119 protein-coding genes and 1 pseudogene (2 of these 120 only partly in view) are annotated in these 109,511 nt (G+C 53.6%); 61 read left to right on the top strand and 59 right to left on the bottom strand.

Annotation, left to right across the window (positions count from 1 at the left end):
* Window positions 1-85, bottom strand: the 5' end (the start) of a protein-coding gene (locus Q4544_RS08490; RefSeq protein ID WP_303505320.1) for an antibiotic biosynthesis monooxygenase. It extends 221 nt beyond the left edge of the window; the window shows 85 of its 306 coding nt (coding positions 1-85); the start codon lies at window positions 83-85; its stop codon lies off the left edge, out of view.
* 153 nt (window positions 86-238) lie between these two features.
* Here Q4544_RS08490 and rlmN point away from each other — a divergent pair, with 153 nt between their 5' ends.
* Both rlmN and Q4544_RS08480 read left to right on the top strand, forming a co-directional pair.
* Window positions 239-1,426, top strand: coding sequence for a 23S rRNA (adenine(2503)-C(2))-methyltransferase RlmN (rlmN, locus tag Q4544_RS08485; RefSeq protein WP_303505318.1), 1,188 nt, complete (start codon window positions 239-241; stop codon window positions 1,424-1,426).
* Between the two features lie 10 nt (window positions 1,427-1,436).
* Window positions 1,437-1,628: a hypothetical protein gene (locus tag Q4544_RS08480; RefSeq protein WP_303505316.1), complete on the top strand. Its 192-nt coding sequence runs from the start codon at window positions 1,437-1,439 to the stop codon at window positions 1,626-1,628.
* Between the two features lie 19 nt (window positions 1,629-1,647).
* Here Q4544_RS08480 and Q4544_RS08475 read toward each other — a convergent pair whose 3' ends face one another.
* Window positions 1,648-2,481: a TIGR00730 family Rossman fold protein gene (locus Q4544_RS08475; RefSeq protein WP_303505314.1), complete on the bottom strand. Its 834-nt coding sequence runs from the start codon at window positions 2,479-2,481 to the stop codon at window positions 1,648-1,650.
* A 159-nt stretch (window positions 2,482-2,640) separates the two neighbouring features.
* On the opposite strand from Q4544_RS08475, the gene dapD reads away from it, so the two are divergent.
* On the top strand, window positions 2,641-3,468 hold the full coding sequence (dapD, locus tag Q4544_RS08470) for a 2,3,4,5-tetrahydropyridine-2,6-dicarboxylate N-succinyltransferase (protein WP_303505312.1): 828 nt from the start codon (window positions 2,641-2,643) through the stop codon (window positions 3,466-3,468).
* Window positions 3,469-3,470: 2 nt separating this feature from the next.
* Here the strand turns inward: dapD and Q4544_RS08465 are convergent, their stop codons facing one another.
* Window positions 3,471-3,752 (bottom strand): DUF6525 family protein, encoded by a 282-nt coding sequence (locus Q4544_RS08465; RefSeq protein ID WP_303505310.1) that lies wholly within the window; start codon window positions 3,750-3,752, stop codon window positions 3,471-3,473.
* A gap of 96 nt (window positions 3,753-3,848) precedes the next feature.
* Between Q4544_RS08465 and Q4544_RS08460 the strand changes: the two genes are divergently transcribed.
* A complete protein-coding gene (locus Q4544_RS08460) occupies window positions 3,849-4,211 on the top strand; it encodes a hypothetical protein (RefSeq protein WP_303505309.1) in 363 nt (120 codons plus the stop codon).
* Here the strand turns inward: Q4544_RS08460 and Q4544_RS08455 are convergent.
* Entirely contained in the window at window positions 4,200-5,255 is a 1,056-nt protein-coding gene (locus Q4544_RS08455; protein ID WP_303505307.1) for a transporter substrate-binding domain-containing protein, read from the bottom strand. The two genes, Q4544_RS08460 and Q4544_RS08455, sit on opposite strands and share 12 nt — an antisense overlap.
* Before the next feature lie 56 nt (window positions 5,256-5,311).
* Window positions 5,312-6,367, bottom strand: coding sequence for a Hint domain-containing protein (locus tag Q4544_RS08450; RefSeq protein ID WP_303505305.1), 1,056 nt, complete (start codon window positions 6,365-6,367; stop codon window positions 5,312-5,314).
* Between the two features lie 190 nt (window positions 6,368-6,557).
* On the opposite strand from Q4544_RS08450, the gene dapE reads away from it, so the two are divergent.
* The 4 genes from dapE to rnr are packed head-to-tail and all read left to right on the top strand — an operon-like array spanning window position 6,558 to window position 10,996.
* Window positions 6,558-7,703 (top strand): succinyl-diaminopimelate desuccinylase, encoded by a 1,146-nt coding sequence (gene dapE, locus Q4544_RS08445; RefSeq protein WP_303505303.1) that lies wholly within the window; start codon window positions 6,558-6,560, stop codon window positions 7,701-7,703.
* On the top strand, window positions 7,700-8,122 hold the full coding sequence (locus tag Q4544_RS08440) for a GNAT family N-acetyltransferase (protein ID WP_303505301.1): 423 nt from the start codon (window positions 7,700-7,702) through the stop codon (window positions 8,120-8,122). Before dapE ends, Q4544_RS08440 begins: the two co-directional genes overlap by 4 nt.
* Complete coding sequence (locus Q4544_RS08435; RefSeq protein ID WP_303505299.1) at window positions 8,119-8,712, top strand: TIGR04282 family arsenosugar biosynthesis glycosyltransferase; 594 nt, start codon at window positions 8,119-8,121, stop codon at window positions 8,710-8,712. Before Q4544_RS08440 ends, Q4544_RS08435 begins: the two co-directional genes overlap by 4 nt.
* A gap of 31 nt (window positions 8,713-8,743) precedes the next feature.
* Window positions 8,744-10,996, top strand: a complete 2,253-nt coding sequence (rnr, locus tag Q4544_RS08430; RefSeq protein ID WP_303505297.1) for a ribonuclease R — start codon at window positions 8,744-8,746, stop codon at window positions 10,994-10,996.
* 86 nt (window positions 10,997-11,082) lie between these two features.
* On the opposite strand, the gene Q4544_RS08425 is transcribed toward rnr, so the two are convergent.
* The gene (locus Q4544_RS08425) at window positions 11,083-11,505 is read right to left on the bottom strand and encodes a DUF1801 domain-containing protein (RefSeq protein ID WP_303505295.1); all 423 of its coding nucleotides are present in this window, start codon (window positions 11,503-11,505) and stop codon (window positions 11,083-11,085) included.
* 75 nt (window positions 11,506-11,580) lie between these two features.
* Between Q4544_RS08425 and Q4544_RS08420 the strand changes: the two genes are divergently transcribed.
* Both Q4544_RS08420 and Q4544_RS08415 read left to right on the top strand, forming a co-directional pair.
* Window positions 11,581-12,282 (top strand): YafY family protein, encoded by a 702-nt coding sequence (locus Q4544_RS08420; protein ID WP_303505729.1) that lies wholly within the window; start codon window positions 11,581-11,583, stop codon window positions 12,280-12,282.
* Between the two features lie 71 nt (window positions 12,283-12,353).
* On the top strand, window positions 12,354-13,676 hold the full coding sequence (locus Q4544_RS08415) for a lytic murein transglycosylase (protein WP_303505294.1): 1,323 nt from the start codon (window positions 12,354-12,356) through the stop codon (window positions 13,674-13,676).
* On the opposite strand, the gene Q4544_RS08410 is transcribed toward Q4544_RS08415, so the two are convergent.
* The 3 genes from Q4544_RS08410 to Q4544_RS08400 all read right to left on the bottom strand — a co-directional run bounded on the left by Q4544_RS08410 (window position 13,673) and on the right by Q4544_RS08400 (window position 16,568).
* Window positions 13,673-14,539: a phosphotransferase gene (locus Q4544_RS08410; protein ID WP_303505292.1), complete on the bottom strand. Its 867-nt coding sequence runs from the start codon at window positions 14,537-14,539 to the stop codon at window positions 13,673-13,675. The genes Q4544_RS08415 and Q4544_RS08410 overlap by 4 nt on opposite strands.
* A 63-nt stretch (window positions 14,540-14,602) precedes the next feature.
* Window positions 14,603-15,247 (bottom strand): flagellar hook capping FlgD N-terminal domain-containing protein, encoded by a 645-nt coding sequence (locus Q4544_RS08405; RefSeq protein WP_303505289.1) that lies wholly within the window; start codon window positions 15,245-15,247, stop codon window positions 14,603-14,605.
* 10 nt (window positions 15,248-15,257) lie between these two features.
* Window positions 15,258-16,568: a flagellar hook-length control protein FliK gene (locus Q4544_RS08400; RefSeq protein ID WP_303505288.1), complete on the bottom strand. Its 1,311-nt coding sequence runs from the start codon at window positions 16,566-16,568 to the stop codon at window positions 15,258-15,260.
* Between the two features lie 111 nt (window positions 16,569-16,679).
* Between Q4544_RS08400 and Q4544_RS08395 the strand changes: the two genes are divergently transcribed.
* The 6 genes from Q4544_RS08395 to Q4544_RS08370 all read left to right on the top strand — a co-directional run bounded on the left by Q4544_RS08395 (window position 16,680) and on the right by Q4544_RS08370 (window position 20,361).
* Entirely contained in the window at window positions 16,680-16,955 is a 276-nt protein-coding gene (locus Q4544_RS08395) for a rod-binding protein (protein ID WP_303505287.1), read from the top strand.
* On the top strand, window positions 16,945-17,301 hold the full coding sequence (locus Q4544_RS08390) for a flagellar biosynthesis protein FlgN (protein WP_303505286.1): 357 nt from the start codon (window positions 16,945-16,947) through the stop codon (window positions 17,299-17,301). Before Q4544_RS08395 ends, Q4544_RS08390 begins: the two co-directional genes overlap by 11 nt.
* A gap of 200 nt (window positions 17,302-17,501) precedes the next feature.
* Complete coding sequence (locus tag Q4544_RS08385) at window positions 17,502-18,728, top strand: flagellin (protein ID WP_303505285.1); 1,227 nt, start codon at window positions 17,502-17,504, stop codon at window positions 18,726-18,728.
* 72 nt (window positions 18,729-18,800) lie between these two features.
* Entirely contained in the window at window positions 18,801-19,178 is a 378-nt protein-coding gene (gene flaF / locus Q4544_RS08380) for a flagellar biosynthesis regulator FlaF (RefSeq protein WP_303505283.1), read from the top strand.
* Window positions 19,175-19,579 (top strand): flagellar biosynthesis repressor FlbT, encoded by a 405-nt coding sequence (gene flbT / locus Q4544_RS08375; RefSeq protein ID WP_303505281.1) that lies wholly within the window; start codon window positions 19,175-19,177, stop codon window positions 19,577-19,579. The genes flaF and flbT overlap by 4 nt, the downstream gene beginning before the upstream one ends.
* Window positions 19,576-20,361 carry a DUF1217 domain-containing protein gene (locus Q4544_RS08370; RefSeq protein WP_303505279.1) on the top strand — a complete coding sequence of 262 codons (786 nt, stop codon included), beginning with the start codon at window positions 19,576-19,578 and terminating at the stop codon, window positions 20,359-20,361. The genes flbT and Q4544_RS08370 overlap by 4 nt, the downstream gene beginning before the upstream one ends.
* Here Q4544_RS08370 and Q4544_RS08365 read toward each other — a convergent pair.
* The gene (locus Q4544_RS08365; RefSeq protein WP_303505277.1) at window positions 20,358-21,725 is read right to left on the bottom strand and encodes a FliI/YscN family ATPase; all 1,368 of its coding nucleotides are present in this window, start codon (window positions 21,723-21,725) and stop codon (window positions 20,358-20,360) included. The genes Q4544_RS08370 and Q4544_RS08365 overlap by 4 nt on opposite strands.
* 82 nt (window positions 21,726-21,807) lie before the next feature.
* Here Q4544_RS08365 and Q4544_RS08360 point away from each other — a divergent pair, with 82 nt between their 5' ends.
* The 9 genes from Q4544_RS08360 to Q4544_RS08320 are packed head-to-tail and all read left to right on the top strand — an operon-like array spanning window position 21,808 to window position 26,355.
* Window positions 21,808-22,197 carry a FlgB family protein gene (locus tag Q4544_RS08360; protein WP_303505275.1) on the top strand — a complete coding sequence of 130 codons (390 nt, stop codon included), beginning with the start codon at window positions 21,808-21,810 and terminating at the stop codon, window positions 22,195-22,197.
* A 14-nt stretch (window positions 22,198-22,211) separates the two neighbouring features.
* On the top strand, window positions 22,212-22,586 hold the full coding sequence (gene flgC / locus Q4544_RS08355; protein WP_303505273.1) for a flagellar basal body rod protein FlgC: 375 nt from the start codon (window positions 22,212-22,214) through the stop codon (window positions 22,584-22,586).
* Between the two features lie 21 nt (window positions 22,587-22,607).
* A complete protein-coding gene (gene fliE / locus Q4544_RS08350) occupies window positions 22,608-22,895 on the top strand; it encodes a flagellar hook-basal body complex protein FliE (RefSeq protein WP_303505272.1) in 288 nt (95 codons plus the stop codon).
* Complete coding sequence (locus tag Q4544_RS08345) at window positions 22,895-23,164, top strand: flagellar biosynthetic protein FliQ (RefSeq protein ID WP_303505270.1); 270 nt, start codon at window positions 22,895-22,897, stop codon at window positions 23,162-23,164. The genes fliE and Q4544_RS08345 overlap by 1 nt, the downstream gene beginning before the upstream one ends.
* Window positions 23,165-23,166: 2 nt before the next feature.
* The gene (locus tag Q4544_RS08340) at window positions 23,167-23,880 is read left to right on the top strand and encodes a flagellar hook-basal body complex protein (RefSeq protein ID WP_303505268.1); all 714 of its coding nucleotides are present in this window, start codon (window positions 23,167-23,169) and stop codon (window positions 23,878-23,880) included.
* 15 nt (window positions 23,881-23,895) lie between these two features.
* Entirely contained in the window at window positions 23,896-24,681 is a 786-nt protein-coding gene (flgG, locus tag Q4544_RS08335; protein ID WP_303505266.1) for a flagellar basal-body rod protein FlgG, read from the top strand.
* A complete protein-coding gene (flgA, locus tag Q4544_RS08330; RefSeq protein WP_303505264.1) occupies window positions 24,681-25,100 on the top strand; it encodes a flagellar basal body P-ring formation chaperone FlgA in 420 nt (139 codons plus the stop codon). The genes flgG and flgA overlap by 1 nt, the downstream gene beginning before the upstream one ends.
* A 10-nt stretch (window positions 25,101-25,110) precedes the next feature.
* The gene (gene flgH, locus Q4544_RS08325) at window positions 25,111-25,842 is read left to right on the top strand and encodes a flagellar basal body L-ring protein FlgH (RefSeq protein WP_303505262.1); all 732 of its coding nucleotides are present in this window, start codon (window positions 25,111-25,113) and stop codon (window positions 25,840-25,842) included.
* 9 nt (window positions 25,843-25,851) lie between these two features.
* On the top strand, window positions 25,852-26,355 hold the full coding sequence (locus Q4544_RS08320; protein ID WP_303505260.1) for a flagellar basal body-associated protein FliL: 504 nt from the start codon (window positions 25,852-25,854) through the stop codon (window positions 26,353-26,355).
* 9 nt (window positions 26,356-26,364) lie between these two features.
* On the opposite strand, the gene Q4544_RS08315 is transcribed toward Q4544_RS08320, so the two are convergent.
* The 10 genes from Q4544_RS08315 to fliL form a co-directional block, all read right to left on the bottom strand.
* On the bottom strand, window positions 26,365-26,748 hold the full coding sequence (locus Q4544_RS08315) for a hypothetical protein (protein WP_303505258.1): 384 nt from the start codon (window positions 26,746-26,748) through the stop codon (window positions 26,365-26,367).
* Window positions 26,745-27,830, bottom strand: a complete 1,086-nt coding sequence (locus Q4544_RS08310; RefSeq protein WP_303505257.1) for a flagellar biosynthesis protein FlhB — start codon at window positions 27,828-27,830, stop codon at window positions 26,745-26,747. Before Q4544_RS08310 ends, Q4544_RS08315 begins: the two co-directional genes overlap by 4 nt.
* Window positions 27,831-27,839: 9 nt before the next feature.
* Window positions 27,840-28,589 (bottom strand): flagellar biosynthetic protein FliR, encoded by a 750-nt coding sequence (locus Q4544_RS08305; protein ID WP_303505255.1) that lies wholly within the window; start codon window positions 28,587-28,589, stop codon window positions 27,840-27,842.
* Window positions 28,582-30,669: a flagellar biosynthesis protein FlhA gene (flhA, locus tag Q4544_RS08300; protein WP_303505253.1), complete on the bottom strand. Its 2,088-nt coding sequence runs from the start codon at window positions 30,667-30,669 to the stop codon at window positions 28,582-28,584. The genes Q4544_RS08305 and flhA overlap by 8 nt, the downstream gene beginning before the upstream one ends.
* Window positions 30,670-30,671: 2 nt before the next feature.
* A complete protein-coding gene (locus tag Q4544_RS08295; RefSeq protein ID WP_303505251.1) occupies window positions 30,672-31,349 on the bottom strand; it encodes a transglycosylase SLT domain-containing protein in 678 nt (225 codons plus the stop codon).
* A 79-nt stretch (window positions 31,350-31,428) separates the two neighbouring features.
* Window positions 31,429-33,693: a hypothetical protein gene (locus Q4544_RS08290; RefSeq protein WP_303505249.1), complete on the bottom strand. Its 2,265-nt coding sequence runs from the start codon at window positions 33,691-33,693 to the stop codon at window positions 31,429-31,431.
* The gene (motA, locus tag Q4544_RS08285) at window positions 33,690-34,559 is read right to left on the bottom strand and encodes a flagellar motor stator protein MotA (RefSeq protein ID WP_303505247.1); all 870 of its coding nucleotides are present in this window, start codon (window positions 34,557-34,559) and stop codon (window positions 33,690-33,692) included. The genes Q4544_RS08290 and motA overlap by 4 nt, the downstream gene beginning before the upstream one ends.
* Window positions 34,560-34,628: 69 nt before the next feature.
* Window positions 34,629-35,222, bottom strand: coding sequence for a MotE family protein (locus tag Q4544_RS08280; RefSeq protein ID WP_303505245.1), 594 nt, complete (start codon window positions 35,220-35,222; stop codon window positions 34,629-34,631).
* 8 nt (window positions 35,223-35,230) lie between these two features.
* The gene (locus Q4544_RS08275; protein ID WP_303505244.1) at window positions 35,231-35,581 is read right to left on the bottom strand and encodes a hypothetical protein; all 351 of its coding nucleotides are present in this window, start codon (window positions 35,579-35,581) and stop codon (window positions 35,231-35,233) included.
* 9 nt (window positions 35,582-35,590) lie between these two features.
* Window positions 35,591-36,085 (bottom strand): flagellar basal body-associated protein FliL, encoded by a 495-nt coding sequence (fliL, locus tag Q4544_RS08270; protein WP_303505242.1) that lies wholly within the window; start codon window positions 36,083-36,085, stop codon window positions 35,591-35,593.
* A gap of 121 nt (window positions 36,086-36,206) precedes the next feature.
* Between fliL and fliF the strand changes: the two genes are divergently transcribed.
* The 4 genes from fliF to fliP are packed head-to-tail and all read left to right on the top strand — an operon-like array spanning window position 36,207 to window position 39,372.
* The gene (gene fliF, locus Q4544_RS08265; RefSeq protein WP_303505241.1) at window positions 36,207-37,775 is read left to right on the top strand and encodes a flagellar basal-body MS-ring/collar protein FliF; all 1,569 of its coding nucleotides are present in this window, start codon (window positions 36,207-36,209) and stop codon (window positions 37,773-37,775) included.
* Complete coding sequence (locus tag Q4544_RS08260; RefSeq protein ID WP_303505240.1) at window positions 37,775-38,356, top strand: hypothetical protein; 582 nt, start codon at window positions 37,775-37,777, stop codon at window positions 38,354-38,356. The genes fliF and Q4544_RS08260 overlap by 1 nt, the downstream gene beginning before the upstream one ends.
* A complete protein-coding gene (locus tag Q4544_RS08255) occupies window positions 38,349-38,633 on the top strand; it encodes a FliM/FliN family flagellar motor switch protein (protein WP_303505239.1) in 285 nt (94 codons plus the stop codon). Before Q4544_RS08260 ends, Q4544_RS08255 begins: the two co-directional genes overlap by 8 nt.
* Before the next feature lie 13 nt (window positions 38,634-38,646).
* Window positions 38,647-39,372: a flagellar type III secretion system pore protein FliP gene (fliP, locus tag Q4544_RS08250; RefSeq protein ID WP_303505236.1), complete on the top strand. Its 726-nt coding sequence runs from the start codon at window positions 38,647-38,649 to the stop codon at window positions 39,370-39,372.
* 13 nt (window positions 39,373-39,385) lie between these two features.
* Here the strand turns inward: fliP and Q4544_RS08245 are convergent, their stop codons facing one another.
* The 6 genes and pseudogenes from Q4544_RS08245 to Q4544_RS08220 form a co-directional block, all read right to left on the bottom strand.
* Complete coding sequence (locus Q4544_RS08245; RefSeq protein WP_303505234.1) at window positions 39,386-40,501, bottom strand: flagellar basal body P-ring protein FlgI; 1,116 nt, start codon at window positions 40,499-40,501, stop codon at window positions 39,386-39,388.
* Window positions 40,498-41,508 carry a flagellin gene (locus Q4544_RS08240; protein ID WP_303505233.1) on the bottom strand — a complete coding sequence of 337 codons (1,011 nt, stop codon included), beginning with the start codon at window positions 41,506-41,508 and terminating at the stop codon, window positions 40,498-40,500. Before Q4544_RS08240 ends, Q4544_RS08245 begins: the two co-directional genes overlap by 4 nt.
* 2 nt (window positions 41,509-41,510) lie before the next feature.
* On the bottom strand, window positions 41,511-42,965 hold the full coding sequence (gene flgK / locus Q4544_RS08235) for a flagellar hook-associated protein FlgK (RefSeq protein WP_303505231.1): 1,455 nt from the start codon (window positions 42,963-42,965) through the stop codon (window positions 41,511-41,513).
* 31 nt (window positions 42,966-42,996) lie between these two features.
* The gene (locus tag Q4544_RS08230; RefSeq protein WP_303505228.1) at window positions 42,997-44,298 is read right to left on the bottom strand and encodes a flagellar hook protein FlgE; all 1,302 of its coding nucleotides are present in this window, start codon (window positions 44,296-44,298) and stop codon (window positions 42,997-42,999) included.
* Window positions 44,299-44,396: 98 nt separating this feature from the next.
* Window positions 44,397-45,251, bottom strand: coding sequence for a flagellar motor protein MotB (locus tag Q4544_RS08225; RefSeq protein WP_303505226.1), 855 nt, complete (start codon window positions 45,249-45,251; stop codon window positions 44,397-44,399).
* A 286-nt stretch (window positions 45,252-45,537) separates the two neighbouring features.
* Window positions 45,538-45,657, bottom strand: a pseudogene (locus Q4544_RS08220) (saccharopine dehydrogenase); the annotation flags it as partial.
* A gap of 174 nt (window positions 45,658-45,831) precedes the next feature.
* On the opposite strand from Q4544_RS08220, the gene polA reads away from it, so the two are divergent.
* Complete coding sequence (gene polA / locus Q4544_RS08215; RefSeq protein ID WP_303505224.1) at window positions 45,832-48,651, top strand: DNA polymerase I; 2,820 nt, start codon at window positions 45,832-45,834, stop codon at window positions 48,649-48,651.
* Here the strand turns inward: polA and Q4544_RS08210 are convergent.
* Together Q4544_RS08210 and Q4544_RS08205 are read right to left on the bottom strand one after the other, a co-directional pair.
* Window positions 48,648-49,025, bottom strand: coding sequence for a VOC family protein (locus tag Q4544_RS08210; protein ID WP_303505222.1), 378 nt, complete (start codon window positions 49,023-49,025; stop codon window positions 48,648-48,650). The genes polA and Q4544_RS08210 overlap by 4 nt on opposite strands.
* 65 nt (window positions 49,026-49,090) lie before the next feature.
* Entirely contained in the window at window positions 49,091-49,663 is a 573-nt protein-coding gene (locus tag Q4544_RS08205) for a DUF1285 domain-containing protein (protein ID WP_303505220.1), read from the bottom strand.
* Between the two features lie 66 nt (window positions 49,664-49,729).
* On the opposite strand from Q4544_RS08205, the gene Q4544_RS08200 reads away from it, so the two are divergent.
* The 13 genes from Q4544_RS08200 (at window position 49,730) to Q4544_RS08140 (ending at window position 64,987) form a co-directional block, all read left to right on the top strand.
* Entirely contained in the window at window positions 49,730-50,737 is a 1,008-nt protein-coding gene (locus tag Q4544_RS08200) for a MoxR family ATPase (RefSeq protein ID WP_303505218.1), read from the top strand.
* Window positions 50,734-51,606 carry a DUF58 domain-containing protein gene (locus tag Q4544_RS08195; protein ID WP_303505217.1) on the top strand — a complete coding sequence of 291 codons (873 nt, stop codon included), beginning with the start codon at window positions 50,734-50,736 and terminating at the stop codon, window positions 51,604-51,606. Before Q4544_RS08200 ends, Q4544_RS08195 begins: the two co-directional genes overlap by 4 nt.
* A complete protein-coding gene (locus Q4544_RS08190) occupies window positions 51,606-54,344 on the top strand; it encodes a DUF4159 domain-containing protein (RefSeq protein ID WP_303505215.1) in 2,739 nt (912 codons plus the stop codon). Before Q4544_RS08195 ends, Q4544_RS08190 begins: the two co-directional genes overlap by 1 nt.
* Complete coding sequence (locus tag Q4544_RS08185; RefSeq protein ID WP_303505213.1) at window positions 54,341-56,380, top strand: glutamine amidotransferase; 2,040 nt, start codon at window positions 54,341-54,343, stop codon at window positions 56,378-56,380. Before Q4544_RS08190 ends, Q4544_RS08185 begins: the two co-directional genes overlap by 4 nt.
* Window positions 56,381-56,461: 81 nt before the next feature.
* Complete coding sequence (gene gpmI, locus Q4544_RS08180) at window positions 56,462-57,982, top strand: 2,3-bisphosphoglycerate-independent phosphoglycerate mutase (protein ID WP_303505211.1); 1,521 nt, start codon at window positions 56,462-56,464, stop codon at window positions 57,980-57,982.
* Window positions 57,979-59,115 carry a murein hydrolase activator EnvC gene (locus tag Q4544_RS08175; RefSeq protein WP_303505209.1) on the top strand — a complete coding sequence of 379 codons (1,137 nt, stop codon included), beginning with the start codon at window positions 57,979-57,981 and terminating at the stop codon, window positions 59,113-59,115. Before gpmI ends, Q4544_RS08175 begins: the two co-directional genes overlap by 4 nt.
* 2 nt (window positions 59,116-59,117) lie before the next feature.
* Window positions 59,118-60,455 carry a S41 family peptidase gene (locus tag Q4544_RS08170; protein WP_303505207.1) on the top strand — a complete coding sequence of 446 codons (1,338 nt, stop codon included), beginning with the start codon at window positions 59,118-59,120 and terminating at the stop codon, window positions 60,453-60,455.
* Window positions 60,456-60,602: 147 nt separating this feature from the next.
* Window positions 60,603-61,094 (top strand): RNA pyrophosphohydrolase, encoded by a 492-nt coding sequence (locus Q4544_RS08165; RefSeq protein ID WP_303505205.1) that lies wholly within the window; start codon window positions 60,603-60,605, stop codon window positions 61,092-61,094.
* A gap of 89 nt (window positions 61,095-61,183) precedes the next feature.
* The gene (gene smpB, locus Q4544_RS08160) at window positions 61,184-61,660 is read left to right on the top strand and encodes an SsrA-binding protein SmpB (RefSeq protein ID WP_303505202.1); all 477 of its coding nucleotides are present in this window, start codon (window positions 61,184-61,186) and stop codon (window positions 61,658-61,660) included.
* 378 nt (window positions 61,661-62,038) lie between these two features.
* Window positions 62,039-62,320, top strand: a complete 282-nt coding sequence (locus Q4544_RS08155) for a hypothetical protein (RefSeq protein ID WP_303505201.1) — start codon at window positions 62,039-62,041, stop codon at window positions 62,318-62,320.
* 102 nt (window positions 62,321-62,422) lie between these two features.
* Window positions 62,423-63,280, top strand: a complete 858-nt coding sequence (gene sseA, locus Q4544_RS08150; protein ID WP_303505199.1) for a 3-mercaptopyruvate sulfurtransferase — start codon at window positions 62,423-62,425, stop codon at window positions 63,278-63,280.
* Window positions 63,281-64,465, top strand: coding sequence for an amino acid aminotransferase (locus tag Q4544_RS08145; protein ID WP_303505197.1), 1,185 nt, complete (start codon window positions 63,281-63,283; stop codon window positions 64,463-64,465).
* Window positions 64,466-64,582: 117 nt separating this feature from the next.
* The gene (locus Q4544_RS08140) at window positions 64,583-64,987 is read left to right on the top strand and encodes a VOC family protein (protein ID WP_303505195.1); all 405 of its coding nucleotides are present in this window, start codon (window positions 64,583-64,585) and stop codon (window positions 64,985-64,987) included.
* Window positions 64,988-65,258: 271 nt separating this feature from the next.
* Here Q4544_RS08140 and Q4544_RS08135 read toward each other — a convergent pair whose 3' ends face one another.
* Both Q4544_RS08135 and Q4544_RS08130 read right to left on the bottom strand, forming a co-directional pair.
* Window positions 65,259-66,596: an ammonium transporter gene (locus Q4544_RS08135; RefSeq protein ID WP_303505193.1), complete on the bottom strand. Its 1,338-nt coding sequence runs from the start codon at window positions 66,594-66,596 to the stop codon at window positions 65,259-65,261.
* Window positions 66,597-66,625: 29 nt separating this feature from the next.
* On the bottom strand, window positions 66,626-66,964 hold the full coding sequence (locus tag Q4544_RS08130) for a P-II family nitrogen regulator (RefSeq protein ID WP_303505191.1): 339 nt from the start codon (window positions 66,962-66,964) through the stop codon (window positions 66,626-66,628).
* 267 nt (window positions 66,965-67,231) lie between these two features.
* Between Q4544_RS08130 and Q4544_RS08125 the strand changes: the two genes are divergently transcribed.
* A complete protein-coding gene (locus tag Q4544_RS08125; RefSeq protein WP_303505188.1) occupies window positions 67,232-69,391 on the top strand; it encodes a transglycosylase domain-containing protein in 2,160 nt (719 codons plus the stop codon).
* 17 nt (window positions 69,392-69,408) lie between these two features.
* Here Q4544_RS08125 and Q4544_RS08120 read toward each other — a convergent pair whose 3' ends face one another.
* The 5 genes from Q4544_RS08120 to Q4544_RS08100 form a co-directional block, all read right to left on the bottom strand.
* The gene (locus tag Q4544_RS08120; RefSeq protein ID WP_303505186.1) at window positions 69,409-70,359 is read right to left on the bottom strand and encodes an OmpA family protein; all 951 of its coding nucleotides are present in this window, start codon (window positions 70,357-70,359) and stop codon (window positions 69,409-69,411) included.
* Window positions 70,356-70,928 carry a peroxidase-related enzyme gene (locus tag Q4544_RS08115; RefSeq protein ID WP_303505184.1) on the bottom strand — a complete coding sequence of 191 codons (573 nt, stop codon included), beginning with the start codon at window positions 70,926-70,928 and terminating at the stop codon, window positions 70,356-70,358. Before Q4544_RS08115 ends, Q4544_RS08120 begins: the two co-directional genes overlap by 4 nt.
* Before the next feature lie 4 nt (window positions 70,929-70,932).
* Complete coding sequence (locus tag Q4544_RS08110; RefSeq protein WP_303505182.1) at window positions 70,933-71,658, bottom strand: GNAT family N-acetyltransferase; 726 nt, start codon at window positions 71,656-71,658, stop codon at window positions 70,933-70,935.
* A complete protein-coding gene (locus tag Q4544_RS08105) occupies window positions 71,655-72,374 on the bottom strand; it encodes a molybdopterin-binding protein (protein WP_303505180.1) in 720 nt (239 codons plus the stop codon). Before Q4544_RS08105 ends, Q4544_RS08110 begins: the two co-directional genes overlap by 4 nt.
* A gap of 64 nt (window positions 72,375-72,438) precedes the next feature.
* Window positions 72,439-72,975: a TetR/AcrR family transcriptional regulator gene (locus Q4544_RS08100; protein WP_303505178.1), complete on the bottom strand. Its 537-nt coding sequence runs from the start codon at window positions 72,973-72,975 to the stop codon at window positions 72,439-72,441.
* Between the two features lie 151 nt (window positions 72,976-73,126).
* On the opposite strand from Q4544_RS08100, the gene sfsA reads away from it, so the two are divergent.
* Together sfsA and map are read left to right on the top strand one after the other, a co-directional pair.
* Window positions 73,127-73,831 carry a DNA/RNA nuclease SfsA gene (gene sfsA / locus Q4544_RS08095; RefSeq protein ID WP_303505176.1) on the top strand — a complete coding sequence of 235 codons (705 nt, stop codon included), beginning with the start codon at window positions 73,127-73,129 and terminating at the stop codon, window positions 73,829-73,831.
* 68 nt (window positions 73,832-73,899) lie between these two features.
* On the top strand, window positions 73,900-74,706 hold the full coding sequence (map, locus tag Q4544_RS08090; RefSeq protein ID WP_303505175.1) for a type I methionyl aminopeptidase: 807 nt from the start codon (window positions 73,900-73,902) through the stop codon (window positions 74,704-74,706).
* 41 nt (window positions 74,707-74,747) lie between these two features.
* On the opposite strand, the gene Q4544_RS08085 is transcribed toward map, so the two are convergent.
* The 3 genes from Q4544_RS08085 to Q4544_RS08075 all read right to left on the bottom strand — a co-directional run bounded on the left by Q4544_RS08085 (window position 74,748) and on the right by Q4544_RS08075 (window position 77,595).
* Entirely contained in the window at window positions 74,748-75,608 is an 861-nt protein-coding gene (locus Q4544_RS08085) for a DUF2189 domain-containing protein (protein ID WP_303505173.1), read from the bottom strand.
* A 212-nt stretch (window positions 75,609-75,820) separates the two neighbouring features.
* Window positions 75,821-76,390: a 16S rRNA (guanine(966)-N(2))-methyltransferase RsmD gene (rsmD, locus tag Q4544_RS08080; RefSeq protein ID WP_303505171.1), complete on the bottom strand. Its 570-nt coding sequence runs from the start codon at window positions 76,388-76,390 to the stop codon at window positions 75,821-75,823.
* Window positions 76,387-77,595, bottom strand: coding sequence for an NAD(P)/FAD-dependent oxidoreductase (locus Q4544_RS08075; protein ID WP_303505169.1), 1,209 nt, complete (start codon window positions 77,593-77,595; stop codon window positions 76,387-76,389). Before Q4544_RS08075 ends, rsmD begins: the two co-directional genes overlap by 4 nt.
* Before the next feature lie 84 nt (window positions 77,596-77,679).
* Here Q4544_RS08075 and Q4544_RS08070 point away from each other — a divergent pair, with 84 nt between their 5' ends.
* On the top strand, window positions 77,680-78,168 hold the full coding sequence (locus tag Q4544_RS08070) for a peroxiredoxin (RefSeq protein WP_303505168.1): 489 nt from the start codon (window positions 77,680-77,682) through the stop codon (window positions 78,166-78,168).
* A gap of 39 nt (window positions 78,169-78,207) precedes the next feature.
* On the opposite strand, the gene Q4544_RS08065 is transcribed toward Q4544_RS08070, so the two are convergent.
* The 6 genes from Q4544_RS08065 to Q4544_RS08040 all read right to left on the bottom strand — a co-directional run bounded on the left by Q4544_RS08065 (window position 78,208) and on the right by Q4544_RS08040 (window position 84,059).
* Window positions 78,208-78,498 carry a 4a-hydroxytetrahydrobiopterin dehydratase gene (locus tag Q4544_RS08065; protein ID WP_303505167.1) on the bottom strand — a complete coding sequence of 97 codons (291 nt, stop codon included), beginning with the start codon at window positions 78,496-78,498 and terminating at the stop codon, window positions 78,208-78,210.
* A complete protein-coding gene (locus Q4544_RS08060) occupies window positions 78,495-79,676 on the bottom strand; it encodes a GNAT family N-acetyltransferase (protein ID WP_303505166.1) in 1,182 nt (393 codons plus the stop codon). The genes Q4544_RS08065 and Q4544_RS08060 overlap by 4 nt, the downstream gene beginning before the upstream one ends.
* Before the next feature lie 45 nt (window positions 79,677-79,721).
* Entirely contained in the window at window positions 79,722-80,489 is a 768-nt protein-coding gene (locus tag Q4544_RS08055) for a glycerophosphodiester phosphodiesterase family protein (RefSeq protein WP_303505165.1), read from the bottom strand.
* The gene (locus tag Q4544_RS08050) at window positions 80,486-80,947 is read right to left on the bottom strand and encodes a RidA family protein (RefSeq protein ID WP_303505164.1); all 462 of its coding nucleotides are present in this window, start codon (window positions 80,945-80,947) and stop codon (window positions 80,486-80,488) included. Before Q4544_RS08050 ends, Q4544_RS08055 begins: the two co-directional genes overlap by 4 nt.
* A gap of 74 nt (window positions 80,948-81,021) precedes the next feature.
* A complete protein-coding gene (locus Q4544_RS08045) occupies window positions 81,022-82,329 on the bottom strand; it encodes an HlyD family type I secretion periplasmic adaptor subunit (protein ID WP_303505162.1) in 1,308 nt (435 codons plus the stop codon).
* On the bottom strand, window positions 82,326-84,059 hold the full coding sequence (locus tag Q4544_RS08040; protein WP_303505160.1) for a type I secretion system permease/ATPase: 1,734 nt from the start codon (window positions 84,057-84,059) through the stop codon (window positions 82,326-82,328). Before Q4544_RS08040 ends, Q4544_RS08045 begins: the two co-directional genes overlap by 4 nt.
* A gap of 158 nt (window positions 84,060-84,217) precedes the next feature.
* Here Q4544_RS08040 and Q4544_RS08035 point away from each other — a divergent pair, with 158 nt between their 5' ends.
* The 3 genes from Q4544_RS08035 (at window position 84,218) to Q4544_RS08025 (ending at window position 86,557) form a co-directional block, all read left to right on the top strand.
* Window positions 84,218-84,985, top strand: coding sequence for a VacJ family lipoprotein (locus Q4544_RS08035; protein ID WP_303505158.1), 768 nt, complete (start codon window positions 84,218-84,220; stop codon window positions 84,983-84,985).
* A gap of 10 nt (window positions 84,986-84,995) precedes the next feature.
* A complete protein-coding gene (locus Q4544_RS08030) occupies window positions 84,996-85,580 on the top strand; it encodes a phospholipid-binding protein MlaC (protein WP_303505157.1) in 585 nt (194 codons plus the stop codon).
* A 497-nt stretch (window positions 85,581-86,077) separates the two neighbouring features.
* Window positions 86,078-86,557, top strand: coding sequence for a glyoxalase superfamily protein (locus tag Q4544_RS08025; protein ID WP_303505156.1), 480 nt, complete (start codon window positions 86,078-86,080; stop codon window positions 86,555-86,557).
* On the opposite strand, the gene Q4544_RS08020 is transcribed toward Q4544_RS08025, so the two are convergent.
* The 3 genes from Q4544_RS08020 to Q4544_RS08010 form a co-directional block, all read right to left on the bottom strand.
* Complete coding sequence (locus Q4544_RS08020) at window positions 86,554-87,453, bottom strand: DMT family transporter (protein ID WP_303505155.1); 900 nt, start codon at window positions 87,451-87,453, stop codon at window positions 86,554-86,556. The genes Q4544_RS08025 and Q4544_RS08020 overlap by 4 nt on opposite strands.
* 150 nt (window positions 87,454-87,603) lie before the next feature.
* Entirely contained in the window at window positions 87,604-88,509 is a 906-nt protein-coding gene (locus Q4544_RS08015; protein ID WP_303505153.1) for a LysR family transcriptional regulator, read from the bottom strand.
* Between the two features lie 130 nt (window positions 88,510-88,639).
* Window positions 88,640-89,335, bottom strand: coding sequence for a helix-turn-helix transcriptional regulator (locus Q4544_RS08010; RefSeq protein ID WP_303505151.1), 696 nt, complete (start codon window positions 89,333-89,335; stop codon window positions 88,640-88,642).
* 71 nt (window positions 89,336-89,406) lie between these two features.
* Here Q4544_RS08010 and Q4544_RS08005 point away from each other — a divergent pair, with 71 nt between their 5' ends.
* The 3 genes from Q4544_RS08005 to Q4544_RS07995 all read left to right on the top strand — a co-directional run bounded on the left by Q4544_RS08005 (window position 89,407) and on the right by Q4544_RS07995 (window position 90,711).
* Window positions 89,407-89,730 carry an NIPSNAP family protein gene (locus Q4544_RS08005; protein ID WP_303505149.1) on the top strand — a complete coding sequence of 108 codons (324 nt, stop codon included), beginning with the start codon at window positions 89,407-89,409 and terminating at the stop codon, window positions 89,728-89,730.
* Window positions 89,727-90,071 carry an antibiotic biosynthesis monooxygenase gene (locus Q4544_RS08000; RefSeq protein ID WP_303505147.1) on the top strand — a complete coding sequence of 115 codons (345 nt, stop codon included), beginning with the start codon at window positions 89,727-89,729 and terminating at the stop codon, window positions 90,069-90,071. Before Q4544_RS08005 ends, Q4544_RS08000 begins: the two co-directional genes overlap by 4 nt.
* 214 nt (window positions 90,072-90,285) lie before the next feature.
* Window positions 90,286-90,711, top strand: coding sequence for a GNAT family N-acetyltransferase (locus Q4544_RS07995; protein WP_303505146.1), 426 nt, complete (start codon window positions 90,286-90,288; stop codon window positions 90,709-90,711).
* Window positions 90,712-90,799: 88 nt separating this feature from the next.
* Here Q4544_RS07995 and Q4544_RS07990 read toward each other — a convergent pair whose 3' ends face one another.
* On the bottom strand, window positions 90,800-92,827 hold the full coding sequence (locus Q4544_RS07990; protein ID WP_303505145.1) for an NADPH-dependent 2,4-dienoyl-CoA reductase: 2,028 nt from the start codon (window positions 92,825-92,827) through the stop codon (window positions 90,800-90,802).
* A gap of 196 nt (window positions 92,828-93,023) precedes the next feature.
* Between Q4544_RS07990 and Q4544_RS07985 the strand changes: the two genes are divergently transcribed.
* Window positions 93,024-93,449, top strand: coding sequence for a hypothetical protein (locus Q4544_RS07985; protein WP_303505143.1), 426 nt, complete (start codon window positions 93,024-93,026; stop codon window positions 93,447-93,449).
* A gap of 67 nt (window positions 93,450-93,516) precedes the next feature.
* Here the strand turns inward: Q4544_RS07985 and Q4544_RS07980 are convergent, their stop codons facing one another.
* Genes Q4544_RS07980 through Q4544_RS07970 form a run of 3 tightly spaced genes read right to left on the bottom strand, consistent with a single transcriptional unit; the run spans window position 93,517 to window position 95,476 of the window.
* A complete protein-coding gene (locus tag Q4544_RS07980; protein ID WP_303505142.1) occupies window positions 93,517-93,891 on the bottom strand; it encodes a hypothetical protein in 375 nt (124 codons plus the stop codon).
* A 10-nt stretch (window positions 93,892-93,901) separates the two neighbouring features.
* On the bottom strand, window positions 93,902-94,675 hold the full coding sequence (locus Q4544_RS07975) for a DUF6478 family protein (protein WP_303505140.1): 774 nt from the start codon (window positions 94,673-94,675) through the stop codon (window positions 93,902-93,904).
* A 60-nt stretch (window positions 94,676-94,735) separates the two neighbouring features.
* Window positions 94,736-95,476: a hypothetical protein gene (locus tag Q4544_RS07970; protein WP_303505138.1), complete on the bottom strand. Its 741-nt coding sequence runs from the start codon at window positions 95,474-95,476 to the stop codon at window positions 94,736-94,738.
* A 157-nt stretch (window positions 95,477-95,633) separates the two neighbouring features.
* Here Q4544_RS07970 and Q4544_RS07965 point away from each other — a divergent pair, with 157 nt between their 5' ends.
* The 3 genes from Q4544_RS07965 to Q4544_RS07955 all read left to right on the top strand — a co-directional run bounded on the left by Q4544_RS07965 (window position 95,634) and on the right by Q4544_RS07955 (window position 98,891).
* Window positions 95,634-96,515, top strand: coding sequence for a CPBP family intramembrane glutamic endopeptidase (locus Q4544_RS07965; RefSeq protein WP_303505136.1), 882 nt, complete (start codon window positions 95,634-95,636; stop codon window positions 96,513-96,515).
* A 61-nt stretch (window positions 96,516-96,576) separates the two neighbouring features.
* The gene (gene accD, locus Q4544_RS07960) at window positions 96,577-97,518 is read left to right on the top strand and encodes an acetyl-CoA carboxylase, carboxyltransferase subunit beta (RefSeq protein WP_303505134.1); all 942 of its coding nucleotides are present in this window, start codon (window positions 96,577-96,579) and stop codon (window positions 97,516-97,518) included.
* 101 nt (window positions 97,519-97,619) lie between these two features.
* Window positions 97,620-98,891, top strand: a complete 1,272-nt coding sequence (locus Q4544_RS07955) for a folylpolyglutamate synthase/dihydrofolate synthase family protein (protein WP_303505132.1) — start codon at window positions 97,620-97,622, stop codon at window positions 98,889-98,891.
* A gap of 257 nt (window positions 98,892-99,148) precedes the next feature.
* Here Q4544_RS07955 and zapE read toward each other — a convergent pair whose 3' ends face one another.
* A complete protein-coding gene (gene zapE, locus Q4544_RS07950) occupies window positions 99,149-100,222 on the bottom strand; it encodes a cell division protein ZapE (RefSeq protein ID WP_303505130.1) in 1,074 nt (357 codons plus the stop codon).
* A 175-nt stretch (window positions 100,223-100,397) separates the two neighbouring features.
* Between zapE and Q4544_RS07945 the strand changes: the two genes are divergently transcribed.
* The 3 genes from Q4544_RS07945 to Q4544_RS07935 all read left to right on the top strand — a co-directional run bounded on the left by Q4544_RS07945 (window position 100,398) and on the right by Q4544_RS07935 (window position 102,805).
* Window positions 100,398-101,030 carry a glutathione S-transferase family protein gene (locus Q4544_RS07945; RefSeq protein WP_303505128.1) on the top strand — a complete coding sequence of 211 codons (633 nt, stop codon included), beginning with the start codon at window positions 100,398-100,400 and terminating at the stop codon, window positions 101,028-101,030.
* A gap of 20 nt (window positions 101,031-101,050) precedes the next feature.
* Window positions 101,051-101,464 carry a GFA family protein gene (locus Q4544_RS07940; RefSeq protein WP_303505126.1) on the top strand — a complete coding sequence of 138 codons (414 nt, stop codon included), beginning with the start codon at window positions 101,051-101,053 and terminating at the stop codon, window positions 101,462-101,464.
* Between the two features lie 96 nt (window positions 101,465-101,560).
* Entirely contained in the window at window positions 101,561-102,805 is a 1,245-nt protein-coding gene (locus tag Q4544_RS07935) for an MFS transporter (protein WP_303505124.1), read from the top strand.
* Here the strand turns inward: Q4544_RS07935 and Q4544_RS07930 are convergent.
* From Q4544_RS07930 to Q4544_RS07905, 6 genes are all read right to left on the bottom strand, one after another.
* On the bottom strand, window positions 102,802-103,422 hold the full coding sequence (locus Q4544_RS07930; protein ID WP_303505122.1) for an HAD-IA family hydrolase: 621 nt from the start codon (window positions 103,420-103,422) through the stop codon (window positions 102,802-102,804). The two genes, Q4544_RS07935 and Q4544_RS07930, sit on opposite strands and share 4 nt — an antisense overlap.
* A gap of 11 nt (window positions 103,423-103,433) precedes the next feature.
* A complete protein-coding gene (locus tag Q4544_RS07925; RefSeq protein WP_303505120.1) occupies window positions 103,434-103,898 on the bottom strand; it encodes a YaiI/YqxD family protein in 465 nt (154 codons plus the stop codon).
* A complete protein-coding gene (gene sthA / locus Q4544_RS07920) occupies window positions 103,895-105,367 on the bottom strand; it encodes a Si-specific NAD(P)(+) transhydrogenase (RefSeq protein WP_303505119.1) in 1,473 nt (490 codons plus the stop codon). The genes Q4544_RS07925 and sthA overlap by 4 nt, the downstream gene beginning before the upstream one ends.
* A 3-nt stretch (window positions 105,368-105,370) precedes the next feature.
* The gene (fghA, locus tag Q4544_RS07915) at window positions 105,371-106,204 is read right to left on the bottom strand and encodes an S-formylglutathione hydrolase (RefSeq protein ID WP_303505117.1); all 834 of its coding nucleotides are present in this window, start codon (window positions 106,202-106,204) and stop codon (window positions 105,371-105,373) included.
* Window positions 106,205-106,310: 106 nt separating this feature from the next.
* Window positions 106,311-107,246: an AEC family transporter gene (locus tag Q4544_RS07910; protein ID WP_303505115.1), complete on the bottom strand. Its 936-nt coding sequence runs from the start codon at window positions 107,244-107,246 to the stop codon at window positions 106,311-106,313.
* A 41-nt stretch (window positions 107,247-107,287) separates the two neighbouring features.
* The gene (locus Q4544_RS07905) at window positions 107,288-108,220 is read right to left on the bottom strand and encodes a LysR family transcriptional regulator (protein ID WP_303505112.1); all 933 of its coding nucleotides are present in this window, start codon (window positions 108,218-108,220) and stop codon (window positions 107,288-107,290) included.
* Window positions 108,221-108,340: 120 nt separating this feature from the next.
* Between Q4544_RS07905 and Q4544_RS07900 the strand changes: the two genes are divergently transcribed.
* Window positions 108,341-109,315 (top strand): MBL fold metallo-hydrolase, encoded by a 975-nt coding sequence (locus Q4544_RS07900; protein WP_303505109.1) that lies wholly within the window; start codon window positions 108,341-108,343, stop codon window positions 109,313-109,315.
* A 29-nt stretch (window positions 109,316-109,344) separates the two neighbouring features.
* Here Q4544_RS07900 and mbfA read toward each other — a convergent pair whose 3' ends face one another.
* Window positions 109,345-109,511, bottom strand: partial view of an iron exporter MbfA gene (gene mbfA, locus Q4544_RS07895; RefSeq protein WP_303505108.1) — the final stretch only. Its footprint extends 808 nt past the window's final position; 167 of the gene's 975 nt are visible here — the last part of the coding sequence; its start codon lies beyond the right edge, outside the window — the gene reads right to left on this strand; the stop codon is at window positions 109,345-109,347.

The following is a 109,511-nucleotide window of genomic DNA, read 5'->3' as shown; positions in this document are numbered from 1 at the left end:
TTTGGCTGTCTTCCCATGCTTTTACGGCTTGTTCGATTGTCACGCCTTCTTTTAGGCGATAGCGGACGGTTTCAATGACTGACATGTGTGTTTCCTTAGTAAGTTAATGCGCCGCTTATGACCGGACCGAACTGACAACCCCTGTCAGTTGAGGTGAGATAAATCACTTTTTCTGCGTTGGTTTGCAAATTGCTATAAATAGTGTATCTCACGCGCCTGATTTCCCGGAGATAAAATCATGACCGCCAGCGCCCCCATCACGCAGGACGTACATACCATTCCGCGCAAGCTGCCCGAAGGCGGTAAGATCAACCTCGTCGGGTTGACGCGCGACGCATTGCGTTCGGTTTTGATCGAACACGGCACCAAAGAAAAACAAGCCAAGATGCGCGCTGGTCAAATCTGGCAGTGGATTTATCAGTGGGGCGTGCGTGATTTCAATGAAATGACGAACCTCTCCAAAGCGTTCCGTGCTGAGTTGGATGAAAAATTCGTTGTCGAAATTCCTGAAGTTGTCAGTAAGCAAGTGTCTGTTGATGGCACACGCAAATATCTGGTGCGGATTGCTGGCGGCCACGAAGTTGAAGTCGTGTATATCCCAGAAGAAGATCGCGGAACGCTATGTGTGTCGTCGCAGGTGGGTTGCACGCTGACCTGTTCGTTCTGCCACACTGGTACTCAGAAACTGGTGCGTAACCTGACAGCTGGCGAAATCGTGGGTCAGATCATGATGGCGCGGGATGATCTGGACGAATGGCCAACTCCGGGTGAACGTAACCTTGGCGAGGCGCGCCTACTGTCCAACATCGTTCTGATGGGCATGGGTGAGCCGCTCTATAACTTTGAAAACGTGCGCGACGCGATGAATATTGCGATGGATCCCGAAGGGATCTCTCTTAGCCGTCGTCGCATTACGCTTTCGACGTCTGGTGTCGTTCCAGAGATTGCGCGGACCGCCGAGGAGATTGGCTGTTTGTTGGCGGTCTCTTTCCATGCCACCACTGACGAAGTGCGTGACCAGTTGGTCCCAATCAACAAACGCTGGAACATCGAGGCTTTGCTGGAAGCGCTGCGCGCTTATCCTCGGGTGTCCAATAGCGAGCGGATTACGTTTGAGTATGTGATGCTGAACGGCGTGAACGATAGCAAAGAAGACGCGCATCGTTTGGTCGAGCTGATCAAGGGTATCCCAGCCAAGGTCAATTTGATCCCATTCAACGAATGGCCCGGAGCGCCGTATACGCGTTCGTCCAACAACCGTATTCATGCCTTTGCAGATATCATTCACGCGGCTGGTTACTCTTCGCCAATCCGTCGCCCACGTGGCGAAGATATTTTTGCGGCCTGCGGTCAGCTGAAATCGGCGACAGAACGGCAACGTAAATCGAAAAAGCAGATTGAAGCGGAAACAGGGTTGGGGAATTAATCCACCCTTAATGAATTCGGATCAACTTGTTCGTATGGAACAAGTTACCGTTATGTTTGAATTGGATGCGCGATTGCTTTCGATCCTAAAGCAAAATGCCGAAGGCCGGGGCCTGAGCGTTGCTGACGTGATCCGCAACGCTGTGTCAAAAGAGCTGCTTGTGCAGCCACAGATCGTTCAGAAAATGTCTGCCGCCGAATAGTCGGCGACAGACAATATGTTTAGCGGCCCGGAACAGAGTCGCGTAGGTTGGTGTCGCCCCAGTTATCAATGGCGTCGATGGCCTCTTCTGCGGTTTCGACAAAACGGAACAATTCCAAATCTTCGGCTGAAATCGTTCCCGCATCGCTGAGGGCATCCCAGTTGATGATCTTTTCCCAGAATTCCCGGCCAAACAGAAGGAACGGCACCCGTTCCATACGTCCGGTTTGAATCAGTGTCAGCGCCTCGAACAATTCGTCCATGGTGCCAAAACCACCTGGGAATACACAGATAGCGCGGGCGCGCATCAAAAAGTGCATCTTGCGGATCGCAAAATAGTGGAAGTTAAAGCACAGCTCAGGTGTCACGTATTCATTTGGTGCTTGCTCAAATGGCAGTACGATATTTAACCCGATGGAGGCCCCGCCAGCGTCAATCGCACCACGGTTGCCTGCTTCCATCACGCCAGGGCCACCGCCCGTAACGATGACGTTTTCGCGGCCATTGGACTTTTCCGTCATCAAACGCGCAAAGTCGCGTGCTTCATCATAAAATCGAGAAAGATCAGCCAGCGTCTTGGTCCGCGCCGAGTCTTTTTTCGCAGGCTCTGGAATGCGCGCACCACCAAACATGACAATCGTGCTTTCGATGCCGCGCTCGTCTTGGATCATTTGCGGTTTTAGCAATTCCAACTGTAGGCGTACGGGGCGTAGCTCGTCGCGGCACAGAAAGTCATCGTCCGCGAATGCGAGGCGATATTCCGGGGCACGTGTTTGTGGTGTGTCAGGAACCGCTTTTGCAGAGCTTCGGTCCGTGTGAGCGTCGCGCAATGGGTGGCGATGATCTTCTTTCATACTGGTAACGTCCTTAACCTATTCGCTTTGTTATAGGCCTAGCGCGTTCTGAATGGCATGGCCAGTCACGAAGCAGGGTGTGATATGCAATAGGCTAATGACCTTTTGCCTGCCTTTCGGTATGTAAGCTCGAATCCTGAGGAATGGAGTTTAAGAAACATGTCCAACGCGCAATTGGAAACCGCGATCGAAGCCGCCTGGGAGGCACGCGATACAATCACCCCAGCAACCACTGGTGAAACTCGCGACGCGATCGAAGACACGCTGAACGCATTGGACAGTGGTAAGCTGCGCGTTGCGGAAAAGATGGAAAATGGCGATTGGCACGTGAACCAATGGGCCAAAAAAGCCGTTTTGCTTGGTTTCCGTATCAAGGATATGGAGGAACAATCTGGTGGCCCACAGGGCTCCGGTTGGTGGGATAAAGTCGACAGCAAGTTCAAGGGCTGGGGCGAGTCCGAGTGGAAAACTGCAGGCTTCCGCGCTGTTCCAAATGCAGTTGTTCGCAAATCTGCCTACATCGCGCCGGGCGTTGTTTTGATGCCATCCTTTGTGAACCTCGGTGCTCATGTTGATGAGGGCACTATGGTCGACACTTGGGCGACTGTCGGGTCCTGCGCACAGATCGGTAAGAATGTTCACCTATCAGGTGGCGTTGGTATCGGCGGTGTTCTTGAGCCAATGCAGGCCGGCCCAACCATCATCGAAGACAACTGCTTTATTGGCGCCCGTTCCGAGGTTGTCGAAGGCTGTATCGTTCGCGAAGGTTCAGTTCTAGGCATGGGCGTATTTATCGGCCAGTCCACTAAGATCGTTGACCGCGAAACTGGCGAAGTGATGTACGGTGAAGTGCCGCCTTACTCCGTTGTTGTCGCGGGCTCTATGCCATCAAAGAATGGTATTAACCTATATTGCGCTGTGATTGTTAAGCGCGTTGACGAACGCACACGTTCGAAAACTGGCATCAACGAATTGCTACGCGACTAATCCTAAGCCGCGACTGTTAAAAGATAGGACGTGCCCCATATTGTGGGCGCGTCTTTTTGTATCTGGCGGGCCTCGCAGTCGGAAAGATAACAAAGCGCCGCATGAACGTTGCCGTCTTTCTTTTTGAGCGCGCTCTTCCAGAGGCGGGCAACAGAATGCGGGGACCATGGTAGCTGGGCTGTGGCAATCCAACTGCGCAGCTCTACCGGCAAGTTATCAAACTCTGACATTGGATTCTTTGCGCGTCGTTTTCGGCGAAGTGAGGTATTTAGATTTTTTGCCATCGAGGTATTTATCATGGAAAGGTTACGTTATTACATACCTACCTAATTCGACATTGGCAACTTGACTTTCAGCCACCGGCCTCGCAATGAAGCAATATGGATAAGCCAAAGAAAATATCGCGCCAGCAAGTCTACACTCTGTTGGTACAAGTTGGTCGCAAAGATGGCGACGGCCTACCAAAGAACGCCACAGGCGGTGCTTTGATGATCTACGCGTCTGGCGTTGACGAAGCCGAAGCCGTGCGCGAAACGGTTGCAATTCTTAAGCAAGCCGATCTCGCGCCTTTGGATGTGACCGGATATGGCACGCTAGAAGAACGCGAAGCGCAAGGCCACGAAATCGCCGAAGACGAGCGTGAATTGATGGAGCGTGCTTTGGCCGAGAACTCGGTTGTAGTGGCGCAGCTAACGCCGTTCTTTAAGGGTGAAGAAAGTGCCGAAGACGGCCTAGTTCAGTGAGCCAAACCACTTTGCATGAAGCCGGTCATACGCACCGTCTTCACGCATTGATAACAGCGACTGATTGATCTGTTCTGTCAGGTCACTACCGGTTGGTAAGGCAATCCCATAGCTTTCCCGAAGAAACACAGGGCCTGTGAGCGATGCGAGGTCTTTGCCAGCCGTCTGCGTGTAGTATGCAAGCACTGGGGCATCGAATAACACGGCATCCAATTCCTGCGCTTCGAACGCTGTCGTAAGCGCGTCTAGGTTCGCGTATCCGCGGTACACCAGATCACGACCATTCATATAAGCCGCTGCTGTCGAACCTTCGATTGTGCCAACGCGGCGACCGTATAGATCGTTGACCGACGTTACATTTTGATTGATGGCATCAACGGTCATGACCGCCGTAATCCGCGCGACGAATACCGACACAATAAATAGCGATGACACGACCAGAAGGACGCCAAAGATGCGGCCAAAGAAAGTGCGCGGCACGCGTTCTTCGAAACCACCATTGACCACAAGATTCAGAGCCCACCAGAACGAAGGAAACATGGCCTCGCTTGCCGGACGGTCGAAATAAGGTTGTGCTCGACGTTCAAAGGCCCACATCAACATGCCGCCGCCGAATAGCATGGCGAAGGCCAGCAAGATCGCCAGCAACAAATCTTTGGACAGCAGCGCACTCCAAAGGGGGGAGCTGTGGGTGGCATCGCTTGGGATCATCACCTGCAACCCACTTTCAAATATCGGATGGCTAAAGTCCATTTTCTGTTCGCGTGCCGCTGTGATGGAAATATTGGCGATGGCTAAATCGACTTCGCCATCTTGAACGGCGTTTAGCATTTGGCTGAAGTTAGCATATCGCTTGATGTCATAAGAACGGTTCAAATCGCGGGCGACCTGGCTCCAAAGCTCTAACGAAAATCCGCTATCTTTGTCGCGCTCTTCAAACGAAAAGGGTGCCCGTGAAATCGTGCCAACGTGTAGGGTTTGCGCCGATAGCTCGCATGCCAAAAGGGTCAATCCGAGTAGGAAGCCAATAAAGCGTTTTGTCATGTGTCGATCCCCAAACTTGTAGCGGGACTAAACAATACAGGGCCTTGAGGCAAGTTTTATGCGGCGCGATGGTGGGCGAGAGTGACCGCTTCGAAGTGTTTTAGGACCGGAAATGCAGTTTTTGAATGTTCTGGGATAGTTAGCGGATCAAACTGAGACAATAGAGTGGCTGGCATCAAATCGCGCTTTCGGCGAATACGCCCGATGCTGAGGCTTTCGATTGCAGTGCCACCCGCTAATATCGGTTCGTGGTCTGGTAGCAATAGTTGCACGTAAGAGACCAGCTTGTGGCCTTCCTCGATCCGTGCTGATCCACCAGTCGTCAGGTGCTTGACCGGAACCAAAACGCTTTCGGATCCAAAAAGATATTCAACCTGCGTGCCGCCAACGACTAAACGTGCTTCTTGAGTAACGACGATATCTTGCTGCAATCCAAAATACGGAGCCCTTAAGCGGACAGGCTCGAAGGAACCTCGTGCGGGTACAGTGTGGCGTAACGTATGTAACACCGGGACAGTGTCGCCATTCAGCGTAACAACAAGGTCACCGCGTTTTAGTTTGCCAGCCGGTTTTAAGCCATATGGGGTTTGGATCGGTGTTGTGGGACACAGCGCTGGCATAGGACCAATCGGTTCTACCTGATCTGACACCGCGACATACACAACATCTTCACACATCAGACGCCTACCTGATGGGGTAATCAGGTGTTTGATACAATCGGCTGAAAGTGGCAGTGGGTTCGTGAACTCACGGCGGAATACTTTATGCGTTCCGGGGCGCTCAATCACCAAATGGCCAGTGGATTTGGACAGATCCCAAGCATAGCTGATGCGCAGAATATCGGCTTGATCTTCAGCGTCGTGCGCCAATGCAGCGTGTAAAATTTGCGTGTCTTGCCGCAGCAGAAAGTGAATCCCACCACCCGGCATGGCTTGCAGAGACAAGCTGCAATCACGGGTGCCGCGTAGCTCAAGCCCGACGATCGGCTGCGGCTTTGCTTGTGGGGCCACACGAGTTTCTAGCATTAGCGTGCCGCGTTCAAGTATGCCGCCAATCGTAGGCAGGCCGCCAAGCGCGTGCGACTTGTGATCGGAAAGACCGACCCAAGTCATAAAAGGGTGCCCAATTTCATAGGAGTACCTGTCATATTCATCTTACTGCTCGTCCCGTTTTTTGATCGGGTTTTTCGTGTTTTAGCACGATTTGAACGATTGCCACAGCGGTTTTTGTGGATTGCAAATCAGTGATTTGCACAGCGTTGGATTCCGGGATAGGCCTTGAGCATTCATTCATGAGGATCCCATGCCCACAATTGACCCCGCCGCACTCACCGCTGACCTGATCCGCTGCCCATCTGTGACGCCAGAAGAAGGTGGTGCATTGCAGTTGCTTGACGGCCTGCTGACCGACGCAGGATTTGCCTGCACGCGCGTAGATCGAGGTGGCATCAGCAATTTATTTGCGCGCTGGGGTGACAAAGGACACGCAAAAACCTTTGGTTTCAATGGCCATACCGATGTTGTGCCTATTGGCGACGAGGCGGCGTGGACCATGGCGCCCTTTGGTGCCGAGATCAAAGATGGGGTCATGTACGGCCGTGGCGCAACGGATATGAAATCGGGAGTGGCAGCCTTTGTGGCGGCGGCGATTGATCTGGTGCAGGACGCACCGCCAAGCGGGGCGTTGATCCTAACGATCACGGGTGACGAAGAGGCAGACGCGCTTGATGGTACAACCGCGCTGTTGGACTACATGAGCGCCGAAAATGAGCAGATGTCAGTCTGTTTAGTTGGTGAACCCACTTGCCCAAACACAATGGGCGAGATGATGAAGATTGGTCGCCGTGGATCCATGACGGCTTGGTTTACGTTCAAGGGTGTTCAGGGCCATTCGGCCTACCCACACCGCGCGAAAAACCCGTTGCCTGCAATGGCGCGTTTGATGGACCGCTTGGCATCACATGAGTTGGATCAAGGGACAGAGCATTTTGATGCGTCGACCTTGGCGGTTGTCACAATGGATACCGGCAATCCGGCGACCAATGTGATCCCAGCCGAATGCAAATCGACCGTGAATATTCGTTTCAACGACGCACATACTGGCGCTAAGCTAACTGATTGGATGCAAACACTTTTGGACGAAGTGGCCGCTGAAACCGGTGTAGAGATTGAGATGATCGTCAAAATCTCTGGCGAGAGTTTTATCACCCCACCCGGTGCCTTGTCTGATTTGGTGGCGAAATCCGTCGCGGCGGAAACGGGCATGACGCCAGAGCTTTCCACAAGTGGCGGTACCTCTGATGCGCGGTTCATGCAGCATCATTGCCCCGTTGTGGAATTTGGCCTTGTTGGTAAGACGATGCACAAAGTGGACGAATGTGTGCCGGTTGAGCAAATCCATCAACTCAAAGCGATCTATGCGCGGATTCTAAAGGACTATTTTGCGTGACTTGGGAGATTTTTGAAACCTCAGACTTGGCCGCTTGCCATGCCTTAAGGCGCGAAGTTTTCATTGTAGAACAAGGTGTTGCTGAAGCAGACGAGATGGATGGCCTGGATGATCAGGCCGTTCATGTCCTAGCCACTGTTAATGATGTCCCTGTTGGCACGACGCGGTTGTTGCAGGTTGGCACAACCGGCAAGATTGGGCGGATTTGCGTTGTGAAATCGCAACGCGGCACTGGTTTGGGCGCCGCATTGGTGCGTGATGGAATTGAGCGGATCATCGCAAAAGGCGGCATGAACCGCATCATGCTTGGCGCGCAAGAGCACGCGATTGGCTTTTATGAAAAGCTAGGCTTTACGATCTGTGGGCCAACCTATGACGACGCAGGCATTCCGCATCGCGATATGGAGATGCTGTTGTGAGACCGCAGTTGGTTGTGATGGTCAAAGAACCGCATCCGGGGCGGGTAAAGACACGGTTGGGGCGTGACATGGGGCTAACAGCTTCGGCGTGGTGGTTTCGGCATCAGGTTGCTGCATTGTTGCGGCGTATCGAAAGCCCGAAGTGGGAAACCGTTTTGGCCGTCGCGCCTGATCGTGAGGGGCTGCAAAGCCGTGTTTGGCCTGCGCACCTTCCGCGGATTGTTCAGGGCGGTGGCAACTTGGGTGACCGTATGGCGCGCGTCTTTCGCAGTGCGGCTCCCGGTCCGGTTTGCATCATTGGTGCCGACATTCCTGGGATCAATAGGGCGCGCATTACTGAGGCATTTCAGTCGCTTGGATCGAGCGATGCTGTGTTTGGCCCCGCGCCTGATGGCGGATATTGGTTGGTTGGGATGAAACGCGTTGGCCCTGTACCTGTTGGGCTGTTTGATGGCGTGCGTTGGTCAACTGAACATGCGTTGGCGGACAGTGCCGCGACGATGAAAGGGCTGCGCATTGGCAAAGTCGCAACGTTGCGCGATGTGGACACTTTGGATGATCTAAAGCGGCTGAATGATCTTTCTCGGTGACGCCCGTCTGCGGGCATGATAGGCCGCAAACATGAAAATGCCTTCGAAAGCGGAGATCCTAGAGTGGATTTCTGAGAACCCGACCCTCACCAGTAAACGCGATATTGCCAAAGCTTTTGGCATCAAAGGCGCTGCACGGATTGATTTGAAACGAATCCTGCGCGAGCTGGAAGCCGAAGGGCATCTGGAAAAACGGTCGCGCAGTTATCGCGATCCAGATCGTTTGCCGCCAGTTAGTGTTTTGAAAATATTGGGTTCTTCAGTTGATGGCGATCTGTTGGCGGAGCCGATGGAATGGCAAGGCAAAGGGCCAGAACCTGTTATTCTGATGGTCGAGCGAGCCTCTGATCCGGCGTTGGGCGAGGGCGACAAACTGCTTGCGCGCGTGACTGAGGTCGAGGGCGAAGACTGGCAATACGAAGGTCGCATGATCCGAAAAGTCGGATCAAATCCACAGCGAATTTTGGGCGTTTTCCGCAAAAATGACGAGGGCGGGCGCATTCTGCCTGTCGATAAAGGTGAACAAAAAGAATGGTTTGTGCCGTCTGGTGCTGTGAATGGGGCAAAGGATGGCGAGTTGGTCGAGGCAGAGCAATCTGGCCCTAAAGGTCGGATGGGATTGCAGCGCGCCAGCATTGTGTCGCGTTTGGGCGATCCGTCTGCGCCGAAAGCGGTGTCTTTGATCGCGATTCATCAGCATGGGATTCCTGATAGTTTCCCTGATGATGTGATTGCAGAGGCGGATGCGGCGAAGCCTGCGCCTTTGGGCAAACGCGAAGATTTGCGGGATATGCCGTTGGTCACGATTGATCCGGCGGATGCGCGGGACCATGATGATGCGTGTTTTGCGCATGCGGATGATGACCCGAAAAACCCGGGTGGACACGTGGTTTGGGTCGCGATTGCCGACGTTGCGCATTACGTAACGCCGGGGTCTGCATTGGACCGCGAGGCGAAAAAACGCGGTAATTCCAGTTACTTCCCGGATCGCGTGGTGCCGATGTTGCCCGATAGATTGTCCGGTGATCTGTGTTCTTTGCACGAAGGCGTGCCGCGGGCCTGTTTGGCTGTGCGGATGCAATTGGATGCAAATGGGAACAAAATTTCGCACCGGTTTGTGCGCGGGATGATGCGATCTGTGGCGTCTTTGAACTACGAAGAAGTGCAGCAGGCGCAGGATGGAAATCCGAATGAACGCTGTGCGGAATTGTTGGATGAGGTCATAGCGCCTTTGTATGCGGCGTATCGCGCGACGCAAAAGGCACGTGCAGAGCGGGCGCCGTTGGAGTTGGACCTGCCGGAACGTAAGGTGGTTTTGGCCGAGGACGGCACTGTTGCCTCGATCAATTTCCGGGACCGTTTGGACGCGCATAAGTTAATTGAAGAGTTCATGATCCTTGCGAACGTGGCCGCGGCAGAGACGTTGATTGCGAAGCAATCGCCGCTGTTATTCCGCGTGCACGAAGAACCGAACCCCGAAAAACTTGATAGTTTACGAGAGGTTGCGCGATCTGCTGGGTTTGTTTTGGCCAAAGGTCAGGTGTTGCAAACGCGGCATTTGAACAAATTGCTAAAGGATGCGGCGGGCACGGAAGAGGCCGAATTGATTAACCTTTCGACGCTTCGGTCGATGACGCAGGCCTATTATTCGCCGAATAACTTTGGGCATTTCGGGTTGGCGTTGCGGTCGTATGGGCACTTTACATCGCCTATTCGTCGCTATGCGGATTTGATTGTGCATCGGTCTTTGGTGTCCTCGCACGGCTGGGGCAAAGATGGTCTGACCCCGCAAGATATTGAAAACCTTGAACAAACTGGTGGTCATATCTCTGACACGGAACGCCGGTCTATGTTGGCCGAGCGGGACACGACGGACCGTTATCTGGCGTCCTATTTGAGCGAACGGGTTGGTAACGAATTCACCGGAAAAATCAGCGGAATCGCGCGGTTTGGGGTGTTTGTGAAGCTTGATGAAACCGGTGCGGATGGGCTTGTGCCGATGCGCGAGCTGGGGCGTGAGTATTTCCAATTTGATCAGGAAAACAACAGGTTAGTTGGATCAGAAACAGGTTTGATCATTAGTCTTGGGCAGCGTGTTTTGGTGCGTTTGTCAGAGGCAACGCCGGTAACGGGTGGCATCGCGCTTGAGTTGTTAGAGATTAACGGCGAGGCGACTTCCAAGGGGCCGAAACGGGGCCGTGGGCGTCCGGTGAAACGTAAGATGAGCGCTGCCAAAAAGAAGGCGGCCAAGGCCAAGCGTAAGGTTGCGCGTAAACGGAAATAACGCGCAACGCGCGGTCAGCTTACCAATCGAAAATGTGGAAATTCGTACGTTTCAAAGGCTGAAACGTACGATTCCTTTTCTTGATGTTAGGCCATCGCCGTCTGCGGTGACTTTAGGTGATAGGTCAGCGCATCGCGGATCAGCGTGCCGAGGCGAAATGGCTCTACTTCGGACAGGTCATTGAACAGCACGGCGCGATTTCCATCTAACCGATCCCAGCACGGAAACCGGGTTGCGTAATTTGTGATCACACCACTTTGGCAATGGGCGAAAATCGCGAAAGCCGCGGATTTGTGTGTGCCAATCCGAAGGGTCGTTGCCGCTTTGCGGTCGGGGGTAATGTAGCTGGGTTGGCCCCAACGCAGGACCTCTTGGACGGTGCCGATTTGGGGAAGGGTTGCGGCCTCGTTCAAGATGAGGTCGCGCAGCAATAGTGTTCCTGCACGTGCAGATTCTGGGAATGCGTCAAAGGCGGTGGAAACGGCTGGATCTGTGAATGGGTGCGGCATCGTCTAAATTCCTTTCCAACACATTAACCTATGCTGTTGCCAATTATTGTCAGCATGGGCGAGTATGGTCTGGATATGTCACGCACCGCCCGCCTTTTTCAGTTGATGCAAGCCTTGCGCAGTTTGCCGCCGCCCGCAACGGCGGGGCGGTTGGCCGAAGAAATGTGCGTATCGCAACGCACCATTTACCGGGACATTGATAGTCTGCGCGGATTAGGCGCGGTGATCGATGGCGAGGCCGGGTTTGGGTACACGTTGATCGAGGATGCCAGCCTGCCGCCCCTTGGATTTGAGGGTGACGAGCTGGAGGCATTGGTTTTGGGTCTGCGCGAGGTGATGGCCGTGGGCGACCCGGCCTTGGCAAAGGCGGCGGATGGCGCGCTGTCGAAATTGCGCGCGCGTTTGCCAGAAGGGCAAGCGCATCGGTTGCGGCATGCGGTTTTGACGGCGTCGCGGTTCAATCCACCACCGGCCCCCACGGTTGACGCGCACGAGTTGCGGTGTGCAGCATGGGAAGAACGGCGGGTGCGGTTTGACTATGCGGATGCGGTTGGCGCCAAGACGCAGCGCGAGGTTGATCCGCTGTCGATTGTTTATATGCAGATGAGCCATTGTTTATTGGCGTGGTGTCATTTGCGGGCGGATTTTCGGGCGTTTCGGTTGGACCGGATGCAAAATCTTAGTGTTTTAGAACAAAGCTTTCGCCCGCGTCGTGTTGCGATGTTGCGGGATTACTTAGCGCAGATGCGCGCGCAATCGCCGGATAAGCGCTGTTAACCATTTGGTTGTTCTCTGTGACGCAAGAATAGGGTTAGCATGGAGCATAATAAGTAATTGTGGGGCGAGTGATGCAATTAGCAACGTTAGGCCGAGCCTTGGTAAGTGGTTTGGTTTTAAGTGGATTAGCGACAGCAGGATTGGCGAATGCGCCAGAGCGGTCGTTGCGGCCCGTGATGCGCAGCGTAGATGCGCAGGGTGTTCAAGTGGCGGCATTGGTTTCGGTGAAACCTGCGGTGCGGCCAGATGTTTTAACCGCAGATATTGTTCCGGCGAACGCACGGTTCGAAGCTTGGATACGGTCGTTTAAGACACGTGCGGCGCGGCAAGGGATTTCAAAGTCGGTTTTGGATCGGTCGTTTCGCGGTGTCAGCTATAACGCGGATGTGGTGCGCCGGGATCGGAACCAATCCGAGTTTACCAAGACCTTGTGGGAGTATTTGGATTCTGCGGCGTCAGACAGCCGTGTGAAAAACGGCAAAGCAGCGTTGCGCAAGCATGCCAAAACGCTGAATGCGATTGAGCGCAAGTATGGCGTGGACAAAGAAGTTGTTGTCGCGGTGTGGGGCTTGGAAAGTGCATACGGTGCCGTGCGGGGCGATACGCCGATCATCGAAGCGCTTGCGACCTTGGCCTTTGATGGGCGACGTGGGAAGTTCTTTGAAGCGCAGTTGATCGCGGCGCTTAAGATTTTGCAGAACGGCGATACCGTACCAAGGCGTATGGTTGGTAGTTGGGCAGGTGCCATGGGGCATACGCAGTTTATCCCGACATCGTATTTGGCCTTTGCCGTGGATTTCACCGGTGATGGCAAACGCGATATTTGGTCGGATGATCCATCGGATGCCTTGGCCTCTACCGCGGCGTATTTGAAGAAGTCCGGTTGGAAGACTGGTGTGCCTTGGGGTGTTGAGGTGACCTTGCCCCGTGGGTTCAATTATGCGCTGGCCAACCGCAAGATTAAGAAGATGCCAAGCGAATGGGGCGCTTTGGGCGTTAAGGATATGTCCGGGAAGTCCGTTAAGAATTATGGCGCGGCGTCCCTGTTGTTGCCTGCTGGGCAACGCGGTGCGGCGTTTTTGATTTTCCGTAATTTCGATGCGATTGAACGGTATAACACGGCAGATGCCTATGTGATTGGCGTGGGGCATCTGAGTGATCGAATTAAAGGCGGCGGTAAGATTAAAGCGCGCTGGCCGCGTGATGATCGGGCGTTAACCTTTTCGGAGCGTAAGGAATTGCAGCGCCGGTTGACGGCGGCTGGATTTGATACGGTAAAAGTGGATGGCAAAATCGGGCCGCTTACGATTGACGCGGTGCGGGCGTATCAGCGGTCTATCGGGATGGAGCCGGATGGCTATGCGTCCTTGGCGATCTTGAAGAAGCTGCGTTAACAGGCCTGAAGGGCGGCGCATTCTGCGGCGTAGCCTTCGGCGTAATCAGGTCTGTCGTTTTGCGATTGCCACAGGCAATAGGCGGCCATGCGATAGTGATAAAAGGGCGCAAGCATACGATAGCGTATGGCTTGCGCTTTTTCTTGGGTGTCTAGAAATTGGTTAACGTCGGACGTCTGGAGCGCCTCTCCGCGATAAAGGATTTGCATGGCGGGGGAGAGGAAGACGGCGATGTCTTCAGCGGGGTCACCGATGGCGGGACATTGCCAATCAATCAGGTGCAGGCCGGTTTCGTTTTGAATCAAATTGCCCGGAACAATGTCGCAATGCAGAAGGGCGGGGTGATCTGTTGGTGGGACGGTGCCCTTGGGGCGTAATCCGTGCAAGGCCGCTGTGGAATGGCACATCGACAGGATTTTATCCGCATGGGCAAGGATTGCATCGCTGCCGTTTGGGGATTGGCGCAGGCCGCTTGGCGGTGCAATTGCGTGTAGACGTTGCATCAAATTGGCGACATCGGTCACGCCTGAGGACCACGGCGTTCCGGGGATGGCTTGGTACAGATTGCAGGTGCCGATCTCTGTCTGGAAATGGGCAATCAGTTGCGGCGCGATATTGGTTGTGGCGAGGTGATCCAGCAGCGCGGCCTCTGCGGCGGGGTCGTTGGGGAACAGCGGATTGCGCGCCGGGGCACGGTAGAGTTTCAAGACGGCGGATTGCGTGGCGTCTTGGCCCGTGACGTGCCACGCGCAATTGGTGCGCCCGCCGAACAGGGCCACCCATTCCCCATGTGTCGCCCAAGGCAAGTGGGCGCTGACGCTGTCGCGCAGAACCTTGGGGGGGAGTGGAAGCGTTAAGATCACTGGCCGTATCCAAGTTAGGAACCGGCCGGACGCTAGCCGAGATGGCCCTTATGAACAAGTGCGTTAGACCGCCTCACGCAGGCCGGACACATCGTTGGAATGCACGATAGAGCCACCCTCGAGGACGAGGTAAACGCCCTGGCTGGTTGTGCGTGCTTCGGTGACGCGGCTGTAAACCTCGGCCGAGAGGCTTTCGACCACTTCGTCATCTTTGGTGCTTTCGACGGTGAAGGTATAGAGGCCATCGGCCACGGCGTTGCCATCTGCGTCGGTGCCATCCCATTGCATTGTATCGCTTTCGATTGGTATCGCGAAGCGGGTGATTTCGTCGCCGTCTTCGTTGGTGACGACCAGTTCCGCGCTGTCCGCTGTGGAAAGCGGGTAGGTCATGAGGTCTATTGGGTTGCCGTCATAGTAGCCGGGTGCAAGGACTTTGGCCTCCATCCCGACCCAACCGGCCATTTGGGACATGTCCATTGCGCTGAACTGGGTTTGTAAGTTTTTAAGCAAATCATTCGTAAGAACCTGCTGTTCAACCGCAGAAAAGGTTGCAAGCTGGGTCGCGAAATCGCTGGATTCAATTGGGTTCAGGGGATCTTGGTTCTGCATTTGCGCCGTTAGCATTTTGAGGAACGTCTCAAAATCCGAGCTGATGACGGGAGAGGCCGTGGCCTGGGTTGTGGTGGATTGCGTATTGGTGACTTGCATTTCGATATTCCTATAGTCGGATGTCGAGCCCGGAACCGGCGGCCGTTGGGCGGTGTGCCTGTGGCGCTAGGGGCTGTGATTGCATGTGTGATTGTTCGTCGTCATGGGGGCCTTCGCCCTTGGCATCTGATGTGTCTTGAGCGGTTTTCCGGTCTTGGTCCGCGAAGGAAAAGTTGATGTCGGAATAGCCGAGGTCGGCGAATTCTTGGCTGAGGTCGGTCATGTGACGACGCAGAAGATCCGAGGTTTCGGATCGCTCTGCCTGAATGGTTAGGGTCAGCCCCTGTTCGGTTGTGTGCAGGGTTAGGCGCACCCTTCCCAGCTCTTCTGGGGTGAGGTGTAGTTCGGTTTGATGCGTGTTGGCCTGCTGTAAATGGGTGATAATTTGACGAGGCGCTGTTTGTGCAGGGGGCGCGGAATGTGTGGGTTGGGTTGGGGTGCCCTGTACCTCTGTGCTGGTTCGGAAAGTTGTGAGGGGGGCGGTTTGCGATTCTAGAGGCTCTTTGATTTGGAACTGCGATTCAGCGGGCTGTGCTGTAGTGATCGACGGCGTTGGCGCGATTTGTGTCGGCGCTTTGGCTGGCGCAATGTGCTGCGCTGGGGGGGCTTGTTTCGGAGCAGAAGCTGGCAGGGTTGGTTGTTTGACCTGCGTTTCAATCTGCTTTGGGGGCGCTGATTGATACAGCGGTTGGCTATGGATTGCAGTAGGCGGTGGGGGCAATGCGGGGGCCGCGGTTCGGGTTGGTTTGGTTGTGCGGTGTTGAGGCAGGGCCGCCGTGGATTGCACCGGTTGCGGCAGTATTTGGGCAGGTTTGGTGACCGGATTGTTTGGCGATGTATCTGGCTTGACCGTGGGCAACGGGGTGTCTTTGGTCGCTGTCGCCTGTGCCGTTGGCTGTTCTGTGGCGCGCGTTTGGTCGACGGTGTGATGCACGGGGGGAACCGGCGCGGGCGGTTGTTTTGGAGGCAACGCTGGGCTGTTGATACGTGATTCAGATGGCGTTGCGGTTGGCGTTGGCGTGTGCGCAACGGGGAGGGATGGCGCGACATCTGATGTGTCTGCAGGCGGGGCGGGCACCGTTTCATCGGCCAGTTCAATTCCCGGCTCTTGATCTTCACCGACCTCTGGTTCTGTTTGAGTTTCACCGACCTCTGGTTCTGGCACAGACTCTATCGACGGCTGAGCAGGGGCTGCAAAGACGGTTGCAAATTCCAACTCTGTCGGCGTGGCATCGACCGCAGTTTGTGGCGCAATTGGTTGCGCAGTGGGCTGGCCGGTTGGTGCGGCAGGGTCCGTCAGGACAATAGGCAAAGCAATCATGGCGACCTCGGATTTCTTCCAGATGCCGTGACTATGGGGACATTGCCCTTACCAGTTATTTAACTGTTTCCCGCCAATTTCGAAAAAGACAGTTCAATTTGGAGACAGTTGATGACCGATCCGATTTCTCAAACGTCGTCCTTGGCGACACGACCGGACAGTGAATTGCGCGCGGTGGCCGAAAAGCTGGAAGCGCATTTTTTGGCGGAAATGCTGAAGGACGCGGGGCTGGGTAAAACCAGCGAGGCCTTTGGTGGCGGGGCTGGCGAAGATCAGTTTTCATCGTTTCTACGAGAGGCGCAGGCAGCCGAAATGGCAAAATCGGGCGGAATCGGCTTGGCGGAATTGTTTTTTGAAACACTAAAGGATCAAAGCAATGGAAAATAATGCATCGGATCTTATCGAACAATTAGACGACCTATTAGAACGCGAACGCGAGCATCTTTTGACTGGGAATTTGCCGAAGTTTACCGAGTTGCTGGATGAAAAAGAACAGCTATTGGAGCAGATTGGTGAATTGGGACAGGCCGATTTTCCGGATTTGCAGCACGTCCAGAACCGGATGAACTATAATCAAAGCCTATTAGAAAGCGCGATGCTTGGCATTCGGGCGGCAGCGGAACGGTTGCAAACGCTGCGCAGCATTCGGCGCGGGCTGGATACATATGACAGCCAAGGCCAACGGCGGACATTGCCTAATAATACCTGTGGGTCGTTTGAACGGCGAGCCTGATCGGTTTGAGTCAAATGCGGATTATTGCGGTCTTGCGGTTTAGTATTCCATTAGCACTTGGACGCCATGTTGGTGCTGCACCCGATGAGGTGGCACAGGATGGCCCGGCCTTTCTGTAACGTCAGAACGATGCTCTTGAACGCCCTTGTGGCGGAATGTGCAACTCGGCGCAAAGCGCTGAAATATATTAAGGAAATGCGATGTCCAGCATTCTGACAAACAATAGCGCAATGGTCGCGCTGCAAACTCTTCGCTCTATCAACCAAAATCTGGCTGGTGTGCAGTCTGAGATTTCTACAGGTAAACGTGTTGGCTCGGCCGCGGATAACTCTGCGATGTGGGCGATTTCGAAAGTGATGGAAAGCGATGTTCAGGGGTTTAAGTCGATCTCTGAAAGCTTGAATTTGGGTAAATCGACCGTTTCAGTTGCGCGTAATGCGTCGGAAACTGTGACCGATCTTTTGACCCAGATGAAAGGTAAGATCGTTGCAGCCCAAGAAGATAACGTTGACCGAACAAAGCTGAATGACGACGTCACCGCGTTGAAAGAGCAAATTCAATCGGTTGTTTCGGCGGCGCAGTTCAATGGGTTGAACCTGGTGGATGGGACAAACGCCTCTGTTGATGTTCTGGCCTCTTTGGATCGGGATTCGACAGGTGGTGTGACGGCATCATCTATCACCGTAACAGGACAAGATTTGTCGACTGGCGGTTATGTCACGAAAGACGCGTTTACCGGTAGTACAGGCGTATCTGCTGCAGAGGATCGCATCGGTTTCTCAATGGACGCCGGGTCGACAACCAACAACATCGACATTGGTCAAGGTACTGCCTTGGTTGAGGGTGATAAGATCGTCCTGACAATTGATGACAATGTGGTGTCTTATACGATCTCTGCGGATGATGTGTCTGGTACATCAACGCCGGGCGATGTTGCGGCCGTTGCATTGAAAGCTGCCATTGATGGGCTTGGCATTTCTGACGGTGGTGGTGCCGATCTCGAAGTATCGTATGACAGTGCTAACCCCGGCCAGCTGTTGTTCAACAATGGTACGGCTAACGACATTTCCGTCAGCGGTCAGTTCATCAATGCGGGGTCTGGTGGCCTTGGTACGATGGCTGGCATTGATGTGTCATCTGCGGGTGGTGCAACGACCGCACTGGCAACGATCGAGGCATTGATCGACACGACAATTGATGCTGCAGCGGCCTTTGGTTCATCCGAAGGGCGGATCGAAATTCAATCTGATTTCGTTTCAAGTCTGACGGACTCTTTGAAATCGGGGATTGGCGCATTGGTTGATGCCAATATGGAAGAGGCCTCTGCACGACTACAGGCACTGCAAACCCAGCAACAGCTGGCGATCCAGTCCTTATCGATTGCGAATTCGGCGCCGCAATCCATCCTGTCACTGTTCCGTGGCTAATTAAGATCGCGGGGCGCGTTTTGGCGTGCCCCGTACACTTAGCCAATATGACCGGATCAGGAAGGAAAGACCGTGAATTTGCAATCCCGTGCCCAGCGTGGCTACGCACGCCCTGCACCCTTTTTACGCCCCGCGCGACATACGGAATATGATGTTATGGCGGGCATCACACATCGGCTGCGGGACGCCGCACGCAAGGGAAACACCGCATTTGCGGATTTAGCCCAAGCGCTACATGAAAATATGCAGCTTTGGACAGTCTTGGCCACGGATGTGGCTGACAAAGACAATGCTTTACCAAAGGAGTTGCGCGCCCAGATATTCTATTTGGCGGAGTTCACGCAGCAGCACACGCATAAAGTTCTAGACGGTTCATCCTCGGTTCGGCCCCTTTTGGAAATTAATGTGGCAATCCTTAAGGGATTACGCCACCGAAGTGAGGCGCCATGAGCGGATTAATCTTAAAACTCAGCCCGAAAGAACGGGTGTTGATCAATGGCGCTGTCATTGAAAACGGAGAGCGGCGTGGCCGATTGGCCATTGTGACACCAAACGCGAATATACTGCGCTTGCGGGATGCTATTCATCCCACTGACGCCAAAACGCCCGTACGGCGGGCCTGTTACTTGGCGCAGCTTGTGCTGTCAGGTGATGCAGACCCGCAGGAGACCAGCCAGCAATTATTGTGCCGCATCGAGGAGCTTAGCCAAGTGTTGACGGACCAAGATAGCCGCGGTTTTCTAGCATCTGCGACAACGGCGTTGGTCGAACAGCGATACTATATGTGCCTGAAAGCACTGCGTGCATTGTTGCCACGCGAGGACCGATTGCTGGCTGCGAGTTTTTCATGAGCTTTCAGCCGGTTGTTCCCTTGTCTGGTTATGTTGGCTGGACGTTCTTAAGCCGCACGTTGGAAAGCCAAACAGAGGCTTTCAATCAATCGCCATCTATTCAACGGGATGCGGATTATTTCCGCGAGGCGATTGGCCAGGTACAGACGGCTGAACAATTGGTGGCGGATCGTCGGCTATTGGGCGTGGCGCTGACGGCCTTTGGTTTACAAGACGACATCAATTCCAAAGCGTTTGTTCAGCAGATTCTGGAAGAGGGTACAATTGAGCCATCGGCACTGGCCAACAAGCTGTCTGATAAACGATATTTGGCCTTTGCAAAAAGCTTTGGCTTTGGTGATTTTGCTACGCCTCGAACGGAATTGTCGTATTTTCCGGATGAGATTATCGAGGCTTATGAGGCTAGGTCGTTCGAAGCGGCAGTAGGTGCGCAGAATGAAGCGTTGCGGCTTAGCCTGAATTTAGAGCGTGAGTTGGATACGTTGGCGACGAATTCAGAATCCGACACCGCGCGTTGGTTTTCCATGATGGGGCAACCCCCGATGCGACGCGTATTTGAAGGTGCGCTTGCCTTGCCAACCTCGTTCAGCCGTATCGACATTGATCAGCAACTTGAGGTGTTCAAAGAGCGCAGCGAACAGATATTTGGCACGCAAGAGATTGCAGATTTCGCTGATCCCGACCTGCGCGAAAAGTTGATCCAACGGTTTCTATTGATGGATCAATTGCAGAGCGGGCAATCCATGAACGGGTCGCAGATTGCCCTAAGCTTGCTGTCTTAGGGCAGGTTATTAGGGGGCTTGGTGGATGAAAGTCCGCCGTTTCCGCCGAGGCGACGAAATATCAAATCAAGTTTCTTAAAACTGTCGTCGATTTTCCCAGTCTCGGCTGTTCCGATGAATTGATCCAGCTCGGGCCATGCTTTGACAGCAAGGTCAAGCTCTGGGTCACTGCCGGGGACGTATAGCCCAGCTTGGATCATCGTTTCGGAGCGATTGTATAGCCCTAGGTATCGTCGGGTCTGGGTGATTACTTGGTTTTCCTGATCCGTTGCCGCAGCGGGTAAAGCACGCGACACAGATGGCAGCAGGTCAATTGCGGGGAAACGGCCGCGCTGGGCGATGTCGCGGTCTAGAACAACGTGGCCATCTAATACCCCGCGCATAATGTCAGCGATGGGTTCTTCCATATCGGACCCGGCGACCAGAACGGAAAAAATTGCGGTGATGTCGCCTGTTCCTGAAATACCGGGGCCGGCGCGTTCGCACAGTGACATGATCGCGTGCGAGGTTGAGGCGGGAAAACCGCGCAGCGATGGTGGCTCTCCGGCAGCGCTGGCGACTTCGCGATGAGCTTCGGCGAAGCGTGTGATCGAATCCGCTAGAAACAACACGTGCTTACCCTGATCGCGGAAATGTTCGGCCACGGCCATGGCGGAAAGGGCGCAGCGGCGGCGCAAGATTGGGGATTGGTCCGAAGTGGCGGCGATGATGACTGATTTTTGCATGCCCTCTGCCCCCAAAACATCGGTGACAAAACTTTGTAATTCCCGGCCGCGTTCCCCGACGAGTGCCAGGACAACCACATCCGCATCCATCGTGCGGGCGAGTTGCCCGAGCAGGCTGGATTTTCCGACGCCGGACCCAGAAAACAGGCCGATGCGTTGACCCCGGACGATGGGAAGAAGCGTGTTGAAAACGGCAAGGCCGGTGCGGATGCGAGCGCCAAGTTTGCGTCGCTCTACCGCAGGGGGCGGGGAGCCTTGGGGGCGGCGCAGATTTTTGCCGCGCAGCAGCGGTTTGCCATCAAGCGGATTGCCATCAGGATCAATGATACGGCCGATCCATCCCTCGGACGGGGCGATTTCGCCGGGGCCATCCAGAACAATGGGGGCGCCAATGCTGATGCCCATCGGAGAAAATTCCGGCAAAATTGAAATATCTTCGGCGTGAATTTGTACAATTTCACCCAGAAGATTTGGCATATCTGGGCGGGATAGATGCACGCGATCGCCAACGCGTGCGACCGTGTTTAGCCCTGTGGCACGCAAGATGTTGCCCTCTACCGCGGAAACGCGACCAATATCTTGTGTGTGGGGGATGTCTTGAATGGCTGCGCGCAGGCAATCTAGGGCGTCGTGGGGCATGTGGTCCTCCTCATGTCTCTGAAAAGACTTTCTAAAGGAATCACCGTTAAGCCTTCCTTATACACACGAGGGAGAAGCCCCGATGTTTGGAAACATTGACGTTTTTAGAATTGCGCAATCACTGTCGACACATGCGACGGCCCGGCAAAATGTCGTGGCGCGCAATATGGCGAACGCCGATACGCCGGGTTATGCGGCGCGGCGCGTTGTTTCATTTCAAAGCTTTTTGAATGGCAGCCAAAGCGCTGCTGATGGGCCGCATTCAAGCAGACATAAACATCTAAATTCTGTGGTCGGAAATGGCCCGCAGGTGCTGATTGATCAAAGCCAAAGCCCTGATCCGAACGGGAATACCGTTTCGCTTGAAGGGGAAATGCTGCGCGCGGTCGATATCAAACATGACCATGATCGCGCGCTTGCCATCTATAAATCATCGCTCGACCTCCTGCGGATTAGCCTCGGCCGGAGATAACCAGAAGGGTTCTTATGACTGACCTCAGCCAAGCCCTGGGCATTACGTCCAGCGGGCTAAGGGCGCAGGCTGGCCGCTTGCGTCATCTTTCAGAGAATATCGCCAATGCAGATACCCCGGGGTATCGCCGAAAAACCGTTTCGTTTCAGGCGGATGCGGATGGGGTGCACCTTGGTCGAGTGTCGTTGGATGACACTGAAGGCACCATGTTTTTCGACCCGGGGCATCCGCTGGCTGATGAAACCGGCCACTACGAAGGGTCGAATGTGCAGCTATTGATTGAGCTTGCTGACGCGCGAGAGGCGCAGCGGAGCTACGAAGCAAATCTGAAAATTTTTGAACAAACTCGCCAGATGTCCAGCGCTGCGCTGGACCTGTTGCGTCGGTAAGTGACTGAAAGGACATCCAGAATGGATATTTCAACTTTGAATGCTGCCCAACGATACACGGCGTTGCGCCCAGCAACTGAACCGCAAGAGGCGATTAGTCCGGGCACGTATTTCCGAGATATGGTTCACGATTTGGCCACGACTGTGCGTGCAGGCGAGCAGGCATCGTTGAGCGCGATGACTGGATCGGCGGATCAGCATTCGCTGGTGCATGCGTTGTCACAGGCAGAGCTGGCGGTGGAAACCGCCGTGACCATACGCGACCGTGTGGTTGAGGCCTATCAAGAAATTTTAAGGATGCCTGTCTGATGCTGTCGGACCCGGAATTCTTTGACATCTTGCGGCAGTCTTTATGGGTCGCGACGATCATCTCTGCACCTATCCTGACCGTGGCTTTGGTGGCCGGTTTGGTCATTGGGTTGTTTCAGGCGCTGACGTCGATTCAGGAGATGACGTTAACCTTTGTGCCAAAATTATTGGCGATCATTGGCGTGTTTTGGGTGTCGATGGATTTCATGACCGGCACTTTGGTCGCGCTTTTCCAGAATCAATTGGTGCCTTTGATGGCAGGAGGCTGAACATGGATGCAGGCAGTTATACGACACTGACCCGGCAGATCGGGTTGATGCGCGAGATGGATATCGTCGCCAACAACATTGCAAATGCGGCCACAACTGGATTTCGCCAGCAGGGCTTGGTGTTTTCCGAATATGTGCAGCGCGTGAAGGATGGTGAATCGTTGTCGATGGCGACGGCCAGCATTGCCATGTCATCAATGGTGCAGGGCAGTTTGACGGAAACCGGTGGATCGTTCGATTTTGCGATCGAAGGCGATGGTTTTTTCCTTGTCGAGACAGAACAGGGACCACGGTTAACGCGGGCCGGGAATTTCTCGCCAAACAGCAACGGGGATTTGGTGACGCCGCAGGGGCATCGGGTGTTGGATGTTGGGGAAGCGCCGATTTTCATTCCGCCGGATGCGCATAATTTGATGGTGTCCGAAGATGGCTCGATCAGCTCGAATGGCCGATTGATCGGACAATTGGGTGTGTTTTTGCCAAATGATCCGACGCGACTGAACCGCGCAGAGGGCGTGTTGATGGACGCGCCGGATGGGTATGAGGCGAGCCTTGTTGGCAAGATCAAGCAGGGCTTTGTCGAGGGATCAAACGTGGATGCGATCGACCAGATCACGCGGATGATCGAGGTTCAGCGGTCTTATGAGATGGGCCAAAGCTTTTTGGATTCTGAGAATGAGCGCCAGCGGACGGCGCTTCAATCATTACTTCGTTAACTGAAGGAGGCCGCTATGCGTGCTCTGAAAATTGCTGCGACGGGCATGAGTGCCCAACAAATGCGGGTTGAAACGATTTCGAACAACCTCGCGAATATGTCGACCACGGGCTACAACGCACGACGCGCGGAGTTTGCAGATTTGCATTACCAACAGATGAACCGACCGGGATCTGTGAGTGCGTCGGACGGGACGGTTTTGCCGACCGGTGTTCAGCTGGGGCTGGGTGTGCGGCCAGCGGCAGTGACCGTGCATTTGGCGCAGGGATCGTTGGCGCAAACGGGCGGTGATTTGGATGTTGCCGTGGATGGCGGCGGATATCTGGAGGTTACACTACCGTCGGGGCAGACGGCCTACACACGCGATGGCGCGTTAAAGCGGGATGCGGAGGGGGTAATCGTGACCTCGGATGGCTATCCCGTTGCGCCGGAAATTGTGATTCCGACGGATGCGCGGAGCTTGTCGATAAACGCCGAGGGTGAGGTTTATGCCTATTTTCAGGACGCAGTTGCGGGGCAATTGTTGGGGCAGTTTAACCTTGCTGGTTTTGCCAATGCGAAGGGGCTTGAGGCATTAGGGAGCAATTTGTTTGCGGCGACCGAAGCCTCTGGGGATGCGATTGTTTCGACGCCGGGCGTCGATGGATTGGGTACGTTACGGCAGGGGTATCTTGAGGACAGCTCTGTGGATGCGGTGCGCGAGGTAACGGAATTGATCGAGGCGCAGCGCGGTTATGAGTTGAACGCCAAGGTGATTTCGGCGGCGGATCAAATGCTTGGCGCAACGACGCAGGTGCGGTGATGCGGGGTATTATCACGATAATTTGGATGCTGATGGCTGGCGCTGTATCCGCCGAAAGTGTGGTGCCAACCTCTGCCATTCGCCCGCGCAGCGTTATCACCGAAGACATGGTGGCTGTGGTGAAAAAGGATTTGCGGGGTGGCCTGTCGGCCTTGTCAGACGTCGTCGGCATGGAGGCGCGCGTGGCTTTGTATCCGGGGCGCGCCATTCGCGCAGAGGATATTGGTGCCCCTGCCGTGATTGAACGCAATCAGGTTGTGCAGCTGATTTACCAAAGCGCAGGGCTAGAGATTTTAACCGATGGGCGCGCGATGGGGCGCGGTGCTGTGGGCGAGGTGTTGCGGGTGATGAACCTGTCGTCGCGATCCACTGTGGTGGGCACGGTTCGGCCTGACCGCAGCATTTTGGTGCAACATTGAGGAGGCCGGTATGCAACGATTAAGGTTAATGATCGTGGGGTTGGCCGTTGTGTTGATGGGTTGTGCGGATGACCACCACATTGGACGTGCGCCGCCGTTTTCGGAAAGCATTCAGACGACAGAGCATCGCGCGATGCTGTCCCCCGGGCTGCCGCGCGAAACGGTTAAGCATAGCTATCGCGATAATGCCTCGTTGTGGAGCAAGCAGCGGTCTTCGTTGCTGGGGGATCGTCGGGCTATGGGGCGTGGCGATATTCTGACGGTTGTCATCGAAATTGATGAAAAGGCCGAGATTTCAAATGCCAGTTCTCGTAGCAGGAGTGGGTCAGAAAACCTGTCGGTTCCGCAACTGTTTGGCATTCCGCAACGGATAGATCGCAAGCTGCCCGAAGGTGCCAGTATGGACGAAGCGGTTGGGTTGACCTCGTCCAGCGCGAGCCAAGGCGATGGATCTGTGTCGCGTAAGGAAAAGCTGGCGCTGCGTGTGGCTGCGACTGTGGTAGAGGTTTTGCCAAACGGGGTGCTTTCGATCTCTGGATTGCAAGAAGTGCGCGTGAACAATGAGCTGCGCGAATTGGTGGTTAGCGGTTTTGTGCGGCCTGAAGACATCTCGCGCCGGAACGAGATTACCTATGACAAGATTGCGTCTGCGCGGGTGTCGTATGGGGGCCGTGGGCATATTTCGGATATGCAGCAGCCGCGTGTTGGCTTGCAGGTTTTAGATAGAATTCTTCCATTTTAAGAGGTTGTCATGAAGCTTTTGTTGCCTTTAATTTTATTATTTGTCGGTGTTGGCGCTGGCGTCGGCGCGGGGCTGATGACGCAAAAACCGGTGGAGGAGGTCAGCATTCATCCCTGTGGGGACGAAGAGGGGGCCGAAACCAAAGTTGCGCATAAGCCGGAAGAGGAAGAGACGCCCGAAGACATTGCGACCAAAGAATTTGTCAAAATGAACAATCAATTTGTCATACCCGTAGTCGAAGATGAGGTGGTGGCGTCCTTGGTTGTGGTTTCTCTGAGCCTTGAAGTGGTCGCGGGCCAGAAAGAAGCGGTGTTTAATCGTGAACCGAAATTGCGGGACGCGTTTTTACAGGTGATGTTTGATCATGCCAATCTAGGTGGGTTCAGTGGTGCCTTTACGGATACGCAAATATTGGATCGCTTGCGGCGGTCGCTGATGGATGTCGGGCAGACGATTATGGGCGACGTTGTGACGGATATTTTGATTTTGGATATTGCGCGGCAAGACGTTTAATAAGCGCCGTTAGCCTAGCAACCGAGAGGCCGCTTGCCGTTTTCTGGCAGCGGCCTCTTTCCGTTTCAGGGCGGCGAGTGCTTCTTTTTGCCCAAAGCTTTTTTGCAATGCACCGCGCAGGGATTCTTTGCGGGCCAAGACTTGTGCCAGTTCAATGTTTAGCTGGTTTCGTGATTTTGCGACCCAGGATTGCCAGGGCAAGATCGCGCCGCTGCGTGCAAATGGATCAATGGCCGGAACAGTTAAGTTGGTGGATTTTTCGTGATCGTTTAGCTGTTTGATCTTTAGCCGCAAGTCGGTTTCGCGTTGGGCTTGTTCTGCAAAGCTTCGTTGATCCCGTTGGTATTTCAGGGTGGCGACCTGTTGTAACCGTGCGAATGCGTCCTGCTTCATGAGGTCCGCCACCGTTTGCTGCGCATGGAATCGGCGAAGCGGATCGCCGCTGCGACGGCTTCGAAATGGCGAAGCGCGATTTGGTCGCCGATCTTGATTTCGGCAAAGAGCGCGCGTGCGGTTGGCGGATCTGAATGGATGGGTACACCATTTTCCTGCGCCAATTCGCGGATGCGCCCAGCGACTTCGTCGGTGCCTTTGGCCACGCAACGGGGGGCTTCTTTTTTATTGCGGTCCCATTTTAGCGCCACGGCGAAATGGGTTGGGTTCACCACAATCACATCGGCTTTTGCAACGTCGGCCAACATGTGGCGTGAGGCGATTTCCTGCGCCCTTTGGCGGCGTTTTTGTTTGAAATGCGGGTCGCCTTCGGCTTCTTTGGCTTCGTCTGTCAGTTCCTTGCGCGTCATGCGCTGGCGCCTGTGGTGTTCAAAGTATTGCCACATATAATCCACCACACCGATCATAATCGCGACACAGGCCACAACGGTGAGTAAGTGAATGTTCAACCCCATGATGATTGGAATTCCGATGCGCCCGCTTAATTGTTGGGCCGTCAGGATCATGGGTAGGCTGGAAGCCAAAATACCAGCAAGGCAGATGCAATAAATCAGAAGTTTTGAGGAGCTTTTTGCGAATTCGAATATCCCCGTGCGGCCGTATTTGTTTTTGGCATTCGAGATGGGGTTTATTCGTGATGCTCGCATTTTGAGTTTGGATGGTGTGACGACAAACGCCCGTTGGCCAATTATGGACAGTAAAACTGCAAAAAACGGACCGAGAAACCAGGGGGATACGGCGGTGCTGAGTGGCGGTATGATTTGCAGGAACATCGTTTTGTTGTGGAGGACAAAGTTGTTTGCCGCCAGTTGATCGGCGTTGGCCAAGTAGCCGGTTAGGATGGAACCAAGGGACGAAATCGCTTGGGGGCCAAGTGCCGTTACGACCACAAGAAACCCAAGGTAAGACGCCGCAACGTTCAGATCCGGGGAGCGGACGAACTCGCCCTTTTCGCGGGCTTTTTGCAGTTTTCGCGGGCTGGGTTCGTGTGGCTTTTCTCCACCTGGTTCGTCTTGGCTCATGACGGGGCTCTACATGGGGGATGCTAGGTAATTGGTGAGTGCAGACAGCCAAATGCCTAGTAAATATGGGGAGGAAATTGCCAACAGGACAAGGCTTGCCCCGGTGATGAACGGTGCGCCGACGAGCGCGACCATGAGCTGTGGCATGGCGCGGTTTATGACACCAAGAACTAGATTGTAGAGCATTGAGATGGCCACAAAGGGTAGGGCCAGTTGCAGCGCTAGTGCAAAGCTGTGAGAGATTTGTTTGATTCCCCAAGCGCTTGTGTCAGCGGCAAGGGGCAGTTCGCCGATTGGGAAGAGCGCGTAGCTAGAAATCAGATAACCGATAAAGGTGAGGTGGACGCCAGCGTGGAAAATCAACGCAAGACCAGCCCAGTGCAATGTGTGTGAAATGATTGGTAGCTGTGTTTCTTGCCCTTGGCTGAACAGTTGCGCCAAGGACGTGGTGTTGGCCGCAATCGCGCCGGCCGTTTGCAGGGTGTAGACAAATAGGCGTACGCCGATGCCAAACATCAAACCAATTGCCGTTTCTGAAAAGATGAACCAGATAGAAGGTTCAACGCGTGCCGTGGTACCAAGCGTTGGCGTGATAACTATGGTTAATGCAATTCCGAGCAAAAGCTTTAGGCGCACCGACAAGCTGGATTCGCCGAATCCCGGAAGCATCGAAACCGCCGCGCCTATGCGATAGAAAACGGTAGCCGCACCCCAAAATTGGAGCTGGAGATCCGCCCAGATTTGCGCCGCCTCATTCATGAACCTTAACCACACCAACAAGGGCTGGCCGGGCCTCTAGGCCGATTTCCTCGAAAGACAAAACCGGGTTTGAAATACCTTTGGCGGACATGACGGAGCGGATGAAACGGCGGCGTCGGCTTGGCGTGACGACAGCGGGAACGATGCCTTTGTCGCTTAGGTCAGAGAGGCATTTTGCCAATGCACTGGCAAGGCCATGGAACAGGTCTGGTGGCAGGGCGACGTCAACTGCGCCCGCATCGTTTTCCAGTTCGTAGTTGGAAAAGTTCTCTTCCCATTCTGGCACGAGTTGTACCAATGGGATGGTTCCGTCATCCCGGCGCATTTCCGCAACCAGTTGAAAGCCCAGTCTTTGACGCACGTGTTCACAAATCGCCTCGGGGCGGGCGTGAGGCTGGCGTGCTTCGACGATGGCTTCCATGATCAGCGGGAGGTTTCGGATAGAGACTTGTTCTTCGAGCAACATGCGTAGAATGCGATGTAATAGTTCGATGGTGATTTTGTCTGGCACCAGCTCGTCCAACAGCTTTCTGTTGGCGGCGGCACGTCGTGCATCGGTTAAGGTTGTCATTTCGTCGAGTAGAGTTTGCAGGGACTTGAGCGTTAGCAAACGTGCGAAATTTTGTTTGATGACCTCTAGCAAATGCGTTGCGAGAACCTCGGCAGAAGTGACAACGGTGATGCCCGATAGCACGACTTTTTCTTGGTGGGCTTGATCGATCCAACGCGCCTGTGCACCGTAGACCGGTTCTTTGACATCGGTGCCATCGGGCAGGTCGATGTCGCCGTCGGGTAGCAGGGCCAGGACCCTGTTGCGGAATAGTTGCGCGCGGGTTTGTTCAACGCCTTGGATGCGAATGGTGTAGGTGCCGCTGGATAGGCTGTGATTGTCGGTTAGCCGGATTTCAGGAAGGATTAAACCGAATGTGGTGGCGACATGATTCCGCATGCTGGTGATGCGCGCGTCTAATCCGGTGCCGGGATCAACCACAAGGTCGATCAAATCAGGTGCAAATTCTAGGTGAATGTCGTCAAGGGCGAGCACATCACCCATGGTGTTATCATTGAGAACGGGCGTCTCGACTGGCGCGCCCTGTTGCTGTGCGTGTTTGCGTTTTTGGTAAATGTGATAGGCGATTGCCCCAAGTGCCAGGCCACCGACGCTAAAGGGCAAGAAGGGGAGGCCGGGTACCATTGCGAAGCCGATCATCAAAACGGCAACCGTTGAAAGCGCGGCCGGGTGTCCACCGAGTTGGGTCACGAGGGTCAGGTCTGTTGCGCCTTTAGCGCCGCCGCGGGCGAGTAGTAAAGCGGATGCGATGGAAATGATGACGGCGGGGATTTGTGTAACCAAGCCATCGCCAACCGTTAAAATCGCGTATGTTTCAAAAGCTTGCTGAGCAGGCATGCCGTGCACAAAGAGCCCCATGCACAACCCCATCACCAAGTTCAAAAGTGTGATGAGCAGGCCCGCCACTGCGTCGCCTTTTACAAATTTCGAAGCACCATCAAGCGAGCCGAAAAATGTTGTTTCCATTTGATCAGCTTCGCGTCGACGACGTGCTTCGTTGTGGTCAATTGCCCCGGCTGAGACATCGCTGTCGATTGCCATTTGTTTGCCGGGCATACCATCTAGGGCAAAGCGTGCGCCCACTTCGGCCATGCGGGCGGCGCCTTTGGTGATGACCATGAAGTTAACGATGAGTAGGACGCAAAATACGACAAGGCCCAGAAAGACGCTGCCGCTCATGACGAAGTTGGCGAAGCCTTCGATAACGTGGCCGGCCGCTTGCGTGCCTGTATGGCCCTGGCCGATGATCAACTTTGTTGATGAGATATTAAGCGACAGTCGCAGCATGAGGGCTGCTAAAAGCACGGTTGGAAATGATGAAAAATCGACGGGTTTTTCAATAAAAAGTGTAATCGTGAAAATGAGAATGGCCAATGCGAAAGAGGCGGCCAATCCTACGTCCAGTATCCACGCGGGCATCGGTAAAATCATCATAACGATGATTGCCATCAGGGCGAGCGCCAGCAGAATTGTGGGATTTAGGCGATTGGTGGATTGCGCGATGTCCATTGTCACCCTTTCCAAAACGGCGTGGCCGCATTGCTTTGCGTTGGCATGAGCGAGCCCAATGCAGATGGTTGTGTCTGTCCCTGTAGAAGTGGGAAGTTATTTAAGCGAACTTTGGTTGTTTTGATTGCTGGCTGGGCCTTTGGGATTTTGACGTTTGCTAAGACCTGTTCGAATCTTGCAGAGTATTTCTTGGCGAAACTTGGAGTGCGCGAATGGTAGGCACCGGCCGCTTCGGACCAATTTCCGGTTTCTTGGTAAAGAGACTTTAGGAAATTCGCGGCGTAGATCGCATTTGCATAGGGATCGAACATATTCTCGAGCGAAGAAAACGCAGTGTGATGCCAGCGATAATTGATTTGAAAACACCCCATATCGAAACTGCGTGCGCCGTTTTGAAAATGCGTGCGGGTGTATTCCAGTGCCTTTTGCCTGTCGGCAAACCATACACCCTTGCCCTCCATGTTTACGGTCCAGGGCCAGGGACGCAGAACGTTGTTCTGTGTGCGGCCTGTTTCGACCCGTGTGATGGCTAACAATACTTTGACCGGTACATCAGTTTCGCGCGCTGCTGTTCGGGCTGATTGATCGCAAATTTCGGATGTATCGGTACTTGTCGCTGCGCCGCTGACGGAAAGTGTGATCCAAATCACGAAGCTAAAAGTAAGGCGAAAGAATTTCATAATGCGTCATCGGCTTTCTGCTGATGCGTTCATCTTTGGTGTGAAACCCTTTCGAATTCGTAACTGTTATTGCTAAATTCTAGTTTTCTTGACGAAGCGCTGAGGCAAATTGAAAGCCCTGCAAGATCTCATCTAGATTTCGGCGTGTGTCTTCGCTTGTTTTTAACAGAGCGCGGTTTTCAGCCAGAGTTGGGGCAGCGCTATTATCTGAAGCAAAGGTATCTGCCAGCATAAGATTTGCGATTTTTTGGTAAAGCGGTTGCTCTGCATGTTGCAATCCGGGCCAATCCCCATTGCGCCACGCCAATTTGTCCGCGGCATCTGTTGCTCCTAACGAGGCATAAATATCCTGCGCTTTTGAAAGATCACCCGCCGCCAACCGAGCCTGGGCGCGCAATTCATCGACGTCTTCGCCGCTAAGTCCTAGCAGATGTGCCTCTGCTTGTTTGGGGTTTCCGGCCGCTAAGCTGATGTTTGCGCGTAGCAATCGGCGATCCCGGCCAATTGCACCTTCGGCCCCGAGGGCTGCAAAATTTGCGGCCTCTTCATACAGACCTAAAAGGTGAAGCCGTTGCGCGACCGCGTTAACCGTTTCTGGATTTAGATAGCTGCGCTTGTCGCTTAACTCGTTCAAAGCAATGCGTAAGAATGTTTCGTTGGTACTATTTTGCGTCGTATGTAGCGTGATCTTTTGTAAGGCATCTGTCCAAAGTTCTGCGTCATCAAGATCGCGAGACTCTGTAAGCGATTGAAATGATTTGAAGTATTCCTGATTGGATGCGCGTGCGAGAATATGGGCATGCCGGATAGACGGCCCTTCCTCTAGATCACGGTATTCAATGCTAAAGGCATCGGCAATGGCGGCGAGTTCTGGGTCAATCACCGTGCCATTTTCGAACTGGGTGGTTATCAAATGAGCCAATGCCGTTGGTGAGGAGCCGGACGATTGCGATGCGATGTCTTGCAAAATGGGCTCTGCGGCTTCGAACTCTCCTGCTGTTAACTCAATTTCAGCCTGCGCGAGGTCAGTTTCGGCGCTGGGTTCTGCACCATATTGGTTATTCATATGTAGAACTTGTCGCGCTGTTGCTTCTTCATTCGCGGCAATTAGCTTTTGGCTTAACGGTCCTGCGATTGTATTCCGAAGCTCGATAGGCAGGTCGAGAAATGCGGTTAACACTGCGTTTGTGTTCACGTTTATATTGGTTGGGCCACTCGGACTGGATAACAAGGCCCACATCGCAGCAGCTGTGGCGCATTCTTGCATGCCGATTAATGGATTTTGGCCAAATGTTTCATAGCCGTCGATCGTTCTGGCAATGACGGATAACGCCTCGCTATCCAAAACCGGAGGTTCCAGTATGGATAATGCTGCCACGGCTTCGGCGCCAAAACCGAAGTGAATGTAGGTTTTTGCCAATGACACGACGGCGTTTGGGCTTGGCTCTTGAAGGTCGTCGACCAGTTTCATGCGCGCGCCAGCGATTTGCAATTCGAAAGGATCGCCATTTGACCAATTTGCAATATTTAGCCTGCTATCTGAAATACACTGGCGCGCAGGTTGTGCACTTAGGTGCGCACGGGCTGTTTCAAATTCTTGATCTACGACATTGCGAACGCTCAGGTTTTTCAATGGATCTGACCTAGACTTGGCTGACTTTTCAGCAGAAACCGTGGTTTGTGCTACATCAGTTTTGCGTTGTTCAGCCGGAATTTTCTGTGGCGTAAGCAAACCATGAGAAGTTGCTTTTAATACCCCGTTTAAAAGGGCGGTTTTTTCTGATTTTAAGTTCTTTCTTTGCAGTGAATTGGTGAATTCCAATGAACCTGTGGCAGGTCCCGGCTTTGCCGCCAGGGGTAACCGGAATTCTGGTTGCTCAACTTCAATTCCACCAGAGTAAAGGCCTGTAATTTCTAGCGATTGCTGAGGTTGCACAGTAATTCGAAAGGGGTTTTGTGCCTTTGCTTGGCGAGGCTTTTCACGGGATTCTCTAATATCCAAAATTAGGAACCGGTCCTGCCATAGGAAGCTAGAAATTTCACAGTTGCAGCCTAGGCCGAATACCAATTGACCGCTTTTGCCATTTTGAACAGTAGATAGCCGTTCGCGCGAAATTTTGCGGAAGATATTTGACTGGTCAAATTGGATATTTTCGCCAGGCATGAACAAAGAATAGCCTTGGTTTGTTTCGGATAACGTCCATTTTGCATTTGGAGTAGGCAGCGGGACCACGATTCTGGTGAAATCTTTGTGGTCACCCGCCGTTAGGGTCAGCGTTTTTGCAGAAGCGCCGGTCGTTAATAGTGCCACGCATGCAGCCATGAGTGCAGTTTTGAGCGTCATGCCGCATCCTTTTTGACTTCTTTTAGGGCCTCTTCCAGCGTTGCAAAATCGGGCCGGCAATGTGACGGCGTGTTTTGGCGCCCGACCTCTATGCAGATATTTGGCGGATGATTGTGGAGGTTGGCGATCAGGACTTCGCGAATAAGCTGGTGAAAATGACCATCGTCTTCGGTGACTGTTTTGACCTTTGACGCAAAAGGGCCAACCAGCCCGTAGGCCAGAAAAACACCAAGAAAGGTACCAACCAAGGCGCCGCCGATCAGTTTTCCTAGAATTTCTGGTGGTTGATCAATGGACCCCATGGTTTTGATAACGCCGAGAACGGCTGCAACAATGCCAAGGGCAGGCAGGCCGTCAGCTACGGTTTGCAGTGCATGACTTGAGTGCATCGCATGGTGCATTGATGCCTCCATCCGTTTATCAAGTACCTCTTCAACCTGATGCGGATCATCATAATTCATAGACGCAGATCGCATGGTATCCGCGATTAATGCGACGGATTCTTTATCCGCTTGGATTTTAGGGTATTTGCCGAAAATGGAAGAGTCTTGTGGGCTTTCGATGTGCTCTTCAATGGCGACTGGATTTTGCTTGGCCAATCGAATGAGTTCGAACAATAAGCACAGCAGATCCTTATAATCATCGTGCTTCCATTTCGCGCCTTTGAACACTTTACCCACATCTTTGAGCGTGTGTTTTACCGATGCCATATCATTACTGATCAGAAAGGCGCCGGCGGCGGCGCCGCCGATCATCATCATTTCAAATGGTAATGATTTTAGGATAATACCCATCTTGCCGCCTGCGGCGAGATAGCCCCCAAAAACCATTACGAAAATTGTAGCAATTCCGACAATGCCGATCATGCTGGACCTCCGACGTGACTGTTTGGGCTAGTGTTTCAGAGGTGCCTTAACAAACCCTGTCTTTTGGCATCATTCTTTCGGAACATTTGCATTTCGCCCGGCTAAAACGACACTAATTGTATACGCACTGGTTGGGGTTAACCCGGCCATCACACCGGCGGCGGCCTCTGGGCGCATGCGGCTTAGGAAGCCAGCGGCAAAGTCGGGATCCATTTCCTCAAACAAGGCTGCGGCCTCTGCCGGTTTCATGTTTTCATACACGGCCGTTAATTTGGAAATGTCGTTTTCTGAGGCAACTTCGGCTTGCGAAATGCTTTGTTGCAGCCGCTCTTCGGCTGCGATCAGTTCTGCCATTTTTCGGTCTACCACCGTGTCAGCAACCGCGAGTGCTTGCATCCGATCCTTGAGCGATTCTTCGTTGACTGTTAGGCGATCCTCGCGTTTTTTCAATGCCTTAAGCACCGTGGCGATATCTTTCGGTGGCTCACAGTTAACAGCTGGTGTTTCTGTGATCAGGTCTTCCCCTGCGGCAGGTGCTTTTGCCATGGCTTGATTCACACCAATGCCCAGCCGCATGGCTGCAGAGCAGAATAGAAACATTGCGATTAACGCTAAACTTCCACGGCGGCGCAATGGGCGCCTGATCTTACGTGATTTTGCCATAAATTTTCCTACTCAACTGCGCGTCGGGAAAAAATGGGTTCGGCAGGCGCAGGTTTGTGCTGCGCGTTTTCGCGTTCGTTTAGGTCGTGCATTGACGCCAGCATCAGTTCTAATTTGCGCGCGGCGTCTTCTGCACGGCCTGTTACATCGGATAAGTTGTCTTGTGATGCAGCGGCCACCTGTTGTGCATCAGCTAGGCTTTTGGTTAGATCATCAACCTGCGCTGATAAGACGGCAACAGCGCCACCAACGCCGTTTTCCAAATCGTTGAGGCGCGACAGTCGTCGAGACAGGATGTAACAATAAAGCCCGGCACCTAAGGCGCCAGCTACGAGAAAAATATCTGCAATTAGTTCCATTTATTTCCCTTAATTCAGTACAAATTCCATGACCAACAAGTCTCGGACGCGGCCCGTGCCGGTTACAATTTGAATACGTCGCAGCATCTGGGCCCGCAGTCGGATCAAGGCATCGGGTTTTTCGATGTCCATGGGGCGTAGAGCCCTAAGGTAGCTGTTCAACACGTCAGTGATGCGTGGCAGAATACCTTGCACATCAGCTTGATATTGAATGGGCACTTCGAGCTGTGCTTTGAAACGCAGATGTTTGTTTTGCGCTTGTGGCCCAAGCGAAACAATCAGCGGATCAAGTGGGACGAATGCGATTTCTGCGATGTTCGGATCAAGGGGCGGTTCGGGTGCTTCGGCAGATTCTTCGGCGGGCTCACCACCCCCTAAGATCCCACTTTGGGCGGCAAAAAAGCCACCACCGCCGCCGACTAATGCGAAGACAACACCTAAAATCAAAGGCATTTTAGATTTTTTTGGCGGGGTTTCATCAGGAATTTCGGGTGTATCGGTCATCTTTGCCTCGGGTCTAGGACAAGATGGATATTGGGGTACAGAAGCTAACCGATTGTTAAGGCTGATACGAGAAAGATGGTTCGACAGTCAGGCAGAACGTCTGATTCCCAGGAGAATTTTCGTGCAGCCATTAATTGCCCTCTGGTCTTCCCTTAGCATTCGTCAGCGTTTGACAGCGATCTTTAGTACGCTTGCCGTTTTCGCCGCGATCCTCATGATTGCGCGACTGGCAGCCGCGCCGAGTATGGCATTGCTTTATAATGGGCTTGAGCCAGGTGCCGCCGGTGAAGTCGTGCGCGCATTAGAACAGCGCGGCGTGGCGCATGATGTTCGTGCCGGTGCAATCTATGTTGATTCCAAAGAACGAGATCAGCTTCGATTAACTTTAGCGAGCGAAGGTTTGCCGGCGAATGGAACCAAAGGGTACGAACTTTTGGATAGCCTGTCTGGTTTTGGCACAACGGCGCAAATGTTTGATGCCGCTTATTGGCGTGCAAAAGAAGGCGAACTTGCGCGGACGATCGCGGGAAGCTCGCAAATCACAAGCGCGCGCGTGCACATTTCGCAGATAAATTCGGGCGCATTTCAGCGGCAATCGCAAGCCTCTGCTTCGGTGACTGTCCACACGACGGGTGGCGGTATGTCCGCCAATCAGGTGCGTGCGCTGAAATTTCTAGTAGCCTCGGCCGTTGCAGGGCTTTCGCCTGACGATGTTGCGGTGATTGATGGCGCGACGGGTTTGGTCACAGCAGATGACGGTGCATTGGAAACCGCTGCTGGGACTGATCGAAGCGAAGATTTGCGCCAGAAAGTTCAACGCTTGTTAGAGGCGCGGGTTGGGCAGGGGAATGCTGTTGTAGAGGTCAGCCTTGATTTGGTGAATGAGACTGAATCAATTCGCGAACGGATTTTCGATCCGGCAAGCCGTGTGGCGATTAGCACGGATACAGAGCAGAAGAAAACCAATGCAAAAGATAGCGGGGGAGCTGACGTCACTGTTGCGTCCAACTTGCCGGATGGCGATGCCGCAGGTGGCAACTCATCCTCAAGTGAGAATAGCGAAAGTCGCGAACGGGTAAACTACGAGGTTTCAGAAACGGAGCGGCAAATCACCCGTGGACCAGGCGAAATTCGCCGCGTTACCGTGGCCGTTCTGGTTAATCATGCGCAGTCTGTGAACGACGCGGGCGAAGTGGTTTTTGCGCAGAGACCTGAAGAGGAAATCGCGGTTTTAGAGGAATTGGTTTCATCTGCGGTCGGTTTTGATGCGGATCGCGGCGATAAAATTACATTGAAATCTCTGCCGTTTGAGCCGGTGCTGTTGCAAGGTTCCGAGTCTGGCGGTGGTTTGTTCCAAATGTCTAATGTTGATGTCCTATCGTTTATCCAGATTGGGGTGTTGGCGCTGGTTTCACTGATTTTGGGACTGTTCGTGTTGCGCCCAATCCTAGCCTCCGCCCCAGAAGCGTTACCTGCGCCGGATTCTCCTTTGGCATTGAACGCGCTTCCAGCTGGAGAGGGGGCATCACCGTCGTCGGAAGCAAATTTAGTTGTGGATGGAAGCATTCCTGGGGCCATCGAAAAACAAGAGACCGCCGGTGAACGGTTAAGAGAACTGATCAGCGGGCGTCAGGATGAGACCATCGAAATCCTTCGATCATGGATGGATGAAGGGGAGGAAAAAGCCTGATGTCTATTTCACACCTTCTAAAGGACTTTGAATTTGCGGGTGCTGTTGGCGAGTTGGCGGATGATGGTGATCCGCGAAACAGTGAAAATTTTGAAGAGGGATACAAAGCAGGTTGGGAAGACGCGCAGCGTGCAATGGAGAATGACAAAAGTGAAATCGGCGCAAGTCTGGCGCGGAATTTGCAGGATCTGACCTTTACGTATTTCGAAGCAAAGAGCGCTGCGGTTGCCGAATACGAAGATGTTTTAGAAATTATTCTGCAACATGCACTACCTGAAATCGTTCACGGCACATTGGGTTTGCGCCTTGCTGAAGAGCTGCGAAGCCTTGCCGCCACAGGAATGAGTTCTGAGTTTGCTCTGACGGCAAATGAACACGACCTAGCGGCGATTAATAGCATTTTACCCGAAGTACAGGGCGTTTCTACGCAGGCCATTTCAGATTCTGATCTGCCGCCAGGCACCGTGTGTTGGAGGGTCGGGGAAGCCGAAAAGAGAATCGATGTCACCAATTTGAGCGAAAAAATCGGGCAGGCGGTCCGAGGGTTTGTCTTGGAAAAGAAGGAATTAAAGCATGCATGATACGATTGATAGTAAAGGCTTGGGTGATGGCAGCGTGTTTTCGACTGTGCCGGTGGAAATTATCATTTCGGTCGGAAAGGCGCGTCCTATGATCCGTGATCTTTTGGCCTTGAACCAAAACGCCGTCTTGCCATTAGATCGCCGCGTTGAAGATCCAGTTGAGCTGTATGTCGGCGATCGGTTGATTGCCCGGGGCGAGTTAGAAGAACTCGAGGGGGATCAAGCGGGGCAACTTGGTGTGCGCCTGACTGAAATTGCTGATTTTCAGAATACCTAAAATGTGTCGTTTCATGGCAGTAGGGATTGCCGCCCTGTTTGTGTGCGCGCTCGTAGCCGCGCCGTCCATCGCGAATGCTCAAGAGGTCTCGCTATCCTTTGACGCGGAAAACTCAATAACGGCACGTGGGATTCAGCTTTTTGTTCTATTGACGTTGCTAAGCCTCGCCCCTGGGCTGGCCATGATGGTGACGTGCTTTCCATTTATCGTGACGGTGCTTTCGATTTTACGGCAGGCCATCGGATTGCAGCAAGCGCCACCAAATATGGTGATTGTCAGCTTAGCGCTGTTTCTGTCTTATTTCATCATGGCACCAGTGTTTGAGACAGCTTGGGCCGACGGTATAACGCCCTATTTGGACAAAAGAATTGAAATCTCTGCTGCTTTTGAGGCTGTTATTGAGCCTTTTAGGACATTCATGTTGAACCGTGTTGATCCGGAAACGTTGGAAACGATTTCTGCGCTGCGACCTGAAAATCCTGCTGATACTGACCCGATTTCGTTGGCGCAGTTATTGCCAAGCTTTCTGCTGTCGGAATTGGCTAGGGCATTTCAGATCGGGTTTATCATCTATTTGCCATTCCTGATCATCGACCTGGTAGTCGCAACAGTTTTGATGTCGATGGGTATGATGATGGTTCCACCCGTCGTGGTTTCTTTGCCATTTAAGTTAGCATTTTTTGTGATTGCTGATGGCTGGGCGCTGATCTCTGAGAGCTTGGTGCGTGGTTATTTTTGATTAACCACACCAACTAGCGCACCACAAATTCAGCATGAAGCGCCCCGGCGGCTTTGATGCTTTTCAATATGTCGATCATATCTCTTGGGGATACACCCAATGCGTTTAAGCCTGCGATGACTTCGCTAAGCGACGTTCCCTCTGGCACTTCGGCGAGTTTGATGCCTGGATCTTCGTCAAGTTCGGCGTTGGTTCGTGGGACGACAACTGTTTGGCCTTCAGCGAAAGGATTGGGTTGAATCGCCAGCGGCGTTTCACGGATGCGAAGCGTCAGGTTCCCTTGTGACACAGCAACGCGAGAAATTCGTACGTCTTCGCCCATGACAATTGTACCGGACCGCTGATCAACGACTACGCGGGCGCGGCGTTCAGGCGAAACAGAGATGTTTTCAATACGGCTGACCGCGTGCGCTGGGGAGCGTGCACCAGCTGCATTTACGTCAATCTTGATTGTGCCGGCATCAAGCATAAGGGCGATTCTGCGATGAAAGGACGAATTGATCGCCTTTTCAATGCGTTCGGCGGTGGTGAAATCCGGCTCACGTAGTGCTAACCGCAATGTGGTTAGGGAGGCGAAATTGAAATCAACCTCTCTTTCAACGCGGGCGCCTGCAGGGATAGACCCTGATGTTGGCACACCCTGTACAACTGTTTCGGCTTCGCCTTCGGCGACAGCACCGCCAGCGATAACCGTGCCCTGCGCGACTGCATAAATCTGGCCATCTGCCGCATTCATAGGTGTCATAATCAGGGTGCCCCCTAATAGGCTTTTGGCGTCGCCAATCGCGGAAACGGTAACGTCGATGCGTCCTCCGGCCCGCGCGAATGGTGGCAGTTCGCCAGTGACCAAAACGGCAGCAACGTTTTTCGGGCGAAATTGCTCGCCTGTGACGTTAACGCCGAGGCGTTCTAGAATATTGCCCATGATGTCTTCGGTGAAAGGCGAGTTTCTGAGTCCATCCCCGGTGCCGCGCAGGCCAACGACGAGGCCGTAACCAACAAGATCGTTGCTGCGGACACCGTCGAATTCCACAAGATCCTTGATGCGGATTGATGATCCGTAGCTGGTGGTCGGAAGCTGTGTGAAGGTTATGGCGAATGCTATGGTCAAGATTAGGCGAATGCTCATCTCAGATACTCCGTTAAAGATAGACGAGAGAGCCGCGCGGTTATTGAATACAGCGCTTCCATCTGAAATTGGATGTTTTCAAGTTCAGTAGCTGTTTCAAATGGATCGACGGCAACAAGTGCATTGCGCGCTAAAGTTTGCGCAGTTTTATCTGCGTTGAGGGCCGTAATGCCGTGATCAATCTGGCCCTGCGTTAACCCTAATGTTGCGCGCATTGTAGTGACGTTGGATTGCGTTTGAAATGTACTTTCCGCAGTTTCGGTCGTGATGTTTTTCAGCTCAAGTGCGTTGAAGCCCAGCGTTGTATCAGTTGACAAGGCCATCACCGCCAAGTCGCGTAGCATTTGCCGAATGCCATCTTCGTCAGCGCGTTGTGACAATGAAACACTTTGATCTTTGGCTATCGGCAACGGATCAAGGTCATCGGTGGCACCGATATAACCGGTGGTTTCAAACCCGCCACCTGGGGTGAAGAACCAATTGTCTATTGCGTTCAGGAAATCTGCGGTGGTTACGCTGCCCGCAACAGCGGCCTGTAAGTCGGCCAATATTACATCAGGTTGGGCCATAGCTGCGCTTTCAGTGGCATTCCCGGCGAACACACTGCGTCCTGCAACTGTAGTGTTGAGTTTGGCGATTACATTGGAAAAGTTCTGGTTGGCTTGCAGGGCAAGCGTATCAAAGGCAACAGGCTGTTGTGATTGCGCGGCCGCCAAAAGCGATGATGAAAACTGCGAGAAGTTATTTTGCATGTAGGAAAATGCTGTCTGCTTTGCATCCGCTAACGATTTCGCTTCTTGGGCAGCAATCTCGTAGGCTGATGACATCGATAGCGCGTGATCAATGGCGGAAATCAGCGATTGATTTCCTTTTAGATGCTCGGTTTTGTCCGTTGTTATGCCTGAAGACAATTCTTGGGTCAGGCGCGTGAGCTGTGTCTTTAGGCGGGCACTTTCAGCCCGGAACATATAATTGCGAGACAAATCGCCGACATGTGTCACAGGCATTTTTAAATCCTCAGCAGGGTTTGAATGAGCTCGTCAACGGTTTCGATCATTTTTGCATTCGCTGCATAGGATTGCTCGATCAAGAGAAGCCGTTGCATTTCTTGATCGCTATCGACACCCAGTGACAACTCACGCTCTTCAAGTGTGGTGAGTTGGTTTGATAGGAATCCCAACTCTCGATCCGTTGCATATTTTTCCGTTGAAAACCGGGTGGATAGATTGCCGATCAAGCCAACGACCGACTGTGGGGTGGTACCGTACTCCGACGAGGCAGGCGTGCGCCTATCTGCCAAAGTTGTAATCATCGTGTTGATCAGGGTGGCATCGCCGGTAGCACCCGAAGTGGCGGCACCAAGGCCTGCTCGAATGCGCCATGTTTCGTCGGCACCGTTTTGAGAAACGAGGGCATTTAACTCAATACGCCCTGAAATGCCGGTTTCGGAACCCGCGACAAATGCGCTGCCCTGATCCGTAAATAGACCGGCATCTGTTGCCCCAAGTGTGGGGTCAAGCGCTGGGTCCTGAAAGCGTGAGATGACATCAAGGGCTAGCCCATCTAGCGTCGCTTGCGAGGTGATACTTAGCTCATCGCGAACTGCGAATTGTGCAGCCAGATCGCCACCGATCAGCGGGCCATTTTTTGGGTCAACATTAACCGCGTGACCATTGATGGATATTCCTGATAGCAGGCCGTTTCCGGTAGAAAAATGTGGTGCGATTGTCGGCGTTGGCGTGAATTCCAGCGTTGGCGCAGGACCGTCGATTAGGATGGCCCCGCCTGCCGAAAATAATGCAACCGCGCCATTGTCGCGCGCCACGACGCGCACAGGGACAATGTTGGAAATATCGTCAATAACGCGTTGCCTGCTGTCGAGAAGGGACAGGGCATCATCGGGTGAGTTTTGAAGCTTTGTTATCTGAATGTTCAGTTTCTCGACTTGTTCTAGCGAGGCATTCAGTTGGTGGATCATTTGGTTGATATTTGTGTCAGCCTGTTCACGCATCGCTTGGATGCCCGTCGCGATGTCGCGAAAACGGTCGGTTAGTTTTTCGGCCGCAGTTGCAACATGATCTAACCTGACTTGTTCATCAGGCCGACTACTGGCCGCAACGAGCGCACTTTCGAAATCGGCAAAGCGTTGGCTTAGGCTACCGGGTGCATCCGAAAGTCCCACAAGTAGCTCGAGCTTGTTGTGATATGCGGCTTTGCTGCTGGCTTCTAGGTGATTGGAACCCGCCATTCTACGATCCGCGATTAGCCCTGCATCGACATGGCGGGTTGTGCCCGTGATGCGAACCCCGCCCGTGGCGCCTTGGCCTTGCGAAATTAAGTCTAGCTCGCGCCTGCCGTAGCCCGGAGTAAGGGCGTTTGACAGATTGGATGCCGTTATTTGGGCCGCGCGTGCGCTTGCGGATAGGCCCGTGAGTGCATTGTTTAGAGCGCCGGTGATGCTCATGTGTCACCTCCTTTTATGGATGAGTTTCGCTCTATCGTTTGATGTTTGTGGTTTCTTGCAGCATCTCATCGACGGTCTGAATGACCTTCGCGTTTGAGCTATAGGCACGTTGTGTTTGGATCATATCCGTCAACTCGCCAGCAACATCGGTGGCTGACTCTTCACGTGAATAGGCAACGATGTCGCCTGTCGGACCATCACCCGCATCCCAAAGGAAAAATGAGCCGCTGTCGGGTGATGGGATATATGTTTGCTGATCAAGCGCGACCATGCCGTTCGGATTAGGTAGATCGACAAGCGGGACTTGGTAAATTGTGCGCGTGATACCTGTATCAAAATAGGCGTGTACCAATCCGTTTTGATCGACTTCGACGGAGGTCATATTGCCGACGGGTGAGCCATCTTTGCCAATCTGAAGTGGCGCGAATTTGTCACCAAGTTGTGTCAAGCCATCGCTTGCACCAAGCTCACCTATGTTGATTTCCATTGGGCCGCCGACCACATTGACGATGACATTGCCGTTGGCTGGGTCATAGGTGCCGCCCGTTACCGTGGTTACAGAAGTTAGGGTACCGCCCGATGTTTGGCTGTCATCGAAGGTTAGAGTGTATTCACCAATGGTAACGCCTGGATCTGCGCTGTCTTGAATGACCATGGTCCATTCGTTTGAAGATCCCGTGGCTGGAACGGTCGGCGTAAATGTGACTTCGAGGTTTTCGGATTTACCCAAATTGTCGAAATATTCGATTGTGAGTTCCTGAATGTCACCTGCGGATGTTGAATCTGTGGCTGTCGCTGGCAGGTTGACGCCCAATACCATGGATGTGGTTGGTTCGCTTGTCAGTTGGTTTACGTTGGTTTGGATGGGTTCCAGACCGGCACTTGTGTCGCGGGGGTAGCTCGGGAAAGTGCCATCGGGGTTCGCAGGCCAGCCCATTAGGACCAATCCAGATTTGGTGACCAGATACCCCTGCGCATCTGTTCGGAATGATCCGGTGGAGGTCAGCAACATTTGTGGCGCGCCGTTCCCTGACGTGACTTCAGAAATTTTGGTGACCGGCAACATGCCACGACCACGTACCGCCAAATCGGTCGCGTTTGTCGTCGTTACCAGCGAACCTCGCTCGTCGATCAATCGTTGTGACGTGGCGCGCACACCGCCCGCCGTATAGTGCCCACCGGACCGTGAGATGACCATCGAATGAAAGTCAGCCTCGACTCGCTTGTAGCCAAACGTGGACGCATTCGCGATGTTATCTGAAATGGCGGCAAGCTTGCTTGCGTTTGCGGTAAGTCCCGCCACACTGGCGTTCAAAGAAGAAGATATGGTCATGCCTTAGCCTTTCTGCTGCGTCCATGGTTGACGCAACAGTTAGGCCATCGGCACTTAACAGTAGGCTAACAGTTAAAATTTCACACGTTTCTCGTGGGCTATTGCCGTAATAGAATGATCTCGAGCCGGTTGTTGCGCCCGCTAAGGGGATCATCCTGCACCAATTCGCGGTCAGCATGTCCTGTGATGCGAGACATCCGGGTATTTGCTGTGCCCTGCGCCTCTAGCAAGCGACGCATTTGATCGGCACGTGCGGAAGATAAGCTCCAGATTTGCCGATCTGCGACGACCAGAGGTTTTGACGCTACATGCCCTTCAACTGCGATGTCATTGCCAACAAGACGTGCGGCATCTGTTATAACGCGCGCCAGTTCGACAAGTATTGGAAAGGGAGTGGATTCCCCTTGTTTGAACAGCGATTGATCGGCTGTATCAAACAGCTCAATGATCAACCCTTCGTCGGTTTGTCTGGTCGCCACGTGCTTAAAAACGTTTTCTAACGCGAAACTCTCGCCGCCATTCCCTAGTAGGAAATTTTCGACTTCTTGAAGGGCTTCATCTTGTTTTCCAGACTCGTCATCGCCTTTGACTGAACCGCCAGGTTGGCTTTTGTTAAAGCCACTTGGATCGCTCGAGGAAACCGGCATTGGGGGAACGCCACCCGAGCCGTTCTTGGCCAAGATCGTCGAAGAAAAGACGGATTCGCCCCCAAATGATCCTTCGCCACCGCCAGAGATGCGGTTGATAGGAATCGTGGGATGGAAGTAGTCCGCGATCCCTTTTCGTTGTTTTTCTGTCGTTGCATTCAACAGCCACATCAACATGAAAAACGCCATCATTGCGGTTACGAAGTCGGCATACGCCACCTTCCAAGCACCACCATGATGCCCGTCGCCGCCAGAGACTTTTTTCCGTTTGATGATGACTGGCGCAACATTGCTTTGCGCTGTCATTTCACCACCTATTTTACTCACCCAAAATGGAGCTTAGGCGGAAGGTCTTACCCTGCGCTTAACAGTTCAAATTCTCGGCTTTTGTTTCTGGCCAATTATAGGTTTTCGGCATGTTTTCTATAGTCTGCTTCTGCGCGTGTCCAAACAGGGTCGTTTAGGTCATCAAGCGACGTCGCCGATGACTGATAGTCGGCGCTCAGATGTCTAGGCTGAAGCTGGTACCAAAACCGGTTTGCCGGGGCGTGTGAAGATGCAGTTTACAAAGAGGTCATGTGCAAGGATTTCGGGGAATGGTGCGCGTTTGGCTGTCTTTTACAGTAACACGAATGCCCTTGGCCATGAGCTTTGTTACGCCGTCGGGTGTAAGCCCAACGCGATCTTCGTTTGCGCGTTGTTCTGCGCGGATTTAGAGGTGTGTCATGGTGCGGTTTTCTTTGCTTTGAGCAAGATAAATCAGGGTAGATTGCAAAATACAAATCGAATTCACAGACACAAATGGTCTGGATTATTTAACAGACATCGGCTCTGGCCCCGAAGGCTTTGGCGTGGCAAAAGAGAGCCAGCACAGAGGGAGCGCAACATGACGAAAACCGGTGAAAGCACGTTTGGCAAAGGCTGTCATTTGCACCTAATCGACGGGTCGGCGTTTATTTTCCGCGCATACCATGCGTTGCCCCCTTTGACGCGAAAATCAGATGGATTGCCGATTGGCGCGGTTGCTGGGTTTTGCAATATGCTGCATCGCTATGTTGAGGGGAATACCGGCCCCGATGCGCCGACCCATGTGGCTGTGATTTTCGATCATTCTGGCAAGACGTTTCGTAACGATTTGTACGACTTGTACAAAGCAAACCGACCGCCTGCGCCCGAGGATTTGCGCCCGCAGTTCCCGCTGACGCGCGAGGCGACGATTGCCTTTAATATTGCATGCAAAGAGATTGAAGGCTTTGAAGCGGATGACATTATGGCCACTTTGGCCTGTCAGGCTCGCGAAGCCGGTGGCCGTTGCACAATCATCAGTTCAGATAAAGATTTGATGCAGCTTGTTGGTGATGGCGTCGAAATGCTTGATGCGATGAAGAACAAGCGCATTGATCGGGATGGCGTTGTCGAGAAATTCGGTGTTGGGCCGGAGCGCGTGGTTGATGTGCAGGCATTGGCTGGCGACAGCGTGGATAACGTGCCGGGTGCGCCGGGCATTGGGATAAAGACGGCAGCTTTGCTGATTAACGAATTCGGTGATCTGGATTCGCTGCTAGATCGGGCTGGGGAAATCAAACAACCCAAGCGGCGCCAGACTTTGATTGACAATCGAGAGCAAATTGAGCTGTCGCGCAAACTTGTGCAGCTTGATTGCGAGATGGAGCTTGGGTTCACGATTGAGGATTTGGAAGTCCAAGATCCTGATCCTGAAAAGTTGCTGAAATTCTTGTCTGAGATGGAGTTTCGAACGCTTGTTAAACGCATCGCAGAACACGCGGGTGTTGAGGCACCGGTCGTGTCCGAAGCCCCGGCTTCTGCGAAAGCCACAGCAATTGATGCACCCGAAGATAAGCCAATTGACGTTGATGCCTACGAACATGTGTCAGATGCGGCGGCGTTAGAGGCGTGGGTCGCCAAAGCGCATAAACGTGGTTGGATTGCTGTTGATACTGAGACCACAGGCTTGAATGAAATGCAGGCCGATCTGGTTGGCATTTCCCTGTGTGTCGAGGCGGGAGAGGCCTGTTACATCCCGCTGGCCCATACCAAAGGTGATGCGGATGATTTGTTTGGCAGCGATGAACTTGCGCCGGGTCAGATGGGATTAGACGAGGCTTTGGCGATTTTGAAGCCGATGCTTGAAGATGATGCCGTGATGAAAATCTTTCAGAACGCGAAATACGATTGCAAGATGTTCAAACGATATGGCGTTTCCGTTGCGCCTGTCGATGACACGATGCTGATGTCCTATGCAATGAATGCAGGTATCCATAACCACGGTATGGATATCCTTAGCGAGACGTATCTGAGCCATAAGCCGATCTCGATTAAGACGCTGCTTGGCTCCGGCAAATCGGCAATTACCTTTGATAAGGTACCTGTTGACGACGCGGTGAAATATGCGGCCGAGGATGCAGATATTACACTGCGCCTCTGGCAGAAGTTCAAACCTCAGTTGCATCAAAAGCAGGTTACAACCGTTTATGAAACGCTGGAGCGACCACTGGTACCCGTGCTGGCCGAAATGGAAATGCACGGTGTCAAAGTTGATCGCGACACATTGAGCCGGATGTCGAACGCCTTTGCGCAAAAGATGGCGCAATACGAGGCAGAATTGCACGAGATGGCGGGTAAGCCGTTCAACGTGCAATCGCCAGCGCAAGTGGGTCAAATCCTGTTTGAGGATCTGGAACTTGAGGGCGGTAAGAAAACCAAGACCGGCCAATGGTCCACCCCAGCGGACGTATTGGAAGATTTGGCCGCGAGCCACGATTTTCCCCGCCGCGTGTTGGATTACCGACAGCTGCAAAAGCTAAAATCGACCTATACTGATGCTTTGCAGGATCATATCGACCCGGACACGGGCCGCGTGCACACCTCTTACCTTCAGACAGGGGCTAATACCGGGCGTTTTGCGTCGTCTGATCCAAATTTGCAGAATATTCCAGTACGCTCAGAAGAGGGGCGGCGTATTCGCGAAGCCTTTGTTGCGGCACCGGGTAATAAGTTGATCAGCCTCGACTACAGCCAGATCGAGCTACGCATCTTGGCGCATATCGCTGACATCGAAGCGTTAAAGCAAGCGTTCCGCGATGGACACGATATTCATGCGATGACGGCTTCGGAAATGTTTGATGTGCCGTTGGACCAAATGACACCAGATATCCGGCGACAGGCAAAAGCCATTAACTTTGGTGTAATTTACGGCATCTCGGCCTTTGGTTTGGCACGTAATTTGCACATCCCTCGTGGTGACGCTCAGGCCTTTATCACGCGGTATTTTGAGCGCTTCCCGGGCATCCGTACTTACATGGATGACACCAAGGCATTTGCGAAAGAGAACCTGTATGTACAGACGCTGTTTGGGCGCAAAATCAATATGCCGCAAATTAATGCCAAGGGGCCGCACGCTGGTTTCGCAGCGCGTGCCGCGATCAACGCACCGATCCAAGGGACAGCTGCGGATATTATTCGCCGTGCTATGATCAGAATGCCTGCTGCGATCAAAGACCTGCCAGCCAAGATGCTGCTACAGGTCCACGATGAATTGATTTTCGAAGTGGCTGAGGATGCCGTGGATGACACCATCGCAGCGGCGCGCGATGTCATGCAGGGGGCGGCAGACCCAGCGATTAAGCTGGATGTGCCTTTGATTGTGGACGCTGGAACTGGCGATAACTGGGCCGAAGCGCATTAAGACAGCTTAGAAAAGATTCCAAGCGAATTGCCAAAGGGATCAATCGCGTATTGAAAACGGCCAAATGGTAGCACGATGATCGGCCCGACGATTTCAGCGCCTGCTTCTTTGGCGCGTGCAACGGTGGCTTCCAGAGTGTCAGGCGCATGCAAATGCACGCTGGGACCTTCGCCATTTTGGGCAGGCTTGCCAGGGTAGATGTGGCCCGACACGTCATTTTCGCCCTGTTTTGGAAAGAATGACACGGGGTTTGGGCCCATCTCTGTGAGTTCCATCTCGAAATTAAAAACAGCACTATAAAAGGCGATACCTTGGTCTAAATCGGTAACTGGGATTTCACACCAAACAACGGTGTCTTTTACGGGATAGGTCATTGGGAAGCTCCATTAAGGTAGAGCTATTCACTAGCAGTCAGTGCTGTCAGTTTTTGGCAGCAATCTCAGAGTTTTGATGTTTCAATGATCGGGAAGAAGGCGCCGTTTGATTGCACGCCAAACCAGCCATTTTGGTCAAATCCCAAATCTACGAGCCGGTAGAACGTTTTGCGGTCAATCAATGCTTCTAGGTTTGCGCGAACCAGAATGTAGGGCGCGGGTTCGCCTGTTTCAGGGTCAATCACCACGCGGATTGGATTGTCCGGGCCAGCGGCCACTTGATCGCCGACGTGAGTTTGAAAGCTTAGGGCTTGGCCGTCATCTTGACCAGTAACGGTGAAATCCGTCGCGATGAATGGCGCGTCGTCGACGGTGATTCCCACTTTTTCAACGGGAGTCACTAAGAAGTAATTGTCGTCGTCTTTGCGCAGAATGGACGAAAATAGCTTAACAAGCTCAAACCGGCCGATAGGCGTGCCCATGTAAAACCAAGTGCCATCACGCGCGATACGCATGTCTAGGTCACCGCAAAAGGGCGGATTCCAAAGGTGAACCGGCGGCAATCCCTTGCCCTGCGCCTTGCGCGCGGCCGCAGCGATCCCGTCAGCCGTTGATTTTACAACATTTTGTGTACTCATTGGTTTTGCCATTTCCGCGATAGTCGATAGACTTCGCTTAAGTATAGAGAAAGCAGGAGATTTGTCATGACCGATCCTGAACGCTTGTTAGGTGAAATTGAAACACTTGGCGGCAAGCTGGGCCAGGCCAAAGAGGCGATCACCAAGCGCTTTATCGGACAAGAGCGCGTTGTCGATCTGACCCTTGCGTCGCTTTTGTGCGGTGGCCACGCTTTGCTGATTGGTTTGCCGGGGCTTGGCAAGACACGGCTGGTTGAAACGCTTTCAACCGTTATGGGCCTTGATGGCAATCGTGTGCAGTTTACGCCTGACTTGATGCCGGCCGATATTCTGGGTTCTGAGATCCTTGAAAAGGGCAAGAATGGCACGCGGGAATTCCGATTTGTACCGGGGCCGATCTTTTGTCAGCTGTTGATGGCGGATGAAATCAACCGGGCGAGTCCACGTACGCAATCTGCACTGCTGCAAGCGATGCAAGAACGCAAAGTTACTGTCGCGGGTGCTGATCGGCCGCTGGACGCGCCGTTCCATGTTTTGGCCACGCAAAACCCGATTGAACAAGAAGGGACATATCCGTTGCCAGAGGCGCAGTTGGATCGGTTTTTGGTGCAGATTGATGTGCCCTATCCAGATCGCGATACAGAACGGGATATTTTGTTATCTACGACCGGTGTCGCCGAAGAGGATGCACATCAGGTATTTTCAGCGGAAGAGCTCATTGCGGCACAGGATATGTTGCGGCGGATGCCCGTCGGTGAAAGCGTGATGGAGCGCATTTTGGACATCGTTCGGGCCTGCCGCCCAGATGACGAAAGCTCAGGCGATCGGGTTCGCGATGTTGTGTCTTGGGGGCCGGGGCCACGTGCGGCGCAGGCCTTTATGATGATGGCGCGGGCTTGGGCGTTGTTGAATGGGCGTTTGGCGCCATCAGTTGAAGACGTGATTGATCTGGCTGGCCCGGTGCTTAGTCACCGAATGGCGTTGAACTTTGCAGCACGGGCACGTGGCGAGGATATGCATGATGTGATCCGAGACGTTGTATTGGCGACTGAAAAACGCGAGGCCGTAGCTTGAGCGCCCACCCTCAGTTACGACGCAGAGCAGAGGCGGCGGCCTCGCGCCTGCCGCCGTTGCTGGCGCGTGCTGAGCATATGGCAAATACTGTTTTGCTGGGCGATCACGGGCGGAGACGTGCCGGTTTAGGAGATGATTTCTGGCAGTACCGGCCGGTTCAGCCCGGCGATGGGTATCGTATGATTGATTGGCGCCGATCTGCAAAGAGCGATGCGCAATTCGTACGTCAGAAGGAATGGCAAATCGCGCAATCAGTTACCCTTTGGGTCGATAATGCCGCCTCTATGGAATACTCGAGCCATAAGGATTTACTGGCAAAATCAGATCGGGCGCGCCTGCTGGCGATGGCCGTATCAATATTGTTGGTGCGTGCCGGGGAACGTGTTGGCCTTACAGGGTATGACCTGCCGCCCAAACGAGGTGACGGTCAAATTTGGCGATTGGCTCAAGCGTTGATGAACGATGGCAGCGACGATTACGGAGCACCCGAAGCGCGCGCTATGATTCCAAAATCACGTGCGCTGTATATTTCCGATTTTTTAGGTGATTTCGAGCAGATCGAATTTGCTTTGGCCAAAGCCGCAGATCGGGGCGTTAGTGGCGTGATGCTGCAAATACTAGATCCCGCCGAAGAAGAGTTTCCGTTTCATGGGCGTGCGGTTTTTGAAAGCATGAAAGCGCAAGTTAATCATGAAACCCGAAAGGCCAATGACCTGAAGGAGCGGTACATTGAGCGTATGCGCGAACGCAAGCTTGCGTTGAGAAATTTGGCGCGCGCTACCGGTTGGCAGTATGAATGTCATTTGACCAATGCGCCGGTGCAACAGGCTCTATTATGGCTTTATCGTGCCATGGAAAGAGGTCGGTGATGCTGGGGTTGCCGATTGGATTTGCTGCACCTTGGGTGCTGATCGCCCTTGGGGCTTTGCCTGTTCTTTGGTTTTTGCTGCGGGCGGTTCCCCCAGCTCCTATTCGTCGGCGGTTCCCAGGTGTAGTCTTGCTTCTGGGTTTGGAAGACGACGAAAGTGTCATGGATCGCACGCCTTGGTGGCTGTTGCTCTTGCGTATGTGCGTTGTGGCTGCCGCGATTATTGGCTTTGCTGGTCCTGTTCTAAATCCACAGGAGCAAGCAACCTCGGATCGTCCTTTGTTGATTGCGTTAGATGGTGGTTGGGCATCAGCGCCGCATTGGCGTGCGCAAAGCGCGGTATTGGTGTCGGTACTGGAAGAGGCTGATCGGCTGGGTCGCGACGCCGCTATTTTGCGTCTAACAACCCCGGCTGAGCCTGAGTTTTTACCAGCTGGAGCTTGGGCGCGACGTGTGGCTGAATTTGAACCGCTACCTTGGCAGCCGGATGCAGCTAAGGTGGACGCCATTATTGGACAACTCGGCGACAATACTTTTGATACGCTTTGGGTGTCGGATGGGTTGGCCCATGACGGTCGTTCAGCACTAATAGAGGCATTCGAAAGCCGCGGCGATTTGCAGGTCGTTCAACGAGACGAACTTGTCGTGGCGTTGTCTGATGTGGCGCTTCAGGATGGTATTTTAACTGTGACGGCTCAAGCGGCTGCGCGTGGTGCTGAACCGAAAACAGTCTCTATTATGGGGAAAGACCCGACCGGGGCTGAGCGCGTGTTGGCGACGGGCGCCTTGAATTTCGAGGCCAATTCGCAGATTTCAACAATCGAATTCTCACTCCCGGCTGAGCTGCGTGGGCGCGTTACGCGCTTTCAGATTGATGGTGTCACTTCCGCAGGTGCGACCTATCTGACGGATGACAGTATCCGGCGTCGAGAGATTGCGATTGTTACTTCACGTACGGATCGAGAAGGGCTGGAATTGCTTTCACCAAGCCATTATTTGCGCCAAGCTTTGGTCGAAACAGCTGAGGTGATTGAAGGCTCCATTCCTGATGTTTTGCCTGCGAATCCAGATGTTATCATTTTACCCGATGTCGCAACTTTGGCCCCAGCTGAACAGAACGCTGTTGTTGAATGGGCAGAGGCTGGTGGTCTATTGCTGCGTTTTGCCGGACCTCAATTGGCGGCAAGCGATCTAAGCCGTTCGGAAGAACATCCGTTGATGCCGGTTCGTCTAAGGGCGGGTGGTCGAACGGTTGGTGGTGCAATGAGTTGGGGAGAACCCAAGGCGCTGGCACCTTTTGGCGACGATGGACCCTTTGCCGGATTAACTATCCCCGATGATTTACGCGTGACCGCCCAAGTCGTAGCGCAGCCTGATCCCAATTTAGCAGAGCGTGTTTTGGCGGAGCTAAGCGACGGTACGCCTTTGGTTACACGCAAAGCGATTGGTCAGGGGCAGGTGGTGCTTTTCCATGTAACGGCCAATGCAGAATGGTCCGGGCTTCCGCTATCGGGGCTATTTGTGCAGATGTTAGATCGTTTGGCTGTTTTGTCGGCAACCGGTCAAAGCGAAAGTGGCGTTATGGAAGGCACCACATGGCAGCCTTTGCAGGTGCTTGATGGCCAAGGGCGGCTACTGGATGGGCAGACATTGCCGGGTGTGGGTGGCGTTGAACTGGCAGAATCCCCAGTTGGCGCTGCGATCCGGCCTGGGTTATATCGCGATGGGCAACGAAGTTATGCGCGCAATGTTTTACGTTCGGACGATGTCCTTGTAGCGTTTGATTGGCCTGCCGGTGTGACGGTTCAGGGACTCAATCGGCCGACTGCCCGTGATTTGACAGCCGTGTTTTTATCGACTGCGCTGATATTGCTATTGGTCGATACGTTTGCATCCCTAATCCTGTCGGGCCGCATGCGTGGCTTTGGGATGGCTACGGGTTTTGTGGCTGCAATGTTAGTGGCGTCAGGAGCTGACGCACAGCAATCAGAGCGAACGCAAATTACTGACGAAATAGCATTGGCTTATGTGCTAACAGGTGATCGTGCCCAAGATGACCTATCATTTGCGGGCTTATATGGGCTGAGCAACACGCTTTACTTTCGCACGTCCGTCGAACCTGCGGATCCTGTCGGTGTCGATCTAGAGCGTGACGAATTGGCGTTCTTTCCATTTTTGTATTGGCCGGTTCAAGCTGGCCAACCTAGGCCGTCCGCCGAAGCAAATGAAAAACTGAACCAATATCTGCGATCTGGTGGGATGATCCTATTTGATACACGCGACTCTGATGTCGCGCGGTTAGGTGCATCCAGTCCCAATGGGCGAGCTTTACAGCAATTGGCCAGTGCACTGGACATCCCTGCATTAGAGCCTATTCCTGCGGATCATGTCCTAACCCGCACCTTTTATTTGCTACAGGATTTTCCCGGGCGATACGTCAGCCGAGATGTTTGGGTTGAGGCCGCGGCCCCTGATGCTGAGCAGGTTGAAGGTATGCCGTTTCGGAATCTAAACGATGGCGTTACGCCTGTGATCATCGGCGGAAACGATTGGGCATCTGCTTGGGCTACCAATCGGCAGGGCACGCATTTGTATCCTGTAGGTCGCGGCTCTACTGGCGAGCGTCAACGTGAATTGGCGTATCGGTTTGGGGTTAATTTGATCATGCATGTTCTGACCGGAAACTATAAATCCGATCAAGTTCACGTCCCTGCATTGCTGGATAGGTTGGGTCAATGACAGGAACAATTTTCTTTGACCCGCTGTTGCCGTTTTGGATGATTTGGGTGCTCGCAGGTTGTGCGGTGGTGATGGTCGGCATTGCCATGTGGCGTGGGCTATCTGGTTGGTGGTTGCGTGGCTTTGGTGCGATTGTCGTTTTGGCTGCACTGATGGGACCCGTATTGCAGCGCGAAGACCGTTCGCCATTGACGGATATTGTTTTGCTGCTCGAAGATCAGACCGCGAGCCAACAGCTAAGCGATCGACCCGACCAGACCACCAGTGCTGCGGATGTGCTTGAGGCGCAATTGGATGCGCGACGAAACACGGATGTGCGTCGGATTATTGTCCCGGATGCTGCAGGTGATGGTGGCACGGCTTTGATGCAGTCACTGACCGACGCCTTGGCGCAAGAGCCTGTCGCTCGCGTTGCCGGGATTGTCGTTCTGTCAGATGGTTTGATTCACGATATGGAAAAGGCACCCGAGTTACCTGCTCCTCTCCATTTGCTACACAGCGGTCGGCCCGATGATTGGGACAGGCGGTTGATTGTAAAGAATGCACCCGCGTTTGCCATTCTAGGAGAGCCGATTACGCTGTCGCTTCGCATTGACGATATGGGCGCTGCCCCCGGCGCGCGTGAGGCTCCGCTTGATGTTTCCATTGATGGGGAACCGCCTCAGCGTTTTAACATCCCGATTGGTGTTGATATGGAGGTGCCCGTAACCCTGCCCCATGGTGGGCGGAATGTATTGCAGTTCTCCGTCCCAGAAGCGGATCAAGAGCTGACAGATCGCAACAATACGGCCATCGTTCAAATCAATGGTGTTCGGGATCGTCTACGTGTTCTGCTTGTCAGCGGGGAACCGCACCCCGGTGGTCGAACTTGGCGGAACCTTTTGAAATCCGATAGTTCGGTTGATTTGGTTCATTTCACCATCCTGCGGCCCCCAGAAAAGCAAGACGGTGTGCCTGTTGATGAGCTTTCGCTGATCGCATTCCCAACGCGCGAGCTGTTTCTGGAAAAGATCGAAGATTTCGATTTGATCATCTTTGACCGATACAAGCGACGCGGCATTTTACCGTCATTATATTTAGACAATGTGGTGGATTACGTGAACAACGGTGGCGCAGTTTTATTGGCGGCGGGTCCAGACTTTGCGACGGCGGATAGCCTATATCGCTCACCTCTGGCGGACATATTACCGGCGGGACCCACGGCTTTGGTGATCGACCAACCGTTTGTGCCGCAAATCAGTGACGTGGGTCAGCGGCACCCAGTGACCTCTGGGCTTGGTGGCTCTGAAGAGTGGGGCGAATGGCTGCGACTGGTCGATGTGCAGCCGGACAAAGGGAATATCGTTATGACCGGCGCGGGGGATCGGCCTCTGTTGGTATTGGATCGCGTCGGCAAGGGGCGTGTGGCGCTATTGGCTTCTGACCAAGCGTGGCTTTGGGCGCGTGGTTATGATGGTGGTGGCCCACAATTGGAATTGCTGCGGCGCTTGGCGCATTGGATGATGGGTGAACCTGATCTGGAGGAAGAGGCGCTTTGGGCTGAAGCAAACGGCCAAAAATTACGCATCCTACGTCGTTCGCTTGAGGCCCAAGTTGGATCAGTTACAGTTGAAACACCATCCGGTGAAATGGTTGTCTTGCCATTGGTTGAGACGCAACCGGGGCTTTTCGAAACACAATATGAAGGACCGGAGATTGGGCTGTATCGTTTGACCAACGGCGACTTGACGTCTGTTATCGGCTTGGGGCCTGCGTCACCAAAGGAATTTGCCAACGTCATTGCCACGGGCGCTGTTATGGAGCCCATCATTCAAACGATGCGCGGGGGCATCAAAGCGCTAGACAGCGGTCTTCCCTCAATACGTAACGTACGACCTGGCCGACCTGCGGCGGGCAACGGTTGGATTGGATTAACCCCGCGCGGTGCTTACGAAACACTGAGTGTTTCACGCGCGTCACTTTTGCCGGGTTGGATCGTTTTATTGCTGCTGTCAGCGCTGATTATCGGCGGCTGGTTGCGCGAAGGTAGGCAATAACGCCGGACTTTCAACAAAGCAGTTCAATCTAGGGGCAAGCCGCGCTAAAACGCAGGCATATTGATGACCGGAGCCATTGCTATGCCAACGCCGAAACCCGTAGTTCTTTGCATTCTTGATGGTTGGGGACTGAGTGACACGACCGAAGGCAATGCGCCTGTTCTCGCGGAAACACCTGTATTCGACGGAATGATGGCAAATTGCCCGAACGCCACGCTGATCACACATGGTCCTGATGTGGGGTTGCCAAGCGGGCAAATGGGAAACTCTGAAGTTGGCCATACCAATATTGGTGCCGGTCGTGTTGTCGCGATGGACCTTGGGCAGATTGATTTGGCTATTGAGGACGGTTCGTTTTTCTCTAACGAGGAAATCCTAGGTTTCGTCGCGAAACTAAAAGTGACCAAAGGCACAGCGCATTTGATGGGTGTCATTTCGGACGGTGGTGTTCATGGGCACCTGACACATGTTTTAGCAGCGGCAAAAGCCGTGGCAGATCATGGCGTTCCTGTAGTATTGCACGCGATCACCGATGGGCGTGACGTGGCTCCGATCTCTGCATTAAAGTACATTGAAACGTTGAATGCAGGATTGGCCGAAGGCGTGACAGTTGGCACGTTGACTGGTCGATATTTCGCAATGGATCGCGATAACCGTTGGGAGCGCGTATCGCAGGCCTATGACGCGATGATCCACGCAAAAGGTTTGCAGTCAACAGATGCCATTTCTGCCGTAAACGAAGCCTATGCGCGCGACGAAAATGATGAGTTTATCCAAGCAACTGTTCTTGGCGATTATGCGGGCGTGAAAGATGGTGATGGTCTGTTCTGCCTAAACTTCCGGGCTGATCGTGCGCGTGAAATTCTGGCGGCGATTGGGCAGCCGGATTTTGACGGTTTCGATGTCGGTGCGCGACCCAAGCTCGAGATGCTGGGCATGGTGGATTACTCTGACGCGCATACGAAATACATGACATCTGCTTATCCGAAGAAACCTATCGTCAACACGCTTGGTGAATGGGTTGCGGCGCAAGGTAAGACGCAGTTCCGTTTGGCAGAAACAGAAAAATACCCGCATGTGACGTTCTTTTTGAACGGCGGAGAAGAGACACCAAGCGAAGGCGAAGATCGCTTTATGCCGATGTCTCCGAAGGTGGCGACCTATGACCTGCAACCAGAGATGTCATCAAGCGAAGTGACCGAGAAATTCGTCGCTGCGATTGAGGCAGGTTATGATCTGATTGTGACCAACTACGCAAATCCAGACATGGTTGGCCATACGGGTGATTTGAACGCTGCAATGGCGGCCTGCAGTGCAGTGGATAGCGGGCTTGGCGCGGTCCAAGACGCGTTGTTGAAAGCTGGCGGTGCTATGATTGTGACAGCAGATCATGGGAATTGCGAGATGATGATCGACCCGATTTCTGGTGGGCCGCATACTGCGCACACAACAAACCTTGTTCCGGTGGTCTTGGTAAACGGCCCCGAGGGGGCATCGCTGCGTCAAGGTGGGCGATTGGCGGATCTCGCTCCGAGCTTGCTGGACCTAATGGGATTACCGCAGCCTGCAGAAATGACCGGCGAAAGCTTGATTAAACGATGAGATTGTTTGCGCTACTTCTGTCTGTCTTACTTGGCGTGGGCGCAGCTCATGCTGAAGTTGATGCGGCAGTAACAGCGCGCGACGCAGCTGATAAGTTAGAGCAGGCATCCATTTCTTTGCAGGGAGCAAAGACGTCTCGTAACCGCGTGAAAGCTTTAACGCAGGCTGTTCAAGCTTACGAAGAAGGGCTGTCTGCCTTGCGCGAAGGGTTGCGCAAAGCTGCCATCCGAGAAAAGCAGTTGGATCAGCAGTTAAAGTCGCAAGAGAATGAGATTGCTCGGTTGTTGGGCGTTCTGCAATCGTTAGGTGGCAATAGCAGCCCGACATTACTTTTGCATCCTGACGGGCCAGAGGGCACTGCACGCGCTGGGATGATTTTGGCCGATATTACGCCTGCTTTAGACGTCCAAGCTGCTAAATTGCGGGAAAGTTTGGAAGAGGTGCAAATCCTCGCCGAACTACAACAAGGCGCTGCGGATACTTTGCAAAATGGGCTGGATGGCGCGCAAGCGGCGCGTGCGGCATTGGCAAAGGCGATTTCGGATCGAACGAATTTGCCAAAACGCTTTATCGAAGACCCCGTTCAGACTGCGTTATTGATTGCCTCCACTGAAACGCTTGAGGGATTTGCGAGCGGCCTTACGGAAATGGCGCCAGAGCCAGAAGGTCTGGCAAGCTTGCCTGATATTTCACATCGCAAAGGTAATTTGCCATTACCAGTACAGGCCGAGATTTTGCGTAGGCCTGGTGAGGCAGATGCCGCAGGATTGCGCCGCCCCGGATTGGTCTTGGCCGCGCGGCCAAATGCGCTGGTGACTTCACCTGCCGCAGCTACGATTCGTTATCGCGGGCCGCTATTGGATTACGGTAATGTGATGGTCTTAGAGCCACAGCCAGGGCTGCTTTTTGTGTTCGCAGGGCTAGAAACTGTTTACGGAGACGTGGGAGAAGTGGTGCCAAGTGGCGCTCCGGTGGGATTAATGGGCGGAAATGACCCAGAAATCGGTGCCATTCTTTCACAGTCGAGTGATGGCTCTGGTCAGGACCGCACGGAAACGCTCTATATAGAAGTTAGACAGGGTAAGACTCCGGTGAACCCGGAGGATTGGTTCCAAACCAACAAGGATGGATGAGGATGAGAAGATTCGTCGTAGCCGCACTGGGCGGCACTTTGGCCGGCATATTGGCCACCACCCAGATTGCGGGGCCATTGATTGCCCAAGAGAATGATCGCAAAGCCAACGTTTACGAGCAGCTTGATCTATTCGGTGATATTTTTGAGCGCATCCGCGCACAATATGTCGAGGACGTCGATGAGGGTGAATTGATCGAAGCTGCCATTAACGGCATGCTTACGTCGCTTGATCCGCATTCCAGCTATCTTGCTCCACAAGATGCGGCGCAGATGCGCTTGCAGACACGTGGTGAGTTCGGCGGATTAGGTATCGAAGTCACACAAGAAGAAGGCTTTGTTAAAGTCGTTTCTCCGATTGATGGCACGCCTGCATCTGAGGCTGGAATCGAAGCGGGTGATTTCATCACGCATGTCGACGGTGAAAGTGTGTTGGGTCTAACCTTGGATCAAGCCGTTGAATTGATGCGCGGTCCGGTCGGGTCTGAAATTATCGTCACGATTGCACGCGAAGGCGAAACCGAGGCGTTTGACGTGTCGATCATCCGTGACACCATTAAATTGACTGCAGTTCGTGCACGTACCGAAGGTGATACTTTGGTAATGCGTGTGACCACGTTTAATGATCAAACATATCCAAACCTAAAAGAGGGTATTGAGAAAGAGATCGAAGCCGCTGGCGGCATGGAGAACGTGAATGGTCTGGTCTTGGACCTGCGTAATAACCCAGGCGGATTGCTGACGCAGGCGATCCGCGTGTCTGACGCATTCCTTGAAAAAGGCGAGATCGTTTCGACGCGTGGCCGCGAAGCAGCAGATGGCGAACGCTACAATGCGACTCCGGGCGATTTGATTGATGGCAAGCCATTGGTTGTTCTGATCAATGGCGGTTCTGCATCCGCATCTGAAATCGTTGCTGGTGCATTGAAAGATCACCGTCGCGCGATTGTTGTTGGGACCAAGAGCTTTGGTAAAGGGTCCGTGCAAACGGTCATGCCATTGCGCGGCGAAGGCGCGATGCGCCTGACAACAGCGCGTTACTACACGCCTTCAGGCCGATCCATTCAGGCGCTTGGCGTGTCACCTGACATCGTTGTTGAACAGCCGCGCCGTGCCCCCGCTAGTGAGGAAGAAGTAGCAGAAGAAACGCGTCGTAGCCGTACAGAGGCAGATTTGCGTGGATCTTTGAATAACGACAGCCTAAGCGAAGATGAAATTCGTCAAATTGAGGAAGACCGCGCCACGGCTGAAGCAGCAGCGAAGCTTCGCGAGGACGATTATCAACTGGCCTATGCAATTGATATTTTGAAGGGCCTGTCAGCGCTGGCACCAAAAAACTAACCCAATAGCGGCAACCGTTATCAAGTGTGCCTTTGGCGCGCATTAAGCCTCGCTCATTTGCGTTTCGCAAAAGAGCGAGGTTGTTCGGTTGAAGCGCCCTTGTCCCAAAGTGCCTATTGGGCTTCTAGGGCGAAGATGGAGATATTCATGTCACCAGAAGAGATCGCAAAACTACCCTATCGTCGCAATGTTGGCGTCATGCTTGTCAATGCGCAGGGCGAGGCTTTCGTCGGCCAACGCTTGGATAGCGATGTTCCCGCATGGCAGATGCCACAAGGTGGAATCGACAAAGGTGAAGATGCTAAGACTGCCGCTTTGCGCGAACTTGAGGAAGAGACAGGCGTTTCCCCTGATTTGGTAACGCTCGTGGCAGAGACCAAAGACTGGGTCGCTTATGACTTGCCTCATGATCTGGTGCCACGCATCTGGAAGGGCCGTTACAAAGGCCAAGAGCAGATGTGGTTTCTTTTCCGCTTTCACGGATCAGATGCTGATGTGAACATTGAGGTGGATCATCAGGAGTTCTCTGAGTGGCGATGGCTACCAGTCAATGAACTGGTTGAAAATATCGTACCATTCAAGCGATCAGTCTATGAGCAGGTGGTCGCAGAATTTGAACCCTACCTTTCACAATCCTGACCGTGGATTGAAAATCAGCGCTGCTTTCATATCTTGTGACCGTGAAACCAATGGACAGTGCGCGACCGCACATGTAATCAATCCCGACTATGGCTCAGAAACCTAAAAGTGACCCCAATTATAAAGTGATCGCCGAAAACCGGCGCGCACGGTTTGACTATGCTATCGACGATGATATCGAATGCGGGGTCATTCTGACTGGGTCTGAGGTGAAGTCGCTTCGCGAGAATTCCGCCAACGTCGCGGAAAGCTACGCCGAAGTGAAAGATGGCGAGCTGTGGTTGGTGAATAGCTATATCGCCCCCTACGACCGCGCCATGTTTTCACATGAAGAACGCCGTCGTCGTAAGCTGTTGGTAAGCAAGCGTGAGTTGTCGCGTCTTTGGAATGAGACACAGCGAAAAGGCATGACCATTGTCCCTATCGTTATGTATTTCAATCACAAGGGTTATGTGAAACTCAAAGTCGGTATCGGCAAAGGTAAGAAGTTGCACGATAAGCGCGCGACAGAAGCAAAACGCGACTGGGGCCGCCAAAAGCAACGATTGCTGCGCCACGGCGAATAGATTGCTTCAGCAGAAAAATAAAACCCCATGCTGTGTTTCCACAACATGGGGCCACTCGTAACTCCCTGGCACTCGTATGTCGGACCTTCGATTCGAAGGTATATGAATGATACTAACGAATTTTGCGCAGTTTTGGGACTATTATGTTCACAAATGCGCTAACTTTGGAAATCTGTTTCCCAATAACCTCTATTTTCATAGCAAGAAACGATGAGTTGGCCTGATCACGAAATTGCGATCAGCCATTTGTTGTCCAGTGATTGGGGGAAGTCCGTCCTGAATTCCCCGTTTTTTCCTTTGGAACGCAGAATAGCCTGAGATCGCCGCGGGGATGGATCCTTATGAGCGGCCGGATTTTTCGGACCAGGAGGGAATTCAATGGAACTAATCATTAGTCTAATTGCGGGTGCTGTTGGGGGCAATGTCGCGGGCGGCGCTCTTAAGGGATTGAACCAAGGAACGCTGATCAACTCGCTGTCTGGAATTGTAGGTGGTGGCCTTGGTGGTACTATTTTGTCGATGCTTGGCGCGCCTGAAATGGGTGGTGCAGCTGGCGGGTTAGATATTGGCGCCATCATTGGCCAGGTCGCCGGTGGCGGTGTTGGCGGTGGCGTAGTTCTTGCGATTGTTGGCGCTGTTCGCAAAGCGATGGCAAAATAATATGTAAAAACTTGGCAAGGGCCCCTGAAACATGGGGTCCGGCCTTGCCTCTGCATGCCCTGAGTAGTAGGCAATATTCGTTTTCAAATTTTTGGGGCCTTCATGTCACAAGATGATCCAAGAACGCTTGTCTCGACCGAATGGTTGGCGGCAAACTTGAAAGATCCTGACCTACGGGTTCTGGACGCATCGTGGTTTATGCCAGCAGAAGGCCGTGACCCAAAAGCTGAATATGAAGCAGGGCATATTCCGGGGGCTCGCTTCTTTGATATTGATGAGATTTCCGATCTGCGATCAGACCTGCCTCATATGGTTCCACCCGTAGAGAAATTCATGTCTCGTGTACGGGCCATGGGTGTCGGCGATGGTCATCAGATCGTTGTCTACGATGGCTCTGGCCTGTTTTCTGCGGCCCGCGTGTGGTGGCTGTTTAAGCTGATGGGGCAGAATGATATTGCTGTTTTGGACGGTGGCCTGCCTAAGTGGAAGGCCGAAAACCGGCCGGTCACAACAGAACGCCCATTGATCCGCGATCGCCACATGTTTGTGACGCGCCAAGATCAGATGGTTAAGGATGTTACACAAGTTTCCCATGCGTCCAAGTTGGGTGATTTTGCTATCATTGATGCGCGCGCTGGCGAACGGTTTCGCGGTGAAGTCGAAGAACCACGTGAAGGCATTCGATCTGGCCACATCCCAAAGGCACGCAATGTGCCTTTTGGTGCATTGCTGAATGCTGACAAGACTATGAAATCCCCAACCGAATTGCGTGCCATCTTTGAAGCCGCCGGTGTGGATTTGAATAAACCAGCTATTACAACCTGTGGATCGGGCATAACTGCCGCGATCCTTTGCCTAGCGATGGAGCGTTTTGGTAAGACCGATCATGCGCTCTATGATGGGTCCTGGACTGAATGGGGCGCCTTCCCAACAGTCCCTATTGCAACCGGAGAAGCTTGAATGCTTAGCACCTTAAAACAGCAACCTGCGGATAAGATCCTCGCCTTGATGGCGAAGTACAAAGAGGATCCGCGCCCTACCAAGATCGATCTAGGTGTTGGTGTTTACAAAAACGCTGAGGGCGTGACCCCAGTGATGCGCGCGGTGAAAGAAGCTGAGCGCCGCTTAGTCGCTGAGCAAGAGACCAAAAGCTATGTGGCCTTGGCAGGTGATCCAGCGTTTGCAGATGCGATGATTGGCCTTGTTTTGGGCAATGCGGTTCAGCGTGAAAAGATCGCAGCAGTCGCGACCCCTGGTGGGACGGGTGCCGTTCGTCAAGCGTTTGAGCTGGTTAAGATGGCGAACCCAACAGCGCGCGTGTTCGTGTCTAACCCAACTTGGCCGAACCATGTTTCGATCCTGAAGTACGTTGGTATCGAAACTGTCGCTTATCGGTATTTTGATACTGAAACACGTGCTGTTGATTTCGATGGCATGATGGCTGATCTGAGCGAAGCCAAATCGGGCGATGTTGTGCTATTACACGGCTGCTGCCACAACCCAACAGGTGCAAACCTGAACCTGACCGAATGGCAGGCAGTTGTTGATTTGATCAACGATAAAGGCCTAATCGCGATGGTCGACATCGCGTACCAAGGCTTTGGTGATGGTCTAGAGGAAGATGCAGCCGCCACACGTTTGGTCGCGTCTTCTGTCAAAGAATGCTTGATCGCGGGTAGCTGCTCTAAGAACTTCGGTGTTTATCGGGAACGTACAGGCATTTTGATGGCAATCTCAGAGGATGCGGCATCAACGCCACTCGTTCAGCAGAACCTAAACTTCCTAAACCGCCAAAACTATTCCTTCCCACCGGACCATGGTGCACGGGTTGTTACAACGATTTTGACAGACCCAGAATTGCGCGCTGATTGGGCCGCTGAGTTGGAAGAAATTCGGTTGGGTATGTTGGCGCTGCGCGAGCAATTGGCGGATGAATTACGCAAGCTTTCAGGCTCTGATCGGTTTGGCTTTATTGCTGAGCACCGCGGTATGTTCAGCCAAATCGGTACAACACCGGAATTGGTTGAAAAACTCCGTGCTGACAACGGTATTTACATGGTCGGCGACAGCCGCATGAATATCGCTGGCTTGAACGCCGAGACCGTGCCGATTTTGGCGAAAGCCATTGTCGAGGCTGGTATCTAAAGCCAAGTTTTCAGATTTAAGAAAAGGCGCCAGTTTTGGCGCCTTTTTTGTTGCAGACCATTTTGTGTATTGTCGTTTTCCCGAAGCACGGGAATGGTATCGCCAAAGGAGTGCGACATGCCCCAAACACTTGCCCACATCTCGTTGGTTGTGCGTGATTATGAAGAAGCGATTTCGTTCTACGTGGATACGCTTGGTTTTGAGTTGGTCGAAGATAGCTATCAGCCCGAACAAGATAAGCGATGGGTGGTGGTGACGCCGAAAGGTGATGGCGCGGCCTCGATCCTACTTGCAAAGGCTTCGAATGAACGACAGCAGGCCTTTGTTGGGGACCAAGCAGGCGGTCGCGTGTTTCTATTCCTGCGTACCGATGATTTCTGGCGCGATTATCACGCCTACCTAGAGAAAGGTGTAGAGTTCGTCCGACCACCCAAGGAAGCAGAATATGGCGTCGTTGCCGTGTTTAAGGACCTATATGGAACGCTTTGGGATTTGGTACAGTTCACCGATGGGCGCCCATAAACGCTACTCAGCCTTCAAGGGGCGTGATTTGCCGTCCTGATCCACTGAAACAAAAACAAATTGTGCTTCTGTCACGGCTTCGGAATGGGCTTGGTCGCGTCGTCGTCGCCATGCCTGAATTGTCATTGACGATCTGCCTGTTTTTAGCAGCTTTGCGAATACCGACACTGTAACTGAGATCTCAATTATTCAGAGAAGATAGAACTTTGAAATTGAATAAAAAAAGCCCGAAGCGATGCTCCGGGCTTTTCCAGGTTATGTGTGGAAAGGCTTAGCCTTTGGAGAACTCTGGGTATGCTTCCATGCCCAATTCTGCCATGTCCAAACCGTTGATTTCGTCTTCTTCGGTTACTCGGATGCCCATTGTGACTTTCAAGATGAACCAAACGGCACCGGAAACAACCACTGTGAACAGACCAACCACAAGGATGGAGTACAGCTGTGTGCCCAAGGACGCGTCGCCGTTTGTGAAGACAACTGCGATTGTGCCCCAGATACCAGCGATCAAGTGAACTGGGATCGCACCAACCACGTCATCGATTTTCAGCTTATCAAGGAATGGAACCGCGAAGACTACGATTACACCGCCAACTGCACCGATCAGAGTTGCTTCACCCAATGTTGGGGTCAGTGGCTCTGCAGTGATGGAAACGAGGCCAGCCAATGCGCCGTTTAGGATCATTGTAAGGTCAGGCTTTTTGTACATGAACTGTGTCAGCAACAGAGCGGCGATTGCACCACCAGCAGCAGCTGTGTTTGTGTTTGCGAAGATACGAGATACGTCGCCAACATCGCCTACTGTGCCCATCGCCAGCTGAGAGCCGCCGTTAAAGCCGAACCAACCGAGCCACAGGATGAATGTACCCAGTGTTGCCAGTGTCAGGTTGGAACCCGGCATAGGGATTGTGCGGCCTTCTTTGTTATACTTGCCGATACGTGGGCCAAGGATGATCGCGCCTGTCAAAGCAGCCCAGCCGCCAACAGAGTGAACAACGGTAGAACCCGCGAAGTCTAGGAAGCCTGCTTCGTCCAAGAAGCCGCCGCCCCATTTCCAGGAAGCCTGCAAAGGATAGATGACCGCTGTCAAAACGATTGTGAACAACAGGAATGGCCACAGTTTGATGCGCTCGGCCAAAGTACCGGAAACGATAGACGCGGTAGTTGCGCAGAACATGAGCTGGAAGAAGAAGTCAGAGCCAGTGGATGCATAGGAATAGTCGTCTGCTGTTTCTGCAGTTACGCCTACAGCTTCCAGTGCTGCTGTGCCCCAGACGCCAGATAGAACGCCATCAACAGACCATGTACCCAGTGGGTACATCAGGTTGTAGCCGATCAGGTAATAAAAGATCGCCGCCAAAGAGAACAATGCGATGTTCTTTGTCAGCTGCATAGTCACGTTCTTGCCACGTACCAGGCCTGCTTCGAGCATGGCAAAACCAGCAGCCATCCAGAAAACGAGGAAGCCGCCAACAAGGAACAGTAGTGAGTTAAGGATAAAGACCGTGTCGGTCGAGGCGTTTACACCGGCGACTGGACCATCTTGGGCCAGGGCCAGCGAGGGCAACATAACCGCTGCAGCGGTAAGCCCAATTTTGCTTGCGAGTTTCATTATGAGAAGTCCCTTTTCTCTGGCGCGCTTTACAGCGCGTCCTCGTTGGTTTCGCCGGTCCGAACACGTACGGCTTGCGCCACGTCCAGAACGAAGATTTTACCGTCACCGATTTTGCCGGTACGTGCCGTTTCGCTGATAGTCTCGACCACTTGGTCAACCATCGAAGCAGAGACGACGAGCTCTAGTTTCACTTTCGGTACGAAATTCACTGTGTATTCCGCACCGCGGTAAATCTCAGTGTGGCCTGACTGTGCGCCAAAGCCTTTGATTTCAGTTACCATTAGGCCGCGTACACCGATTTCAGTCAGCGCTTCGCGAACTTCCTCCAGTTTGAACGGTTTGATCGTTGCAATAATCAGTTTCACCCTGATCCCCTTTTTCACTGGCTGTACAGCCGTCACGCAGTCGTTACGTTTGCAAACGCAGAAAAGCGTGTTTGGCGGGCAATCCGAAGAAAAACGCTGTCTTTTTGGCCGTTAATGCAGAGTAAAACGCACATTTTTTGCACAAATGGTGGTTGTTGATTAAAAAATGTGCGAGGAAAGAAGGCGAAAAGACGCCAAAGTTCACCTCTACATTTGCTTTCACTTTCGCTAAAATGCGGAAAACAACAAAATGCGGGCAATTATTGGATGAGTGATTCCAAAAAACGGAAGGCGCCATTGGTGGCTGATAAACGCTATGGCGCGCGCAATACGACTGCGACGAAAGCCAAACCCAAGCCCAAACCTAAAACGCCTGTTAAAAAGCGAGCACGCGGAGCTGCGCGTCGCAAGGCGGCGCCAAAGCGGACAGGTATCTTAGGGTTCTTCCGTGGCATTATCGCGTGGCTCATCCGCTTGATCTGGACTGTAACCTGGCGCATCGCGATGGTCGTTTTCTTGATCATCGGGCTTGCTGTTGGCTATGAATATATGCAGCTGCCCGACGTCACTGAGTTATTGGATGGCCGCGCACAGGGGTCTGTCACTCTGCTAGATCGCGAGAACGAAGTATTTGCCTGGCGTGGCGATCAATTTGGCGGCGTCGTTACAGCAAGTACGGTCTCACCCCATTTGAAAAACGCTGTCGTAGCGACCGAGGATAAACGGTTCTACAAACATATAGGCATTAGTCCCCGTGGTGTTGCGTCGGCGGTGCGGATCAATTTGCGCGAAGGACGAGGTCCCTTGTCTGGGCATGGTGGTTCGACCATTACCCAGCAGACTGCCAAGCTTTTGTGCCTAGGCGTTGAGTATGACAAGGCGCAATGGGACAGCGAAGCCGCATATGTTGCTGATTGTCGCCGTGGTTCAATGGGCCGTAAAATCAAAGAGGCTGTCTATGCCCTCGCGATGGAGGCGAAGTACTCCAAAGACGATATCCTATCAATCTACTTGAATCGTGCCTATATGGGCGGCGGTGCCTACGGTGCAGAAGCTGCTGCACAGCGGTACTTTGGAAAAGCGGCAGCTGAACTGAATGCCGCACAAAGCGCCATGATTGCCGGTTTGTTAACGGCGCCATCGCGCCTTGCACCCACAAGTAATCTTGAACGGTCTCAAAATCGCGCTGCCACGGTTCTGCGCTTGATGAACGAGCAGGATTTTCTAACGGATGCGCAAACTGCCCAAGGGCAGGCAGAGCCCGCGACGCTATCCAGTACGGCCCAGGCCAAGGCAGGCGGATATTTTGCCGATTGGGTTATGTCGACAGGGCCAGAATTCTTTACAAATAACACGACCGAAGACGTCATTATTTCCACGACCCTTGATCGCCGCATTCAACGTGCGGCCGAGGATGGTTTGAAATGGGTCTTTGACAATAAGGTTCGCGAAGGCTCCAAGGCCGAGGCTGCGATTGTTGTCATGTCAGCTGATGGCGCGGTACGTGCCATGGTTGGCGGGCGTAAAACGAAAGTGTCGGGCGCGTTTAACCGGGCGGTACAAGCAAAGCGGCAAACGGGTTCTGCATTTAAGCCGTTCGTATATGCCACCGCGCTTGATCTGGGGTATTCCCATATTGATACTGTTCTGGACGCCCCGTATTGCATGAACATTCCCGGATCCGGCGAATGGTGCCCCCGTAACTACACGAACAAATACTATGGTGAAGTGTCTGTTGAATGGGCGTTGCAGAACTCGTTGAATATCCCTGCGGTTAAGATTTCGGAATCCGTTGGTCGTGACAACGTGCGCAAAGTGGCAGGTGACTTCGGGATTTCTAGCAGCCTAGCAGATGGCCCTGCACTTGCGCTTGGGGCATCAGAAGCCTCATTGCTAGAGATGACTGGCGCCTATGCCGGCATTCTAAACGGTGGTTCGTCCGTTACTCCATATGGTTTGATCCAACTGCGGTTGCAGGGTGATCCAGAGCCGCTGATGGGATCAGGCGGGGGTATCGGTGAACGTGTCATCAGCGATGGTGCCGCACGCGAGCTGATCTACATGATGGAAAAGGTGGTCTCTGAGGGCACTGGCTCTCGTGCGAAATTGCCGGGTTGGCAAGTAGCCGGTAAAACGGGCACCACAAGCGCTGCCAAAGATGCATGGTTTATCGGTTTCACGGCGGACTACGTCGTGGGCGTTTGGATGGGCTATGATGACAATACGCCATTGTCCGGCGTCACCGGTGGGGGCTTGCCTGCCGAGATTTGGCATGAGTCCATGAAGCGGGTCACGGATGGCATGTCCCCACGACCGCTACCTGCCTTTACGCCAAAGCAAAAGCCACGCCCCCTGCCGCCAAAGCGCGAGAACAATCGTGAAAATGTCTTAGAGCAGTTGTTAAAAGGTATCTTGGGCGTCAACTAGGCGCCCAACCGCTACTGTTATTTGGTCAGAACAACCGCTTCGACGCGGCGGTTGGCTGTACGGCCTGCTTCGGTAAGGTTTGATGCTAACGGAGCCAAATAACCCACACCATTCGCTTCGAGCTGACTCGCAGGCACGCTGTGCGTCTCAATCAGTCGCGTGCGCACCGCAAGCGCACGTTTCTGCGAAAGGGACATATTGCCATCTAGGCCCCCAACGCTATCGGTATGACCAACAAGCGCTAGCCGAATGTCCGGATTGGCGATCAGGTAAGTCGCCAGAGCTTCGAGTGAGCTAAAGGGTTGATCCGCTAAGTTCGAAGAACCGGTCTCAAATGCTAGATCATTTAAAATGACATGACCGCCAACTTCTAGCGCTTTGATAAATTCAGATGGCATCTGTGGGTTAGCAACGCTTATCGGAACAAAGGGCTGGCCACCTACGGGTTTAGCAAGCGGTAAGGTTGAACTCCCGGTACTTGGCTGAACCGCAATGAGCTGCATAATACCCGTTGTGTCTGTTCTGCTGACTAAGACGCTAAGCGCCTCGCGGCCTTCATCGGTATCGCGAGTGGCGGAGAGAAACCGGTAGTCAATCAAATCGACAAACATGTCGGGGGCGGGCAAAACCTCTGTAGCGAAACGAAAATCGAATCCACCGCAACTGGCTGCGTCACAATCTAACAACACGGCGAAACCTGCGGCTTTGATTTGTGCGCGTAGCGGGTCAATCAAGTGATCCGTGGACAGTGTGGCATCTGCTAAATGCCAGACCTGACGCGATACATATCCGGTGATTTGTTGCGTAGACAACGCGCCATCAGCAAAGGGGCCCTCAGGCAAAGCATAACTGCCGGCCTCGGTGATTTTATCGACGGCAAGCGTACTGCCCTGAGGCATTGCCAAATCTAGCGCCAGAGCGCTTACTGGCAAAAAAGTCAAAATGGAAAGGGCCGTTAATCGGATCATCTGAACTGCGCGTGATATTCTGGGTTAGGTTGCATCATCGTGGCACTGGCCACCCGATTTGTCATGTTGAAGAAACCGGTGACATTTGCAATGTCCCAAATATCACGATCCGTAAACCCCGCCTCGCGCAATTCTTGGCGATCGTTTTCTTCGATAGTGGCGCTCGCGTTTGTCATCTTGAAAGCGAAATCCAGCATTGCGCGTTGTCGCGTATCTAACCCGGCAACTCGGTAATTCATAACTAACTGTTCTCCGAGTTGAGGATCGCCAGACATTTGCCGAACGGCTGCACCATGCGCGACTAAGCAGTAGAAACATTTGTTTATGGAGCTGACGACAACCGCAATCATCTCGCGTTCCAGTTTAGACAGTCCGCTATCCGCCAGCATCAGGTCATTATACATGCCTGTAAATGCGTTGAGCTTGTCGATATCAAAAGCATAGGCTTTCAGCACATTAGGAACCATGCCCAGCTTGTCCTGACAGATGTCAAAATACTTCTGAATGTCATCCGGAAGAGGGGCGACCATTGGCAGGTCTAGGGCAGTAGGTAGATCAGCGGTGCTCATTAGGTTACTCCGGTTTGATGCGATAGTGGTATTGTCCAATCACATCCATACCAAGGCGAGAATACAAGGCATTCGCTGCGTCATTTTCCTTGGTGCAAATCACAGAAAGCGTGTGGCCGCCTTGTGCGATCGTCCAAAACGCAGCGCGTCGCATGGCCCAGCGGGCTAAGCCATTGCGCCTTTGTTCTGGTAAGATTTCCAGCGCGTGCAGCATGGCTATGCCGTCGTGCATGGCAACAAAAGAAGCGCCTGCTGGTTTGTCATTCCAACGGCTCACAAACGCACTTTTGGGCGTGCAGCCACGATGCATTACATTGATCCGTTCGCGACCAATGCCGCCAGTGGCCCAAATTTCCTCCATTATCTGGAGAGGTTCCCAAGCGGGGATCGCGATTGTGCGCGGCGGAAGCTCTGTAGCAATATGCTCAGCAGAAGCAGCATACATATTGACGGGATCAGCAATCTGGTACCCTGCGGCCTCTAACATTTCGTCGAGGGCTTCTTCGCCATGGCGAATTTGAAACAGCGGTGTTTGACCAAGTGCGCGCATTGCATCCTCAGCGCTGCGTATGTCTCCAACGGATAGGCTGCCGTCTAACGTCGCTGCAGAGACACGCTTGCCACCACCTTGACCGTCCCGAATAGTAAAGGCGGCGTTGCGTGACTTGGCGGCCGGTGGCCACGTCGCTTCGATCACTTCGTATAATTTTTCAGCACTAAGGGCTGTCACGAAAATATCCTCGCAAGCTTGATCATGGCAGAGTCAATTCGCGGGCCATCAGTGCCACGGACCACAATGTTCGCGCCGTAAATACCGTTGTCCTGAAAGGGGTAAGATCCAATCGAAAGGTCTGAAAATTCTTCTGCCAAAAGCCCGAGCGGACCAGCAATATCACCTTCGCCTCTTTCAACGCGTAAGGACTGGGACAATACGGGTGCGCCGCCGGTAATGTGGGGCAATACACTGGCAACCATTGCCTTAAAGACGGATGGAACACCGGCCATGACATGAACATTCTCTATCGAAAATCCCGGTGCGATTGAAACTGGGTTGTCGATCAGTGTTGCACCGTCTGGAATTCGGGCCATTCGAAGCCGTGCCTCGTTAAGTTCTTTTCCGGTCTTTTCGTAATGCGCTGCAAGCAATGCGCGCGCATCTTCACGGATCCCGATGTTGGCGCCAAACGCTTTGGCAATGCAATCAGCAGTGATGTCATCATGGGTTGGCCCAATCCCGCCAGACGTAAAGACGTGATCGTGTACTGCAGATAGGGCTTTGATAGCCGAAACAATTGCATCCGCATCGTCGCTGACGACCCGTACTTCTTTAAGATCGACACCCTGATCGGTAAGCGCACCTGCCAAGTAATACATGTTGGCGTCGCGCGTGCGCCCGGAAAGGATTTCATCGCCAATGACAAGCATTGCGGCTGTTGGGTTCGACATGGGGCCTCCAGATAGCTGCGTGCAAAATAACTCGCTCAAATAGCAGCACAAGCTGAAAGCGAATTTACACGAGGTCGGCGGTGGCGGCGTCGAATAAGGTCAGGTCGTCCAACGCACGTGCCAGTATCATGGCACCTTCTACCGTCGAAATCATGCGTGCAGCAGAGTTTTTTGCTTGTTCCTCTGTTTCACCTTTGGCCATATAGGCCTTGGTAAGCCAAGCTAAACTCTGCTGAAAGAAGCCTTTGGTTTTACCGGCCACGGGTACGGGCAAGTGTTCAATCTCAGCGCCGAACATACCACAAAGGCACATCAACTTATCTTCCTTCAACGCAATACCGCAGGCGGTGATGTATCGCCTTAGAATGTCCTCAGCGGCCGCATCGTCAGGTTGGCCAAGCGCGCCGATAAAGCGATCTGTGTACCGTTCCGCTAGGGCTTCGCCTAACGCATCTTTGGTTGGGAAGTGATAGTGAACAGAGGCAGACTTAATACCAATCTCATTCGCGATTTCGCGAAAGCTAAACGCATTGTAGCCACCTTGCCGGGCAAGGCGCTCGGCGATGTCCATTATTCGAGATGCTGTTTCTGAATAAGCCATATTTTCACGCCGCATTGATTACCTACCTGCAGATAGGGCGTGATCGGAGATTTCGCAAATGTAATCGTAATCAACCGCTAGTGTTAGGGGGGTATATCCTCGTCGAAACTGAGGGCTTTGAAACTTGGTGGGGGTCAGATAGCAATGGCGCATGAAATTCGCGCAGCCCCTGATCCCCGCCACTCTACTTCGTCGATACAAGCGTTTTCTTGCGGACGCTCGGCTAGAAGATGGAACCGAAATCACTGCGCATTGCGCCAATCCGGGGTCGATGTTGGGACTCAAAGATGAGGGGATGCGTATTTGGTTAGAGCCAAACGATGACCCCAAGAAAAAGCTGAAATATGGCTGGCGTTTGGTTGATCACGAAAATGGTCATTTCACAGGCGTGGACACGTCGGTGCCAAATCGTGCGTTGCGCCAATCGTTGTTGGCACGCGAGATCTCCGAATTGGCGGACTACGAGACAATTCGTCCAGAAGTGAAATACGGCCAGAATAGCCGGATTGATTTCCTTCTAACTCACCCCGGAAAACCCGACTTTTACGTCGAGGTTAAATGTGTCACGCTTTTGCGCGAGGCAGGCAAAGGTGAATTCCCAGATAGCGTAACCGCGCGCGGCACAAAGCATCTGAACGAGCTTACGGAAATGATCGCGCAGGGTCATCGCGCGATGCTGTTCTACTTAGTTCAACGGACTGACGTTGAATTTGTGACGCTCGCAGAGGATATTGATCCAACGTACGCTGCAGCCTTTGATAGGGCCCAAAGCGCTGGGGTAGAGGTCTTGGCCTATGACTGCGAGATCACGCCGGACGCAATTGTTTTGGGCAAACGGGTGCCATTTCGGCGTTAGCCCCCTCTGGTTCTTTGTCGAAAACCGTCCTAAGTAGAGGGGCATTATGACTTATCGGAGCACCCAACATGATCGGCAGGGCTGGCCAAACCCGTGACGGGATCAGAATTTACCAAGAAGCGGACTATGCAGGAATGCATGCCGCAGGCGCACTGACTGCGCGCATTCTGGATGAAATCGCCGAACATGTTTTTGTTGGGCAGACAACCGGAGAGATTGACCGCATCATCACCCAAAAGGTTGAAGAGGCAGGCGCAACCTCGGCTACGATTGGTTACAAGGGCTATCAGCACGCGAGCTGTATTTCTGTAAACCACGTTGTTTGCCACGGTATTCCGGGTGACAAAAAGCTAAAGGATGGTGACATCCTAAATATCGACGTCACGACCATTGTTGATGGCTGGTTCGGTGATTCAAGCCGCATGTATGTCGCTGGCAAGCTATCGCGTAAGGCAGAGCGTTTGATCCAAGTGACCCACGATGCCCTAATGAAAGGCATTGAGGCCGTGAAGCCAGGGAATACCTTTGGTGATATTGGTCATGCCATTCAGGTCTATGCTGAAAGCAACCGAATGAGCATTGTGCGCGATTTCTGTGGCCACGGTCTGGGTCGCGTTTTTCACGCGCCGCCAAATGTTCTGCATTACGGGCGTCCTGGAACAGGTCCGACTCTCGAAGAGGGCATGTTCTTTACCATCGAACCAATGGTCAATTTGGGCCGCGCCGAGACAAAAGTTCTTGCCGATGATTGGACAGCTGTGACACGCGATAAATCGCTGTCTGCGCAATTCGAGCATTCGATCGGCGTGACCAAAGACGGGGCAGAGATTTTCACTCTTTCGCCAACCGGAAAATTCCATCCGACATACGGATAAAAAAGCTACAAAAAGGGGCGCTACAGCGCCCCACTTTATATTCAGTCGTAAGAAACAGCCATACGATACAAGTGCCACGTCGCATGTCCAAGCCATGGCAATACTAGGATCAGCCCCAGAAAGACGGGAATGGTTGCAATCGCCAATAGAACGGCGACACAGATCCCCCACATCAACATCGTTGCGCGGTTTTGATCAAAAACCTTAGCTGATGTAACAACTGCCACCGGCAGGCCCACGGGCTTATCAATCAGCATTGGAAAACCAATCGCCGAGACGATCAAAACCACCGTCGCAAATATTGCGCCAACGGCCATCCCCAAGAATATCATCATCCAGCCAGCAGAAGTCGTGAAGACATCGCTTACAAACCCCACAGTGCTTTCGGGCATGGCTGGCCCCAGTGTCATGGAATAGATGGCAAAGGCGGCAGCCATCCACAGCATAAACCACCCTAGCAAAAAGAGCCCTAACACCATGACAGGGCCAACAACACGGCCGCGCAATGCGGCCAAAGCGGACCCCCAGCTTGCCGTTCCACTGTCTTCTTGTTGGCGGCTAATTTCATACATTCCGATTGAGGCCACCGGCCCGAGTAGGGCAAAACCAGCTGCCAAAGGGAACAGCATTGGCAAAAGCGCTTGTTCAAACGCCAAAAACGCCAAGGCAAGGCCGATCATCGGGTAAATGAATACGAGCGCCAGAACATCACTGCGAAAGCGCATCATGTCCTGCCAGCCAAGTGATAGGGCCGCCCGGACGTCATACAGCCCTAGGGATCGAACGTTTGGTTTTAGATCTTCGCTGCTGCCCAGATGAGTGGCCACATCACCAGCCGTTCGTCCCGCATCACCCAAAGCGCGCGCGCCCCAGGACAGCGGATTTCCTATTGTCTGAACCATGCCTTCCTCCTTGTTTACACAAGCAGGCCGTGATCACGAGGTGCTGCGCTTTGCCCTTCAGGCAATTGCAAAGTTATTGGGCCAGCGCATGTGAATACAACTCGGCGGCCCGCGATCTGGGTTAAGTGTAACACAAAAAAGGGTTTTGCGGATCACTTTGCAGATCACAATGGCGAGAAAACCAAACTGAAACGCGAACTTAAGCCAAGCGATCAGCCGTCAGACGCAGCCTCTAAGAACGTCACATGGGTATCACCGTATTTGCGATGATCCAGTAACTCAAAGCCGTCTGGTGCGTTTTGCGGTGTGTTTTCTTCGAATACGATCAGGGCGTCTGGTGAAACCCACCCACCATCTCGGGCCGCTTCAAGTGCGCGAAGGCCCATGCCTTTGCCATAGGGTGGATCGAGAAACACCAGATCAAATGGCGCTTCGGGATTCGCCGTTAGCCGTGTGGCATCCCGCGCAATGATCTTTGTTTGAGCTTTACTGCGCGTAATCTGGATATTTTGCCGCAACAGGCTCTGCGATTTACGCCCATCGTCAACAAAGCAAACCTCTTTCGCACCACGCGACAATGCCTCTAATCCCAAAGCGCCAGTGCCTGCGAACAGATCGAGCACACGCATATCAGCGATCGGGTCACCAAATTTCCCACCTATCAAAACGTTGAATAGGCTTTCACGAACGCGATCTGTTGTGGGCCGCAAGTGGGCACCGGCATCCCCTTTGCCGACAGAAGCCAGTGCAATGCCGCGAAATTGTCCTGCGATAATTCTCACGACTTCAATAACGCTTTCATGTCTGTATCGGGATTGGCAATTGCATCTGGTGATGGCGATTTACCGGCCTCTATCAGTCGTTTCGCGATCATGTAATCACGCGGTGCGTTCATAGCATCAACGGCTAAAAGCGTATCGTCCTGATAATACCAAAACGAAAGAACCCCAGTGCCGGTTTCCCGCGAGATAACGCGGTTGTAGCCTGTGTTTAGACCCGCAATTTGCAATTTGACGTCATATTGATCAGACCAGAACCAAGGTTTCGCGACGTAGTCTTTTGCAGCACCCATAATGTTTTCTGCAACAACTTCGGCTTGATCAATCGCATTTGGAACACTTTCCAAACGGATACGAGTTTCGCGATACGGGAAAGACGCACAATCCCCGGCTGCCCAGATATGGGGCACGGATGTACGTCCTTGCGCATTCGTTTTGATGCCATTCTCAATTTCTACCCCTGCCATTTCGGCAAGCGCTGAGGCCGGGAAAATACCAACACCAACAATCACAAAATCCACGTCGAGGGTTATGCCATTGCTCAGGGCAGCTCCGGTAACGCGGTTTTCGCCTGTCAGCCGTTCTAGGCCAACGCCCTCTAAAACCTCAACGCCATGTTTTTGATGCAAGACGCGGAAAAAATCCGACGTTTCTGGCGCCGCAACACGTTGAAGAATGCGGTCGCCCATTTCTACCAAAGTCACGCGTAGGCCCTTCTTGGCAGCGATGGCGGCGGCTTCTAGGCCGATATATCCGCCACCAACCACAAGCACGTGTTTGCCTTCTACGAACTCAGGCGCCATCGCATCGACATCCGCAAGATCACGCACGGTATAAACACCCTGCAAATCACCACCAATCGCGTTGGGCAAGCGGCGTGGCGTAGAGCCTGTCGTTAAAACAAGCTCGTCATAATTGATGGTTTCGTTGCCAAGGCTGATTGTCTGAGCCGCGGCCTCAACGGCCGTCACCGGCGCGCCAAGGCGTAGGGTGATGTTGTTATCTTCGTAAAAGGAGGCAGGGCGTAGGAACATACGCTCTAGCGCCATGTCACCCAGCAAATAGCCTTTGGACAAGGGCGGGCGTTGATACGGTAGGGCGGTTTCGGCACCAATCAAAGTAATCTCGCCATCAAATCCGCTGTTGCGTAGCTTGGCCACACAAGAGGCTCCCGCTTGCCCAGCGCCGACCACAACCACATGACTCATGTCGAATCCTTCGAAAAAACATTGCCGTTAACAGCGCTGACCCTATATCCGCTAACAAGGAAAACGCAATCATGGAGACGCGCAATGACCATTTCTGTCGGAGATAAACTACCAGAGGCGACACTTTCGAAAATGGGTGCAGAGGGCCCAGAAACTGTTTCCCTATCCAGCCTGACGAATGGCCGTAAGGTTGTTCTTTTCGGACTTCCCGGTGCATTCACCGGTACATGCTCTACCTCACATGTCCCAAGCTTTATGCGCAATGCGGACGCTCTGAAATCCAAGGGTGTCGATGAGATTATCTGTGTGTCTGTTAACGATCCCTTCGTCGTTGATGCCTGGGCCAAAGATACAGGCGCAGACAAAGCAGGCATCACAATGCTTGCGGATGCACAAAGCGAACTGACCAAAGCCATCGACATGGCATTCAGTGTTCCGGCAATTGGCTTTCACGATCGCTCAAAGCGCTACGCGCTTTTGGCAGAGAATGGTGACGTCAAAGTTGTGAACCTTGATGAAGACGCAGGCGTTTGTAATCTGTCTTCAGGTGAAACAATGCTTGAAGCTGTTTAAAAAACAACAGGGCGGGATCAGTCCCGCCCTACTCAGCCGCTACAGGCTGTCCATCTTTCTCGCGAGTTTCACGTCCAGTGACGACAGCCCGTCGACATCATGCGTTGTCAAAATAACCTCAACACGATTGTAAACGTTAGACCACTCTGGGTGATGGTTCCATTTCTCGGCCCAGATCGCGACACGCGTCATCCACCCAAAGGCCTCGATAAAATTGCTAAACTGAAACGTCTTCGCAATTGCATCGCGATCCTCGACAACGACCCATCCACTTTCAAACAGCGGCCCCAGCATCGCATCTCTGGCAGCAGTGCTTAGCTTCTCAGTCATTCCTGCTCCTCCCGTGTTTCATTGCGAAATGGGCCGTAGGCCGTCAGAACTTCGATCTCTTCTGCAACGGACTCGCGTTCTGCAACAAGGTAGCGGGCCACAGCATCAGCAAATCCGGCATCCGCTATCCAATGTAGTGAATGCGTCGTTACCGGCAAATAGCCACGTGCCAATTTATGCTCCCCTTGGGCACCCGCCTCAACGCGGGCTAAACCGTTGGAAATGGCCCATTCAATTGCTTGATAGTAGCATATTTCGAAATGCATGCAGGCGTGGTGTTCGATGCATCCCCAATACCGGCCAAAAAGCGCTTCGCGACCAATCACATTCATCGCGCCCGCAACAGGAGACCCCTCGCGTTCTGCGAATATCAACAGGATGTCGTCGCGCAGTGTTTCATGCGCGATGTCAAAGAAGGCGCGTGTCAAATAGGGTGTGCCCCATTTTCGACTACCGGTGTCTTGATAAAATGTCCAAATCGCATCCCAATGCTCGGGGCGAATGTCATCGCCAGAATAACAGGCTATTTTACCGCCAAACTGCTGCGCCTGTTTGCGTTCTTTGCGGATATTCTTGCGTTTTCGCGCGCTGAGACTGCTTAGAAAACCTTCGAAGTCTTCATAGCCTTCGTTGATCCAGTGAAACTGCTGGCCAGTCCGGTGCATAAGCCCCAACTGGCGCCCTACTTCAACTTCCGTTTCGGAACAAAAGGTGGCGTGGATCGAACTAAGGTTGTTGGCCTCAGCGACCTGAACGGCCCCCTGCATCAATGCCGCTTGACCGATCTCTTCAAAGCCCGGCTTAACCAGAAAACGCCGCCCAGTGACGGGCGTAAACGGCACTGCGACCTGCAATTTGGGATAATAGCGGCCACCGGCATTTTCGAATGCATGGGCCCAATTGTGGTCAAAGACATATTCGCCCTGACTATGTCCTTTTGCATAAAGCGGAGCGACCGCGATCATAGCACCATCGGCGTGTGCGGTGACATATTGCGGCTGCCAACCCGTCCCCGGTCCAACAGAGCCGCTGTCCTCCAGCGCCTTCAGAAAACGATAGGTGGTAAAAGGATCAACCGCGCGTCCATCCGTTGCTTCGGGGCAGGCGCATTGGTCCCATTCCCGCGCGTCTATTGATGCAAGCGATGCGTGAACCTGAATTTCGATAGCTGCAGTCATGGCGTTTCCCTTGTCGGGCAATACTTGGCCCGTCACTGCACATGTTCAAGCTGTATGTGGTGCTAAGTATTGTTCAAACGTGATATTTTCAGCAATTTCACGCGCTTGTGCTTCAACTTCCGGCGACGTGACGGTCCAGCATAGAATATTTGCGCCCTGCACTTTCAATTCCGCAACCCGTGGCCGGGACAAATCCGCAACCTCGTGACTGATGAATGAGGCCTGCGCACGGTCGTAATCTGGAATGTCGCGCAAGTGGTCACAAACCTCTGTCGCCAACGGGGCCCATGCCGACGGGTCATAGGCGCTGGTTACGATACCGCGCGGTATCTGCGGGCAAAGCTGCGCCATTCGGGCCACTGAATGAGGATTAAAGGACATGACAGCCACAGGGCCCTGATAGGCGTTTAACAATGACGCAGCAGCCTCTTCTAACGGGCCAATCGAAGTACCCATTTGGCCGTCTTGGTCCTTGAACTCAATCAACAGCGGAACTTGGCCATCGACCAAGTCCAACACCTCGGCCAACGTTGGAATACCTTCTTGCCCACCAATCAATGGAATTGCGCTAAGTTCGGTCGCAGTCTTTTGCCGAACTGATCCTGTGCCTTCGGCTAGGCGGGCTAGCTGGTAGTCATGAAACACCATCGCCTCGTCATCAGCTGACAATTGCAGGTCAATTTCAATGCCATACCCTGCATCAATAGCCGCACGAATTGCCGCGCGGCTGTTTTCCGGACGACCGTCCGTGACATCATGCAAAGCGCGGTGGGCGAAAGGCGTTGTCAGAAAGGATGTGCTTAGACGGGTCATTTGATCTGAAAGATCCCTTCGATTTCAACCGCAACACCAAATGGCAAGGATGACGCTGATACCGCTGACCGCGCATGCCGACCCGCTTCGCCCAAGGCCTCTGCCATAAAATCGGATGCGCCGTTGATGACCTTGGGCTGATCCACGAAATCCGATGTCGAGTTTACGAAGCCAACCAGCTTAACCACACGAACAAGCCGGTCCAGATCACCACCGCAGGCTGCCTTTACTTGCGCCAGCAATGAGATCGCGCAAGACCGTGCTGCTGCAGCGCCAGCCTCAACATTCATATCATCGCCCAGCTTTCCGGTGATGAACCCGTCAGACCCAGCCGAGATTTGGCCAGAGACATGCACCAAGTCGCCAACCTGAACAAACGGCACATAGTTGGCCGCTGGGGCAGGGGCATCTGGTAGAGTTACACCCAATTCTGCTAGTTTGGTTTCGTAACCGCTCATGTCTCGTCTCCTTTGACTCTTTGAAGGCAAGCTAGTGCCGTCAATCATCGAGGGAAAGCGAAAAGAGAGTGGGATTAGCTTTCGCGAAAAGCTTTGGCTAGATAGTCGGAAAATGGTTTGACCAAATACCCGAGCGGCGTGCGATCTTGCGTTTTAACAAAGCTTTCTACCGGCATGCCGGGGATCAATGATATGTTGTCCGGCAGTTTATCTAATTCACCGTCAATGACCAAAATCTCGGCGCGGTAATATCCAATTTGCGTGGCCTCATCTAAGAAAATGTCGGCAGAGACTTGGTTAATGGTGCCGAGCAACTCGGGCGTTGTACGTTGATCAAACGTTGAAAACCGTAGGATCACGGGTTGCCCTATATGAACTTCTTCAATGTGTGTCGGTTCAATATGCGCGGTTATGACAAGCGGGCGATCCTGTGGGACCAAATACAGCAATGGTTCTGCTGGTCGGATTACCGAATTCTTCGCAAAGACAGTCATACCATAAACAATGCCAGAGACAGGGGCGCGGATCACCAGCCGAGACAGTTTTTCACGCAAAGCATTGCGTTGTTCGCGTACCTCCAACTCTCGGTATTGCAAATCCCGCAAAGTAGCGATCGCAGTTTCACGGCGGGCCGTTTCGTTTCTAAGGATTTCAATCTCGATCTCTGTAATGCGCCCTTCCGCTTGGGCGCGGCTGGCGATCAATTCGCCATGTTGCCCTGACAGACGGGCCTGCTCACGTTGCAAACTTAGAACGCGCCCAGCCTGTGCCAATCCACGGTCCAACAAGAATTGCTGATCCGCTAATTCCTTTTCTATCAATTCTATCTGGCGGCGCAGCGCATCTGTCTGCGCCTCTATTCCAACGATCTGATCCGCAATTTGTGTGCGGCGTTTTCCCAATTGCTCTGCTTCTTGGGCCATCGCTGTATTGCGGGCCTGAAATAACCGGCTTTGGCCGTCCACCAAATCTGCGATGTCGGCATCACGCGTCGCGGCCTGCAGTAATTCCGGTTCAAAATTAATCGCCTTTCGGCCATCACGCTCGGTCTCTAACCGGCCACGGCGCGCCATCATTTCATAAAGCTGACCTTCAAGAATGATCTCTTCTGAGTTGAGGCGCGTATCGTCGAGTAAAATCAACGGATCGCCGGCCTTTACGGTTGATCCTTCACTTACAAGAATGTCCGCCACTTGCCCGCCATCGAGGTGCTGCACGACCTGCCTATTGCTGTCTACTTCAATACGGCCATTTGCAATAACGGCCCCTGAAATTTGGGTAAGCACAGACCAGGTGCCAAAGCCACCGACTAGAACAAACAAAGCGACAAAGCCAAAGACAAGGAAGCCACGCGGTGACATGCTGCTTGATCGCTCTGTCATTGCACACCTCCAACGCTTTGGGCCGCTTGGATTTCGGTGTGGTTTTTAACCACCTTTCGCAAGACCTCGTCACGTGGCCCAAAGATTTTTACTGCCCCGTTTTCAAGCATCAAAAGCATGTCGCATTCGCGAATGGCTGCGGGGCGATGGGCCATGATGATCACGGATTTCTGTGCGGCCTTCATGTTGCGGATGACCGTGTTCAATGCCTCTGATCCCGCATTATCTAGGCTTGAATTCGGCTCGTCCAAGACAAGAATAACTGGGTCAGAAAATAGCGCCCGTGCCAAGCCGATCCGCTGAATTTGCCCGCCTGATAATCGCCCACCGTTGCCGGAAACCATAGTGTCATAGCCATCTGGTAGTTTCAAAATCATGGCGTGCGCGTCGGCTTTCTTGGCGGCGTTTACAATCTTTTCTGGATCAGGATTTGGTGCCAGCCGCGCGATATTTTCCGCAATCGTACCGTCAAACAATTGGACGCGTTGGGGCAAATACCCAATGTATTCTCCAAGTTTTCCAGGGGGATAATGGTCAATCGCAGCATTGTCTAAACGCACATTTCCACCGGCCACCGGCCATGTCGCTGTTAGTGCACGGGCCAAGGTTGATTTCCCCGCCCCGGAAGAGCCAATAACACCGATCGCTTCGCCCGGGTGCACGGTAAAGGACACCAACCGCAGCGACGCCTGCGATTGGCCGGGCGGGATCAGCGTTACCGATTCCACATTCAATTTTGCCTTCGGAACAGGCAAGTTTGTGCGTGGTTGGTCAGGTGGGGATGCAGTTAACAAGGCTGCAAGATTCCACCAGCCGCGATGCGCGCGTTGCAAGATCGACCATTGCCCAACGGCAAGTTCGATCGGCGCAAGGGCGCGCCCCATCAGGATGGAACCCGCAATCATGGCACCCGGGGACAACTCGCCCATTAATGCCAGATATGCACCAAGGCCCAGCATGGCAGATTGCAGAAACAGACGAAACGTCTTGGTTAATGCACTGAAACTACTGCTAACATCGGTCGCGTTTAGCTGATGTGTCAGCGAGGCGCGCCTAGCGATTTGCCAGCGATCAAAAGCATTGTCTTGCATCCCAAGGCTTCGCAGCATTTCTGCCTCTGAACGGAGTTGTTCCCCCAATAAAGATGCGGAGTGTGTCGTGATATTGGCCTGTATAATTGGGTTTCTGGACAGGATTTGATTCAAAACAGCCGTCAGGATTAAGACCACCCCGCCGGATAGCGCTAGGTAGCCTAACCAAGGATGGAATATAGAGATACCGATCAAAAAAATCGGGGTCCAAGGCATATCAAATAGGGCGTTCGGCGCAGGAGATGCGATGAAACGTTGGATTGCCTCGAGATCAGCCAAGCTGGTTTGGGCATTTTCATCGTGGGGTTTACTGGAACGGGCTAGGGCGGCGTCAAAAACGCGTCTGTCGAGGCGCGTTTGAAACTGTGCACCAATACGTGACAAAACGCGCCCTCGCACAAAGTCGAGGATGCCCATGATGCCATATAGAAACGCCACCAGAAGCGTGAGCGCGACAAGGGTTTCAACGGATCGGCTGCTGAGAACTCGGTCATAGACCTGCAGCATATACAGGGGGCCGGTGAGCATTAACATATTGGCAAATATGCTGAAAATACCAACCGCCCAGTACAATGACCGGCTTTCGCGCCTTGCTGATCTGAGTTCGTTTAGGCCTGCGCGCAGATGATCGTTTCTCATACTCATTTCGCCACTTTTTTGCCTGTGAGGCGTCGCGGTTGAGCAAATTATTGCCTGTTACCGATCTGCCACAATATCACATGTAAAACAAAGCTGGGTGTGTCATCTGGCCAGCTGTAAACTAAATGGAAGCTAACTCGTAAAAGTTGAGAATTTCTGTGCTGCAGCCAATTAGCAAAAACACGCGACCTTTGGGTCGCCTATTCATCGTATTGCTTGCTACTAGCTTGGTCGCAGCTTGTGCGGCCAATAATACTGTTTCGTCTGCGGAGATTTATGATCCGCAGGAGGAATCGAATAGGAAGGTCCACGAGTTCAACCGCAAGGTCGATAGTGCGATATTCCGACCTGTTTCTAACGGTTATGGCGAGGGCGTGCATGAAGATGTTCGACTGATTGTTTCGAACTTTTCCGATCATTTGTCGTTACCCGCGGATATCGTGAATAACCTATTGCAAGGTGACCTTAAGGGTGCTGGTAGCAACAGTTTCCGATTAGTTTTCAATACGTTGTTTGGTTTGGGTGGCATTGCCGATCCTTCCGAGGCGATCCATATTCCGCGTCGGAAAACCGATTTTGGTGAAACGTTCCACGTCTGGGGAATGAAAGAAGGCGCCTATGTTGAACTGCCTTTGCTTGGTCCTTCGACAGAGCGTGACGCGATGGGGACGATCCTAGATTTCACCCTTGATCCGGTGTCAGCTTTGTTGCCGAATCCAGAGAAATATATCGGTACGGCTGCGAATGTGGCGGATCGGATGGGGGACCGTTATGAATTGCGGGGCACCATTGATTCAGTTTTGTATGAAAGTGCAGACAGTTACAGCCAAGCACGAATTCTTTACCTACAGAATCGCCGCTTTGAACTTGGCGTTTCGTCCGAAGATGCCTATCTCGACCCGTATGATGATCCCTATTCTGAGTAAGAGTAACCCTATGAAACGCCGTAGTTTTTTGGCCGCAGTGGCGGCGACAGCCTTGGTTCCGATGCATGCTTTGGCGCTGACAAGCTCTCAGGCTGAGGTTTTGGTTGGCAAAGTGGTCAACGATATCAATGCAGTGATCAAATCCGGTAAGGGTTTGCCGAGCATGATCAAAGACTTTGAACGCATTTTCCTGCGGTATGGGGATGTGCAAATCATCGCGCGATCCGCTTTGGGCGCTGATGCACGCCGCCTGACGAAGTCTCAGCAAAAAGCATATGTGAGTGCGTTCACAGGCTATATTTCACGTAAATATGGTAAGCGTTTCAATGAGTTCGTTGGTGGGCGCGTTGAAGTTGATAGCACGCGCAAAGTCAAAAGTTTCTATGAAGTTCGCGGCACGGCTTACCTAAAAGGTGAGTCACCATTCGAGCTGAATTTCCTTGTGTCTGACAAGTCCGGCAAGAACCTGTTTTTCGATATGGTGATTGAAGGTATCAGCCTGCGTTTGACCGAAAAAAGCGAAATTGGTGCGATGTTGGACAAACGCAAAGGCAACTTAGACGCGCTGATCGCGGACCTGAAAAAGGCCGGATAAGCCGCTGTTGCTGGACTGACGTACGTTATTTTAACCGGGCTAAACTGGCCCGGTTTTTTTATGCCTGATAGAGATTTGTGCAGAAAAACGGCACCATATTTTGCGGTGTTGCGGTCCTAGTGCCGCAAAGAACCATGGCTTATTTTTTCGTAAATGTGAGTTTCGTGCGATTCGCGGTCTGAAACGTACGTTTCAGCGATTTAGGCAGCGAATCTGGTTAATGCAGCCGATCTATTGTGTGAAATTTTTGGAAACCGCTGGCATTCGACGAGCGCATTTTGCCGTTCTCGAATTGCAAAAATTAACTTTTAAAACCCTACTTGCTTTCCATTTTTAACGAACCTATGTCTGAGGACGGTTGCTGACACCGGCCTTCCGCAGACTTCGGTCCACGGTGAAGTTCAGCTTTCGACGATGAATCATCCTCCTCGCGGCGTGCGTGGTTGGTAATGCGGACCCCTACCGAATTGCACGTTTGATTTATGGGAGAATGAGTCATGTCTGACTCTACAAAGAATATATTCGAGATGGGTCCTATTAAGGACAGCATGGAACCACCGCGTTCCGCCGAATGGGCGAAGGCACAGGCGCGTGCCTTGCGGGCCGAGTTGGCAAAGTTCGGCAGGGCGATTAGCCATAGTCAGGCGCTGGAACGTGTGGCGCGTAAGAACGGGTATCGTGATTGGAATGTGATGGCCGCCGCGTTGAAAGAGGGTGACAACCTGCCGTTTACTTTTGGCGATCGGGTGCGTGGGCTTTATCTTGGGCATCCGTTTGCAGGGACGTTGCACCGCGTCACCCAGCTTGAGCCGGGATGGGCACGTGTTGTCATTGATTTTGACGTGCCGATTGATGTGGTGAAATTCGCATCGTTTTCCAACTTTCGGCAGCGTGTTCAGGGCAGCGTTGGGCCGCAAGGGCGATCACGTGAGATGACCTCGGATGGGGTGCCGCATTTGCAGATTGGCCTCACCTAACGCGCTTTCTGTGGCGCGGCTTGTTTGCTGCGCCACAGGATGAAAAGGCCAGAGAGGACGATTAGACCAGATCCCAGCAACATGGTCGAAGAGAGGGTTTCCCCAAACAGAACAACGCCGCAGCCGACGCCAAAGATGAGGCGTGTGTAGCGGAAGGGCGTGACGGCAGATACTTCGCCCGTGCGCATGGCTTTCATGAGGCACGAATAGGCAGCAACGCCGGCTAGGATTGCGCCGACGAGGTACAGAATGGCGAGCCCCTGTGGCCAAACAAAGGGGACCCCTTGCCAGAGCGCATAGGCACTGCCCGCGATGATCAGGGCGATGAAGCCATAGAACCCAAGGACTGCTGTGCTGAGCGAGGCAGGGGCGGCGCGGCTTGCAAGGTCGCGGGCTGCAAAGCCGAGCATGCCAATGACAGCAAGAATGGACAGAGGGGCAAAGCTGTCGGTGCCGGGTTGCAGGATGATCAGGACGCCGATGAGGCCAAGAATGATTGCGGACCAGCGTCGCCAACCGACCTTTTCCGAAAACAGAATGGTGGCCGCGGCGACCACGCAAATGGGCGTTGCTTGTAAGATCACGGTGACCGAGGACAATGGGGTTAGCGTGATGGCCAATACGAAAAACAAACGGCCTGTGATTTCAAAGACCATACGGATGCGCATGGCTTTTGACAAAACGGCTTTTGGGAACAGCGACTCTTTTTGTGCTGATGCGATGGTTGCAAAGATCGCAACTCCGCCCAGACCGAAGATGATCAGGATTTGTCCAGTCGGTACGCTGCTGGATGCGGCTTTGATGAACACGTCTTCGATGGCAAAGATGGCCATGGCTAACGTCATCCAAAGACTGCCAATCAGATTGGCGCGGTTGTTGGGTTGGCTGGTGTTCATTCTGCAAGTCCGGTGTTTGGGCTCGGTTTGACAATACAAACCGCTTTACCCCACCAGTGCACTTATTCCCTTACAGTTTAAACAAAAAAATCCCCGACGCATGGCCGGGGAAAAGGTTGGCTTGGGATAGCCTCGGGAAAAATGGTGCTGTTACCAGTTGGTCGGACCTTTGTCGGCAAAGGCGTGGACCAGAAAGTCGATAAACGCGCGGACCTTTGGCTGCGTGAACCGCCCCGGAGGGTAGACCGCGTAGATGCCTTGGGTTTCGACAGGCAGTTCTGGGATCGCATCCACGACCAGACCTTGCTCCATCGCTTCGGCATATAGAAAACTTGGCAGATAGGCGATGCCCAGACCTGCGATTGCTGCGTTTAGCAATGACTGCCCGTCATTCACAGACAACCAACCGGCGGTGCGCACTTGGCGTTTTTCACCGGAGGGCGCTGTTAGTTTCCAGACCGCGCCATTGGACTGGCTGGAATAATGCAGCAGCTTGTGTTCGTTCAAATCGTCGATCTTTTGCGGACGCCCGTGTTTTTCAAGATACTCGGGGCTTGCGATCATACGTTTGGTTGTGTCCGTCAGCTTGCGGGCCCGCAAAGAGCTGTCTTCCAGCTCGCCAATGCGGATGGCCATATCAAAGCCTTCGGAAATCAGTTCAACGTAGCGGTTGTTCAGCACCATGTTCACGGTGATATCTGGGAAGTCCGCAAGGAATTCGCCCAGCACCGGTGATAGGTGGTTCACACCGAAATCTGTAGCAACGCTGATGCGCAACAGGCCCGAGGGTGCTGATTGCATCGAGGTCACAAGGCTGTCGGCCTCACCGGCGTCATTTAGAACGCGGCGGGCGCGGTCATAGTAGGCTAGGCCAATTTCAGTTGGGCTAACGCGGCGGGTTGTACGGTTTAGAAGCCGAGCGCCCAAGCGGGCCTCTAGGCTAGAGACATGCTTTGACACAGCGGATTTAGAGATACCCATTTTCTTTGCAGCATCGGTAAAACCACCTTGGTCTACTACCGTTGCAAAGGCTTCCATTTCTGTCAGGCGATCCATTTCGCAATCCTTGTCTATCGTGTTGAGACTAGGTTTGACGGGCAAATGGGGCATGAAAGGGGCAGCCCGCGGACAATATCGGGGTAATCACAAGGATCGTTAATGGCAGGGAAACGGTTGTTTCCTCATCCTATGGGTGATGTTGCGGTGCAGAAAACTGTGCGTCGAACTGCTGCGCGCCTTTGGGGGTAAAGGTGATAACGCGGCTGTTTTCTTGGCGTTTCGCCCAGCCGTGTTGAATGAAGTGGCTGAGTAAGGCGCGCCCAAGTTTACCCGCTAAATGGGATTGGCGCGCGCTCCAGTCCAGACAATCGCGGCAAAGTGGGGCTTTTCCGGCGGGCAGTTCTGCTAGATTGATCCCCAAATCGGAAACAAAGGCCACGCCCAATTCTGTCAATTCCAAGGCGTCGTCGCTGTGGCGTAAGAATCCTTTGGCCTGCATCGCCTGATACATTTGCACCCCACGCTCGCCCGCCAAGTGGTTGTAACAGACGCGGGCCTGACGCATGGCGGCGTCTTTGGGGCCGGTACGCGTGCGCAAATGGCCAGAGCCTGCGGCCAAACCCATCAGTGATTCTAACGTGGCGGCGACAGCATCATTGGCTAGGGTGAAATACTTGTGCCGACCCGATTTGCGCATGGCGACCAACCCACCATCGGCGAGCTTTGCCAAATGGCTGCTGGCGGTTTGCGCGGTGACGCCTGCCTCGAACGCAAGTTCGCTGGCGGTTAGGGCTTTGCCGCTCATCAAGGCGGTTAGGATGTTCGCGCGGGCGGGGTCGCCGATCAGGGCGGCAAGGCGGGCGATGTCTGGTCCTTCTTTCATACTTCGATCATGAGCGAAGCATGTGAGTCGATCAAGGGGCTAAGATGGGGGAAAGCAAAAGGAGCCATATTATGCTGACCTGTATTATCCGCTATCAAATCGACCCCACGAAGAAAGCGCAATTTGAAGAATACGCGCGCAACTGGGGCCAAGCTATTCCACGCAATGGGGCTGACTTGATCGGCTACTACGCCCCACACGAAGGATCATCGACCCTGGCCTACGGCATATATAACGTCGAGAGCCTTGCTGAATACGAAGCGTACCGCGCCCGTTTGGCGGCAGATCCTATTGGCAAGCGAAACTACGAATTTGCGCAATCCGAACGTTTCATCTTGCGCGAGGACCGCACATTCTTGAAACTCGCCTCTACCCCACATGGAGCCACCACATGATCGCTGTTATCTTTGAAGTTGAGATCGCACCGGGCCGCAAGGCTGACTATTTGGACATCGCCGCAGAGTTAAAGCCACTGCTGGAACAGGTGGATGGCTTTATCTCGGTCGAGCGGTTTCAAAGCCTGAGCAACCCGGACAAGCTGTTGTCTCTATCTTATTACCGCGATGAACAGGCGGTGGCGGATTGGCGCAACATCGAAAAGCATCGGGCAGGGCAAGCGCAGGGTCGCGCGGGGATCTTTAGCGACTACCGGCTGAAGGTTGTGCATGTCTTGCGCGACTACGGCATGACCGACCGCGATCAAGCGCCGGATGATAGCCGCGCAACGCACGACTAGACTTGTGTATTGGTCGCGCCAGCCTATGCTGGGCGAAGATTCAGATGGAGATTTCATGTCCTGCTAAGGAACCCGCGGCGCAGCCACAACCAAGGCCCGCCGCCCCCCGGAAACAACGATACATTCACCGCTTTTGCGGCTGAATCTGCGTGCCCGGTTCTTTCCTAAATGCAGGGGTCGTATTGGCCCAAAGATATGAAAGACGATTCTGACAATGATCAGACCTTTTCAAACTGACGACACAGATGCGCTTTTGGTTGCTTGGCGCAAAGCCAGCGAATTGGCGCATCCTTTTCTAAGCCAAGACTTCTTGGATCAATCAGATCAAGCGATCCGTGACATTTATCTGCCCAAAGCAGAGACATGGGTTGCGGAACTGAATGGCACGCCCGTTGGGTTTATCGCCTTGCTTGGCAACATGGTGGGCGGGTTGTTCTTACATCCTGATCATCACGGAGCGGGGATTGGCCGCGCGTTGATGGATCATGCAGTCCAGCAACATGGTGATCTAACGGTTGAAGTCTTCCGCGACAACGCCATCGGCCGCGCCTTTTATGCGGCTTATGGATTTACAGAGGTCAAAGAGTTCATCGACGACTACGCGGGTTTACCAACCCTCGAGTTGGAATTCAGAGCCTAAACCACCCGAAGGGAGCTTCACCGCTCCCTTCATCTTTCGACAAATACTCTGGGGGAATTGGCTGTAGGCCAAGGGGGCAAAGCCCCTATTACAAGGCTGCCGCCACACGCACACCTTGATTAATCGCGCGCTTTGCGTCCAGTTCGGCGGCCACATCTGCGCCGCCGATCACGTGGCAATTCGCGCCGCGCTCTTTTAGCACATCAGCCAAGGACCGGTCCGGCAGTTGCCCAGCACAGATCACCACGTTGTCCACAGCAATCACCTCGGGGTTAGCACGGGCTTCGCCATAGGAAATGTGCAGACCGTCATCATCAACCCGCTCGTAATTGACGCCGCCCACCATGCGCACGTTTTTCATGCGCAAGGCCATGCGGTGAATCCAGCCGGTGGTTTTGCCTAATCCCTTACCCAAAGCTTTGGCTTTACGTTGCAGTAGCACGACCTCGCGGGCTGGGGCCTCGGGGGCAGCGCCGCCGGGGGTCAGCCCGCCGCGATGAGTTTCGGGATCGGACACGCCCCATTCGGCCATCCAATCGGGCAGGTTTTCGGCAAGGCTTTCGCCCTCGTGCACAAGGAATTCGGCGACATCAAAACCGATACCACCCGCGCCGATCACGGCGACGCGTTTGCCGACCGGTTTCTTGTGTTTCAAAACGTCTAGATAGCTTAGGACCATCGGGTGATCTTGGCCGGAAATACCCGGATCGCGAGGCACAACGCCGGTGGCGATGATCACTTCGTCATAGTCGGTTAGGTCTGTTGCGCCCACGGCTTTGCCCAACTCCAGCGTCACGCCCATTTCGCGCAGCATGGTGGCGTACCAATCGACAAGACCCCAGAATTCCTCTTTGCCCGGAACCTGTTTGGCGACGTTCAGCTGCCCGCCGATTTGCGAGTCGCGATCATATAATGTGACGGCGTGGCCGCGTTCGGCGGCGGTCATGGCGGCGGACATACCAGCAGGGCCTGCGCCCACAACGGCGACGGTTTTGGGTGTCTCTGCCTTTTGGATCAGCAATTCTGTTTCATAACAGGCGCGGGGGTTCACGAGGCAGGTTGATATTTTGCCGCCGAATGTGTGGTCAAGACAGGCTTGGTTACAGGCGATGCAGGGCGCGATGGTGTCGGCGCGGCCCACTTGGGCTTTGACGACAAACTGGCTGTCGGCCAAGAAGGGGCGCGCCATGCTGACCATATCGGCGCAGCCTTCGGCGAGGACGTCTTCGGCCACGTCGGGTGTGTTGATGCGGTTGCTGGTGATGACTGGGATGCCGACCTTGCCCATCAGCTTTTGCGTGACCCATGCGAATGCACGGCGGGGGACGCTGGTGGCAATCGTCGGGATGCGCGCCTCGTGCCAGCCGATGCCGGTGTTTAGGATCGTGGCGCCTGCGGCTTCGATGGCTTGGGCGAGTTGCACGACTTCGGCGTGGGTCGATCCATTGGGTATGAGGTCAATCATGCTGATGCGGTAGATGATGATGAAATCATCCCCCACGGCCTCGCGGCAGCGTCGCACCACTTCGACTGGTAGGCGCATGCGGTTCGCGTAATCGCCGCCCCAACGGTCTGTGCGTTTGTTGGTGTGGGTCACAAGGAATTGGTTCAGGAAGTATCCCTCTGATCCCATGATCTCGACGCCGTCATATCCGGCCTCGCGAGCGCGTCGGGTTGCGGTGACAAAATCCGCGATTTGCTTTTCGATGCCGTCTTCGTCCAGCTCTTTTGGAGGGAAGGGCGAGATGGGGGATTTGACCGGGGATGCGCTGACGCAATCGGGGCCATAGGCGTAGCGACCGGCGTGCAAAATCTGCATCGCGATCTTGCCGCCGTTTTCATGCACGCGATCGGTGACGATTTTATGGTTGGCGATGTCTTCGTCGGTAAAAAGCCCTGCCGCACCGGGAAAAACGCCGCCCTCTGCATTGGGGGCCATGCCGCCGGTGACCATCAAGGCTACGCCGCCGCGTGCGCGTTCAGCGTAGAATTCAGCGACGCGGTTCCAGTCTTTGGTTTCTTCGAGGCCCGTATGCATCGACCCCATCAGCACGCGGTTCTTGAGCGTGGTGAAGCCCAGATCAAGCGGGGCAAGAAGGTTTGGATAGCGAGTCATGGCTGTCTCCGGTTGGTGTTGAAAACAGACTGCCTTTTGCAGAGGGGCGTGTCATGCGCAACGTGACGTAAGGGGGTGTTAGGTAAGGTTGGGGGCTGTGTGCGATAAGCCTAATTGTGTTGATTGGAGTGAGTTGTAATGCCTTTAACGTCGTGAGTAACTGCGGGCTACCGCGTCGCTGGAGGGAAAGCGTTAGATGTGGAAATGGATAGCAATTCCAAGTTTGCTGATGCTGATTTTTGCGTGTTGGCCGAATGCATACCATGCATCGACATCGCCTCAAGATGATTTAACCATTACCTATACTGTAGAGCCCAAGTTTGGATTTCATAGTGACTGGACACGTTCAGTTAGTGTGAAATTTGGGGCAGCCGAAATCCACGAGGGCCAAAACGGATGTTTTGGCTTCGAGCTCTCGCCCTTGTCTTTCGAGGTTCGATCGAACATCTCGTGTAAGAAGAGGAATGATGCGCGCAGGCAGGACGGCGACGCATCTCCATATTATGAAGATTTGATCTATTTAGGTGGCTTTTTCGAAACGCCAAGTGCGCCGGATGGCGTTGCGATACGGTTCATACCTGTAAGCGAAAAGGCTGAGGTCGAACTTCCAGACATTCTTTGAGAGCGGAAGCCAATTGCTGGGAAGCTAGTGAATCTGTAAGCTCTCCATTCTATTTATCCTGCCTCTGTTACATCGTCTCTAAACAATGCCGGCGGAACGCCCGTTTTAGCATGTCTAGCTCTGCGCGGAGGAGGTCCATTTCGGCGCGGATGTCTTCGGAGAGCGGTTCGCCAGAGACGATCACGATGCTGTCGAGCGTTTCATGGGTGCTGCTGTCGCGGATCAGGATGGTTTGTACGCCGTCCGCCAGCAAGTTGGCCGGAATTGGAATGCGCAGTGTCCATTTGCCGTGCCCGTCATCGGTGAGGCGCAGGTTTGGGAGCGGTTGTTCTTGATGGGTCGCGTCGATCTGGGGTTGGCCAGCGCTGTCATCGGATGTGGAAACCACACCTTCCCAGACACCTTCGAAGAGTCGGGTTTTGGAGACGGAATATTGGCTCATGACGGCGTCCTTACAATTCGGCGCGGGGGCGGCGGCTAAAGGTGACATCGCGGAGGATGACTTGGTTCATCTCGGGGCCTTCAAAGATCAGGTCGATCCAGGCTTTTTCGATGCGTTTTTCGTTCAGGCGCGAATAGGCGAGGTCGAATTCGACCATGATGTCCTCTTCGTGCAACGGCAGTTCGCGCACGATCTGTTCGGTATTCGGGCCGTGTTTGATGTTAAGCCGCGCAAAGATTTCCAGCGGTTTTTCCATTTCCACGATGGTGTCCATGCGGATCAGGAAGTGGCGGTCTAGGTTTTGCAGGGCCTCTGGTGGCAATTCGATCACCAAGGACAGGAACGAGCCGTCAAAGCGGAAAACATCCATACGCAGGCCGAAAGGTGCGAGGTCTTTTTCGCGCAGGTTGCGGAGCTGGCGCAGGGTCAGTTCGGAAATGCTGCAGTCATGAAACAGCGTGACCTCTTTGCCGAGGCCCTCTTTGCTTTGTACGGCTACGCGGCCTTTGGTCGGTAGGCTGTTGCGCCATAGGCTTGGGCGCCAGGCCCAATCGGTGCCATGCGGTTTGTGAAAGGTGTTTGATCCGACGATCGGCAGGGCAAGGCGGCCATCGGCGACTGAGATCAACCCATCAAGGTGGGTGCGCAGGCGGCGGGCCGCGTTCCGGCGGCGGCGGAGCGTTGGCAGGCTGCTGTTTGTCGCTTCGCGTGCGGCCTGTGCCCAAAAGCGCGCTACGGCGCGTTGCAATACCTTTTGCAATACTTGTCTAGATCGTCGTCCCATTTTGCCCCGCGTCGTCTTGCTGACTGATCGCGAACTGGAAACAATTCGCGACACGTTGCTTTATTGTGTATCCGATTGGTTTATTTGAAACAAACGCCCAATGCCTCCAAAGCGCGGTTGTTGCGAATTTTCTGCATTTTGTTGTCTCGGATTGGGACTTTTGACTCGTTTGGCGGCGCGTAACCGACGTGGACTTGCGGATTGCGTGTTCTTGGCCAGCTCTTCGATCAGGTATTTGCCGTGGGCCTCCAAAGCCGCGCCATCAGGTGGGCCGTAGACGGCAAAGGTGACAACGTGGCCGTTGATCTGCATCGCGCCGCGCCAATAGCGTGGATCGGCACCGGGGAGCGGAGCGGTCTCGCCCGCGTTGATGCGTTTGATCGCAAGGCCTTTTACGTTGGTGTCAACGTCTTGGCCTTCGCCCAAAAACGGGCGCATGTCTTGTGGTAGGAATTCTGGTGGAAAGGCCGCGCTGACGCTGACGGTCATCACGCCGCGATCTTCGGCATGAATGGCAGGGGTGTTGTTTAGCGTGCCGCATTCAGCCAAGAGCGCAAAGTTGTCGGACGTGACAACGGAAGGATCAACGCAATAGGCATCCGGTGCTTTAACAATAACGTCACCATCTGCGAGGTTGCGTTGGCGTGGGCCGGGGAGGTGCTGTTCGTCCGGGCGATCGCGCCCAGCAAGAAAGCCGCGGCGTTCTGTATTGCCGTCATTCAAGCTTGGCATACATCCCGACAAAATGGTTAATGCAGCAAGTGCCAGCGTGATACCGCGGGCTGTGTTTTGCTTGATCATCACAAGCTCCTAGATCCCCAATGCAAGATGGATAGCCGAGCGGCCCCAATGGAGCAAGCGATGGGCAGGGGGAAATTCCACTCCAAAACGCCTCTATGGGCAGACCTCCGCCGGTCTTTATCTGTACCTGTGACTAAAAAATGGTTAGGCCTGACCCATGACGCCGTATGACCGCCACCAAGATTTCATTGCACCTGCCCGCGCGAGCGCTGGGGTGCCTCGTTTGATCGGAAGCTTTGTGTTTCTGATTTTCGCCGTTGGGGCGTTTAATTTGGCTCTGTTGGAATGGCTTCAGGGGCGGTCCGATTGGGCGCAGTTGCAGGTTGAACTGACAGATGGGTCAACCGCGCGCGGAGTTCTGATTACTTTGGTGTCCTTTGTATTACCGGCCGGTGCGCTATGGGTGTCGTTGCGATTGATCCATAAACGCGGTTTACGCAGTTTGTTTGGGCCATTGCGCGAGGCGTTTCACGATTTCTATAAGGTCTTGCGTGTTGGGCTGGTGATGTTGGGTGTGTTTTTGATCATTCCCATGCCCGAAGCCTTGCGACCAGATTTCCACATGAGTTTCGCCGATTGGCTGCCATTGGTGCCGCTTGGTGTGCTGGCCCTTCTGATACAGGTTTCGACCGAAGAGCTTATTTTCCGAGGCTATCTGCAAAGCCAGCTGGCGGCGCGATTCACGCATCCTGCGGTTTGGATGGTCTTGCCGAGTGTGTTGTTCGGCTTTCTGCATCTATCGCCCGAAACCTATGGCGATAATGCGGTGATTATTGCGCTTTGGGCGGTTGGTTTTGGCATCGTGGCCGCCGACCTAACGGCGCGCGCGGGTAACCTTGGCCCAGCCATTGCGTTGCATTTTGTGAACAATGTCTCTGCTCTGCTGATCATGGCCATGTCAGGCCATTGGGATGGTCTAGCCTTGCTACATGTGCCCTATGGTCCAGACGATACGGATATTGTGCGAACGGCTTTGCTGATAGAGGGGCCAGTTTTGCTGTGTCTATGGCTGGCAGCACGAATTGCCATAAGGCGCTGATTGCAATTCCCGTCATTGCAGCTTATTTCGGGTTTGTTTCGCGACTTAGGGGTTAACGCGTATGAACTGGATTACAAACTACGTCCGTCCACGGATCAATTCGATTTTTTCGCGCCGTGAGGTGCCAGAGAATCTTTGGTCTAAGTGTAAAGAATGCGGCACGATGCTGTTTCATCGTGAGCTTAAGGACAATCTGAACGTTTGTACTCAATGTGATCACCACATGGCGATTTCGCCACGGGATCGTTTCTTGGCCTTGTTTGACGGCGGCATCTTTGTCGAGATCGACGTGCCAACGCCCATCGCGGACCCTTTGCAATTCAAAGACCAAAAGAAATACCCAGAGCGCATGAAGGCCGCGCAAAAGAAAACCGGCGAGGCCGAGGCCATGCTGGTTGCCGAAGGTGAGATTGGCCGGACACCAATCGTTGCCTGTGCGCAGGACTTTTCCTTTATGGGCGGCTCTATGTCGATGTATGTCGGCAACGCCATTGTCGCGGCCGCGGAACGTGCTGTTGAATTGAAGCGGCCATTGGTTCTGTTCTCGGCTGCCGGTGGCGCGCGTATGCAAGAGGGCATTCTTGGCCTGATGCAAATGCCGCGTACTACAATTGCTGTGCAAATGCTGAAAGAAGCAGGCTTGCCGTATATCGTTGTGCTGACCCACCCAACAACCGGTGGTGTGACCGCGTCCTATGCGATGCTGGGCGACGTGCAAATCGCGGAGCCAAATGCGTTGATCGGTTTTGCTGGAGCGCGCGTGATTGAACAAACGATCCGTGAAAAGCTACCAGAGGGCTTCCAACGCGCGGAATACCTGCTGGATCACGGTATGCTGGATCGCGTGACCAAGCGGACCGACATGCGGAACGAATTGATCACAATCGTTCGTATGCTGATGGACATGCCACCTGCGATCGTTGGTGATCTGCCTGCGCCAGGAGCGGTTGAAGAGGCTGCCCCTGCAGAGGCCGAAGAGCCTGCAGAAGACGCAAAAGCCTAACGCATTTGAGTGGCTCGGGGCGACCCGAGCGACTCGCTTTGGTTGTGCGGCTCACGGATTTTCGCTAAGGCGCTTAAAAGCTTTAGTTTCGTGAGCCTGACATGACAGCCCAATCTTCTGACAAAATCCTAGACCGTATGATGGCCCTGCACCCCAAGGTCATTGATTTGACGTTGGACCGCATGTGGCGGTTGTTGGCGGCATTGGACAATCCGCAGGAAAAGCTGCCTCCGGTGATCCATATCGCGGGCACGAATGGCAAAGGGTCAACGCAATCCATGATCCGTGCTGGGATTGAAGGGATGGGCAAGACCGCCCATGCTTATACGTCTCCGCATTTGGCACGGTTTCACGAGCGTATCCGGCTGGCGGGTGCGTTGATCTCCGAGGATTACCTGACCGAAGTGTTGGACGAATGCTATGCCAAGAACGGCGGCATCGACATTACGTATTTCGAAATCACGACCTGCGCTGGGCTGCTGGCCTTTGCGCGGACGCCTGCGGATTATACCTTGCTAGAGGTTGGGCTGGGTGGCCGGTTGGACGCGACGAATGTCATCACACCAGAGCTGTCGGTGATCACGCCGGTGTCGATAGATCATGAGCAATTTCTAGGGGATACGCTTGCCAAGATCGCGGCGGAAAAGGCCGGGATCATCAAGCGCGGTGTGCCTTGTGTGGTTGGTCCGCAGCAGGAAGACGCGATGGATGTGATCGAAGCGACGGCGATGCGTTTGGGCGCGCCGTTGTTGGCCCATGGGCAGCATTGGCATGTCACAACAGAGCGTGGGCGTTTGGTCTATCAGGATGATCGCGGCTTGTTGGATTTGCCGATGCCCGCGCTATTGGGGGAACATCAAGTGATGAACGCAGGGGCGGCTTTGGCGGCGCTGCGCTACCTTGGTGCGGACGAAGCAGCCTGTGAGGCAGCCATGGTGAATGCCGAGTGGCCCGCGCGGATGCAAAAGCTGAAAGTAGGGCCGTTGGTCGAAGCCGCACCAGAGATTGAGCTATGGCTCGACGGTGGTCACAACGCGGCGGCAGGCGAGGCGATAGCCAAGCTTCTGGCCAGCTTACCACCGCGTGAAACCCATCTGATCTGCGGGATGCTGAATACCAAAGACGTGACGGGTTACCTAGCACCGTTGCAATCACAGGTAGAAAGTCTGACCGCGGTCACCATCCCGGGCGAGGCAAATACATTGCCTGCAGAGGCTACTGCGCTGGCGGCAAAACAGGTCGGGATGTCGGCTAAAATCGCTGAAAACGTTAGCTCTGCGTTAACCTCTATTAACGAAGAGACCTCTAACGCGCGGGTGCTGATTTGCGGGTCTTTGTACCTTGCTGGAAACATCCTACGCGAGAACGGCTGACGCAAATTTTTTTCACAGGCTAAGTCGTTGAAACGACTCACTTCTGCGAATCGTTATGTGATTGATTCGGCAAAAGCGATTCGCGGGCCCTTGACCGATTCGTTTGTAGAGGCGTATAGTCACTTCAATAGAACATTTTTCAATGATGGCAGTGGGATAGAGGGTGGCCGAGCAGCACTTCTATTTCGTCATGCAGGCAAAAATCATCGAGTTTCAGGGGATGTTTCGGCATCCCCTGTTTCGTTTTTACCCCAAAGTTAGACTGATTCGGTCTTGCCCCAATCGGCATCCTGCATCTCGCGCAGGCGGCTGGCGGTGCGTTCAAATTCAAACGTGCCTTCGCCCTCTAGATACAGCATCTCTGGCTCTGCCGCGGCAGAGCAGATCAAGCGCACTTTGGCTTCGTAAAGCGCATCAATCAGAGTCACAAAGCGTTTGGCTTCGTTAAAGTTGCTTCGGCTTAGGTTTGGGATGTCTTCTAGGACCAGAACCTTCAACGCTTCGGCGATGGCTAGGTAATCACCCGGGCCAAGCATCTTGCCACACAGATCAAAGAACGTCGCGCGACCGACGCCATTGCGAAACGCGGGGATTTCAACCTCGCGGCCTTTGACGGTGATCGTCAGGGGACTCGCTGCGCCGCCTGTCAGATCGTCAAAGATAGATCGCATCTGTTCACGCGCTTCGCCACGGGCTTGTACGAAATAGACCTGTTGTCCTGACAGGCGGTTTTGGCGGTAATCGGTGGGCGAGACCATTTCCCAAACCACCATCTTTTCTTTCAGGATATCGATGAACGGCAGGAACAACTGGCGGTTCAACCCGTCTTTGTACAGATCATCCGGCACGCGGTTTGATGTGGTCACGACCGTGACCCCAGCGGCAAACAACATTTCAAACAGACGCCCCACGATCATCGCATCGGTGATGTCGGTGATCTGCATTTCGTCAAAGGCCAGCAAGCGCACCTCTTCGGCGACCTTGGCGGCCACCGGTGCCAGCGCATCATCAACGCCGTCTTGGCGGGCCTGGTGCATCCCTGCGTGGATTTCCTGCATGAAGGCATGGAAATGCACGCGGCGCGCAGGTTGGTCGACGTGATCCACGAATAAATCCATCAACATAGATTTGCCGCGCCCCACACCGCCCCATAGGTACAGGCCCCTTACCGGATCTGGTTTGGCTTTGCGAAACCATCCGCCTTTGGGTGCGGGGGCAGCAAGGCCTTCTCGGACGCGGTCGAATTCTGGCAAAACGGCTTCTTGCGCCGGGTCCGGGGTGAGGTCGCCTGAGGCCACGAGGGCGGCGTAAATATCCTGCATCGATGTCATGTGGATTGAATATCTTGCGTGGGCTGGCATGAAAAGTACTGTTTAGGAATACCCGACGTCTCTGTGTGTTTCGGCTTTTGGGTCAGGTTATTCGGAATTATCGGTCACGCAGCGCTGGTATTCCATCATTGAACACTTCTGGACGGGCCGCGTTGCCCCAAAGAAAGGAAATATTTTGCTGACACTGTATTCATGGACCACCCCAAACGGCCGCAAAATCTCTATCGCGTTAGAAGAAATGGGTTTGGACTACACGGCTGTTCCTATCGACATCACCAAGGGTGCGCAGCACGATCCGGCCTTTTTGGCCGTGAACCCTAACCATAAAATCCCCGCCTTAGTGGATGAAACCGGTGCGGCGATTAACGAATCCGGTGCGATCCTTTTGTATCTGGCAGAGAAGTCCGGCAAATTCGCCCCCGCCCACGGCACGCCCGACTATTGGGAAATGATGCGATGGCTGATGTGGCAGATGAGCGGCTTTGGCCCGATGTTGGGGCAAGCGCATCACTTTTTGCACTATAACCCCGGCCTCTCTGATTATTCGGAAAAGCGCTACAATGACGAAGCCAAGCGGCTTTACGGCATTCTAAACGCCCATCTGACGGGCCGCGACTACATCCTTGATGATCTATCTATTTGTGAGTTCGCCATTTGGCCTTGGGCCGCGCGGTTTGACTATCACAAGGTCGATCTAAACGACTTCCCCGCTGTCAAAGACTGGTACCTGCGACTGGCAGACCGTCCCGGTTTTCAGCGTGGATATGCCCAACCTTTGGACGTGGGACCTATCCCACGCCCTGAATAAGCCCTTGAAAGGACGACACAATGGCAACAACTGAAAGAACAGGCAGCTGCGAATGCGGCGCCATCAAATTCATCATCGCGCCGACAGATGAAAAAGCGATCATGTGCCACTGCGCAAGCTGCCAAAAGCAATCTGCATCGGCCTTTGGTTCCGTGATTGTTGTACCAACAGAAGCCGTCTCTGTGGTGTCTGGTCAGCCAAAACAGTGGCTGCGCGTGGCAGACAGCGGCAACGAAGTCCTCGCGAACTTCTGCGAGACTTGCGGCACGCGCGTGTGGCATGGCGACATCGAAAAGGACGCAATGCTAAAGGTGCGCGCGGGTTCATTGGATGATCCAATTGATTTTTCTAAGGCGATCCAAATCTGGACCAGCCGCAAGGCGCCGGGCATCACATTGCCCGAAGGCGTGCCGCATTTCGCGCACCATCCCTAAGCCTTAATCACAATCACTGAATCCCGCCCGCACAAATTCTGATTTGACCGTGGGCGGGTGCCCCTGCATGATCCGCGCAACCTTCTGGAGATTGCTATGGTCGCGCGCACCCCACTTTTTACGCCGGTTCTGATTGTCGGCTGTGTCATTATCCTTGTGTCCTTTGCGATCCGCGCCAGCTTTGGCGTGTTCCAAATTCCAATTGCTGAAGAGTTTGGCTGGTTGCGGTCCGAGTTTTCATTAGCGATTGCGATTCAGAACCTGGCCTGGGGCATTGGTCAGCCGATTTTTGGCGCGCTTGCTGAAAAGATTGGCGACCGCAAAGCGATCATCATGGGTGCGCTGATCTATGCGGCGGGGCTTGTGTTGTCATCCTTTGCGATCACGCCCGAAGCCCATCAGATGTACGAAGTGTTGGTCGGTTTCGGTATCGCTGGGACCGGCTTTGGTGTGATCTTGGCCGTGGTCGGCCGCGCCAGTTCAGATGAAAACCGCAGTATGTCACTGGCGATTGCCACCGCTGCAGGCAGTGCGGGGCAGGTGTTTGGCGCGCCTGTGGCGGAAATCATGCTGAGCTATATGAGCTGGCAGAATACCTTCCTTGTGTTCGCCGCGGCGATCCTTGCGGTTCTGCTGACCTTGCCGATGATGCGCTCCCCAACGCCGCCCGCGACCAAGGCCGAGCTAGAGGAAAGCATGGGGCAGATCCTGAAGAAAGCCTTTCGCGATCCGACCTACACGCTGATCTTTCTGGGCTTCTTTTCCTGCGGCTATCAACTGGCCTTTATCACCGCGCACTTCCCGGCCTTTGTGACAGAGGTTTGCGGGGCAATTGATCCATCCGGCATTCTGGCCTCGGTTGGCATTGGCTCCACCTCGCGGCTGGGCGCGGTAGCGATTTCGTTGATCGGTTTGGCCAATATCGCGGGCACGCTTTACGCGGGCTATCTGGGTAAACGCTATTCCAAGAAATACTTGCTGGCGGGAATTTACACCGCGCGAACTGTGGTTGCCGCGGCCTTTATCCTAACGCCAATGACACCCGCGACTGTGATCCTGTTTTCCATCGCTATGGGGTCATTGTGGTTGGCCACAGTGCCGCTGACCTCTGGCCTTGTCGCGCATATCTATGGGCTGCGTTACATGGGCACGCTCTATGGCATCGTGTTCTTTAGCCATCAATTGGGCAGCTTCTTGGGTGTCTGGCTGGGTGGGCGTCTGTATGACGTCTATGGCAGCTACGAGGCCGTCTGGTGGATCGGTGTTGGCATCGGCGCGTTTAGCGCGATTATCCACCTGCCCATCAAGGAACGGCCCCTAACGGCGGCGGCAGGGGCCTAAGCGGCCTCTGCTTCGGTTAGCAATCCTTCGGTGACCAAACGATCTGCCCAGCCTTGTGGGTCTGTGAACAGATGCGTCTTCCATCCGCGTGCTTTGGCAGCGGCTATGTTGTCCTCGCGGTCATCAGTAAAGATCAGGCGATCAGGTTCGATGCCTGTGTCTTCTTCGACTTTCTCATAGATACGATTAAACGGCTTCACCATTTGCATCCGGCCAGAGACAAACTCGCGGTCAAACTCGCCCAGCACTGGATATACTTCGACAGCTGGCGGCCAGTTATCAACGCCGAAATTAGACAGCGCGAAGACCTGAATGCCCTTGGCCCGCAACGCCCGCAACAAGCGCCATGAATGATCAATCGCTGGGCTGGCCATGTCGAACCAATTGTCGTGCCACATGCGGATTTCGTCGCCCCATTTGGGGTGCTCTTCGGCAAAGTCATAGATGCGCTGTTTAAATGGCGCACCTAGGTCGATGTCGTTGTTCATGTCGTGCATGTCCAGTTCCGCAAACATCTGTTTGCGGCGTTCAATACCGATGGCTTTGTCGTAGAACCGCTCTGGGTTCCATTCGATCAACACGTTTCCGACGTCAAAAATGACTGCTTCGATTGGCATGGAAATAGACCCTAACTTAGCGGTTTTGCGGCTTTTGCCGCGCGAATGTCGCGTTCTAATGCATCCAGAAATCGGCTGCGGTCGGCTTTGGAAAATGCCTTGCCGCCGCCTTGGCGGAAGGGATCAGCCGAGCGTAGATCGGTCATCAAATCCCTCACAGCCAAAGCTTGGCCAACATTGCGTTCGTTCAAAGCCTCGCCGTTGTGTTTTAGCACCTTGGCACCCGCCTCGACGCATTTCGCGGCCAAGGGAATGTCACCCGTGATCACCACGTCCCCAACGCCCGCGCGCTCGGCGATCCACATGTCGGCCACGTCTGGCCCATCAGGTACGATGACGTTTTCAATCAGCGGATTCACCGAAGGGCGCAAGCCGCCGTTGCTGACCACATAGACCTTTAGCTTGTGGCGGGTCGCAACCCGTTCCACTTCGGCCTTTACGGGGCAAGCATCGGCGTCGACGTAGATGTCTGTCACTTCTTTGCCTCGGCTTTCATCTTGGCCCGCGTTGCCTTTTTCTCGGCTTCACGCTCTTGGCGTTTGGCTTTGAACTCTTCGGGGATCGGCATGCGGTTAAACGCATCTAGGCCCGCAATGCGATATGCTTCGGCCAAGGTCGGGTAGTTGAACGTGTTCTCAACAAAGTAATCCACGGTGCCCTTTAGGTTCAAAACAGCTTGGGCAATGTGGATCAGCTCTGTCGCGCCTTCGCCGACGATTTGCACACCCAGCAGGCGGCGGGTTTTTAGCGACAGCAGCATTTTCAGCATGCCATGTTCCAAGCCCATGATGTGCCCGCGCGAGGTTTCGCGGAACCGCGCCACGCCGACTTCATAAGCGATGCCACGTTCTTGCAGCTCTTCTTCGGACATGCCGCAGGTGGAAATTTCGGGCACCGAATAAATGCCGTATGGGAACCACGGGCTTTCCGGCAAGGTCGGCGTTTCCAGCGCATGACAGGCCGCGACACGGCCCTGCTGCATGGATGTTGACGCAAGGCTTGGGTGGCCAATCACATCGCCCGCTGCATAGATATGCGGCACGGCGGTTTGATAGTTTTTGCGATCTACGGTGATACGACCACGGTGATCTGTTTCCAAACCCACAGCATCCAAATTCAACCGCTCTGTCGCACCCATGCGACCGGCTGCAAACAACAGCATCTCTGCCCGCACATGGCGCCCATTTTCCAACGAGACCTCTACCATGTCGCCGTTTTCTTCGATCTTTTCGATCGCAGACCCAAGACGCAAATCCACACCGTTTTCGCGAATTTGGTGCGTAAAGTCCTGTATTAGGGTCGAATCAATGAAGTCCAAGAAGCTGTCGCGTGGCTCGATCAACGTCACTTTGACATCAAGTGCCGAGAACATCGTTGCGTATTCCACACCGATGACGCCTGCGCCCACAACGACCAAAGACCGCGGGATGCGCGCCATTTCCAGAAACTCATCACTGTCCAGAACGTTCACACCGTTGAACGGCACATTGTCTGGGCGGTAGGTTTTTGTGCCGGTCGAGATTAGGAAGTTGTCGCCGGTTAAAACGGTGGTTTCCCCACCTTCTGTCGCGACCTCGATCTCTTTCGGGCCAAGGAATTTGGCCACGCCATTCAGCGTGTCTACGTGGTTGCGGTTAAACTGGTGCTCCAGCACGTCGACTTCGTAATCCAAGGTCATGTGCAGACGCGCCTTTAGGTCGTCAGCTTTGATCTCGTCTTTTACCCGATAGCTGCGGCCATAAAAGCTGCGCTCGCGATAACCCGACAGATTCAACACCGTCTCACGCAATGTCTTTGATGGGATCGTGCCGGTATGCACGGATACGCCGCCAAAGCGGTCCTTGCGATCAATCACCAGCACTTTGCGTTTCAGTTTGCCCGCTTGAATGGCGGCGGCTCGACCTGCTGGGCCGGAACCAATAACAATAAGATCATAATCTGACATAATTTAATCCGCGTATAAGGCTTCGGCGTGGAAGGTGATGTGATCTTCCATGAAAGTGCTTACGAAAAAGTAGCTGTGGTCGTAGCCCTTTTGCAGGCGAATGGTCGCCTCTTGGCGCTTGTCCGCGATGGCGGCTGCCAGCGCTTCGGGACGCAAGAGCTCAATGAACTGATCATCGGTGCCCACATCAACCAACACCGGGCCATCAAATCCTTTGTCACCCATCAAAACCGTCGCGTCATGCGCGGCCCATGCAGCACGATCATTGCCCAAATAGGCGCTGAGTTGCTTGATGCCCCAATCGCTGGCAATCGGGTTACAGATGGGCGCAAAAGCCGACACAGATTTGAAACGACCCGGCAAAGACATCGCCAAGGTCAGCGCGCCATGGCCACCCATGGAGTGGCCCGTGATTGCCTGACGATCCATATCTAGTGGAAAGTTCTGGCCTAGCAGCTCTGGCAATTCAGATGCGATATAATCCCACATCCGAAAATGCGTGGACCACGGGGCCTCTGTCGCGTTCAGATAGAAACCAGCGCCTTTGCCAAGATCATATGCCTCGTCATCCGCGACATCGTCGCCGCGTGGGCTGGTGTCTGGAAAGACCAGTGCGATGCCTTGTTCAGCAGCCCAAGCTTGAGCGCCTGCTTTGGTCATTGCGTTTTCATGGGTGCAGGTCAGGCCCGACAGATACCACAGCACTGGTACGGGACCATCTTTTGCCTCTGCTGGTAGGAACAGACCAAAGGTCATGTCGCAGTTGCAGCTGGTTGACGTGTGTTTGTAAACGCCCTGTGTTCCGCCGAAACAAATGTTTTCGGAAATCTTTTCCATAACGCACCTCTGTTGCTTGTCGCATGGCTAGCGCAAACATGTAGGCCGCGGCAAGGCGCGGCACGACGCTTACGCCTGATTTTCCACGAAATGCGTTGAGACAGGCTTAATTGATCAGCACGGAAACCCAACTGGCGACCAAAGAAACCGTGACAATTGAAACCGCAGTAGACACCAATATCGCCGCAGAAACGCGTTGGGGGGCAACGCCGTAGTGCTGGGCCAGCATGAAAACATTCCCGGCAACTGGCAGCGCCGAGGCAACGATGATCACCGCCGCGTCAAAGCCCGAGACGTCAAAGACATACAGCGCAAACACCGCGACTGCTGCAGGATGTACCACCAATTTGCAAAAACTGATCCAGCTTGCCACCGAAAGGCGCTCCGCGGATTTGCTAGCCAAAGAGGCCCCAATTGCAAACAACGCTCCGGGTGTGGCGGCGCCGCCCAATAGGGTTAGGAACGATTGCATAGGGTCCGGGATTGGCAACTTGAGGGCCGACCAGGTCAGGCCCGAACAAATGGCGACAATCATCGGGTTCTTAAGCAACCCCATCCCAATCGTGCCAAATATACGTAGGCTCATGCGACCATCGCGCGCCGCATTCAGCAGAATGACAATCAGCGAAGAGAACACGATCAAATCAACGCACAGCACCAGCATATTAGGCTTCAACGCACCCTCGCCAAACAGCAGGATCATCATGGGGATGCCCAGAAAGCCCACGTTCCCAATGGACGCACTTTGCGCCTCGACGGCCGCGTGCGCCATGCCTTGCCCGCGCCAAAGGGCCGAGGCGGTGGCAAGCGCGTAGACCAACAGCGTGCCTGCAAGATAGGCAAAAATCACTTGCCAATCGATCACCTCGCCCAACGACAGGTTCGCCGAAAATCGAAACAGCATGGCCGAAAGTGCAAAGAAAAAGACGAATTTCGTCAGATAGGCGGTCGCCTCTTGGGTAAAGAAACGTGTGCGTCCGGCCCAATAGCCCAAACCAATGATCGCAAAGAAGGGAAGCGTTTTAAGAAATATCGCAAGCATAAGAGGTTGTTACCACGCAACGGCCACGCAGCAACGTAAATTTAGGCCGCCTGTGACAAATCTTGATGGGTGATCAAATGAACCCCCTCAAAGTGCCGCAGCCCCTCGTAGATGGCCTGAATGACCACGCGCGAACTTTGGGTCAAAGCATGGCGATGTGGGTAGATCAAATAGATGGGTTTCTGCTCGACCTCATAGTCCGGCAAAACTAGCTCCAGCTTGCCCTGCGCCAATAGATCACTCACAAACATCAGTGGCATGCGGCCAAAGCCAAGCCCGCTCATTAGGGCATTGGTCAAGTGAACGGGTGTGTCGACCACCACTTTGGCAACAAGTTCTGCCTCTGCTTCGGTGCCGTTTTTGGTAACGGTGAGATAGCCGTGACTCTTGTGTTCGGCGTATTGGATATAGGCGTGTTGGCCCATTTCACTGTGATGCTTGGGGCGACCGGCTTGATCCAAATAGGCAGGCGTCGCAACCAAGACTGTATCCATACGCGCGATCTTGCGAATGATACCGTCAGTCGTTCCCAAGTCGCCCGTGCGCAGAGCAAGGTCGTAGCCTTCCTTCACCACGTCCACCAACCGATCTTCGACTTTGATCATTAGTTTTAAGTCAGGATAAGCGCCATGCAGCGCCTGTAGCTTCTCGCCTACCGGATTGGTCGCCATGAACTGGCTAAGTGTCACGCGCAATTCACCGCGCGGCGTATCTGCGAGCGCTGCAATTTCGCCCTGCATCTGACGATGTGTTTTGAGCATCTCTGCCGCGTGTCGCGCCACGATACTGCCAGCGCGCGTGGCCGTCGCGCCCGTGGTGGACCGTTGCAGCAATGGCGTTCCATACACCGCCTCAAGCGCAGACATTTGCTGGCTGATCGCAGGCTGGCTTATGCCCTGCGCCCGCGCGGCGCCGCTTAGGGAGCCACGATCCAAAACTGCAAGAAAGCTCTCCAAATAGCCAAGGTGATCCATAATAACCTCTAAGAAATGCTTATACCCGTTATAAGCCCAAGCCCGCTACTTTGGGCATGTTAGTCACAATATATGAGGCATGTCGATTAAAAACACCAACCCTTTCCATAGGAGAACCTTATGAGCTTGAACCGCAGAGACTTTCTCAACCTTGGTGGCACCGTTGCTTTGGCCACCCCCTTTCTCGCCGTTCCGCAATTGGTCGGGGCGCAATCCACAACGCCAGTCGCGGCCACTGTCCCAGCCTATTCGCAACGTCGCTTGGGCGCGTTTACCGTGACCACTTTACTAGATGGCACAATCGACATTGGCGCGGATTTCATCGCAGGATTTGATCAAGCCGCGGCTGACACCGCGTTGGCACGCCAACATTTGCCGAATTTTGCAGACCCAATGGCGATCCCGATTTTGGGTTACATCATTGATACAGGCACACAGAAAATCGCCGTGGATTGCGGCACGGTCGATGGCTTTGCGCCACGCGTCGCGGGCTATCATCAGGCTCTAACTCAGGCCGGAATCGATGCAGCGGACATTGATGTGGTCTTGTTGACCCACATGCACCCCGATCATTTGGGTGGCCTCAGCCAAGGCACAACTCGTCGCTTCCCAAATGCTGAAATCCACGTCAGCGCCGTGGAGTATGATTTTTGGCACGGCTCAGTGGCAGACGCGATGCCCGACCAAATGCAACCCTTCGTGCAAATCGCACGCGGTATGATCGCCCCGTACAATGACCGCATTAAAACTTTTGGGACAGATGCCGAGGTTATCCCCGGCGTCCAAGCGGTCGCGCTACCCGGGCACACGCCGGGGCACGTTGGGTTCCGTTTTAACTCGCAGGGCCAAGATCTGCTGATCTGGGGGGATTTGATCCACTTGACCAAGTTGCAATTTGATCAACCGGATTGGACCATCGCCTTTGACATGGACCCAGCTGTCACCAAAGCAACGCGCGCTAAAATGCTGGATATGGCGGCCAAAGACGGCCTGCTTGTCACCGGCAGCCATCTGGATTTCCCCGGCTTCGGTTACGTAGATCGCACGGCGTCAGGCTATCACTTCGCCCCCGCCGCGCATGACTATATGCTGTAACGCCTCAGCGTCCCGGCCAAGCCGGGGCGCTATCCGTTACCAATTAGGACACCAGCCGCAAACACCAATGCCCCGCCCAGTACCACCTGAAAGGCCGCGCGGAAGAATGGGGTTTCCATAAACTTGTTCTGAATCCACGCAATGGCCCACAGCTCGATAAAGACGACAATGATCGCAATCACAGTCGCGGTCCAAA

The sequence above is a fragment of the Cognatishimia sp. 1_MG-2023 genome (assembly GCF_030548175.1).
Classification (GTDB): domain Bacteria; phylum Pseudomonadota; class Alphaproteobacteria; order Rhodobacterales; family Rhodobacteraceae; genus Cognatishimia.
The sequence above is the reverse complement of the archived record's forward strand: the minus strand, read 5'-3'. Positions and strand labels throughout refer to the sequence as shown.

What these genes read in the sequence shown, in the direction of transcription:
- rlmN (WP_303505318.1), top strand. Translation starts at nt 239, where the DNA reads ATGACCGCCAGCGCCCCCATCACGCAGGACGTACATACCATTCCGCGC.
- Q4544_RS08480 (WP_303505316.1), top strand. Translation starts at nt 1,437, where the DNA reads ATGAATTCGGATCAACTTGTTCGTATGGAACAAGTTACCGTTATGTTT.
- Q4544_RS08475 (WP_303505314.1), bottom strand. Translation starts at nt 2,481, where the DNA reads ATGAAAGAAGATCATCGCCACCCATTGCGCGACGCTCACACGGACCGA.
- dapD (WP_303505312.1), top strand. Translation starts at nt 2,641, where the DNA reads ATGTCCAACGCGCAATTGGAAACCGCGATCGAAGCCGCCTGGGAGGCA.
- Q4544_RS08465 (WP_303505310.1), bottom strand. Translation starts at nt 3,752, where the DNA reads ATGGCAAAAAATCTAAATACCTCACTTCGCCGAAAACGACGCGCAAAG.
- Q4544_RS08460 (WP_303505309.1), top strand. Translation starts at nt 3,849, where the DNA reads ATGGATAAGCCAAAGAAAATATCGCGCCAGCAAGTCTACACTCTGTTG.
- Q4544_RS08455 (WP_303505307.1), bottom strand. Translation starts at nt 5,255, where the DNA reads ATGACAAAACGCTTTATTGGCTTCCTACTCGGATTGACCCTTTTGGCA.
- Q4544_RS08450 (WP_303505305.1), bottom strand. Translation starts at nt 6,367, where the DNA reads ATGACTTGGGTCGGTCTTTCCGATCACAAGTCGCACGCGCTTGGCGGC.
- dapE (WP_303505303.1), top strand. Translation starts at nt 6,558, where the DNA reads ATGCCCACAATTGACCCCGCCGCACTCACCGCTGACCTGATCCGCTGC.
- rnr (WP_303505297.1), top strand. Translation starts at nt 8,744, where the DNA reads ATGAAAATGCCTTCGAAAGCGGAGATCCTAGAGTGGATTTCTGAGAAC.
- Q4544_RS08425 (WP_303505295.1), bottom strand. Translation starts at nt 11,505, where the DNA reads ATGCCGCACCCATTCACAGATCCAGCCGTTTCCACCGCCTTTGACGCA.
- Q4544_RS08420 (WP_303505729.1), top strand. Translation starts at nt 11,581, where the DNA reads ATGTCACGCACCGCCCGCCTTTTTCAGTTGATGCAAGCCTTGCGCAGT.
- Q4544_RS08415 (WP_303505294.1), top strand. Translation starts at nt 12,354, where the DNA reads ATGCAATTAGCAACGTTAGGCCGAGCCTTGGTAAGTGGTTTGGTTTTA.
- Q4544_RS08405 (WP_303505289.1), bottom strand. Translation starts at nt 15,247, where the DNA reads ATGCAAGTCACCAATACGCAATCCACCACAACCCAGGCCACGGCCTCT.
- Q4544_RS08400 (WP_303505288.1), bottom strand. Translation starts at nt 16,568, where the DNA reads ATGATTGCTTTGCCTATTGTCCTGACGGACCCTGCCGCACCAACCGGC.
- Q4544_RS08395 (WP_303505287.1), top strand. Translation starts at nt 16,680, where the DNA reads ATGACCGATCCGATTTCTCAAACGTCGTCCTTGGCGACACGACCGGAC.
- Q4544_RS08390 (WP_303505286.1), top strand. Translation starts at nt 16,945, where the DNA reads ATGGAAAATAATGCATCGGATCTTATCGAACAATTAGACGACCTATTA.
- Q4544_RS08385 (WP_303505285.1), top strand. Translation starts at nt 17,502, where the DNA reads ATGTCCAGCATTCTGACAAACAATAGCGCAATGGTCGCGCTGCAAACT.
- flbT (WP_303505281.1), top strand. Translation starts at nt 19,175, where the DNA reads ATGAGCGGATTAATCTTAAAACTCAGCCCGAAAGAACGGGTGTTGATC.
- Q4544_RS08370 (WP_303505279.1), top strand. Translation starts at nt 19,576, where the DNA reads ATGAGCTTTCAGCCGGTTGTTCCCTTGTCTGGTTATGTTGGCTGGACG.
- Q4544_RS08365 (WP_303505277.1), bottom strand. Translation starts at nt 21,725, where the DNA reads ATGCCCCACGACGCCCTAGATTGCCTGCGCGCAGCCATTCAAGACATC.
- Q4544_RS08360 (WP_303505275.1), top strand. Translation starts at nt 21,808, where the DNA reads ATGTTTGGAAACATTGACGTTTTTAGAATTGCGCAATCACTGTCGACA.
- flgC (WP_303505273.1), top strand. Translation starts at nt 22,212, where the DNA reads ATGACTGACCTCAGCCAAGCCCTGGGCATTACGTCCAGCGGGCTAAGG.
- fliE (WP_303505272.1), top strand. Translation starts at nt 22,608, where the DNA reads ATGGATATTTCAACTTTGAATGCTGCCCAACGATACACGGCGTTGCGC.
- Q4544_RS08345 (WP_303505270.1), top strand. Translation starts at nt 22,895, where the DNA reads ATGCTGTCGGACCCGGAATTCTTTGACATCTTGCGGCAGTCTTTATGG.
- Q4544_RS08340 (WP_303505268.1), top strand. Translation starts at nt 23,167, where the DNA reads ATGGATGCAGGCAGTTATACGACACTGACCCGGCAGATCGGGTTGATG.
- flgG (WP_303505266.1), top strand. Translation starts at nt 23,896, where the DNA reads ATGCGTGCTCTGAAAATTGCTGCGACGGGCATGAGTGCCCAACAAATG.
- flgA (WP_303505264.1), top strand. Translation starts at nt 24,681, where the DNA reads ATGCGGGGTATTATCACGATAATTTGGATGCTGATGGCTGGCGCTGTA.
- flgH (WP_303505262.1), top strand. Translation starts at nt 25,111, where the DNA reads ATGCAACGATTAAGGTTAATGATCGTGGGGTTGGCCGTTGTGTTGATG.
- Q4544_RS08320 (WP_303505260.1), top strand. Translation starts at nt 25,852, where the DNA reads ATGAAGCTTTTGTTGCCTTTAATTTTATTATTTGTCGGTGTTGGCGCT.
- Q4544_RS08315 (WP_303505258.1), bottom strand. Translation starts at nt 26,748, where the DNA reads ATGAAGCAGGACGCATTCGCACGGTTACAACAGGTCGCCACCCTGAAA.
- Q4544_RS08310 (WP_303505257.1), bottom strand. Translation starts at nt 27,830, where the DNA reads ATGAGCCAAGACGAACCAGGTGGAGAAAAGCCACACGAACCCAGCCCG.
- Q4544_RS08305 (WP_303505255.1), bottom strand. Translation starts at nt 28,589, where the DNA reads ATGAATGAGGCGGCGCAAATCTGGGCGGATCTCCAGCTCCAATTTTGG.
- flhA (WP_303505253.1), bottom strand. Translation starts at nt 30,669, where the DNA reads ATGGACATCGCGCAATCCACCAATCGCCTAAATCCCACAATTCTGCTG.
- Q4544_RS08295 (WP_303505251.1), bottom strand. Translation starts at nt 31,349, where the DNA reads ATGAAATTCTTTCGCCTTACTTTTAGCTTCGTGATTTGGATCACACTT.
- Q4544_RS08290 (WP_303505249.1), bottom strand. Translation starts at nt 33,693, where the DNA reads ATGACGCTCAAAACTGCACTCATGGCTGCATGCGTGGCACTATTAACG.
- motA (WP_303505247.1), bottom strand. Translation starts at nt 34,559, where the DNA reads ATGATCGGCATTGTCGGAATTGCTACAATTTTCGTAATGGTTTTTGGG.
- Q4544_RS08280 (WP_303505245.1), bottom strand. Translation starts at nt 35,222, where the DNA reads ATGGCAAAATCACGTAAGATCAGGCGCCCATTGCGCCGCCGTGGAAGT.
- Q4544_RS08275 (WP_303505244.1), bottom strand. Translation starts at nt 35,581, where the DNA reads ATGGAACTAATTGCAGATATTTTTCTCGTAGCTGGCGCCTTAGGTGCC.
- fliL (WP_303505242.1), bottom strand. Translation starts at nt 36,085, where the DNA reads ATGACCGATACACCCGAAATTCCTGATGAAACCCCGCCAAAAAAATCT.
- Q4544_RS08260 (WP_303505240.1), top strand. Translation starts at nt 37,775, where the DNA reads ATGTCTATTTCACACCTTCTAAAGGACTTTGAATTTGCGGGTGCTGTT.
- Q4544_RS08255 (WP_303505239.1), top strand. Translation starts at nt 38,349, where the DNA reads ATGCATGATACGATTGATAGTAAAGGCTTGGGTGATGGCAGCGTGTTT.
- fliP (WP_303505236.1), top strand. Translation starts at nt 38,647, where the DNA reads ATGGCAGTAGGGATTGCCGCCCTGTTTGTGTGCGCGCTCGTAGCCGCG.
- Q4544_RS08245 (WP_303505234.1), bottom strand. Translation starts at nt 40,501, where the DNA reads ATGAGCATTCGCCTAATCTTGACCATAGCATTCGCCATAACCTTCACA.
- Q4544_RS08240 (WP_303505233.1), bottom strand. Translation starts at nt 41,508, where the DNA reads ATGCCTGTGACACATGTCGGCGATTTGTCTCGCAATTATATGTTCCGG.
- flgK (WP_303505231.1), bottom strand. Translation starts at nt 42,965, where the DNA reads ATGAGCATCACCGGCGCTCTAAACAATGCACTCACGGGCCTATCCGCA.
- Q4544_RS08230 (WP_303505228.1), bottom strand. Translation starts at nt 44,298, where the DNA reads ATGACCATATCTTCTTCTTTGAACGCCAGTGTGGCGGGACTTACCGCA.
- Q4544_RS08225 (WP_303505226.1), bottom strand. Translation starts at nt 45,251, where the DNA reads ATGACAGCGCAAAGCAATGTTGCGCCAGTCATCATCAAACGGAAAAAA.
- polA (WP_303505224.1), top strand. Translation starts at nt 45,832, where the DNA reads ATGACGAAAACCGGTGAAAGCACGTTTGGCAAAGGCTGTCATTTGCAC.
- Q4544_RS08210 (WP_303505222.1), bottom strand. Translation starts at nt 49,025, where the DNA reads ATGACCTATCCCGTAAAAGACACCGTTGTTTGGTGTGAAATCCCAGTT.
- Q4544_RS08205 (WP_303505220.1), bottom strand. Translation starts at nt 49,663, where the DNA reads ATGAGTACACAAAATGTTGTAAAATCAACGGCTGACGGGATCGCTGCG.
- Q4544_RS08200 (WP_303505218.1), top strand. Translation starts at nt 49,730, where the DNA reads ATGACCGATCCTGAACGCTTGTTAGGTGAAATTGAAACACTTGGCGGC.
- Q4544_RS08190 (WP_303505215.1), top strand. Translation starts at nt 51,606, where the DNA reads ATGCTGGGGTTGCCGATTGGATTTGCTGCACCTTGGGTGCTGATCGCC.
- Q4544_RS08185 (WP_303505213.1), top strand. Translation starts at nt 54,341, where the DNA reads ATGACAGGAACAATTTTCTTTGACCCGCTGTTGCCGTTTTGGATGATT.
- gpmI (WP_303505211.1), top strand. Translation starts at nt 56,462, where the DNA reads ATGCCAACGCCGAAACCCGTAGTTCTTTGCATTCTTGATGGTTGGGGA.
- Q4544_RS08175 (WP_303505209.1), top strand. Translation starts at nt 57,979, where the DNA reads ATGAGATTGTTTGCGCTACTTCTGTCTGTCTTACTTGGCGTGGGCGCA.
- Q4544_RS08170 (WP_303505207.1), top strand. Translation starts at nt 59,118, where the DNA reads ATGAGAAGATTCGTCGTAGCCGCACTGGGCGGCACTTTGGCCGGCATA.
- Q4544_RS08165 (WP_303505205.1), top strand. Translation starts at nt 60,603, where the DNA reads ATGTCACCAGAAGAGATCGCAAAACTACCCTATCGTCGCAATGTTGGC.
- smpB (WP_303505202.1), top strand. Translation starts at nt 61,184, where the DNA reads ATGGCTCAGAAACCTAAAAGTGACCCCAATTATAAAGTGATCGCCGAA.
- Q4544_RS08155 (WP_303505201.1), top strand. Translation starts at nt 62,039, where the DNA reads ATGGAACTAATCATTAGTCTAATTGCGGGTGCTGTTGGGGGCAATGTC.
- sseA (WP_303505199.1), top strand. Translation starts at nt 62,423, where the DNA reads ATGTCACAAGATGATCCAAGAACGCTTGTCTCGACCGAATGGTTGGCG.
- Q4544_RS08145 (WP_303505197.1), top strand. Translation starts at nt 63,281, where the DNA reads ATGCTTAGCACCTTAAAACAGCAACCTGCGGATAAGATCCTCGCCTTG.
- Q4544_RS08140 (WP_303505195.1), top strand. Translation starts at nt 64,583, where the DNA reads ATGCCCCAAACACTTGCCCACATCTCGTTGGTTGTGCGTGATTATGAA.
- Q4544_RS08135 (WP_303505193.1), bottom strand. Translation starts at nt 66,596, where the DNA reads ATGAAACTCGCAAGCAAAATTGGGCTTACCGCTGCAGCGGTTATGTTG.
- Q4544_RS08125 (WP_303505188.1), top strand. Translation starts at nt 67,232, where the DNA reads ATGAGTGATTCCAAAAAACGGAAGGCGCCATTGGTGGCTGATAAACGC.
- Q4544_RS08120 (WP_303505186.1), bottom strand. Translation starts at nt 70,359, where the DNA reads ATGATCCGATTAACGGCCCTTTCCATTTTGACTTTTTTGCCAGTAAGC.
- Q4544_RS08115 (WP_303505184.1), bottom strand. Translation starts at nt 70,928, where the DNA reads ATGAGCACCGCTGATCTACCTACTGCCCTAGACCTGCCAATGGTCGCC.
- Q4544_RS08105 (WP_303505180.1), bottom strand. Translation starts at nt 72,374, where the DNA reads ATGTCGAACCCAACAGCCGCAATGCTTGTCATTGGCGATGAAATCCTT.
- Q4544_RS08100 (WP_303505178.1), bottom strand. Translation starts at nt 72,975, where the DNA reads ATGGCTTATTCAGAAACAGCATCTCGAATAATGGACATCGCCGAGCGC.
- sfsA (WP_303505176.1), top strand. Translation starts at nt 73,127, where the DNA reads ATGAAATTCGCGCAGCCCCTGATCCCCGCCACTCTACTTCGTCGATAC.
- map (WP_303505175.1), top strand. Translation starts at nt 73,900, where the DNA reads ATGATCGGCAGGGCTGGCCAAACCCGTGACGGGATCAGAATTTACCAA.
- Q4544_RS08085 (WP_303505173.1), bottom strand. Translation starts at nt 75,608, where the DNA reads ATGGTTCAGACAATAGGAAATCCGCTGTCCTGGGGCGCGCGCGCTTTG.
- Q4544_RS08075 (WP_303505169.1), bottom strand. Translation starts at nt 77,595, where the DNA reads ATGAGTCATGTGGTTGTGGTCGGCGCTGGGCAAGCGGGAGCCTCTTGT.
- Q4544_RS08070 (WP_303505168.1), top strand. Translation starts at nt 77,680, where the DNA reads ATGACCATTTCTGTCGGAGATAAACTACCAGAGGCGACACTTTCGAAA.
- Q4544_RS08065 (WP_303505167.1), bottom strand. Translation starts at nt 78,498, where the DNA reads ATGACTGAGAAGCTAAGCACTGCTGCCAGAGATGCGATGCTGGGGCCG.
- Q4544_RS08060 (WP_303505166.1), bottom strand. Translation starts at nt 79,676, where the DNA reads ATGACTGCAGCTATCGAAATTCAGGTTCACGCATCGCTTGCATCAATA.
- Q4544_RS08055 (WP_303505165.1), bottom strand. Translation starts at nt 80,489, where the DNA reads ATGACCCGTCTAAGCACATCCTTTCTGACAACGCCTTTCGCCCACCGC.
- Q4544_RS08050 (WP_303505164.1), bottom strand. Translation starts at nt 80,947, where the DNA reads ATGAGCGGTTACGAAACCAAACTAGCAGAATTGGGTGTAACTCTACCA.
- Q4544_RS08045 (WP_303505162.1), bottom strand. Translation starts at nt 82,329, where the DNA reads ATGACAGAGCGATCAAGCAGCATGTCACCGCGTGGCTTCCTTGTCTTT.
- Q4544_RS08040 (WP_303505160.1), bottom strand. Translation starts at nt 84,059, where the DNA reads ATGAGAAACGATCATCTGCGCGCAGGCCTAAACGAACTCAGATCAGCA.
- Q4544_RS08030 (WP_303505157.1), top strand. Translation starts at nt 84,996, where the DNA reads ATGAAACGCCGTAGTTTTTTGGCCGCAGTGGCGGCGACAGCCTTGGTT.
- Q4544_RS08025 (WP_303505156.1), top strand. Translation starts at nt 86,078, where the DNA reads ATGTCTGACTCTACAAAGAATATATTCGAGATGGGTCCTATTAAGGAC.
- Q4544_RS08020 (WP_303505155.1), bottom strand. Translation starts at nt 87,453, where the DNA reads ATGAACACCAGCCAACCCAACAACCGCGCCAATCTGATTGGCAGTCTT.
- Q4544_RS08015 (WP_303505153.1), bottom strand. Translation starts at nt 88,509, where the DNA reads ATGGATCGCCTGACAGAAATGGAAGCCTTTGCAACGGTAGTAGACCAA.
- Q4544_RS08010 (WP_303505151.1), bottom strand. Translation starts at nt 89,335, where the DNA reads ATGAAAGAAGGACCAGACATCGCCCGCCTTGCCGCCCTGATCGGCGAC.
- Q4544_RS08005 (WP_303505149.1), top strand. Translation starts at nt 89,407, where the DNA reads ATGCTGACCTGTATTATCCGCTATCAAATCGACCCCACGAAGAAAGCG.
- Q4544_RS08000 (WP_303505147.1), top strand. Translation starts at nt 89,727, where the DNA reads ATGATCGCTGTTATCTTTGAAGTTGAGATCGCACCGGGCCGCAAGGCT.
- Q4544_RS07995 (WP_303505146.1), top strand. Translation starts at nt 90,286, where the DNA reads ATGATCAGACCTTTTCAAACTGACGACACAGATGCGCTTTTGGTTGCT.
- Q4544_RS07990 (WP_303505145.1), bottom strand. Translation starts at nt 92,827, where the DNA reads ATGACTCGCTATCCAAACCTTCTTGCCCCGCTTGATCTGGGCTTCACC.
- Q4544_RS07985 (WP_303505143.1), top strand. Translation starts at nt 93,024, where the DNA reads ATGTGGAAATGGATAGCAATTCCAAGTTTGCTGATGCTGATTTTTGCG.
- Q4544_RS07980 (WP_303505142.1), bottom strand. Translation starts at nt 93,891, where the DNA reads ATGAGCCAATATTCCGTCTCCAAAACCCGACTCTTCGAAGGTGTCTGG.
- Q4544_RS07975 (WP_303505140.1), bottom strand. Translation starts at nt 94,675, where the DNA reads ATGGGACGACGATCTAGACAAGTATTGCAAAAGGTATTGCAACGCGCC.
- Q4544_RS07970 (WP_303505138.1), bottom strand. Translation starts at nt 95,476, where the DNA reads ATGATCAAGCAAAACACAGCCCGCGGTATCACGCTGGCACTTGCTGCA.
- Q4544_RS07965 (WP_303505136.1), top strand. Translation starts at nt 95,634, where the DNA reads ATGACGCCGTATGACCGCCACCAAGATTTCATTGCACCTGCCCGCGCG.
- accD (WP_303505134.1), top strand. Translation starts at nt 96,577, where the DNA reads ATGAACTGGATTACAAACTACGTCCGTCCACGGATCAATTCGATTTTT.
- Q4544_RS07955 (WP_303505132.1), top strand. Translation starts at nt 97,620, where the DNA reads ATGACAGCCCAATCTTCTGACAAAATCCTAGACCGTATGATGGCCCTG.
- zapE (WP_303505130.1), bottom strand. Translation starts at nt 100,222, where the DNA reads ATGACATCGATGCAGGATATTTACGCCGCCCTCGTGGCCTCAGGCGAC.
- Q4544_RS07940 (WP_303505126.1), top strand. Translation starts at nt 101,051, where the DNA reads ATGGCAACAACTGAAAGAACAGGCAGCTGCGAATGCGGCGCCATCAAA.
- Q4544_RS07935 (WP_303505124.1), top strand. Translation starts at nt 101,561, where the DNA reads ATGGTCGCGCGCACCCCACTTTTTACGCCGGTTCTGATTGTCGGCTGT.
- Q4544_RS07930 (WP_303505122.1), bottom strand. Translation starts at nt 103,422, where the DNA reads ATGCCAATCGAAGCAGTCATTTTTGACGTCGGAAACGTGTTGATCGAA.
- sthA (WP_303505119.1), bottom strand. Translation starts at nt 105,367, where the DNA reads ATGTCAGATTATGATCTTATTGTTATTGGTTCCGGCCCAGCAGGTCGA.
- fghA (WP_303505117.1), bottom strand. Translation starts at nt 106,204, where the DNA reads ATGGAAAAGATTTCCGAAAACATTTGTTTCGGCGGAACACAGGGCGTT.
- Q4544_RS07910 (WP_303505115.1), bottom strand. Translation starts at nt 107,246, where the DNA reads ATGCTTGCGATATTTCTTAAAACGCTTCCCTTCTTTGCGATCATTGGT.
- Q4544_RS07905 (WP_303505112.1), bottom strand. Translation starts at nt 108,220, where the DNA reads ATGGATCACCTTGGCTATTTGGAGAGCTTTCTTGCAGTTTTGGATCGT.
- Q4544_RS07900 (WP_303505109.1), top strand. Translation starts at nt 108,341, where the DNA reads ATGAGCTTGAACCGCAGAGACTTTCTCAACCTTGGTGGCACCGTTGCT.